The organism is Streptomyces sp. NPDC005496, assembly GCF_042872045.1.
GTDB lineage: Bacteria > Actinomycetota > Actinomycetes > Streptomycetales > Streptomycetaceae > Streptomyces.
Window position 1 is genome coordinate 878788 of the sequence record NZ_JBIAJQ010000001.1, and the last position, 114791, is coordinate 993578.

Consider the following 114791-nt stretch of genomic DNA (forward strand, 5'->3'; position numbering starts at 1 on the left):
CCGGAGCGGCTCAACGGGGACCAGAGAGCAATCTCACGGTCGGGCCCAAAAAGCCCACGCAGGTTCGAATCCTGCCCTCTCCGCTCGTCGTATACGCGCCCGGCTTCCCGCGGCCCCGCCCCACCGGCCCGCGCGGCCCCGGTGCCGCACACCGTCGGTGACCCCCGCGCCGACGGACACCCGCGCCCCGGCGCACCGCCCGGCACTGGGCGGTGCGCCGGGGCGCAAACACGTTCGCACCTATCACCCCTTCCGGTTGACCTCTCCCGTATGGCAACCGCGCAGCTCAGCGCCCCTGCCGACAGGACTCGGACTCGTTCAGCAGAAAAATACCTTCTCAAAGGAATTATTTTGTGCCAGGATGGAGTCGGGAGGAAACCCCGGGACGGAAACGGGCCCGGGAGACCGCCATGCGGCCTCGGCCGCAGAGGTGGACCGCCGTGACCGGCGGCCCCCCGACCACTCTCTGCCGCACTGATCGCCAAGGGGGAAACATGCTGACGTTCTCGATCCTCGGGGCACTGCAGATCCGCACCGCGTCGGGACCGGCCGAGATCTCCGGCGATCTGCAACGGACCCTGGTCCAGACGCTGCTGGTCAGCGAGGGCCAGTCGGTCTCCGGTGAGGCACTGGTCGAGGAGATGTGGGGCGAGGGCGCCCCGGACAACCAGGCAAACGCCCTGCAGGCCCACGTCAGCCGGCTGCGCCGCAAGCTGCGCGGCCTGGAGCCCGACCGCACCACCTCGCGCGTCACCATCCACCCCTCGGGCTACCGCCTGACGGTCAACGAGGGGGAACTGGACGCCGCCGAGTTCGTCGGGACGGTCCGCCAGGCCGAGACCCTCGGCTCGGGCTCACCGGAGGAGGCGGCCCGGTTACTGAGGCGGGCCCTGGCCATGTGGCGGGGGCCGGTCTTCGGCGGCTTCACCGGCGGGACCGTCTGCCAGCTCGCCGGCGCCCGCTACGAGGAGTACCGCATGCGGGCCATGGAGCTCCGCTTCGACGCCGAGCTGCGGCTCGGTCGGCACGCCGCCGTCCTGGCCGAACTCGCCGAGACCCACACGAGCCACCCGCTCAGGGAACGCTTCTGCGAGCAGCTGATGATCGCCCTGTACTGCGCGGGCCGTCAGGCCGACGCCCTGGACGTGTTCCGCCGTATGCGCCGCCACCTCGCCGACGAACTCGGCATCGAGCCCTCCCCCGCGCTGCGGCAGGTCGAGAGCGCCATCCTGTCCCACGACCCGGCCCTGTCCGGTGACGTGCGCGCTCCCCTGCTCCAGCTCACCTGACGCCACCGGCCCCCGCACCGCGTAAGCGGCACGTCAGCCGCTGGTCAGCACCGCCTGGAACGATCCGGATCGGAAGTGGAAACCGCCCCCCGACCTTTGGAGAACCACATGACCACGAGCCAGTCGCCGGCCCGCGCCGTGACGACCCGGGGGCGCGCGGAGGCCGCGCGTCCGTTACGCCTCTTCCTCGGCCTCGACGCCGTCGTGACCGGCGGCAACGGCCTCATCTACCTGTTCGCCGCCGGTCCGGTGGGAGACCTGCTCGGCCTCGGCACCGGCTTCCTCCGCGGCATCGGCGTGTTCCTCACCGCCTACGGCGCACTGGTCGCCCTGCTGGCCGCCCGTCCGGTGCCGTCCACCACGGCCACCAAGGTGGTCATCGAGGCGAACCTGCTGTGGGCGGTCGCGAGCGTGGCCGCCGTGGTCTTCGGCTGGCTGGACCCGAACACCGTCGGCACGGTGTGGACCCCGCTCCAGGCGGCCGTCATCGCGGCCTTCGCCGTGCTCCAGATGAACGGCCTGCGCCGGCTCGGCAACTGACATCCCGTCCCATCCAGGGGGAGACATGAGGTCCCACGTCGCGGAGCTGGCCGAGATACGCCGCCAAGTACTGGCCGGCCCCAGTGAGAAGGCGACGCGGGCGCAGCACGCCAAGGGCAAGCTGACCGCGCGCGAGCGCATCGGCCTGCTGTTGGACGAGGGCTCGTTCCGCGAGGTCGAGCAGCTGCGCCGGCACCGGGCGACCGGGTTCGGCCTGGAGGCCAAGAAGCCGTACACGGACGGTGTCATCACCGGCTGGGGCACGGTGGAGGGCCGTACGGTCTTCGTCTACGCCCATGACTTCCGCATCTTCGGCGGCGCGCTGGGCGAGGCCCACGCCACCAAGATCCACAAGATCATGGACATGGCCATGGCGGCCGGGGCGCCGCTGGTCTCCCTCAACGACGGCGCCGGCGCCCGCATCCAGGAGGGCGTCACCGCGCTCGCCGGGTACGGCGGCATCTTCCAGCGCAACACCCGGGCCTCCGGCGTCATCCCGCAGATCTCGGTGATGCTCGGCCCCTGCGCCGGAGGTGCCGCCTACTCCCCCGCCCTCACGGACTTCGTGTTCATGGTCCGCGAGACCTCGCAGATGTTCATCACCGGCCCGGACGTCGTCAAGGCGGTCACCGGCGAGGAGATCACCCAGAACGGCCTCGGCGGCGCCGACGTGCACGCCGAGACCAGCGGCGTCTGCCACTTCGCCTACGACGACGAGGAGACCTGCATCGCCGAGGTGCGCTACCTGCTGTCGATGCTCCCGCAGAACAACCGGGAGAACCCGCCCGCGGTGCCGTGCGACGACCCGCACGACCGTCGCTGCGACACTCTCGCCGACCTGGTCCCGGCGGACGGCAACCGGCCGTACGACATGGCGGAGGTCATCGAGGAGCTCGTCGACGACGGCGAGTACCTGGAGGTCCACGAGCGCTGGGCGCGCAACATCATCTGCGCGCTGGCCCGTCTCGGCGGGCAGGTGGTGGGCGTCGTCGCCAACCAGCCTCGGGTCTCCGCCGGTGTCCTGGACATCGAGGCCAGCGAGAAGGCCGCCCGCTTCGTGCAGATGTGCGACGCCTTCAGCATCCCCATCGTGACCCTCCTGGACGTGCCCGGGTTCCTGCCCGGCGTCGACCAGGAGCACGGCGGCATCATCCGCCACGGCGCCAAACTGCTGTACGCATACTGCAACGCAACGGTGCCGCGGATCTCGCTGATCCTGCGCAAGGCCTACGGCGGCGCCTACATCGTCATGGACAGCCAGTCCATCGGCGCCGACCTCACCTACGCCTGGCCCACCAACGAGATCGCCGTCATGGGCGCCGAGGGCGCGGCCAACGTCATCTTCCGCCGCCGGATCGCCGAGGCCGAGGACCCCGAAGCCATGCGGGCCGAGCTGGTCAAGGAGTACAAGGCGGAACTGATGCACCCCTACTACGCGGCCGAGCGGGGCCTGGTCGACGACGTCATCGACCCCGCCGACACCCGCGAAGTCCTCATCCGCTCACTGGCGATGCTGCGCACCAAGCACGCCGACCACCCCGCCCGCAAGCACGGCAACCCCCCTCAGTGACGGCACAGCCGCCCCCCCAGTGACGGAGGTCCCATGCTCACTCCCCCGCCCCCCATCCGCATCGAGAAGGGCCAGGCCACGGACGAGGAACTGGCCGCCGTCGCGGCCCTGCTGCTCAGCCGTGCCGCCCGGGCCGGCGTCGACACGCAGGCGTCCACCCCCGGCACCACCTCCTGGCGCCCCCACGCCTTCCACGCCCCGCACAGCTGGCAGACGCCCTGAGCGGTGACGCGCCGAAGCGCCGGACCGGCCCCCTCCCCGCGGGGCCGGTCCGGCGCTTCGGCGCCCCCGGCTCCTGTCCGGCCACCGGCCACGCCCGACCGCCAAGGAGAACCCGCAGGTCAGATGGCCTTCGAGGCAGGCTCCAGGATCGCCACGCACTCCACGTGATGCGTCATCGGGAACAGGTCGAACGCCCGCAGCGTCCGCACCTTGTAGCCGCCGTCGCGGAAGTACGCCAGGTCGCGGGCCAGGGCCGCCGGGTCGCAGGCGACGTACGCGATGCGGCGGGCGCTCAGGGACGCCAGGTGCTCCACCGTCTTCTTGCCGGCGCCCGCGCGCGGCGGGTCGAGGACGATCAAGTCGACCTCGGTGATGCCGGTGCGCGGCAGGACCGACTCGACCTTGCCCTGCTCGACGCGCACGCGCTCGAACCCGGCGAGGTTGTGCCGGGCGTCCTCGACGGCGCGCTTGCCGGACTCGATGCCGAGGACCGCGCCCTTGTCGCCGAGGCGGTCGGCGAGCGCGCCCGCGAAGAGGCCGACACCGCAGTACAGGTCGAGCGCCATGTCGCCCTTGCGCGGCAGCAGGCCCTGCATGACGGCCTTGACCAGGGTGTCGGCGGCCTTCGGGTGGACCTGCCAGAAGCCGCCGCTGCCGACCCGGTAGGTGCGGTCGTCGGCGCGCTCGCGGACGAACGCGCGGCCGTGGACGCGGTGGATGCCGCCGTCGTGCTCCTCGACGCGCATCACCGAGACCGGCCGGTCGAGCTCGACCAGGGGCAGCCGGGCGCCCGGGCGGGGCTCCAGGATCACCATGCGGTCCTGGGACCCCGTCGCGGCGATGGCCTCGACGGACTGCATCCCGGCCCAGTCGCGCTGCTCGATGCCCAGCTCGCTCACACCCTCGGCGGCGATCATGCAGTGCTCGATCGGCTCGACCTCGTGCGAGCGGTGGCGGCGCAGCCCCGCGTTGCCGTCCGGGTCCACGGCGTACTGCACGCGCGTGCGCCACGAGGGCACCTCGCCGGGGGGCAGCTTGTCGCCCTCGGCGGGCATCACCGTGCCGTCCCAGCCGGCCTCCTCGGGCGTGAGACCCGCGAGGCGCTGCAGCTGCTCCGCGACGACCTCGCCCTTGAGCCGCCGCTGGGCGCCCGGCTTGGCGTGCTGCCAGTCGCAGCCGCCGCAGCGTCCGGGGCCCGCGTAGGGGCAGGGCGCCTCGACGCGGTCCTTGGACGCGTCGATGACCTCGACGGCGTCCGCCCGCAGGAAGCGTGCGCCCTCCTCGCCCTCGGTCACCCGGGCGCGGACCTTCTCGCCGGGCAGCGCGTGCCGGACGAAGAGGACCTGGCCCTCGGACGTACGGGCGATGCAGTGCCCGCCGTGGGCGACGGGGCCGATCTCGACCTCGTACTCCTCCCCCACCAACGACTTCTTCGGTTCTGCCTGCATGGCGGGGTGACTCCAGATGCGAAAAGGGGGACGGCCGGACAACAGCCCACCAGTCTACGTGGACGTCGCCCGGCCGTTCACCACGAGCCGTTCGGCCCGCTCGGTCCGTCTCAGGTCTTGGGGCCCTGGGACTCCTTGTGGGACTCCTTGTGCCGCTCCTCGGCGGGTCCGCGGCGCACCGCGCCGGGCGCGTTCCACTCCTGGCGCCTGCGGGCGCGCTTCTTGGCGGCCTCGGAGGACTCCAGCTGGTAGGGCACGGAGGTCACCATGACGCCGGGGGTGAACAGCAGGCGGCCCTTGAGGCGCAGGGCGCTCTGGTTGTGCAGCAGGTGCTCGTACCAGTGGCCGACCACGTACTCGGGGATGATCACGGAGACCGCGTCGCGCGGGGACTCGCGGCGCAGGCCCTTCACGTACTCGATGACGGGCCGGGTGATCTCGCGGTAGGGCGAGTCGAGGATCTTGAGCGGGACGGTGATGCCGCGCCGTTCCCATTCCTCGCGGAGGGTCTTGGTCTCGGCGGGGTCGACGTTGACGCTGAGCGCCTCGAGGGTGTCGGAGCGCATCAGCTTCGCGTAGGCGAGGGCGCGCAGCGTCGGCCGGTGGATCTTGGAGATCAGGACGACGGAGTGGACGCGGGAGGGGCGGACGCTGTCGTCGGAGGGGCCCTCGGGGGCGGCGATCTCCTCGGCTACCCGGTCGTAGTGCTTACGGATCGCGCTCATCGTGGCGTAGAAGATCACCATGCCGAGCAGGGCGACCCAGGCGCCGTGGGTGAACTTGGTGACGAGGACGACGACCAGGACGAGGCCGGTGAAGAAGGCGCCGAAGGCGTTGATCGCGCGGGAGCGGACCATGTGGCGGCGCTTGTTCTGGTCGCGTTCCGCGGCCAGGTGGCGGTTCCAGTGCCGCACCATGCCGGTCTGGCTGAGCGTGAAGGAGACGAAGACGCCGACGATGTAGAGCTGGATCAGCCGGGTGGAGTCGGCTCCGTAGATGACGACCAGGAGGGTGGCGGCGCCGGCGAGGAGCACGATGCCGTTGGAGAAGGCGAGGCGGTCGCCGCGGGTGTGCAGCTGACGCGGCAGGTAGCGGTCCTGGGCGAGGATCGAGCCGAGCAGCGGGAAGCCGTTGTAGGCGGTGTTCGCGGCGAGGAAGAGGACCAGCGCGGTGGCGGCGGCGAGCACGATGAACAGGAAGCTGCCCTTGCCGAAGACGGCCTCGGCGACCTGCGAGATCACGGGGTTCTGCACGTAGTCGGCGCCGACCGCGACGCCGTTGTGCAGGAGGTCGTCGGCCGGGTTCTCGGCCATGCGGACCTTGGTCACCATGGCGAGCGCGATGATCCCGCAGAACATGGTGACGGCGAGCAGGCCCATCGCGGCGAGGGTGCTGGCCGCGTTCTTGGACTTGGGCTTGCGGAAGGCCGGGACGCCGTTGGAGATGGCCTCGACACCGGTGAGCGCGGCACAGCCGGAGGAGAAGGCGCGCAGCAGCAGGAAGACGAGGGCGAAGCCGGCGATGCCCTGGTGCTCGGCGACGATGTGGTAGTCGGCGGTCGGCGCGCGCATGGTGTCGTCGAGGACGAGCCCGCGGAACGCGCCCCAGGCGATCATGATGAAGACGCCCGCGACGAAGACGTAGGTGGGGATCGCGAAGAGCTTGCCCGACTCCTTCACGCCGCGCAGGTTCATCAGGGTGAGCAGCACGATGACGGCGACCGCGCAGAGAACCTTGTGCTCGACGACGAAGGGGACGGCGGAGCCGAGGTTCTCGATGCCGGAGGAGATGGAGACGGCGACGGTGAGGACGTAGTCGACCAGCAGGGCGCTGGCGACGGTGAGTCCCGCCCGGGGACCGAGGTTGGTGTTCGCGACCTCGTAGTCGCCGCCGCCGCTGGGGTAGGCGTGCACGTTCTGGCGGTAGGACGCCACGACCGTGAACATGAGCACGACGACCGCGAGCGCGATCCACGGGCTGAAGTGGTAGGCCGACACACCCGCGATGGACAGGACCAGGAGGACTTCTCCGGGTGCGTACGCCACGGAGGAGAGCGGGTCGGAGGCGAAGACGGGGAGTGCGATGCGCTTCGGCAGGAGAGTCTCTCCGAGCCGGTCACTGCGCAGTGCGCGCCCGATCAAGATCCGTTTGGGCACGTCGGTCAGTTTGGACACGCAGAGGATCGTAAGGGTTCGAACGGGCGGCCGCCCACCCGCCACCCTGCATCTGCCCTACGAATGAAATCACTGAGGGTTCCCGCTGCGGATTCCGTGGTCGACGAGATCCGCATGCCTATATGACAAAACCCCATCCACTGCTGCTTCTGGAGGTTCCATGCACACGACCGCGGAGCTCATCGGCGCCGCCGCCGGACTGGTCGGCCTCGGAATCCTGACTCTTGTCAGTGTGCGCAGCATCAGCCGCCGTTGAGGAGGAAAACCGCAGGCGACGTGCACAGGGGTGCCCTGCGCGCACCGCGCGTGTGTAGCTTGGGCGGCGGTCTGAGACCCTGTTCCACCTGAGCCGTGACCATTGACATCGGAAGGACGGTCGTGCACATCGTCATCATGGGCTGCGGAAGAGTGGGATCCGCTCTTGCCCAGACCCTGGAGCAACAGGGGCACACGGTCGCCGTGATCGACCAGGACCCCACCGCCTTCCGACGACTGGGCTCCGGGTTCGGCGGACGCCGTGTCACCGGGGTCGGCTTCGATCAGGACACCCTGCGCGAAGCGGGCATCGAGGAGGCCGGCGCGTTCGCCGCCGTCTCCAGCGGTGACAACTCGAACATCATCGCCGCCCGGGTGGCCCGCGAGATGTTCGGCATCGAGAACGTCGCGGCCCGTATCTACGACCCGCGCCGCGCCGAGGTCTACCAGCGCCTCGGCATCCCGACCGTCGCCACCGTCCGCTGGACGGCCGACCAGATGCTGCGCCGGCTGCTCCCCTCGGGCGCCGAACCGCTGTGGCGCGACCCCACGGGCGGGGTGCAGCTCGCCGAGGTGCACGCCTCCGCCGCCTGGGTGGGCCACAAGATCAGCCGGCTCCAGGACGAGACCGGGGTGCGCGTCGCGTTCCTGACCCGTCTCGGCGAGGCGATGTTGCCGTCCTCGCAGACAGTGCTGCAGGAAGGTGACCTGGTGCACGTGATGATGCGCACGGACGACGTCGAGAAGGTCGAGGCGGCGTTCGCCGAGGGCCCTGAAGAGGAGGCCGGTCACTGATGAGGGTCGCCATTGCCGGTGCCGGTGCCGTGGGCCGCTCGATCGCGGGCGAGCTCCTGGAGAACGGTCACGAGGTCCTGCTGATCGACAAGGCGCCGACCGCCATCTCGGTCGAGCGCGTCCCGCAGGCGGAGTGGCTGCTCGCCGACGCCTGCGAGATCACCTCCCTGGACGAGGCGGCGCTCCAGCGCTGCAACGTGGTCATCGCGGCCACGGGCGACGACAAGGTCAACCTGGTCGTCTCCCTCCTCGCGAAGACCGAGTACGGCGTCCCGCGGGTCGTGGCCCGCGTCAACAACCCGAAGAACGAGTGGCTCTTCAACGAGTCCTGGGGCGTCGACGTCGCCGTGTCGACCCCGCGTCTGATGTCGGCGCTCGTCGAGGAGGCCGTCAGCGTCGGCGACCTGGTGCGGCTGCTGCGCTTCAGCCACGGCGACGCCAACCTGGTGGAGCTGACGCTGCCGCCGGAGTCGGCGCTGGCGGGCACGCAGGTCGGTGACGTCGAGTGGCCCGAGGACACCTCGCTGGTCACGATCATCCGGGGCACCCGTGTCCTGACCCCCTCCCGGGAGGACTCCCTGGAGGCGGGCGACGAACTCCTCTTCGTGGCGGCGCAGGCCCGCGAGGAGCAGCTGGAGGACCTGCTGTCGGTGCGCCGCGAGGAAGCGACGAGCTGACGCACGGCGGTACGACGAAGGGGGCGCCCGGACCTGGTCCGGGCGCCCCCTCCGTCGTACCGGTGACGGCTACTCGGCGGATCGGGTGGCGGCCTTCTCGGCGCGCTCCGCGCGCTCCTGGGCCTCCATCTCCGCGAACACGTCGATCGGCGCGGGCGCCTTCGCCAGGAAGACCCAGGTGAGCCAGACGGCGAGGAGGAAGGGCGGGATCTTCAGGGCGACCAGGACCCAGCCGAGCTGCGTGGTGTCGGCCCACCAGTACAGCGGGAAGAGCACCGCGCACTTGGCGAGCAGGATCAGCCCCCAGGCCCAGCTGGCCTTGGCGTACGCCTTCTTGCGGCCGGGGTTGCGGGTGCGCCAGGAGAGGTTCTCCTTGAAGACCGGGCCGAGGATCAGGCCGATCAGCGGGACCCCGCACAGGGTGGTGACGATGTACGCCAGCGCCAGGCCCAGCGTGTAGAGCATGCCCGGCAGGTAGAAGTCCTTCGCATTGCCGGTCATCATCGCGAAGACCACGCCGAACGCGACACCGAAGACGCCGCTGAAGGCGTGCTTGACGGTGTCCTTGGTGACCAGCCGCACCACGACGAGCAGCAGGGACACCGCGAGGGCGGCGATCGCCGACCAGTGCAGGTCCTTGGTGAGCGTGAAGATGGTGACGAAGAGGAGTCCGGGCAGGACCGTCTCGACCATGCCCCGCACGCCGCCGAAGGCCTCGAAGAGCGCGGCCTCGGTCACCGCCCTGGAGTCCTGCTGGGCGTCTTGGGTCGGCTTGTCGAGCGACGTCACCGGCTACTCCCGTCCGAGCGGTCTGAGTTCGTACTTCGGGTTGAACAGCACCCTACGGCCCCGGCTCATCGAGACCCGGCCCGATGCGATGAGTTTGCGGCCCGGTTCTATGCCCACGATGGAGCGCCTGCCGAGCCACACCACGTCCAGGGCGGCCGAGCCGTCGAACAGCTCGGCCTCCAGGGCCGGGACTCCCGCCCGCGGCCGCAGCGTGACCGTGCGCAAGGTACCAGTAACCGTGACGATCTGCCGGTCCTGGCAGTCACCGATGCGCGTGCACCCGGTGGTGTCGGTGTCCTCCCGCAGCTCCTCCGACTCCAGGTCCTCCTGGGAGGTGGAGAGCCGGTCGAGCATGCGCCGGAACCGGCCCACCGGCTTTTCGGAACGAGGAACAGCACTCATACCGAAAGCGTACCGGGGGGTGCCGACAGCTACGTACCCGCGCAGGTCAGCGTTCGAACCGGTAGCCCATGCCGGGTTCGGTGACGAAGTGCCGCGGGTGCGCGGGGTCCGGCTCCAGCTTGCGGCGGAGCTGGGCCATGTAGACCCGCAGGTAGTTCGTCTCGGTCCCGTAGGACGGCCCCCACACCTCCTGGAGCAGCTGCCGCTGGCCGACCAGGCGGCCCGTGTGGCGCACCAGGACCTCCAGCAGGTGCCACTCGGTCGGGGTGAGACGTACGTCGTGGCCCTCGCGGCGGACCTTCTTGGCGGCGAGGTCGACGGTGAAGGCGTCCGTCTCGACGATCACGTCGGGCTCGTCGTCCGCGACGGGCTCCGCACGGCGCACGGCGGCGCGCAGCCGGGCCAGCAGCTCGTCCATGCCGAACGGCTTGGTGACGTAGTCGTCCGCTCCCGCGTCCAGGGCCTCGACCTTCTCGTCGGAGGAGTGGCGGGCGGAGAGCACCAGGATCGGCACGCGGGTCCAGCCGCGCAGCCCGCGGATCACGTCGACGCCGTCCATGTCGGGCAGTCCGAGGTCGAGCACGACGACGTCCGGGGGCCGGGCGGCGGCGAGCCGGAGGGCGGTGGCGCCGTCGGGGGCCGCCTCCACCTCGTACTTGCGGGCCCGCAGGTTGATCACGAGGGCGCGGGTGATCTGCGGTTCGTCGTCGACCACGAGCACTCTCGTGGGGGTCCGGGCGTCCGCCCCGTTCAGGCGCCGCATGGGGCCCGCCTTTCGTCCGTGTCGGTGGTCGTGCCGGGCGGGCGGTCCACGGCGCGCAGGGTGAGGACCATGGTGAGGCCGCCGCCCGGGGTGTCCTCGGCGTGGAGGGCGCCGCCGACGGCCTCGGCGAACCCCCGGGCCACCGCGAGGCCGAGCCCGACCCCGGTGCCGCGCGGGGCGTCGCCGTGGCGCTGGAAGGGCGCGAAGATGCGGTCCTTGGCCTCGTCCGGGACGCCGGGGCCGCGGTCCACGACCCGGACCTCGACGCGGTCGGCGAGGGCGCTGGCGAAGACCCGTACGGGTTCGCCGGGAGGGCTGTACTTGACGGCGTTCTCGACCAGGTTGGCGACCGAGCGCTCCAGGAGTCCCGCGTCGACGGCGACCATCGGCAGAGTCTCCGGGATCTCCAGCCGCACGCTGTCCTCCGGGACGCCGCCGAGGGCCATCGGCACCACCTCGTCGAGGTCGACCTCGCGGATCAGCGCGGTGACGGTGCCGGTCTGGAGGCGGGACATGTCGAGGAGGTTGCCCACCAGGTGGTCGAGGCGGTCGGCGCCGTCCTCGATGCCCTCCAGCAGCTCGGCCCGGTCCTGCTCGGACCATTCGACCTCGTCGGAGCGCAGCGACGAGACGGACGCCTTGATGCCGGCCAGCGGTGTGCGCAGGTCGTGGCTGACGGCCGCGAGCAGGGCGGTGCGGATGCGGTTCCCCTCGGCGAGGGTGCGGGCCCGGTCGGCCTCGGACTGCAGGCGTCGGCGGTCCAGTACGACGGCGGCCTGGGCGGCGAAGGCGGCGAGGACGCGCCGGTCCTCGGCGGGCAGGACCCGTCCCGAGAGGGCGAGCGCCAGGTGGGCGCTGACGGGCACGTCCACGTCCGCGTCCTCGGGCCGCCCGGGAGGCTGCGGGCCCGCGCTGCCGGCGCAGGTCCAGGGGTCGACGTCGCTCGTACGCTCCAACAGCGCCGCCGACTCCATCCCGAAGGTCTCCCTGACCCGCTCCAGCAGGGCCTCCAGGCTGGTCTCGCCGCGCAGCACGCTGCCGGCGAGGAAGGAGAGTATCTCCGACTCGGCGCGCAGCCGGGCCGCCTGGTGGGTCCGCCGGGCGGCGAGGTCGACGACGGAGGCCACCGCGACGGCGACGCCGAAGAAGACGGCGATCGCCAGGATGTTCTTGGGGTCGGAGACGGTGAGGCGATGCAGCGGCGGGGCGAAGAAGTAGTTGAGCAGCAGCGAGCCGAAGGCGGCGGACGCGAGCGCCGGGAGCAGTCCGCCGAGCAGCGCGGCGGTGACGGTGAGCGACAGGAACAGCAGCATGTCGTTCGCGATGCCGAGGTCGGTGTCGGTGTGGGTGAGCACCACCGCGAGGAGAGCCGGTCCGGCCAGGCCGGTCAGCCATCCCCAGATGATCCGGGAGCGGCCGAGCCGTGCGCCCCGCGCGACCGGAAGGCCGCGCCCCCGGGCGGCCTCCTCGTGGGTGACGATGTGCACGTCGAGGTCGGGGCCCGACTCGCGGGCGACGGTGGCGCCGACGCCCGGTCCGAAGGCGTACTGCCAGGCCTTGCGGCGGGAGGAGCCGAGCACGATCTGGGTGGCGTTGGCGCCGCGGGCGAAAGCGAGCAGGGCGGCGGGCACGTCGTCGCCGACGACGTGGTGGAAGGTGCCGCCGAGGTCTTCCACGAGGGTGCGCTGGAGGGCCAGCTCCTTGGGTGAGGCACTGGTCAGCCCGTCGCTGCGGGCGATGTAGACGGCCAGTACCTCGCCGCCTGCGCCCTTCTCCGCGAGGCGGGCGGCCCGGCGGATCAGCGTGCGCCCCTCGGGGCCGCCGGTCAGACCGACAACGATGCGTTCGCGGGAGCCCCAGATCCTGGAGACCCGGTGCTGGTTGCGGTACTCCGTCAGGCGGGCGTCGACGCGGTCGGCGACCCACAGCAGCGCCAGTTCGCGCAGTGCGGTCAGGTTGCCGGGGCGGAAGTAGTTCGAGAGGGCGGCGTCGACCTTCTCCGGCCGGTAGACGTTGCCGTGCGCCATGCGGCGGCGCAGTGCCTCCGGGGACATGTCGACCAGTTCGATCTGGTCCGCGTGGCGTACGACCTCGTCGGGGACGGTCTCGCGCTGCCGTACGCCGGTGATCGACTCGACCACGTCGCCGAGGGACTCCAGGTGCTGGATGTTGACGGTCGAGACGACGTCGATGCCGGCGGCCAGCAGTTCCTCGACGTCCTGCCAGCGCTTGACGTTGCGCGAGCCGGGGACGTTCGTGTGGGCCAGTTCGTCCACGAGGGCGACGGCGGGGGCGCGCCGCAGTACGGCGTCCACGTCCATCTCGGTGAACCGGGAGCCCCGGTGGTCGAGCTCCTTGCGGGGGACCTGCTCCAGGCCGTGCAGCATGACCTCGGTGCGCGGCCGGTCGTGGTGCTCGACGAAGGCGACGACGCAGTCGGTGCCCCGCTCCGCCCGGCGGTGCGCCTCGGACAGCATCGCGTACGTCTTGCCGACGCCCGGTGCCGCGCCGAGGTAGATCCGAAACTTGCCGCGTCCCATGGCCTCATTGTCTTCCCGTGCCGGCGATGTCCGCCGCGTCGACCATACGGCCGATGATCCCGGCCGAGGCGCCGGTGGGCCGGGTGAGGGGCGACCTTGACGCAACCCTGACGGCCGGACGCACGGGGGCCCGGCCGTCGGGGTCCGCGGTCAGTTCGGGTTGTCCCCGTGGGTGAGCGTCTCCCACGCCACGAAGAGGTTGTTGCTGCCCGCCGGGCGGTTCTGCTGGGTGAGCGCCTGGGTGTTGGTCATCGCGTGGCCCAGGCGGTTGTGCATGGCGTTGTAGCCGACCTCGGTGACCGGCCCGAGTCCCAGGTGCAGGGACCCGCCGCACAGCCAGCCGGGGACGGCCTCGCCGAGCTGGTACCGGGACTGGAAGCCGAGGGCCTGCCGCAGCCGCTCGCCGACGTCCGTGGTGTAGAGGTCGGTGCCCTGGATGCGGCTGGTCTCGGCGACGTGCGAGATGGCGGAGATGCCGTACCCGGTGTGCGTGAAGTCGCGGCAGGTCTCCTGGGTGAGGCCGGTGACGAAGGTGGACTGCCCCTGCCAGTAGTTGACGATCTTCGCGGTGGTGTCGAGGTTCTGGCTGGGGACGGTCTTCGGCACGGAACCGTCGGAGGCGAGGTAGACGTAGGCGGCGGTGCGGGTCCGGAACTTGGCCATGGCCTTGTCGTACGAGGTGCGGTCCTCCAGGAAGACGGAGATGCCGACGGCGGCCTCCATCATCGACAGCTCCCAGTTCCCGTTGGAGTTGGAGCCGTTGATGATCTCGGGGAGGTAGACGTCGCGGAGCATGGTCGCGAAGCGGCCGGAGTTCGCCCAGGTCCCGGTGTACGTGTACTTGATGATCTCGGCGGCCCTGGGCCAGGAGGAGCCGGCCCAGCCGGTCTGCAGGGGCGCGTTGCTGTTGGTGTGGTCCCTGATGGTGGCCGACCAGGCGTCCATCAGCTCGATGGACTTGCGCGCGTACCGCTCGTCCCGGGTGATGTACCAGGCGAGGGCGTCCGTGTACGCGGCTATCGCGTCCTCGCGCTCGTCGGTGCAGCCGTAGTTCGGGTTGGAGTAGGAGCCGCATTCCACGGTCGCGCGGGGCGTGGGGGTGCGCGAGAGGGAGGCGTACTTGCTCGCCATCATCTGGTCGAAGGCGGCCTTCCAGGGCTGGGCTCCGGCGTTGACCTGGGTGCGCGCGAAGTCCAACTGGCTCTTGGAGACGGTCACTCCGGGGTGGGCGAAGACCGCCGGGGCGGCCTCGGCCCGGGGTGCGGCGGGCCAGGCGAGGAAGCCGCCGACCAGGGCGGTGGTCACGGCGGCGACGGTGGCGAGCAGGGCCGGACGCCGTCTGCGCCGGTGGGTTGCGGGGGTCTCGGGCATGTGGGGGGCCATCCGTTCTCGTATGTGAACGATGAGCGCGTCTTTGAACGCAGGTGATGGCCGGGACCCTAGGTATGGACCAACTGCCCGTCAAGAGGCCGGACATGAGAAAGGGCCGCATCCCCTCAGGGATACGGCCCGATCCACGTCCGCGCGTGCGCGGTGGTCAGCGCACCTCGGTGATCTCCGGTCCGCGCTGGAGCTGACCCATGCCCCCGGAGAAGCGGGAGCCGGCCTGGTCCTCCTGCTGCACACCCTCGGGGACCATCTGCGCGTCGTTCGGCAGCTTCAGGACGATGGGGTCACGCGGGGCCATCGGGCCCTCGCCGCGGACGACCACCGTGTCCCGGAAGATCTGCTCCAGCAGCCCCGCGGCCTGCGGCTGCACCGCGCCCTGCCCGGAGATCACTCCGCGCAGGAACCAGCGGGGGCCGTCCACACCGACGAACCTGACCACCTGGAAACCACCCGTGCCGTCGGGCAGCTGCACCGGCACCTGCGCCCGCAGCTCCCAGCCCAGCGGCCCCTCGACCTCGTCGATGACACCGCCCTGCTGCGTGATGCCCGAGGCGATCTCCTCGCGGACCTCGCCCCAGATGCCCTCGCGCTTGGGAGCGGCGAAGGCCTGCAGCTGGATGGCGCTGTCCTTGAGGACGACGGTGGCCGCGACGATCGCGTCGCCCGCGACCTCGACGCGCAGCTCCATGCCGTCGACTCCGGGCACGAAGAGACCACCGAGGTCCACCCGGCCCTCGGCCGGGTCACGCACCTCCGAGTCGTCCCAGGGCCCGTCGGGACGCGGTTCCGGCTCCAGCCTCACGCGCTCCCGCTCCGCCTCGTCCGCCTCAGCGTCGACAGCGCCGACGACCTGCTCGGCCTCGCCCGCCGCGTCCTCGGCGGCACTGCCCTTCTTGCGACGTCCGAACACGTCACTGTCCTTCCCGGTCGGATACGACCGAAGCGTATCGATTCCCACCCGCCCCGCCGCCCACGGCGGCATGACCGCCGGTGGACCCGAAGCCCCCTGCGGCCCGCTCCGAGTCGGGAAGCTCCGCGACCTCGTGGAAGCGGACCTTCTCGACCTGCTGGACGACCAGTTGGGCAATCCGGTCGAAGCGCTCGAACCGCACGGACTCGTGCGGGTCGAGATTCACCACGATCACCTTGATCTCCCCACGGTACCCGGCATCCACCGTCCCCGGGGCATTCACGAGGGCGACACCGCAGCGGGCGGCGAGGCCGGAACGCGGGTGCACGAAAGCCGCGTACCCCTCCGGGAGCGCGACAGACACTCCGGTGGGGAGAACCGCGCGTTCGCCCGGCTTCAGTTCGCGGCTCTCGGTGGTGCGCAGATCCGCGCCCGCGTCACCGGGATGCTCGTACGAGGGAAGCGGGACCTCCGGGTCCAGGCGGCGGATCCGCACGTCCAGCTCGGGACGGGGCTCACGGCTCACGGGTTCACCTCGAAGGCACGGGTCCGTCGGATCTGGTCCGGGTCGTCCATGGCGGCCCGGATCTCCTCGGGCCGTCCGTTGTCGATGAAGTGGTCGACCTTCACCTCGATGAAGAGGGCGTCCGCGCGGACGGCGACGGGACCGTCAGGACCGCCGATCCGCCCGGTCGCGGTCGAGTAGATCTTGCGGCCGGCGACGGCGGTGGCCTCGGCCTCCAGGTGGAGGACCGTGCCCACGGGCACGGGCCGCACGAAGTCGGTCTCCAGCCGGCCGGTCACCGCGATGGTGCGCAGCAGCCAGTTCAGCGAACCGAGCGTCTCGTCGAGGGCGGTGGCCAGGATCCCGCCGTGGGCGAGGCCCGGGGCGCCCTGGTGCGCGGGGCGCACGGTGAACTCCGCCGTGACCCGCACTCCCTCGCCCGCACGGGCTTCGAGGTGGAGGCCGTGGGCCTGTCCCTCGCCGCACCCGAAACACTGTCCGTAGTGCGCGCCGAGAAGGACGCCCGGGGCGGGGGCGTCGGGGTGCCGCACCGGCGCGACGGCGTCGGCGGGGGGCCTCAGAGCTGCGGAAGTACCACTCACAGGCGCAGACCTTACCCGCGCGTCGGCCCACCGCCGACACCGTGCCAAGCTTGGCTTCATGCAGCTTTCCGCCTCGCCGTACGAAGAACGCCTCACCGCGCCCCGCAGCTGGTGGCTGATCTCCCTGATGGTCGGGGTGGCGATGGCGCTGATCCTGCTGCCGTTCGGCACCCTGCCGCTGCTCGGCGGGCTGGTGGGCGGCACCGCGGTCTCGGCGATCGTGGCGAGCTCGTACGGGTCGGTGCGCATCCGCGTGGTGGGCGACTCGCTCGTCGCGGGCGACGCGCGGATCCCGGTGGCGGCGCTCGGCGAGGCCGAGGTCCTGGACCCGGAGGAGACCCGGGCCTGGCGCACCTACAAGGCCGACACCCGCGCCTTCATGCTGCTGCGGGCGTACATCCCGCGGGCCCTGCGCGTGGAGGTCACCGACCCCGAGGACCCGACGCCGTACCTGTACCTGTCGACGCGGGAGCCGGAGCGGCTCGCGGCGGCGCTGGAAGCGGCACGGGCGACGGCGAAGTAGCTCCGCGGGCCGGCGCCCGTCCGGCGGGTCGCCGGACCCGCCGATCCACCCGAAAGGGCTCAGCCGCCCAGTTCCCTGGGGATCTCCCCGGGGCGCACCGGGTCCGCGGGCTGTTCGAGCGGGGGCAGGGCGGGCAGCGCGTCCCAGGGCACCTGGGCCTTGCGCAGGTCCTTGCGGATGCGCCCGGCGACGCGTTTGGTGTCGCGGCGGTTCATGACCGCGCCGACCGCGGCTCCCACCATGAACGGCAGCAGGTTCGGCAGGTCGCGGACCATGCGCTTCATGATCTGCTGGCGCAGCTCGCGCTTCATCTGGCCGCCGAGGGCGGTCTGGACGGTGAGCGGCTTGGTCACCTCGATCCCGCGCTCCCCGGACCAGGAGTTCAGGTAGGCGGTGCTGCGCTGCTTCAGGTTCCCCGGCGGTCTCAGGCCGTAGACCTCGTGCAGTTCGGCGATCAGTTTCAGCTCGATGGCGGCGACGCCGGTGATCTCGGCCGCCAGTTCGGTGGGCATCGCGGGCGGTACGGGCAGCATGGCGGCGGCGCCGATGCCGGCCCCGACGGTGGAGGTCGCGGCGGCGGCGCCCGCGACGAGTTTGTCCGCGAGCTGTTCGGGGCCGAGGCCCGGGAACTGCCGGCGCAGCGTGTCGAGGTCCCGTACGGGGACGCGTGGGGCGATGTCGATGATGCGGTCGGCGAGGTACGCCAGGCCCGCCCTGGCCCGGCTGCCGCCCTTGCGGACGCCTTCCCTCACGCCGTCCCGGAGGACCGCGGCGCGGCGCCTGGCGGCGGGCGCAGGGGTCTCCACGGGGGTCGGCAGTCCGCCTGTGGCGGACGCAGCTCCGAGCGAGGCTGATCCTGGTTCGGAAGAGCCTCGCCCGTCGTCACGCGCGCCTTCGGGGCCGTCGAACGGCCCGTCGTCCGCTTCCGATTTCCGGAAGCGGCGCTTCCAAGGTGGGGTCGAGCCAGTCACGGCCGACCCTGCCTCAGTCGCAGTCGCGGCAGATCGGCTGACCGTTCTTCTCGCGGGCCAGCTGACTGCGGTGGTGGACCAGGAAGCAGCTCATGCAGGTGAACTCGTCCTGCTGCTTCGGCAGGACCCGGACGGCCAGCTCTTCGTTCGAGAGGTCCGCGCCGGGAAGCTCCAGGCCTTCTGCGGCCTCGAACTCGTCGACGTCCACCGCGGAGGTCGACTTGTCGTTCCTCCTGGCCTTCAGTTCCTCAAGACTGTCCGAGTCGACGTCGTCGTCGGTCTTGCGTGGGGTGTCGTAATCCGTTGCCATGTCGCGCTCTCCCCCTCTGGGTGTCTGCGGTGTCTCCAGCGCACGTAACGCGTGAGAGGCCGGACTTGTGCCCGACCCGAGGCGGAGATTTTGCCTCACATCAAGGTCTGTTACTCAATCGACACCCAACCGGACCCCTCAAGAGTGATCGGCTTGGATGGCGATGGGGACCGTACACGGTCCGAATGGCGCACTTCAAAGCGGTCTCACCGTGTACTTCCCGTGATCAGGACCCCCGAAAACCCGGATTTTCCCGGCTTTCCGACAGCGCACATGATCACGGAGAGTATATGGCCAGAAAATCGTCCTTGTGATCGATCACACAGCGGCCTCCTGGACGGGGGGCCCGAAAATTCCGCGCAAAGCGAACATCGTCGTGTGTCGGCGACATGGTCTCAGATCGGCAGGGTGACCCGCATCACGAGCCCACCTCCCTCCCGCGGCTCCGCGTAGATGTGCCCGCCGTGCGCGCGGGCCACGGAGCGCGCGATGGACAGACCCAGGCCTACGCCCTTGTCGCTGCCCGTGCGCTCCGTACGCAGCCGCCTGAAGGGTTCGAAGAGGTTGTCGATCTCGTAGGCCGGGACCACCGGGCCGGTGTTCGCCACGACGAGGACCGCGCGGCCGTGCTGGACCTCGGTGGTGACCTCGACCCAGCCGTCCTCGGGCACGTTGTACCGCACGGCGTTCTGGATCAGGTTCAGGGCGATCCGCTCCAGCAGCACGCCGTTGCCCTGGACGACCGCCGGAGCGCGCTCCCCGCGGATCTCCACGCCCTTCGCCTCGGCCTCGGCCCGCACCTGGTCGGTGGCCTGCTGGGCGACCTCCGCGAGGTTCACCGGCTTGCGCTCGACGATCTGGTTGTCGCTGCGGGCGAGCAGCAGCAGCCCCTCCACGAGCAGCTCGCTGCGCTCGTTGGTGGCGAGCAGGGTCTTGCCGAGCTGCTGGAGCTCCACGGGTGCGCCCGGATCGGACAAGTGCACCTCCAGGAGCGTGCGGTTGATCGCCAGGGGCGTGCGCAGCTCGTGCGAGGCGTTGCCGACGAACCGCTGCTGGGCCGTGAACGCCCGCTGGAGCCGCTCCAGCATGTCGTCGAAGGTGTCGGCCAGCTCCTTGAGCTCGTCGTCGGGGCCGTCCAGCTCGATGCGGCGGGACAGGTCGGAGCCGGCCACCGCGCGCGCGGTGCGGGTGATCCGGCCGAGCGGCGACAGGACCCGCCCGGCCATGGCGTAACCGAAGGCGAAGGCGATCACGGCGAGGCCGAGCAGGGCGAGCAGCGAGCGGCTGAGCAGTCCGTCGAGCGCGTGCTGGCGCTGGACGGCCGTGCACTCCTTGAGCATCGCGTTCAGTTCGTCGATGCCGGCGGCGCCGCTCAGCTGCGGACAGGTGCCGCTGGCGAGTTCGAGGTTGCTGCCGGTGACCTTGAAGTCCATGCCGCTGCCCTCGTGCAGCGCCTGCGCGGCCAGCAGGTAGATGATCGACAGCAGCAGGATGCCGGCGATCAGGAACATTCCGCCGTACAGCAGCGTGAGCCGTATGCGGATGGTCGGCCGCAGCCACGGGAACGGCGCCTGCGGCTTCCGCGGGTCCCAGGTGGGCTTGGGGGGCGCCGTCGGCGGCGCGGGTGCGGTCACGGGGATCAGATCCGGTAGCCCGAGCCGGGGACGGTGACGATCACGGGCGGCTCGCCGAGCTTGCGCCGCAGGGTCATCACGGTCACCCGGACGACGTTGGTGAACGGGTCCGTGTTCTCGTCCCAGGCCTTCTCCAAGAGCTGTTCGGCGGAGACCACTGCGCCCTCGCTGCGCAGCAGCACCTCCAGGACGGCGAACTCCTTGGGCGCGAGCTGCACCTCCTTGCCGTCACGGAAGACCTCGCGGCGGTTGGGGTCCAGCTTGATGCCGGCGCGCTCCAGGACGGGCGGCAGCGGCATGCTCGTACGGCGGCCGAGGGCCCGAACGCGCGCGGTGAGCTCGCTGAAGGCGAAGGGCTTGGGCAGGTAGTCGTCGGCCCCGATCTCCAGCCCCTCCACGCGGTCGCTGACGTCGCCGGACGCGGTGAGCATCAGCACGCGCGTGGGCATGCCGAGCTCGACGATCTTGCGGCAGACGTCGTCGCCGTGCACGAGCGGGAGGTCGCGGTCGAGGACCACCACGTCGTAGTCGTTGACGCCGATGCGCTCCAGGGCGGCCGCGCCGTCGTACACGACGTCGACGGCCATGGCCTCCCGGCGCAGTCCGGTGGCCACCGCATCGGCGAGCAGCTGCTCGTCCTCGACGACGAGTACGCGCACGTCGCTTGTCCTTCCTCTGTCCACCCGCGTAGCGCCGTGACGGCGTCGCGTGAGGGGGTTTCCGGGGGTCCCGCCCGCTCGATCCGAACCGAGAAGGGGGGCTGAGGCATCCATCCTGCCCTTTTCGGCCATAAGTCGGCTGTAAGGCGGCTGAGGGGCCCGGGAATGCCGGATTTTCTCGTGCGGTTGAGGTTTCCGCGGAAGGGAGCGGGGGGAGGACGGCTTTACACCCCGCGATCACGCTCTGCCTGTGGCACGCCACCTGGTGGTTCTCCGACCGCTTCCGCAGAGTGGGCGTGGGTGTCCGGCACCGTCGCCGCCCGGCCGGGCTGCGCTGGGCACCCACCGGAGACGTGATCGCCCCTTCCGAATGGCACACCCCCGTGCCACCGACCCACGACCCAGGACGAGGGGGCGCAGCATGGACGCATTCACCGCAGGACTTCTTCAGCGCATACAGGCGACCGAGTCCGACCTGACGCGGGCGCGCGAGACAGGCGACGACTTCCTCGCGGAGGTCGAGCAGGGAGAGCTGGACGACCTGCGCCGCCTGGCGGCCGAGCACGGCGTGGAGGTCGGCGCCGTGCACGTCTGATCGGTTCCTACGAGAGCGGGGCCCCGGCATCGATCCAGTGCCGGGGCCCCGCTTCGTTCCGCTCTCCCGCGCCGGCCCTGGGGCGGCGCGGGACGCGCTAGTCGTGCCAAGCGCCGAGATCCTCCAGGCGGGCCTGGAGGGCCTCGAAGAGACCGGGCGGGGCGGCGACGGTCAGCTCCGGCGAGAGGGGCTCTCCGGGGCGGCCACCGGTCAGGGCGCCCGCCTCGCGGGCGATCAGGTCGCCCGCCGCGTAGTCCCAGTGGTTGAGCCCGCGCTCGTAGTAGGCGTCGAGGCGGCCCGTGGCCACGTCGCACAGGTCGATCGCGGCGGAGCCGCCGCGGCGGATGTCCCGCACCTCGGGGACCAGTTCCCGCAGGACCTCCGCCTGCCGGGCCCGGCGCTCGGCGAGGTAGCCGAAGCCGGTGCCGACCAGGGCCAGCCCGAACGCGGGGGCGGGCCGCACGCGCGCGGGGCGGTCGTTCACGAAGGTGCCCCCGCCCAGCGCGGCCCGGTACGTCTCGCCCCGCACGGGTGCGTGCACGACGCCGACGAGGGTCTCCCCGTCCTTGCGGGCCGCGATCGAGACGGCCCAACTGGGCAGTCCGTAGAGGTAGTTGACCGTTCCGTCGATCGGGTCGATCACCCACTGGACACCGCTGGTGCCCGCGACGCTCGCGCCCTCCTCGCCGAGCACGCCGTCGTCCGGCCTGCGGTCGGCCAGCAGGCCGGTGATGAGCTTCTCGGAGGCGATGTCCATCTCGGTGACGACGTCGACGGCGCTGGACTTGGTGGCGGCCACCCCGAGGTCGGCGGGGCGGGAGTGGTGCAGGAAGTCGCCCGCGCGGTGGGCTGCTTCCAGCGCCAGCTCCAGCAGCTCGGCGACCAGGCGGTCGTCTGCGGTGTCGGTCACGGCGTTCCTCACGCGTAGGGGCTGTCGGCGCCCGCGGCGGCGGGGCGCGGGGAGCGGGCGGGGCAGCAGCCCACCGGGCACAGCTGGTGGCTCGGGCCCAGTGCGCCGAGGGCGCAGGGCGTCACCGGCCGGCCGCTCTCGGCGGCGGCGCGCTCCAGGACGAGGTCGCGGACGGCCGCCGCGAACCGCGGGTCGGCGCCCACGGTCGCCGAGCGGCGCACCGGCAGGCCCAGCTCGGCGGCCTTCGCGGTGGCCTCCGTGTCGAGGTCGTACAGGACCTCCATGTGGTCCGAGACGAACCCGATGGGGACCATCACGGCGGCCGGGACCCCGGCGCCGTGCAGCTCCTCCAGGTGGTCGCAGATGTCCGGTTCGAGCCACGGGACGTGGGGGGCTCCGGAGCGGGACTGGTAGACCAGCCGCCAGGGGTGCTCGACGCCGGTCTCCTCGCACACGGCGTCGGCGACGAGCCGTGCGACGTCCAGGTGCTGACGGACGTACGCGCCGCCGTCGCCGTGCCCCTCGACAGGCCCGGAGGTGTCGGCGGCCGCGTCCGGGATCGAGTGCGTGGTGAAGGCGAGGTGAGCGCCTTCCCGTACGTCCTCGGGCAGCTCGGCGAGCGACTTCAGGACGCCGTCGACCATGGGCCGCACGAAGCCGGGGTGGTTGAAGTAGTGCCGGAGCTTGTCGACGGCGGGCGGCTCCACGCCCTCGGCCTCCAGCGTGGCCAGGGCCTCCGCGAGGTTCTCGCGGTACTGGCGGCAGCCCGAGTAGGAGGCGTACGCGCTGGTGGCGAGGACGAGGACGCGGCGGCGGCCGTCGGCGGCCATCTCGCGCAGGGTGTCGGTCAGGTACGGCGCCCAGTTGCGGTTGCCCCAGTACACCGGCAGGTCGAGCCCGTGCTCGGCGAAGTCCTTGCGGAGGGCTTCGAGCAGGGCGCGGTTCTGTTCGTTGATCGGGCTGACCCCGCCGAAGAGGAAGTAGTGCTGCCCCACCTCCTTGAGCCGTTCCTTGGGGATGCCCCGTCCGCGCGTCACGTTCTCCAGGAACGGGACCACGTCGTCCGGGCCCTCGGGGCCGCCGAACGAGAGCAGGAGCAGGGCGTCGTAGGGGGTGGCATCGAGCACATCTGGCATGTCTCGATCCTGCCACCCGCCCGAGCGGGCCGGGATCCCGGCCCGCGGAGGGGGGTGCGTTAGGGTTACCTAACCCGTAAGCTGTATCGGCTGCCTTCGCGCCTTACCGGAACCCCCGGAGACCCCTCGTGCCCAGCCCCTACGCCGCCCTGTTCGCCGCCCCAGGCTCCAAGGGCTTCTCCGCCGCGGGACTCCTCGGCAGGATGCCGTTGTCGATGATGGGCATCGGCGTGGTCACGATGATCTCCCAGCTCACCGGCCGGTACGGCCTCGCGGGCGCCCTGTCCGCGACCATGGCCCTGGCGGCCGCCGTGATGGGTCCGCAGGTCTCGCGTCTGGTGGACCGCCACGGGCAGCGGCGGGTGCTGCGCCCGGTGACACTGTTCGCACTGGCCGCGGCCGCCGGGCTGCTCCTGGCCGCGCACTACGGGTGGCCCGACTGGGTGCTGTTCGCGTGTTCGGCCGGCATCGGCTGCGTGCCGAGCATCGGCGCGATGATCCGCGCGCGCTGGGCGGCCCTCTACCGGGACACCCCGCAACTGCACACCGCGTACTCCTTCGAGTCCGTGATCGACGAGGTCTGCTTCATCTTCGGACCGATCATCTCCATCGGTCTCTCGACGGCCTGGTTCCCCGAGGCCGGGCCGCTGCTCGCCGCCTGCTTCCTGGCGGCCGGCGTCTTCTGGCTGACGTCCCAGCGCGCCACCGAGCCGGTCCCCCATCCGCGCGAACAGCACTCCCGGGGCTCGGCGCTGCGCGCGCCCGGGCTGCAGGTGCTGGTGGCCACCTTCGTGGCGACCGGCGCCATCTTCGGCGCGGTCGACGTCGTCACCGTGGCCTTCGCGGAGGAGCAGGGCCACAAGGGCGCGGCGAGCGTGGTCCTCGCGCTGTACGCGGCCGGTTCCTGCGTGGCGGGTGCCGTCTTCGGGCTGCTGCGGTTCTCCGGGGCGCCCGAGCGCAGGTGGCTGCTGGGCGTGTGTGCGATGGCCGTGAGTATGATCCCCCTCCTACTGGTCGGGAACCTGCCGTTTCTGGCCGTGGCGCTGTTCGTTGCGGGCCTGTCCATCGCACCCACGATGATCACGACGATGTCCCTCATCGAGCAGCACGTTCCACGCGCGAAACTGACCGAGGGCATGACCTGGGTGAGCACCGGACTCGCGGTCGGGGTCGCGCTCGGCTCCTCCGTGTCCGGCTGGGTGATCGACGCCGCCGGCGCGAAGGCCGGGTACGGGGTTCCGGCGGTGTCCGGGGCCGTCGCGGTCGTCGTGGGTTTCCTCGGGTATCGCCGGCTGAACAGGCCGGTTCCGCAGCGGGGAGGGACCCATGAGCAGCACAGCGAGCGGGAAGAGCGGAACGTGGCGTAACTGGGCCGGGAACGTCACCGCGCGCCCGGTGCGGGAGGTCGCCCCGGCGTCCGTCGAGGAGTTGTCCGCGGCTGTGCGCCGGGCCGCCGAGGACGGGCTGCGGGTGAAGGCCGTCGGCACCGGCCACTCGTTCACGGCCGCCGCCGCGACCGACGGCGTGCTGGTACGCCCCCATCTGCTGACGGGGATCCGCGGGATCGACCGCGAGGCGGGCACCGTCACCGTCGAGGCGGGCACCCCGCTCAAGCGTCTCAACGTGGCTCTCGCGCGCGAGGGACTGTCGCTCACGAACATGGGCGACATCATGGAGCAGACGGTCTCCGGCGCGACCAGCACCGGCACGCACGGCACCGGCCGCGACTCCGCCTCGATAGCCGCGCAGATCAAGGGACTCGAACTGGTCCTCGCGGACGGCTCGGTGCTCACCTGCTCCGAGAAGGAGAACCCGGAGGTCTTCGCCGCCGCCCGCGTCGGGATCGGCGCCCTAGGGATCGTCACCGCGATCACCTTCGCCGTGGAGCCGGTCTTCCTGCTGACGGCCCGCGAGGAGCCGATGACCTTCGACCGGGTCACCGCGGACTTCGACGCGCTCTTCACCGAGAACGAGCACTTCGAGTTCTACTGGTTCCCGCACACCGGCAACTGCAACACCAAGCGCAACAACCGCAGCGCGGGCCCCGAGAAGCCGGTGAGCCGGATCAGCGGCTGGATCGAGGACGAGTTCCTCTCCAACGGTGTCTTCCACGCGGTGAACCTGCTCGGCCGCGCCGTGCCCGCCACCATCCCGGCGATCGCGAAAGTGTCCAGCCGCGCCCTGTCCGCGCGGACGTACACCGACATCCCCTACAAGGTGTTCACCTCCCCGCGCCGGGTGCGCTTCGTGGAGATGGAGTACGCCGTCCCGCGCGAGGCCCTCGTCGAGACGCTGCGGGAGTTGAAGACGATGGTCGACCGCTCTCCGCTGCGGGTCAGCTTCCCCGTCGAGGTCCGCACGGCCCCCGCCGACGACATCACTCTCTCCACGGCGTCCGGCCGGGAGAGCGCGTACATCGCCGTGCACATGTTCCGGGGGACGCCCTACCAGGCGTACTTCACCGCGGCGGAGCGCATCTTCACCGCGCACGAGGGTCGGCCGCACTGGGGCAAGGTGCACACGCGCGACGCGGACTACTTCGCCGGTGTGTATCCGCGCTTCGGCGAGTTCACCGCTCTGCGGGACCGTCTGGACCCGGATCGGCGCTTCGGGAACGACTATCTGCGTCGGGTGCTGGGGGCGTAGTCGCGTCGGCCGAGGGCGCCGGGGTGACACCGCCGTCACCGGTGCCCTCGTCCTCGGTGCCGGTGTCCGTACCGGTGTCGGGAGTCCGCGTGGGAGGGGGCGTCGGGGCCGGACTGTCCACGGTCGCTCCGCCGCCGCTCTCCGACGGGGCCTCGCCCGCGGGGGTGCCGGCGTCCGACGGGGTGGGCGTCGGCGAAGGGGCACGGGACGGGGTGCCCGGTGACTTGCCGTGACCGGGGAGGGCGTCGCCCACGGTGGTGCCCGTGCCGCCGCCGAACCTGTCGCCGGACACCAGTTCGTAGGCGCTGATGCCCGCCATGGCGACGCCGAAGACGAGAACCGCGGCGGCCAACGGCCGCTTCCAGCCCTTGATCCGCGCGCGGTGGACGGTTGCCTCCCCGAACTCGTGTGCCGGGCGCGCCACTTGGCCGGGCGGCGCGGTACGCGGGCGCACTCCGGGTGACGGCCCCGGCCGGCCCTGCACCGTGACGTCGCGCAGTTGCTCGCCGGTGCGCTTGAAGAAGTGCTGGAAGACCGTGCCCCCGCAGGTGGCGATCGCGCTCACCACCCCGGCGCCCAGGATCGTCCCGTAGACCCCGAAGTACGAGGCGAGTTTCGCCGCGACCACCGCGGCGACCGCGCTCCCCGCCACCTGAGGGACGCTCAGGTCCACCCGCCCGCGCCGCGGTTCCTCCAGAGCATCCGGCTTCTCACCCATTCCCGAACCTTGCCTGCCTTTCCCGTACTTGCTCGACTTCCTGCACGAGAAGGGGACGTATGGGCGAAACCAATGGTTCCGTTTCTGGCGATTTCGTGAAGTGCGCCACGATCACGATCCCGGAGGGCACACGAGGGGTAGCCGACTCGACGGCTCCACCAGAACTCGAGCGGCGCGCCGAACCACGCAGGTGGCCCGAATGGAGTACTGTTGCGAGCCCTGGGTCCGGACTCCCGCCAGGGTGTCCGGGGCCTTGCAGGACCGCCGGGAGGGGGCTCGTTGCACAGGGTGATGAGGTTCGTCACTCAGCGTTGCGAATAGGTAACCGTGCCATAACGGCGATCACGGGCCCGCGCCCGACACGCCGGGCAACTCGGCAAGGTTGTGGCAGGCTGCACCCGGGCAGGCCACACTCGACTAGCGGAAGCAGCGACGCACGTGACGTCGGCAGGCACCACCCGGGAGGTCCCCATGCCCGAACTGCGTGTCGTGGCCGTCTCCAATGACGGCACACGGCTGGTGCTGAAGGCTGCGGACAGCACGGAGTACACGCTTCCGATTGACGAACGTCTCCGCGCCGCCGTGCGCGGCGACCGTCCCCGCCTCGGCCAGATCGAGATCGAGGTGGAGAGCCATCTCCGCCCCCGAGACATCCAGGCGCGTATACGTGCCGGCGCCTCCGCCGAGGAGGTCGCACAGTTCGCCGGCATCCCCGTCGACCGCGTGCGCCGCTTCGAAGGTCCCGTGCTGGCCGAGCGCGCCTTCATGGCCGAGCGGGCCCGGAAGACTCCGGTCCGCCGCCCCGGTGAGAACGCCGGACCCCAACTCGGTGAGGCCGTGCAGGAGCGGCTGCTGATCCGCGGGGCCGAGAAGGACACCGTCCAGTGGGACTCGTGGCGCCGCGACGACGGCACCTGGGAGGTCCTGCTCGTCTACCGGGTCGCGGGTGAACCGCACTCGGCGAGCTGGACGTACGACCCGCCCCGGCGGCTAGTCCAGGCCGTCGACGACGAGGCGCGCTCGCTGATCGGCGAGTCCGACGACCTCGCGGCGTCGCCCGAGCCGAGCTTCCCGTTCGTGCCGCGCATCGCCCGGCTGCCGCGCGACCGTCCGCTGGACCGCGCCCTGGACCGGCAGATGGAGCGGCCGAGTCTGCCCGCGGCCTCGGCCGAGCCGGTCGAGGAGAGCGAGCGCGATTCGCTCACCAGTCTGCTGGAGGCGGTGCCCAGCTTCCGCGGCGACATGGTCGTGCCCGAGCGTCCCTCGACGACGGAACGGCCCGCCGCGGAGGAGCCCCCGGAGCCCGAGCCCGAGGTGGAGGAGCCGCCGGCTCCCGCGGCCTCGGCCGGCGCCGGTTCGGCGTACGCGGACGTCCTCATGCCTCGCTCGGTCGGCAGCCACCGCGACCGTCTCGTCGGGTCCACCGACCGTCAGGCCGAGGCCGACGGGGTCCGGCCGGGCCGCCGCGCGGCGGTCCCGAGCTGGGACGAGATCGTCTTCGGCACGCGCCGCAAGAAGCAGGAGTAGTCGCTCCGTACGCCTGGTACCGGCTCAGGTACCGGCGTACGGACGGCAGTTGAGCGGGACGAAGGGGACCGCGCCCGGCCGGGCGCGGTCCCCTTCCCCGTCACCGACTACTGGGGGTCCGGGCCGACGGCTACGGGACGGGCGGTGTCCCGGGACCACTCCGACCACGAACCGACGTACAGGGCAGCCGGAATGCCCGCGATCGCGAGGGCGAGGACCTCCTGCGCCGCGGAGACGCCGGAGCCGCAGTACACACCGACCTCCGTCCCCTCCGTCGCGCCGAGCGCCTTGAAGCGCGCTGCGAGCTCCCCGGCGGGCAGGAAGCGTCCGCTTTCGGCCAGATTCTCGGAGGTCGGCGCCGAGACCGCCCCGGGGATGTGGCCCGCGACCGGGTCGATCGGCTCGACCTCCCCGCGGTAGCGCTCCCCCGCCCGCGCGTCGAGCAGGAGTCCGGTACGGGCGAGCGCCGCCGCGCCGTCCGCGTCCAGCAACGGAAGCCCTCCCGGCGTGGGTTCGAAGTCCCCCGGGGCCGGGTCCGGCACCTCGGACGTCAACGGCCCGTTCCAGGCGGCCAGTCCGCCGTCAAGCACACGCACCGCCGGATGACCCGTCCAGCGCAACAGCCACCAGGCACGTGCGGAAGCCCAGCCGAGACCCCCGTCGTACACCACGACCTCGCGGCGCGCGGAGACTCCCGCGGCCCGCATCGCGGCGGCGAACACCTCGGTGTCCGGCAGCGGATGGCGGCCCCCGGCACCCGCCGGACCAGCCAGCTCCGACTCCAGATCGACGAAGACGGCACCCGGCAGATGCGCCTTCTCGTACTCGGGGCGCAGGCTCGGGCTGCCCAGCTGGTAACGGACGTCGAGGAGGACCGGCGGGTTCGGCCCCGTCAGCGCGTCGGCTAGTTCGGCGGCGGAGATGATGACGTTCATGGCCACCATCCTCGCGCACGGGGTGGCCGCTTCGTCCAGGTCCGGCTACTCTGCTCCGCCGGACAGCCCCGATCACGAGGCGTATGGGATCGGGCACATGCTGTACAGCTGACGGTCACCGGCCGACAATGTCGCGGAAACGGATGAGTGCCCGCATATCGGGCACCCTCTTGCGGGAGTACGGCGCCCGGCGGCGCGGCCGGAACGCTCGGTGCGACCGGTGGTGCCAACATCGGCACGGGGCGTGCAGGCACCTGACTGGCGTACGCGCATGCACAGGCGGAAGTCGACCGGCCACCGCGAGGGGCCGAGAAGAGAGTGACGATGACCGAGGCACGGGGGTCGGCCGGCCTGAACGGCACCACGCACGCCCGCCGCCCGCCCGGCACGCCCTGCTGGGTGAGCCTGATGGTGCACGGGACGGACGCGACCCAGGAGTTCTACGGAGCGCTGTTCGGCTGGGAGTTCGAGCCGGGCCCCCGCCAGCTCGGCCCGTACGTGCGGGCGCTGCTCGACGGCCACGAGGTCGCCGGGATCGGTCAACTGCCTCCCGACCGGCACCTGCCCGTCGCCTGGACCCCCTACTTCGCCTCGGACGACGTGAACGTGACCGCCGAGACCGTGCGGCACTCCGGCGGCACCGTCGGGGTCGGTCCCCTGGACGCGGCCGACGCCGGCCGGCTCGCCATCGCGTCCGATCCGACGGGCGCCGTCTTCGGCGTCTGGCAAGCCGCGGCCCACCTCGGCACCGGCATCACCGGCGTGCCGGGCACGCCCGCGTGGAACGAGCTGCTGACCCGGGACAGCGCGAGCGTCGCCAAGTTCTACCAGGGCGTCTTCGGCTTCGAGTTGGAGCCGTCCGACTCCGCCGACCTCGACCACGTCACGCTCCGCCTCGACGGGCGCCCGGTGGCGGGCATCCACGGCGTGGGCCGCGCGCTGCCCCGCGACCGGGGCGCGCACTGGCTGACGTACTTCGAGGTCGCCGACCCCGAGGCCGCCGCCGGACGCGTGGCCGAGCTGGGCGGTCACGTCCTGAAGGAGCCGCACGACTCACCGCACGGCCGGATGGCCACGGTGGCCGATCCGGAGGGCGCGGTGTTCTCGGTGCTCCACACGGCGCCCTGAACCGCCCGGCCCGGACCGGCCGGTGTCAGGCGGAGGCGATGGGCAGGACGTCCGGGGACAGGGCGCCGGCCCGGGCGGTGGCCGCCGTCATGCGGCGCCGGTGGTGGCGGCGGCACAGGACCTCGTAGCCGACGGCGTCCGACTGGTTGACGTCGCCCACGACCACCTGGGCGCCCTCGACCACCATCTCGCCGCCTATCGTGCGGGCGTTGTGCGTGGCACGGGCGCCGCACCAGCACAGCGCCTCGACCTGGAGGACCTCGACCCGGTCGGCCAGCTCCACCAGACGCTGGGAGCCGGGGAAGAGCTTGGAGCGGAAGTCCGTGGTGATGCCGAACGCGAAGACGTCGATGCCGAGGTCGTCCACGATGCGCGCCAGCTGGTCGATCTGGTCCGGCGCCAGGAACTGCGCCTCGTCCGCGATCACGTAGTCCGCGCGGCCGCCCTGCGAGAGGTGGTCGACCACGTACGCGTACACGTCCTGGCCCGCCATCACCTCCACGGCGTCCGTGACCAGCCCGAGCCGAGAGGAGAGCTTGCCCTCCCCGGCGCGGTCGTCCCGCGTGAAGATCAGGCCCTGAAGGCCCCGGGCGGACCGGTTGTGCTCGATCTGCAGAGCCAGCGTCGACTTCCCGCAGTCCATCGTTCCGGAGAAGAACACCAGCTCGGGCATGGCGGGTTGAGCACCTTTCGGCGGAAGGTCGGCGGGGGTTCGGGGCGCGTGCGGATCGGGCGGACGACTCAGGAGCGTACTTGGAGCAGCGGGACCAGTTGTTCGACGGGGGTCATCGAACCGTGGTTGCCGACCATGGCCGACTCCTTCGGCTCGCGCTCGGAGGCGATCAGCAGGACGTCGTCCCGGGCCGCCGCGACCACGTCGCCGATCCGCCCGTACACCCGCTCGTCGACGTGCGGGCCGAACCAGCCCGCCGCGACGGCCTCGTCGCGCGAGGCCACCCAGAACTGCTCGCCGAGCACCTCGCGCCAGCAGGTCAGCACGTCCGCCTCGGCGCCGGGCACCGCGTAGACGTGGCGGGCGCGGCCCTCGCCGCCCAGCAGGGCGACGCCGGCCTTGAGCTCCCAGTCCTCGTCGAAGTCGATGCGGTGCTGCTCGTCGAAGGGGATGTCGATCATGCCGTGGTCGGCGGTGACGTAGAGGGCGGTGCGCGGCGGGAGCTGTTCCGCCAGGCGCTGGACCAGCCGGTCGACGTACATCAGCTGGCCGCGCCACGGGTCGGAGTCGACGCCGAAGCGATGGCCCTTGCCGTCCACCTCCGCGTAGTACGTGTAGACCAGGGAGCGGTCACCCGCGGCCAGTTGCTCGGCCGCGAAGTCCATGCGCTCCTCGCCGGTCAGCCGGCCGTGGAAGGTGCCGCCGCTGAGCGCGACCTTCGTCAGCGGGGTGTTCTGGAAGCCGGGCGAGGAGACCTGGGCGGTGTGCACACCGGCCGCGTCCGCCAGCTGGAAGACGGTGGGGTAGGGCTGCCAGACGCCCGGTTCCGTCCAGGGGTTCCAGCGCAGCTGGTTCATCAGGGCGCCCGTGTCCGGGTTGCGCACGGTGTAGCCGGGCAGGCCGTGCGCGCCGGGCGGCAGCCCCGTGCCGACGGAGGCGAGCGAGGTAGCGGTGGTGGCCGGGTAGCCCGCGGTGATCGGGCGGCCCGTGCCCCCGCGGGAGGACGCCAGCAGCGAGGTCATGAAGGGGGCCTCGTCCGGGTGCGCCTTCAGCTGCTCCCAGCCGAGACCGTCGATCAGGAAGACGCAGTTACGGTCGGCCGCGGCCAGCTCCGGTATGGCGACGGTCGCGCCGGGCACCTCCATGCCCGCGGCGAGCGTGGGCAGCAGGTCGGCCAGCGAACCGGTGCCGTACTCGGGGACGGGCGCGGAGTCGAGGGCGAGCGGTTCCGGGTGGTCCCAGGCGGGCAGAACCATCAGCGCGTGACGTCCGCGGTCGCTTCGGAGAGGGCCTGCGCGAAGGCGAGGGCCTGACGCACCGTCTCCGGACCGTCCCCGGCCTCGCTGACACGCAGGCTCAGGTCGTCCGCCGTGGAGCTGCCGGTGTAGCCGTGGTCGGCCTCGCAGTTCGGGTCGCCGCAGGCCGCCGGCTCCAGGTCGATGCGGGAGACCGCGCCCCAGCCGATGGTCAGGACGACCTCGCGGGGCAGCGTACCCGGCGCGTACGACTCGGGGTTCGCCACGACGCGGCTGACCACGACCGACGAGATCCGGCTGAGCTTCACGGACTCCGTCGACGTCGTGGCGTACGGCGTCGGGGAGGTGGTGTCCGCCGCCTGCTCGTCGGTGTGGCTCACGATGAAGCGGTTGGCGGTGAGGACCAGCACCGTGACGTGCCTGCGGACCTCGTTCGCGTCGAACGTCGTCTCCTGGTGGACCAGGAACGACCTGACGGCATCGCCGCCGACGGCGGCTTCCACCGCCTCGGCCACGAGAGCCGGGTAGTAGCCGCTGCGCTCGATCGCCGCTCGCAGCCCCTGGGTCGTCGTACTGGTCTTGGCCATGACGTCCATCCTACGGTGGCGCACCGGCTGCGAGGCACCGCTCGCGGGTGTCGGGCGGGGGACGGGCCACCCGGCGGGGGCGGCGGGGCGCGGTCAGACGACGGGGAGCGTGCGGGGGCCCAGGTCGTCGCGGGCGGGGGGACGGGCGAGCCGCACGGTGGCACCGAGGACGCTCACGCCGTGCGGCGCGACGACGACCGGCTCCAGGGAGACCGCGACGACCTCCGGGTGGTCGTCGACCAGCCGCGACAGGCGCAGCATGAGCTCTTCGAGGGCGGCCGTGTCGACGGGGGCCGAGCCGCGCCAGCCGAACAGGAGCGGCGCCGTCCGCACCGACCGCACCAGCGAGGCCGCCTCCCGGTCGGTGACCGGGATCAGCCGGTGCGCCGTGTCGCCGAGCAGCTGGGACGCGGCCCCGGCCAGCCCGAACGAGAGCACGGCACCGGCCGCCGGGTCGATGACGGCCCTTACGACGGTGTCGACCCCGCGGGGCGCCATGGCCTGGACGACCGGCCGCAGCTCCTCCGGCGTGCCGAACAGCTCGGTCAACTCGGCGTAGGCCCGGCGCAGTTGCTCCTCGTCGGCGAGGTCGAGCCGGACGCCCCCGAGGTCGGCGCGGTGGCGCAGGTGCGGGGCGGTGGCCTTGAGGGCCACGGGGTAGCCGAGGGTGCGGGCAGCCTCGGCCGCGTCGTCGGGCGTGGGCGCGGGCAGGGCCCTGCGGACGGCGATCCCGTACCGCCCGAGGAGGTCGCAGGTCTCGTCCGGGCCCAGCGTGAGCCCCTCAGTGCTCGCGAGGAGTCCGTCGATCAGCGCGGCGGCGCCCCTCTCGTCGATGTCCTCGCACTCCGGGACCTTGCCGGGGTCGGCGGCCTCGCGGCGCCACTGGGCGTACTTCACGGCCTCGGCGAGGGCGCGGACGGCCCGCTCGGCGGCGGGGTACGCCGGGATGAGGCGGGGGCTCGCGGCGAGGTCGTCGCCGGCTGCGCGCTCCGCCGGGCGCGGCGTCCCGGCGGTCCGCTCGGAGGGTGCCGGGGAGGTCCGGGCCCCGGCCGGCTGGGGGGCGGTGCTCGCGGCGGCGGACAGCGCCTCGGCGAGACCGCCCAGCTCGACGTGGACGACGAGCACCGGTTTGGCGGGCGCGGCCGTGGCGGCCGAGCGCAGCGCCTCGGCCAGCGCCGCGTCGGCCGCGGACGTCTCCCCCACGGCCGGGATGGCGGTCACCACCACGGCGTCGCAGTCGTCGTCGGCCAGCGCGTGGGCCAGCGCGTCGTGGAAGTCGTCCGCCGAGGCCGCCGTCGTCAGGTCGAGCGGGGGCAGCGGGCGCAGTCCCTGGGCGAGGCAGGCGTCGTAGGTGAGGAGGCCGAGCGACTCCGAGTTACCGAGGATCGCGACCCTGGGGCCTTGCGGAAGCGGCTGGCGGGCCAGCAGCAGTCCCGCGTCGACGAGCTCGGTGATCGTGTCGACGCGGATGACGCCGGCCTGCCGCAGCAGCGCGGAGACCGTCGCGTGCGGGAGCCGGGTGGCCCGTACGGCGTGGCCCTGCGGGGCGGCCCCGCCGTGCCGCGCGCCCTGGACGACGACCAGCGGCTTCGCCGCCGCGGTCCGCCGGGCGAGCCGGGTGAACTTGCGGGGGTTGCCGATGGACTCCAGGTACATCAGGGCGACGTCGGTGTCCGGGTCGTCGTACCAGTACTGGAGCACGTCGTTGCCGGACACGTCCGCACGGTTGCCGGACGAGACGAACGTCGACACGCCCGTGACGCCCGTGACGCCGCCGCCGCGCCGGTGCAGCCGGGACAGCAGCGCGATGCCGATCGCCCCCGACTGGGCGAACAAGCCGATCCGGCCGGCGCGCGGCATCTCCGGCGCGAGGGAGGCGTTGAGGCGCACCCGGGGGGAGGTGTTGATGACCCCGAAGGCGTTGGGCCCGATGATGCGCATGCCGTACGTACGGGCCTGGCGGACCAGCTCGCGCTGGCGCTCGCGTCCCTCGGGACCGCTCTCCGCGTATCCGGCGGAGACCACGACGAGTCCCTGCACGCCGTGCACGCCGCACTCGGCGACGATCTCGGGCACCTGTTCCACGGGGACGGCGACGACCGCCAGGTCGACGGGCTCGGCGATCTCCCGGACGGAGCGGTGGGCCGGGACGCCGGCCAGCTCCTTCTCCTCGAACGCCCGGTTCACCGCGTACAGGCGGCCGGTGAAGCCGGCGTCGCGCAGGTTGTCCAGGACGCTGCGGCCGACTCCCCCGGGGGTGCGGCCCGCTCCGATCACGGCCACCGAGCCCGGCGCGAGCAGCCGCTGCACGGACCGCGCCTCGGCCCGCTGCTCCCGCGCCCACTGGACGGCGCGTGAGCGGTCCGTCGGCTCCAGGTCGAACTCCAGCCGGACGACGCCGTCCTCGAAGCTGCGCTTCTGCTGGTAGCCGGCGTCCGTGAACACCTTGATCATCTTGCTGTTGGCCGGCAGCACCTCGGCGGCGAACCTGCGGATGCCGCGCTCCCTGGCCACCGCCGCGATGTGTTCGAGGAGGGCCGAGGCGACGCCGCGCCCCTGGTGGGCGTCCTGGACGAGGAAGGCGACCTCGGCCTCGTCGGAGACGGGGGGCGCCTGTCCGCCGTCGGGGCCGGCGGGCGCCGGGTGGGAGGAGGCGGGCAGTCCGTCGGGGGTGATGCGGTCGTAGCGCACGGTGGCGATGAACTCGCCGCCGACGGTGGCCGCGAGTCCCACGCGGTCCACGAAGTCGTGGTGCGTGAAGCGGCGGACGTCCTTGGCGGACAGGCGCGGGTAGGGCGCGAAGAAGCGGTAGTACTTCGACTCGTCCGAGACCTGCTCGTAGAAGCTGACCAGCCGCTCGGCGTCGTCGACCGTGATGGGCCGGATGCGCGCGGTGCCGCCGTCGCGCAGCACCACGTCGGCCTCCCAGTGGGCGGGGTACTCGTGCCGGTCCGACGACGTCTGCATGGGGCCCAGCGTACGGCGCGGGTCCGACACCGTCGCGGCGCAGGCCCGGGCGCGCGACACCCCTTGAGGGCAGGTCCGGCGGCGGCTTCGGGGGGCATCCTGGAGGCGGAGTCCGCCCGGGTCCCGTTCGCGGGCCGCCGGGACACGCTCCACCGTATGGGACACTGGTCTAGACAACCCTGAAACACTCGAAGGGCAGCATCACATGGCTGAGCGCCGCGTCAACGTCGGCTGGGCCGAGGGCCTCCACGCCCGCCCCGCCTCCATCTTCGTCCGGGCGGCCACGGCCTCCGGCGTCCCCGTGACGATCGCCAAGGCGGACGGCGACCCCGTCAACGCCGCGTCGATGCTCGCGGTCCTCGGCCTCGGCGCCCAGGGCGGCGAGGAGATCGTCCTGGCCTCCGACGCCGAGGGTGCGGACGCCGCGCTCGACCGTCTGGCCAAGCTGGTCTCCGAGGGTCTCGACGAGCTTCCCGAGACCGTCTGACCCCGCGGACACCCCGCATGCGGCGAAGCCGCGTCGAACCCGGACCGGGCCGACGCGGCTTCGCCGTTTTCCATGCCCGGACGGAAGCCCCCGCATCCGTCCGGGTCTTTTCCGTGCACCGCCCCCGACCATTTTCCGCTCCCGGCCCGAACACGGCGTCCGGAGCATGCGGAAAAAGCGCCCCCGTGAATTACCGGCGCACGGAAAAGAAGGCAGCGGAAATACTCCCCCGCCACATATCCCTCTTTGTATACGGCGCTTCTGTTAATGCCGCAGGCCCGACGTGTTTACGGGATGTTGCGAAGTCCTCACACGGTCCGCGAGGTCGCCCCGGCCGGGCGAGCGGAAGCGGTGCGCGGAGCCGGCGCGCTCGGTGTGCAGCGCGGTGATGGCGCGCGCCCGCTCACTGTCCCCGCGTGCGACGGCGTCCACGATGCCGCCGTGCTCGGCCCAGGACTCCGCGGGACTGGCAGGGGCGTCCACCGCGTACATCCAGGCGATCTTGTGCCGCAGCTGGGCGAGCGTCGACGTGAGCGCGGGGCTTCCGGACGCCTGCGCGAGCGTCTCGTGGAACCAGACCCCCAGGGACCGCAGATCCTCGCTGTGGCCCCTCCTGGCCCGCTCCTGCCCCAGCCTGACCAGTCCGCGCAGCACCTTGAGGTGGGCCTCGGTGCGGCGCTGCGCGGCCCGCGCGGCGCCCAGCGGCTCCAGCAGCATCCGCATCTCCAGGAGGTCGGCCGCCTCCTGCTCGGTGGGCTCGGCCACGCACGCGCCCGCGTGCCGCCGGGTGACGACGAAGCCCTCGGCCTCCAGGGTGCGCAGCGCCTCGCGCACCGGGACGCGCGAGACGCCGTAGCGGCGGGCGAGCAGTTCCTCGGTGAGCCGGCCGCCGCGCTCGTAGACACCCGCGACGATGTCGTCACGGATCGCCGTGCATACCGAGTGCGCCGGAATGCGCATGAGCGGACCTCCGCCTTAATCATCGCGAAACGCCGTCGATTGACGCCCGTTCAGTGACTCTATTGCAGCGGGACGGAATTTCCGACGGCGGACCGGAATCCATGGCTATTTTTTGGACAGAGGGCCGTTCGAAACGACGAAGGCCCCGGCTCACGGAGCCGGGGCCTTCGAAAGTCGTACGGGTGTCAGAGGCTGACGCCGTGCGAGCGCAGATACGAGACGGGGTCGAGGTCCGAGCCGTACTCGGCCGTCGTACGGGCCTCGAAGTGGAGGTGGGGTCCGGTGGTGTTGCCGGTGGACCCGGAGAGGGCTATCTGCTGTCCCGGGGTGACCGTCTGCCCCTCGGTGACGCTGATGGACGACAGGTGGCCGTACATGGTGTACGTGCCGTCGTGCATCTTGATGACGACCTGGTTGCCGTAGGCACCGCCCCAGCCGGTCGTGACGACGGTGCCCGCGCCGACGGCGTGGACGACGGTGCCCGACGCGGCGTGGAAGTCGACGCCGGTGTGGCTGCCGGAGGACCAGAGGCTGCCACCGGTCTTGTAGCCGGTGGAGACGTAGGAGCCTGCGATCGGCGCGACGAAGGTGTTGAGGAGCTTGCGCTCGGCGGCGCGGGCGGCGCGCGCCTTGGCCGCGCGCTCCTCCTTCACCTCGGCCAGAGCGCGCTGCCGCGCGGCCTCCTCGGCCTTCTTCAGCGCCGCGGCCTCTTCGGCGGCGTGCTGCTGGGCGGCGGCCTGCGCGTCGATCTGCTCGGCGACCGTGTCGCCGATCGTGATGGCCTGGGTGAGCCCGGTCTGCTGGACGGCGGTGTCCGCGGCGAACGCCGGGGCGGCCAGGGTTCCGATGACACCGGTGGTGGTGAGAGCCGCCACGCCCGCCGCACTCTTGGTGGTCCGCGTGATCCGGCTCGGACGACGATGCTTCCCGGTGGCACGGGTGAACGCCATGAAGGGGCTGGTCCTTTCCTTCCCTCTCGCCTACCGGGTTAGCTGACGGGTTCGGAGCAGGAAGGTCTCCTACGGGCCTCCTCCGCGAGGAAGGACGCCCGATTCACCCCAGGGACTGCGATGGGTCCCCGGCTCCCCTGGCTCGCGCCGTACGGGGACTCGGCGATGACTGTCCGGTGCCGCGGACGCGGCGCACTGCCTGACGAACAGCCGGATTGACGCTAAGGGGGGCGTCTTTCGATCGACAAACGGATCGCGGTTTTTGTAGTGCATGCCACAGGGCAGAAGGGCAACCACCTAGCAATACGGACATATTGAGGACGAAGTCGGGTAAGCGCGCGTGAAACCCCGGATGGACCATGGGTAAACGCGAGAACCCCGGCGACCTCTCGGTCACCGGGGTCCTTGTCCGCACGGTCCTACTCGGCTCGTACGACGCTGACTTCACCGATCCCGAGCGCCCTCACGGGCTCCGCGATCTGCGCGGCGTCGCCCACCAGGACGGTCACCAGCCGGTCCACCGGGAAGGCGTTCACGACCGCGGCGGTGGCCTCCACCGTGCCCGTGGCGGCGAGCTGCTGATAGAGGGTCGCCTGGTAGTCGTCCGGGAGGTGCTGCTCGACCTGGTCCGCGAGCGTGCTCGCGACCGCCGCCGCCGTCTCGAACTTGAGCGGGGCGACCCCCACGAGGTTCTGCACGGCCACGTCGCGCTCCGCGTCCGTCAGGCCCTCCGCGGCGAGCGTGCGCAGGACCTTCCAGAGGTCGTCCAGGGCGGGACCCGTGTTGGGCGTGTCGATGGAGCCGCTGATGGCGAGCATCGCGGCACCCGAGCCGTCCGGGGCCGAGCGCAGCACCTGGCCGAACGCCCGCACTCCGTAGGTGTAGCCCTTCTCCTCGCGCAGGACGCGGTCCAGGCGCGAGGTGAGCGTGCCGCCGAGGCAGTAGGTGCCGAGCACCTGGGCGGGCCACACGCGGTCGTGACGGTCGGCTCCGACGCGGCCGATGAGCAGCTGCGTCTGCACGGCACCGGGGCGGTCGACGATGATCACGCGGCCCCGGTCGTCCGCGGTCACCGGCGGCACCGGGCGCGGCTCGGCCGACGAGCCGGTCCACGCACCGAGGGTGTCCGCGAGCAGCGCGTCCAGGTCGATTCCGGTGAGGTCGCCGACGATGACGGCGGTGCCGGTGGCGGGGCGGACGTGCTTCTCGTAGAAGGCGCGTACGGCCGCCGCGTCGATCTTCTCGACCGTCGCCTCGCTGCCCTGGCGCGGACGCGACATGCGCGAGGTGGCCGGGAACAGCTCCTTGGAGAGCTCCTTGGCGGCACGGCGGGCCGGGTTGGCGGCCTCGTGCGGGATCTCGTCCAGCCGGTTGCGCACCAGCCGCTCGATCTCGCTGTCCGCGAACGCCGGTACCCGCAGCGCGTCGGAGAGCAGCCCGAGCGCCTTCTCCAGCCGGGAGACCGGGACTTCGAGGGACAGGCGGACGCCCGGGTGGTCGGCGTGCGAGTCGAGGGTGGCGCCGCAGCGCTCCAGCTCGGCGGCGAACTCCTCGGCGGAGTGCTTGTCGGTGCCCTCGGAGAACGCGCGCGCCATGATCGTGGCGACACCGTCGAGGCCCGCGGGCTCGGCCTCCAGGGGCGCGTCGACGAACACCTCGACGGCGACGACCTGCTGGCCGGGGCGGTGGCAGCGCAACAGCGTCAGGCCGTTGTCGAGCGTGCCGCGCTCGGGCGCCGGGAACGCCCACGGCTTGGCTTCGCCGGCCTGGGGCTGCGGGTGGAACTCCATGGTCGCGAGCTCGGTCACTTGGCCGACTCCTCGTCCTCGTCGGTGGCTTCGGCGGCCTGCGCCTCTTCGGCGGCGACGGGCTCGTAGACGAGCACCGCGCGGTTGTCGGGGCGCAGCCGGGCCTTGGCGACCTCCTGCACCTCCTGGGGGGTGACGGCGAGCACCCGCTGCACGGCGGTCAGGGCCAGCTGCGGGTCGCCGAACAGGACGGCGTAGCGGCACAGTTCGTCGGCGCGGCCGGCGACCGTGCTGAGCCGGTCCAGCCACTCGCGCTCCAACTGGGCCTGGGCGCGCTCCATCTCCTCGGCCGTGGGGCCCTCCTCGGCGAACCGGGCGAGCTCCTCGTCCACGGCCGCCTCGATGACCGGCACCTCGACGTCGCCGGACGTCTTCACGTCGAGCCAGCCCAGGGAGGGTGCCCCGGCGAGCCGCAGCAGGCCGAACCCGGCGGCGACGGCGGTACGGTCCCGGCGTACGAGCCGGTTGTAGAGGCGGGACGACTCGCCGCCGCCGAGGACGGTCAGCGCCACGTCGGCCGCGTCACACGCGCGTGTGCCGTCCTCCGGGAGGCGGTAGGCGGCCATCAGCGCGCGGGCCGGGACCTCCTCCTCGACTACCTCGCGCAGCTGCTCGCCGATGATGTCCGGCAGGGAGCCGTCGCGCGGTGCGGGCTTGCCGTCGTGCCCGGCGATGGAACCGAAGTACTTCTCGATCCAGACGAGCGTCTGCTCCGGGTCGATGTCCCCGACGACCGACAGCACCGCGTTGTTGGGCGCGTAGTAGGTGCGGAAGAACGCGCGGGCGTCCTCCAGGGTGGCCGCGTCCAGGTCCGCCATCGACCCGATCGGGGTGTGGTGGTAGGGGTGGCCCTCCGGGTACGCGAGGGCGGTCAGCTTCTCGAACGCGGTGCCGTAGGGCACGTTGTCGTAGCGCTGCCTGCGCTCGTTCTTGACGACGTCCCGCTGGTTCTCCATGGACTCCTCGTCCAGCGCGGCGAGGAGCGAGCCCATGCGGTCGGCCTCCAGCCAGAGGGCGAGCTCCAGCTGGTGGGCGGGCATGGTCTCGAAGTAGTTGGTGCGCTCGAAGCTCGTCGTGCCGTTCAGCGAGCCGCCCGCGCCCTGGACGAGCTCGAAGTGCCCGTTGCCCTTCACCTGGCCGGAGCCCTGGAACATCAGGTGCTCGAAGAGGTGGGCGAGGCCGGTACGGCCCTTGACCTCGTGGCGCGAGCCGACGTCGTACCAGAGGCACACCGCCGCGACCGGGGTCAGGTGGTCCTCGGAGAGCACCACGCGCAGGCCGTTGGCCAGGCGGTGCTCGGTCGCTGTCAGGCCGCCGGAGCCTGCCTCAGCTGTGGCCGTGTGACCCATGGGCATGTACGTCCCTTCGATCGCGGAAAACTGCAGAATTCCTGCCGGTCCTGCCACTGTATGCAAGCGCGCAGACGCCTGGCGAAGTTCCCGCACCTCGTACGCCCACAGCGAGACTTCCGTGACCCGCAGGCGGACCGGTGTGCGAGCCGAAGCCGCCGGTCGCCGCGGCGGACCCGGGCCGGGACGGACGGAGCGGTCCGGGACGGGACGGGACGGGAAGGTCCCGGCCGGTCGAGGGCGAGGGTCCGGAGACGCGGACGGGCGGGCCGGCGAGGGCAGGCCGGGAGGGCCGCGACGGAGGCCGGCCGGGGATCACGGTGGGGGCCGGTGCCCTGCGGCAAGCGGGCTCCGCGTGCCCGGCGGGGGCGGGTCCCCGGCCCCGCCCGGGGCCCTTAATGACGGGTCGTGGTCGGCGTTGTCAGTGCGGCGGTCCACAATGGTGCGCGTCAGATCCCGTTCATGTTGGTGAAGGAGCCGCAGCAGCGATGGCCCGCCGCAGCACGAAGACCCCGCCGCCCGACGACTTCGAGGAGCGGATCCTCGACATCGACGTCGTCGACGAGATGCAGGGCTCCTTCCTCGAGTACGCGTACTCGGTCATCTACTCGCGCGCCCTGCCGGACGCACGTGACGGACTCAAGCCCGTACACCGCCGCATCGTCTACCAGATGAACGAGATGGGCCTGCGCCCCGACCGCGGCTACGTGAAGTGCGCCCGCGTCGTCGGCGAGGTCATGGGTAAGCTCCACCCCCACGGCGACGCGTCGATCTACGACGCCCTCGTGCGGCTGGCGCAGCCCTTCTCCATGCGGCTCCCCCTGGTCGACGGCCACGGCAACTTCGGCTCCCTGGGCAACGACGACCCGCCCGCCGCCATGCGGTACACCGAGTGCCGGATGGCCGACGCCACGTCCCTGATGACGGAGTCGATCGACGAGAACACCGTCGACTTCGCCCCTAACTACGACGGGCAGGAGCAAGAGCCCGGCGTCCTCCCGGCGGCGTACCCGAACCTCCTGGTCAACGGCGCCTCCGGCATCGCCGTCGGCATGGCGACCAACATGCCGCCGCACAACCTCGGGGAGGTCATCGCGGCCGCCCGCCACCTGATCCGCCACCCGGGCGCCGACCTGGACACCCTGATGAAGTACGTCCCCGGCCCCGACCTGCCGACCGGCGGACGGATCGTCGGTCTCTCCGGGATCAGGGACGCGTACGAGACGGGCCGCGGCACCTTCAAGATCCGCGCCACGGTCGCCGTGGAGAACGTGACACCCCGCCGCAAGGGCCTCGTCGTCACCGAACTCCCCTTCACCGTGGGCCCCGAGAAGGTCATCGCCAAGATCAAGGACCTGGTCGGCGCGAAGAAGCTGCAGGGCATCGCCGACGTCAAGGACCTCACCGACCGCTCGCACGGCCTGCGCCTGGTCATCGAGATCAAGAACGGCTTCGTGCCCGAGGCCGTCCTCGAACAGCTCTACAAGCTGACGCCGATGGAGGAGTCCTTCGGCATCAACAACGTGGCTCTGGTCGACGGCCAGCCCCTCACCCTGGGCCTCAAGGAACTGCTCGAGGTCTACCTGGACCACCGCTTCGACGTCGTCCGCCGGCGCAGCGAGTTCCGGCGCACCAAGAAGCGCGACCGCCTGCACCTCGTCGACGGGCTCCTGATCGCCCTGATCGACATCGACGAGGTCATCCGGCTGATCCGCTCCAGCGACAACTCCGCCCAGGCCAAGGAGCGTCTGATCGGGCGCTTCTCGCTCAGCGACATCCAGACGCAGTACATCCTGGACACGCCGCTGCGCCGGCTCACCCGGTTCGACCGCATCGAGCTGGAGACCGAGCGCGACCGGCTGAACGGCGAGATCGACGAACTGACCGGCATCCTGGAGTCGGACGCGGAGCTGCGCAAGCTGGTCTCCGGTGAACTGGCCTCCGTGGCCAAGAAGTTCGGCACCGACCGGCGTACGGTGCTGCTGGCGTCCGCCGGTTCCCCGGCGGCCACCGTCCCCCTCCAGGTCGCGGACGACCCGTGCCGGGTCCTGCTGTCCTCCACGGGCCTGCTCGCCCGCACGGCGAACGGCGACCCCTTCTCCGAGGACACGGACGGCAAGCGCACCAAGCACGACGTGATCGTCTCCTCGGTGCCGGCGACGGCCCGGGGCGAGATCGGCGCGGTCACCTCCTCCGGCCGCCTGCTCCGCCTGAACGTCATCGACCTCCCGCAGCTGCCGGACTCGGCGACGGCGCCCAACCTCTCCGGGGGCGCACCGATCTCGGAGTTCCTGCCCTCCCTGGAGGCGGACGAGACGGTGGTCTGCCTGATGACGCTGGACGAGTCGTCACCGGGCCTCGCGATCGGCACGGCGCAGGGTGTCGTCAAGCGCGTCGTCCCGGACTACCCGTCGAACAAGGGCGAGCTGGAGGTCATCACGCTCAAGGACGGCGACCGCATCGTCGGAGCCGTCGAGCTGAGCACCGGCGACGAGGACCTGGTCTTCATCACCGACGACGCCCAGTTGCTGCGCTATCAGGCGGCGCAGGTCCGCCCGCAGGGCCGCCCCGCGGGCGGTATGACCGGCATCAAGCTCACCGAGGGCGCCAAGGTGATCTCGTTCACGGCGGTCGACCCCGCCGCGGACGCGGTGGTCTTCACGGTCGCGGGCTCGCGCGGCACCCTGGACGACTCGGTCCAGACGACCGCCAAGCTCACCCCCTTCGACCAGTACCCGCGCAAGGGCCGCGCCACGGGCGGCGTGCGCTGCCAGCGGTTCCTGAAGGGCGAGGACTGCCTGTCGCTGGCCTGGGCCGGTCCCGCCCCGGCACGGGCGGCGCAGAAGAACGGCACGCCCGCCGAGCTGCCCGAGATGGACCCGCGCCGCGACGGCTCGGGCGTGTCCCTGGCGAGGACGGTGGCGGTGGTGGCCGGACCGGTGTGACCCCCGGTCACTCCCGCGGGCCCTGCTCCTGTACGTAGCGGAGGACGCCCCACATGCTGTGCTCATCGGCGTGCGGGGCGTCCTCCTTGCATGTCTCCAGTTCCTTGCCGAGGGCACGGGCGTCGATGCCGGCCCCGATGAGCACGAGCTGGGTCAGCCGCTCCCCGGTCCCCGTCCAGGGCTCCGGGTAGAAGCGCAGGAAACGTCCGACGGCGTGTACGGCGTACCGGTTGCGCGGGTCGGCCGGACCGAAGTCGACGTACCCCTTGATGCGGTAGAGCCCCTCGGGCCTGCTGTCGAGGAAGTCCATGAGGCGGCGGGGCGCGAGCGGCACGTCGGAGGTGAAGGACAACGACTCGTAGCCGGAGTGCAGATGCCCGCCGCGGCCGCCCCGGTCTCCCCCGTGGTCTCCATGTCCGTCTCCGTCTCGGTGGACATGGAGGTCGTCGAAGGACAGCTGCCCGATGCGCTCCTCGGACGGCCTGCAGTCGAAGAGGAACTCGGGGTCGACGCGGCCGAAGGTCGCCGGTACGACGGCGGCACGGCCGGCGAGGTCACGGACGGCCCGCAGCACGCGCTCGCCGTCGGCGTGCGGCTCGTCCGGGCCGTCGCCCTGCCCCTGCCGCCCCGCCACGGCCCGGTCGAGCTTGTTGACGACGACGAGGTCGGCCAGGGCGAGGTGCCGTTCGATCTCGGGGTGCCTTTCGCGCGTGGCGTCGAACTCGGCGGCGTCCACGACCTCGACGAGCCCGCCGTAGACGACACGCGGGTTCTCACTCGCCAGCACCATCCGCACGAGTTCCTGCGGCTCGGCCAGCCCGCTCGCCTCGATGACGATGACGTCGATCCCGGCCGAGGGCCTGGCGAGCCGCTCCAGGTAGTCGTCGAGCTCGCCGGCGTCGACGGCGCAGCACAGGCATCCGTTCCCGAGGGCGACTGTGGAGTCGCCGAGCGCTCCGGCGACGGCCATGGCGTCGATGTCGATCGCCCCGAAGTCGTTGACGATCGCGCCGATACGGCTGCCTCCGCTGTGGTGCAGCAGATGGTTGAGCAAGGTGGTCTTGCCGGAGCCCAGGAAGCCCGCGAGGACGACGACCGGGATCTGCGGACTCGACTGACTCTGCTGGCTCGACATGCGCCCTCTCTGTGCCTGAGCGTGCACCGGCTCGTGGACCGGCTCCCGTGCGCGGAATGAATGCCGAACCAGGATACGAGCGGGAGGAAACGCCGCGAAGTGAACGATTGTTAGCAGCGCTCGCGGGGCACACGTTGGGCATGGCGCCGGGAAACGCAACCCGCACTTCCCTCCGTGCGCCTCCTCTCCGCCTCCCTGCCGATCAGAGCCGCTCGGCAAAACTGGGAGACGGCAAGCGCCGCCCATCGCTCGCCGGTCCGCTCCCTGTCGCCCCACACCCGACGACCGGCGGACGGTCGCCTGATTCGGGGGTTGACATGGCCACACGGAAAGTAGCGGTACCGGGGCTGGGCTCCGTGGCCGCGGCGGGGGTAGGCCTGGTGACGGGCGCTCTCGCGACCCTGACCGCACAGCGCCGAGCTCGCGACTCCCTGCGTCTGCGTGTCGAGCGTCTGGAGCGGAGCGGGAACGCACAACACCGTGCCAACCTCGCCCACCAGCAGCGCCTGCACTGGGAGCTGCTGAGCAAGGCGATGGACGACCCCGAGCTGGCCGAGGTACTGAACACCTACGAGGAGACCGTCCCCGCCAACAGGCAGCGGCAGTTCCTCTTCGCCAATGCCCTCTACACCAACGCCCTCTGCTACTACCGGATCGGCAACATCAGCCGCGAAGAGTTCTTCGGCTTCGTAAGGGGCATCCTGCAGAACCCCGTCTTCCGCGAGTACTGGTACGCCACCAGGCCCCACCGCGCGACATTGATCGAGACGTCCGAAGAAGCCGAACTCGGACGCATGGTCGAAGATCTGCTCCGCCAATTGGAGGAGACGGACATCGACGAGTGGTGGGTTGTGGGTGAACCCCCGAGCGAGTAGCGCTCGGGGACCGCGGTGAGCCCCCAACGTGCCGGACGCCCCGCACCTTCGTGGATCACACCGTCGGCCGAGTAACGAATCGATAAATGCACACGTTTCCCCAGATGCCAACAGGGTTGACTGCTCCGCACTCGCGCCAAGCGTCGACCCCACAGCGTCGCTCCGTGCCGCCCGTTCGTCGAGCCAGCCCCCTCGCAGGCTCTTCGCGACGCGTAGCGCTGCGTGCAGGCACTCAGCCTCGAGACCAAGGGAAACTTGAACAGTGAGTCAGATCAGCCGTCGGCTTGGCCTCCCTCCCAAAGCGCGGGGAAGCGTGTCCGGGCAGAACTGCCCGGACATCTTCGAGTTGTCCGACGGGAAATTCGCGGTCATCGGCACCGATGCCACCGTCACGCTGGGCGCTCGGCTCCCTGCCGACGCAAGCCGCGCCGAGCACGAACGCATCGTGGTCATCACTCGCGAAACCCTGATTCACGCGAAGGGCGACATCCCCACAGCCCCCGAAGGCGTTGAGGCATCCTCCGCGCCGGTCAGCACGGGACGCTCGAGGACAATCATCACCAGGCCTGTGCCCAAACCTGCCGACAGGGAAGGTCAACACCAGGTGAAAATCGTACGGCGTATCGGTTCGTCGCCAACTGACAGAGGCAGCGCCACCGGACAAACCTGCCCGGACATCTTCGAACTGGAAGACGGCAATTTCGCCATCATCGGGGTGGAGGCCACGGACGCTCTCGACGGCGAGCTGCCGGCCGACGCCGCTCGCGCCGACTACGAACGCATCGTCGTCATCACTCGCGAAACGCTGGTGCGAGCCAAGGCCGACATCCCGGACGCCTGACGTCGACGCGGGTCCCGGCGTCCCCTCCTTCGGGCGCCGGGCCCACTCAGACCACCGCCGGAATCCTCTGCGGCGCCGGTTCGCCCACGTACCGGGCCGCCGGGCGGATGATCTTCGAGTCCTCCGCCTGTTCCAGGATGTTGGCGCTCCAGCCGACGACCCGGGCAGCCGCGAACGTCGGCGTGAACATCTCCCGGGGCAGCCCGCACAACTCCATGACGACACCGGCGTAGAACTCCACGTTCGTGTGCAGTTCCCGGCCCGGCTTCAGCTCGGCCAGGATCGCCTCGACGCGCCGCTCGACCTCGACCGCGAATGCGACCAGGGGTCCGCCGAAGCTCTCTGCGATGCCTCGCAGCATGCGGGAGCGCGGATCCTCCGTCCGGTAGACGGGGTGGCCGAAACCCATGATGCGGTCACCGGCCAGGACGCGTTCACGGATCCAGGCGTCGATGCGGTCGGGCGTGCCGATCGCGTCCAGCGTGTCCAGAGCGCGACTGGGGGCGCCACCGTGCAGAGGGCCGGAGAGGGCCCCCACGGCCCCGACGAGACACGCGGCGACGTCAGCTCCCGTCGACGCGATCACCCGCGCGGTGAAAGTTGACGCATTGAATCCGTGATCAATGGTGGAGATCAGGTATTGCTCGATAGCCCTGGTACGCGTCGCGTCCGGCTTCGAACCGGTCAGCATGAAGAGGTAGTTCGCCGCGTACGACAGGTCCTCGCGCGGTTCCACCGGGTCGAGTCCGCGCCCGAGGCGGTACAGCGCCGTGAGCAGCGTCGGTACGGCGGCGGAGGCGGCAAGGGCGTCCGCGCGACGCCGGTCGGGGTCGATGTCGTACACCGGCCGGAAGCCCGAGGCCGCGCCGAGCAGTGACAGGGCCGTACGCATCCCGGCGAGCGCCCCGCTGCCCGCGCTTCCCTGGGCGATGCCCGGCAGGGCCGCCCGCACCTCGTCCGGCAGCCGTCGTAGGGCGGCCGTCCTCGCGGTGAACTCGGCCCGCTGTGCGGGGTCCGGCAGTTCGCCGTGGACCATCAGGTGCCAGACGTCCTCGAAGCCGCGGGTCTGTGCGAGTTCGACGGCCGAGTACTGGCGGTAGTGGTAGAAGCCCTCCCGGCCTCTCACGTCACCGAGTGCTGTGTCGGTGACGACGACGCCCGCGAGTCCCCGCGGGACGTCGACAGGGGTGAGGGACGCGGTGGCGACCTGGTTGTTCGGCATGGTTCCTCCCTGGACTTGATTCGACTGTCCATGCTTGACTCAATTGTTGTCAACATTGATCCAATCAATGTGAATCAACCCCGTCGAGATATGGATACGGTGACGCCATGAGGGATCAGGAACCGTCGGCTCCCACCCGCGACACGGGGCGGCGGCTCAACACCAAGGAGACCGCCGAACTGCTCGGCGTGAAGCCCGAGACCGTCTACGCCTACGTGAGCCGCGGCCAGCTCGCCAGCCGGCGCGACCCCGGCGGGCGCGGAAGCACCTTCGACGCCCAGGAGGTCGAGGCGCTCGCCCGGCGCAACAGGCGCGACGGCGCCGGGAGTTCGAGCACGGGGGGTGAGCTGTCCGTCCGTACCCGCATCACCCTGATCGACGCGGATCACTACTACTTCCGGGGCGTCGACGCGACCGAACTGGCCGCCCGGTACTCCTACGAGGAGATCGCCGAATGGCTGTGGACGGAACAGCTGCGCCGCGGCGTCACCTTCACCGCCCCTGAGGCCTCCGTGGCCGTGGCGCGCCGAGCCGTCGAGTCGCTGCCCGAACACAGCGGGCCGACCGACCGGTTGCGGGTCGCCGCGATCGCGGCCGCGGCTGCGGACCCTCTGCGCTTCGACCTCTCCGAGGAGGCGGTTCTCGGTACCGCGCGCACCCTCATCCCCACCCTCGTCGCAGCTCTCCCGACGAAGCGGCACGACCACCGGGACGAGGGACCGCTGGCCCAACGGCTGTGGGCGCGGCTCAGCGGGCGTACACCTGACGATCCGTCACTGCGCGTACTGGACACGGCACTCGGGCTGCTCGTCGACCACGACCTCGCCGCCTCGACACTCGCGGTCCGGGTCGCCGCGTCGGCCCGGGCGCACGCCTACGCGGCCGTCTCCGCGGGCCTGGGCGTCCTCGAAGGCCCCCTGCACGGCGCGGCCAGCGGCCTCGCCCACCGGCTACTCCTGGAAGTCCTGGACAGGGGGACCGCCGTCCCGGTGATCGCGGACGAGTTGCGCGCCGGCCGCCGCGTCCCGGGCCTCGGGCACCGCCTGTATCAAGGCGAGGATCCTCGCGCGCGTGCCCTGTTCGCGCTCCTGGAGGACGTACCGCAGGCCGCGCCGGCCCTGGCGGCCGCCCGGGACATCGCGACCACCGCGGCCCGTCACACGCCCTTGCACGCCAACGTCGACCTCGCCCTGGCCGTCCTCACGGTCGCCTCCGGGATGCAGTCGAGCGCGGGGGAGACGGTCTTCGCCGTCGCGCGCACCGCCGGCTGGATCGCGCACACGCTGGAGGAGTACGGGGAGAGGCCGCTGCGCATGAGGCCGAGCGGGCACTACGTGGGCGCTCGGCCGCCACAGCCGTTCCCGGGCGAGTGAGCGGGGCCGTTTCGGGAAACCGATCGACACCTCGCGCCCAGCGCGAGCCGGATATAACCTCGTATGCCGGGTATGGGGTCTACAGCCCCGTCTCGGGGTCGCTGGAAGCCGTCCGAGGGAACTCAGGTTAGGCTCACCTCTGTGAGTACGTGCACGACCGCGTCCCGGGAGCTCGACGAGCCCCTCGCGGGCACCGCGGCCACCGCGAGAACCTGGCTGCTGCTGGAGCAGCCGGGACCCTGGGGTGCCAAGGCGCTCACCTCGAGCCACCTGGACCCCGCGCTCGGCCGCGCCCTCGAAGCCGCCGCCAAGGACACGGGTGTACGTATCGCACTCATCCGACGTCCCGGTCGTCACGCCGACTGCGGCACGCCCACCGAACGCCAGGTGTACGCGGCGCACACCGTCCCCGGAAACGCCTGGCTGCACAGCGCCACGGTGTCCGATCCGCAGGAGCTCCTCGACCTCGACCTCGCCGCGCTCGGCGGAGGCGACCACCACACCTTCGACGCGGCCCTGCGAGGCCGGCCGCACACCGCCGCCCCGCTCGCGCTCGTCTGCACCAACGGCAAGCGTGACCGCTGCTGCGCGCTCCTCGGGCGCCCTCTCGCGGCCGAACTCGCCGCCTCCGGCGTCACGGGCGCCTGGGAGGTCACCCACCTCGGCGGCCACCGTTTCTCGCCCACCCTGCTCGTCCTGCCGTTCGGATACGCCTACGGGCGCGTCGGGGCCCACCAGGTCAAGGAGGTCCTCCAGGGCGTACGGGAGGGACGCGTCGTCACAGAGGGGTGCCGAGGAAGCTCCGCCTGGGAGCGCCCGGCACAGGCCGCCGAGCTCGCGGTGCGCACCGCGACCGGAGAACACGCCGCGGACGCGCTGACCGTCCTCCGCACGGATGGAGCGGCACCGCGCTGGGAGGTGACGCTCGCCCACACGGACGGCCGACTGTGGCGTGTCGTCGTCGCCATGGGCGCGTCCGAACCGCCCCGCGAGGAGAGCTGCGGCTCGGCACTCGGCTCCCCGGCCCGCATGGACGTCGTGGCGGTACGGGAACTGCGCGCGGCGGATCTTCCCGTTCCGCATTGACCCGCAGCGACATCCTCTACTGGGACGCAGGACAACCACGGTCGTCCCGACACCCGTCGGCAACCTTCGGGAGATCCCCACCACACCCCCTACGGCCTCCCCCACGCGCCCCCGTACCGTCATAGGCATGAGCCCCACTCACCCTGGCCGTCGGCTCCGTCTCGGGTTGCCGCGGCGGATGTTCTCGCAGGTGCTGCTCATGCAGGTGGCGATCGCCGCCGGAGTGGCCGTGCTCGCCACCGGGCTGTTCCTCGCGCCGCTCAGCGAGCAGCTGGACGACCAGGCGATGCGCCGGGCGCTGGCGATCGCGCAGACCACGGCGGCCCAGCCGCAGATCGCCGAGGACCTGCGGTCGAGCCGACCGACGGCGGACGGCCCCGTCCAGCAGGAGGCCGAGCGCATCCGTGAGGCCAGCGGGGCCGAGTACGTCGTCGTGATGAACATGCGCGGGGTGCGCTGGTCGCACACCGACCCGGCGCAGATCGGCGGGGTCGTCTCGACCGACCCACGCCAGGCTCTGGCCGGCCGGGACGTCATGGAGATCGACACCGGCACGCTGGGCCGTTCGGCGCGCGGGAAGGTGCCGCTGCGGGCCGAGGACGGCGCCATCGTGGGCGCGGTCTCGGTCGGCATCGAGTACGACAGCGTGCGCGCCCGGCTCATCCACGCGATCCCCGGGCTCCTCGCCTACGCGGGCGGGGCCATGGCGGTCGGCGCGCTGGCGGCGTATCTGATCTCCCGCCGGGTGCAGCGGCAGACCCGGGACCTGGCGTTCTCGGACATCTCGGCGATGCTCACGGAACGCGAGGCCATGCTGCACGGCATCCGCGAAGGAGTCGTCGCCCTGGACCGCGGCGGCCGGGTCCGGCTCCTGAACGACGAGGCGCAGCGGCTGCTCGGGCTCGACGCGGAGGCCATCGGACGGCCCCTCGACGACACGCTCGGCCCCGGCCGCACCACCGATGTCCTGGCCGGACGCGTCACCGGCACCGATCTCCTCACCGTCCGGGGTCAGCGCGTCCTGGTCGCCAACCGCATGCCCACCGACGACGGGGGCGCCGTCGCCACCCTGCGCGACCGGACCGAGCTGGAGCAGCTGGGCCGCGAGCTGGACTCGACGCGCGGTCTGATCGACGCCCTGCGCGCCCAGGACCACGAACACGCCAACCGCATGCACACGCTCCTGGGGCTCCTCGAACTGGAGATGTACGACGAGGCCGTGGAGTTCGTCGGCGAGGTGGTCGGCGACCACCGGGCCACCGCGGAACAGGTCACGGAGAAGATCCAGGACCCGCTGCTCGCCGCCCTGCTGGTCGGCAAGGCCACCGTCGCCGCGGAGCGCGGAGTGGCGCTGTGGATCTCGGACCGGACGTTCCTGCCGGACCGGCTGATCGATCCCCGGGGGCTGGTCACCGTCGTGGGGAACCTCGTCGACAACGCGCTGGACGCCGTCGGGGGCACGCCTCACGCGCGCGTGGAGGTCGAATTGCGCGCGGAGGGGCGTACGGCGGTGCTGCGCGTACGGGACACCGGGCCCGGGATTCCGGCGGAGCAGCGGCAGTTGATCTTCACCGACGGGTGGTCCACGAAGAAGCCCCCGGCGCACGGCAAGCGCGGGATCGGCCTCTCCCTGGTGCGGCGGCTGGCCGAGCGGCAGGGTGGGAGCGCCGAGGTGGCGGAGGCGGACGGCGGGGGCGCCGAGTTCACCGTCGTACTGCCGGAGGCGCTCACCGGGCCGGGCCTGACGCCCGAAGCCGGACCGGGACCGGTGGGAGCAACCGGATCGGCACACGGCGACGGAGCCGGATGGACGCTCTCGCCGGGGAGGGAGCCCGGTCAGGCGCCGGGAGACGGGCACGAGTCCGCCCCAGGGGCGGTCGCGGGCGACGCCCCTGGGGCAGCGTCCTCCGCGTCCGTCCCGTTCCCCGCCGTCCCCGCGTCCGCCGAGGAGGAGTCACGATGATCGAGGTACTCGTCGTGGACGACGACATCCGCGTCGCGCGGGTCAACGCCGCGTACGTGCAGAAGGTGGCCGGCTTCCATGTCGCGGGCGAGGCGCACACCGCCGCCGAGGCGCTCCACCTGATGGAGACGCTGCCGCGCCTGGACCTGGTCCTCATGGACCACTACATGCCGGACGAGACGGGCCTGGCCGTCGTCCAGGAGATGCGGCGGCGCGGCCACCAGACCGACGTCATCATGGTGACGGCGGCCCGGGACGTCGCGACCGTGCAGGCGGCGATGCGGCAGGGCGCGCTCCAGTACCTGGTCAAGCCGTTCGCGTTCGCCGGTCTGCGCGCCAAGCTGGAGGCGTACGCGGGTCTGCGCCGTACCCTCGACGGTGGCGGTGAGGCCGAACAGGCCGAGGTGGACCGCATCTTCGGAGCCCTCTCGACGGGCGCGGAGCCCGACCTGCCCAAGGGCCACTCCCCCACCACCGCCGAACTCGTACGCCGTGCCCTGGTGAACGCCGAGGGCCCCCTGTCGGCCCAGGAGATCGCGGAGGCGACCGGACTGAGCCGGCAGACCGCCCAGCGCTATCTGAAGCTCCTGGAGCGCACGGGGCGCGCCCGGCTGACCCTCAGGTACGGCGACGCGGGGCGCCCGGAGCACCGCTACGTCTGGGCGACCCGCAGGTGAGGGCGGCCCGCGGTCGAGGCGCGCCCCAAAGGAGCGGCCTTCTTTTAGGCGCAAGGTCCTCTTCCGCTTGCCGGAGTCTGTTGTGCTCACTCCGGTCGCGCTACAACAGCGGGACCGGAACACGGGCTCCGCGCTCGGCCGGCCCTGACGGAAAGAGGGGTTGATGCTGGACGTCCTGGTCGTGGACGACGACCTCCGCGTTGCCGAGATCAATGCCAGGTACGTGGAGAAGGTGCCCGGGTTCCGGGTCGCCGCCCGCGCCCACAGCGCCGCCGAGGCGCTGGCCGCCATCGAACGCACGCCTGTCGACCTCGTGCTGCTCGACCACTGCCTGCCGGACGGGACGGGCCTCGACCTGGTCCGTCGGCTGCGGGAGGACGGCCACGGCACCGACGTCATCATGATCACGGCCGTCGGCGACGTCGACACCGTGCAGGCCGCCCTTCGGCTGGGTGCCCTGCACTACCTGGTCAAGCCGTTCACCTTCGCCGCCCTGCGCACCCGGTTGGAGTCGTACGCCGCGTTGCGCCGCACCGTCGACCGGGTGGGCGGGCGCGGTCCGGCGGACCAGGAGCAGGTCGACCGGATCTTCGGCGCGCTGCGCACCGCGCCCACGCCCTCGACGCCCGGACTCCCCAGCGGGCACTCGGAAGCGACCACGGACTTGATCTGCGACGTGCTGCACCGCGCCGGGCGTCCGCTGTCCGCCGTCGAGGTCGCCGCCGAGGCAGGACTGAGCCGCTCCACCGCCCAGCGCTATCTCCGCCACCTGGAACAGGCGGGGCGCCTGCGCCTCTCCCTCAAGTACGGCGACACCGGACGCCCCGAACACCGGTACGCGTTGATCGCCCCCTGAACGGGCCCGGACACCCGGACTCCACGGGCGTGCTTCGCGACCAGCGCCCTGCACACGCCCGCGTGCCGTCCGACGCACGCCTAAGCGCCGCCCTGCATACGCCCGCGTGCCGTCCGGCATCCCCGTACCGGCGTCGGCACACGCACGCGTGCCGCCCCGTGCGCGCCCCGCGTGCCTTCCGGCATCCCGGTACCGGTGTCCGACGCCAGGAATGCCCCCTCCGGGGTACGCGCCCGGCGGGGCCCTCAGACCGCTCCGGCCCCGGTGAGGGAACGCACCTCGGTCTCCGCGTGCTTCGCCTCGTCCGGGGGCTCCGCCGAGGTGACCGTGCCGAGCCAGCCCGCGAGGAATCCGAGCGGAATCGAGATCAGGCCGGGGTTCTGCAGCGGGAAGTACTGGAAGTCGACGCCCGGGAACAACGACTCCGGGCTGCCCGACACCACCGGCGACAGGACCACGAGGAGCAGCGCAGGGACCAGCCCGCCGTACACCGACCACACCGCCCCGCGTGTCGTGAAGTTCCGCCAGAACAGCGAGTACATCAGCACGGGGAGGTTCGCGGAGGCGGCCACCGCGAAGGCGAGGCCGACGAGGAAGGCCACGTTCAGGTCGCGGGCCAGCAGCCCGAGTGCGATGGCGACCACGCCGATGCCGACCGCCGCGGCGCGTGCCACGGCGACCTCGCTGCGCGGTCTCGCGTGTCTGCGTCTGAGCGAGGCGTACAGGTCGTGGGCGACGGACGCGGAGGAGGCGAGCGTGATGCCCGCGACCACCGCGAGGATCGTCGCGAAGGCGATCGCGGCGACCACCGCGAACAGCACCGTTCCACCTGTGGAGCCCGCGCCGCCGCCCAGGTCGAGGGCGAGCAGGGGCATGGCGGTGTTCCCGGCGGCGTTCGACCCGCGGACCGCGTCGGGGCCCACGATCGCGGCCGCACCGAACCCGAGGACGATGCTCATCAGGTAGAACCCGCCGATGAGTCCGACCGCCCAGACCACGGACCGGCGCGCCGCCCGCGCGGTCGGCACCGTGTAGAACCGGGACAGGATGTGCGGCAGACCGGCTGTGCCGAGGACCAGGGCGAGTCCCAGGCTGATGAAGTCGAAGCGCGCGGTCCAGCTCCCGCCGTACTTCAGTCCCGGTGCCAGGAACGCGTCGCCGTGCCCGCTGCGCGCGGCCGCCGTGCGGAGCAACTGGTCGAAGTCGCCGTGGAAGCGCACGAGCACGAGCACGGTCAGCACGACCGTGCCGCCCAGGAGCATGACCGCCTTGACGATCTGGATCCATGTGGTGGCCCGCATCCCTCCCATCGACACGTAGATCACCATGAGTGCCCCGACGCCGATCACCGTCCAGTTCCGCGCCGCCCCGCTCGTGCCTCCCAGCAGCAGCGCGACCAGGCTGCCCGCACCGACCATCTGCGCCACCAGGTACAGAACGGACACGGTCACCGAGGAAGTTCCCGCCGCGATCCGCACCGGCCGCTCGCTCATGCGGGCCGCCACCACGTCGGCCAGGGTGAACCGGCCGCAGTTGCGCACCAGTTCGGCGACCAGGAAGAGGACCACGAGCCAGGCCACGAGGAAGCCCACGACGTAGAGCAGCCCGTCGTAGCCGAAGAGTGCGATGAGTCCCGTGACGCCGAGGAAGGACGCGGCCGACATGTAATCGCCTGAGATGGCAAAACCATTCTCCATCGGGGAGAACAGCCGCCCGCCGGCGTAGAACTCCTCGGCGGAGCCATGACGGTTGCGGCTCACCCACGTGGTGATCCCCAGCGTCACGGCCACGAACACGCTGAACAGCAGCAACGCCAGCGACTGGTGGTGTCCCGTCACCGCTGCCCACCCCCGGCGCTCCGCGTCAGCTCCTGGGTGTCCCAGCGCAGATCCAGCGCGGCCCGGTCCCTGCGCAGCCGGGCGTGACGGGCGTACGCCCAGGTGAACAGGAAGGTGGTGAGGAACTGCCCCAGCCCCGCCAGCATCGCCACGTTCACCGCGCCCGCCACGGGGCGCGCCATGAGCCCCGGCGCGGACGTCGCGGTGACCACGTAACCCACGTACCAGGTGAGGAAGACGGCGACGCCCGGGAACACGAACCGGCGGTACCGGCCGCGTACCTCCTGGAAGGCCGCACTGCGCTGCACCTCCAGGTAGACCTCGGCCGCGCCACGGGCTACGGGCTCGCCCTCCCGGCGTACGGCGGGCTCTACGGGAGCGGGCGCGCCAGTGCTGTCCAACTCGCCCCAGCCGGACGCCAACGCGTCGTACCAGGGGTCGTCGTAACCCACGTTTCCGGTCTCCACCGGCTGCGCGGGGACACGTTGACGCCCTTCGTGGTCCTCGGACGGACTCTCAGGACCCTCCCCGCGCAGGCGGGGACGACCGTTCCTTGACTGCATGCCCAAGGATGGGCAGATCGGGAAGATCCCGGACTCTTCAATCCATGGTCTTCACTCCATCAGGTGACTCACGCCCCCGGTGGGCGCACCAGGCCCTTCCCATAGGCGTAACGGACCGCCTGCGCACGGTCCTTGAGCCCGGCCTTGGCGAACAGGTTGTTGATGTGGGTCTTCACGGTCGCCGTGGACACGTGCAGCTTGCGGGCGATCTCCTGGTTGGCGAGACCTTCGGCGATCAGCACCAGCACCTCGACCTCCCGTGCGGTGAGCCCGTCCGGCGCCTCGGGTGGCCGTGCCGGTTCCCGCTCGGGCTCCGACAGCCGCTCCAGCAGCCGCCGTTGGATCCCGGGCGACAGGCCGGCCTCCCCGGACAGCACGCTCCGCACCGCCCGTACGATCTCGTCGCCGCCCGCGTCCTTGGTGAGATATCCGCGGGCGCCTGCCCTGATCGCGGGGAACAGCGACTCGTCGTCCGCGAACGTGGTGAGCACCACGACCTGGGTGCCGGGGTACCGGGTCCTGATCCGCCGGGTCGCCTCGACCCCGTCGCACCGGGGCATCCGCAGGTCCATCAGCACGACGTCCGGGGACAGTTCGGCGACCAGGGCCACGGCCTCGTCCCCGTCGCCCGCCGCGCCGACGACCTCGATCCCGGGCAGCAGGCCGAGCAGCATGACGATGCCCTCACGCACCACTGTCTGGTCGTCCACCACCAGGACCCGCGCCGGCCCGCCGCCCGGCTCCCCGGTCATACGGGCACCTCCAGCGTCACCAGGAACCCCTCCTCCTGCGGCCCGGCTTCAAGTGTGCCGCCCAGCAACTCGGCGCGCTCCCGCATGCCCAGCAGACCGTACCCGGCACCGCTGCCGGACATCTCCCCCGGCGAGCCTCCCGAGTCCCGGATCGCCAGCCGCACTTGGCGGTCCCCGTAGTCGAGGCTCATGTGGACCCTGGCGCCACGCGCGTGCTTGCGGACGTTCGTGAGGGCTTCCTGCGCGACCCTGCGCACCGCCTGTGAGGCCTCCGCGGGCAGGAGCCGTCTCTCCCCCGACACCGTGAGGTCCGCTCCGTCCTGCGTGGCGACGAGCTCGCTCAGGAAGTCCTCCAGCGGGGACATCTCGCCGCGCAGGGCGGAGAGCGCCTGCCGTGTCTCGGCGAGGCCTTCCCGGGCCATCCCCCTCGCCGCCACCACCCGTTCGAGAATCCGGTCCTGTCCCGCGCCCCGCTCGATCAGCAGCCGGGCCGCCTCCAGGTGCACGAGCTGGGCGGAGAGGCTGTGCGCCAGCACGTCGTGGATTTCCCGAGCGATTCTGGTCCTCTCCGCGAGCGCGGCGGACTCCGCCTCGGCGACACGCGCCGCCCGCTCCTGGGCGAGCAGCCGCTGGGCGTTGCCGCGCGCCTCGGCGTCGAGCCGCAGGACGTACCCGCCCAGGGCGAGACCGGCCGCCGTCGTCAGGGTCGCCGTCCAACCGTCGTTGTCGGCCACCGCGTACGCACCGAGGGCCGCGGACATCGCGGGTAGCGCGGCCGCCAGAGGCAGGCGCTCGATGGCGCTGACGGCGCACGCGCACCACAGCACCAGTGCCGGGACCCGGAAGCCGGTGGCTTCGGCCGTCGTCGCGACCGCGAGCAGCAGCGCGAACAGTCCGAGGGACGGCAGCAGACGGTGTTCCAGCGTGGTCCGGAAGAACGCCCAGGCGGACAGGGCGCACAACACGACTCCCAGTACCGCCACGGCAGCGGCCCAGCCTCGCGGGCCCCCGTCCGCGAACGTCGTCCACAGCAGGGCGGCCAGGGCGATGAGCCGTACGGTCCAGGCCAGCGCGCGCCGGGGTGTCGGCACTCCTGCCCGGGACAGCGCCTCACGGGAGGGCCAGCGCGTCCACGCGTTCCCCGTCACACGCGCCCCTTCCACGCCGCCCACGCAGTGCCGTCACCGTACGGGTCGTTCCCGGCACGACATCGGCCACGGAGACCGGCCCGCCGAACCAGAACGACGCCCGCGACGATCAACAAGGCATTGATCAACCCCGAGATACGGGCCGCCGTGAGTACCGGCAGCGGGCGCTACCGACGCCACCGACCCTACGGAAACGGCCACCTCGGCAGATCAACCCCGGGGTGGATCAACGATGGACTCACTCCACCCCCGGGTGGACACCCCGTCCGGACCCTCGGGCGCATCAGCACCCGACGCTGTAGTGGACGTAGGGGTGGGACGGCGAACCCGGCGCCAGCGGGGAGCCGCCTGCGCCCACCCTCCCCCATCGCCCCGAACGGCACGCATGCCCGCAGCTGAGGCGGGCGGACGACCGCCCGCGGCCAGGGTGGGCGCCGCGCCCCTCACCTCACGCATGCCCGCAGCCGACACGGCGGGTCGGCGCCTCGCCCCAGCCGCTCAGGGCCCGCAGTCGCCATCGCACCGAAGGGGCCGTGCCGGTACATCAAATGGCCGTCGAGACGGGGACGTACCCCACCGAGGAACGCTGGTGACGGACGCCGACACCAACTACCGACGGCCGGATGTACCGGCACGGCCCCGACCCACCCACACGCCCGACAGCGCCCGACGCCCGCCAAGCCGAACAGCCCTCGACACCTACGCGTCGATACGCGACCGGTCCAACGTCGCCGCCGAGCTGGAGATGAACTCCTTGCGCGGTGCCACGTCGTTCCCCATGAGCAGGTCGAACACCTGCTCGGACGCCTCCAGGTCGGAGATGTTGATCCGGCGCAGCGTGCGGTGGCGCGGATCCATCGTCGTCTCGGCCAGCTGGTCGGCGTCCATCTCGCCGAGGCCCTTGTACCGCTGGATGGAGTCCTTGTAGCGCACGTTCTTGCGCTGCAGCTCCAGCAGCGTCTCCCGGAGCTCACGGTCCGAGTACGTGTAGATGTACTTGTCCTGCCCCTTCTTGGGCTGACTGAGCTCGATCCGGTGCAGCGGCGGCACCGCCGCGAACACCCGCCCCGCCTCCACCATGGGCCGCATGTAGCGCTGGAACAGCGTCAGCAGCAGGCACCGGATGTGCGCCCCGTCCACATCGGCGTCGACGAGGAGAATGATCTTCCCGTAGCGCGCCGCGTCGATGTCGAAGGTCCGGCCGGACCCCGCCCCTATGACCTGGATGATCGCGCCGCACTCGACGTTCTTCAGCATGTCCGTGACGGACGACTTCTGGACGTTGAGGATCTTGCCGCGGATCGGCAGCAGCGCCTGGAACTCGGAGTTCCGGGCGAGCTTGGCGGTGCCCAGCGCGGAGTCGCCCTCGACGATGAAGAGCTCGCTGCGCTCGACGTCGTCGCTGCGGCAGTCCGCGAGCTTGGCGGGCAGCGAGGAGGACTCCAGAGCCGTCTTCCGGCGCTGGGCGTCCTTGTGCTGGCGGGCCGCGATGCGCGTACGGGCGGCGGAGACGGCCTTCTCCAGGACGACCCGTGCCTGCGCGGCCGTGTCCCGCTTGGTGGAGGTCAGGAACGCCTTGAGCTCCCTGGAGACCACGTTGGTCACGATGCGGCGGGCAGCGGAGGTACCGAGCACCTCCTTGGTCTGCCCCTCGAACTGAGGTTCGGCAAGACGCACGGTGACGACAGCCGTCAGGCCCTCCAGGGCGTCGTCCTTGACGATGTCGTCCTCGGCGACGCGGAGCAGCTTCTTGGCCCGCAGGACTTCGTTGACCGTCTTGGCGACGGCCTGCTCGAAGCCGGCGACGTGGGTGCCGCCCTTGGGGGTGGCGATGATGTTCACGAACGACTTGAGCGTCGTGTCGTAACCGGTGCCCCAGCGCAGGGCGACGTCGACCCCGAGGTCACGGGTGACCTCGGTGGGCGTCATCTGACCGTGGTCGTCGAGGACCGGGACCGTCTCCTTGAAGCTGCCCTGCCCTGAGAAGCGCAGGACGTCGCAGACGGGCTTGTCGTTGGCGAGGTACTCGCAGAACTCGCTGATGCCGCCGTCGAAGCGGAAGGACTCCTCGCCCTTGCTGCCGCCCTCACCGAGGCCGAACTCGTCACGGACGACGATCGTGAGCCCCGGCACGAGGAAGGCCGTCTGGCGGGCCCGCTGATGCAGGTTCTCCAGGGAGAGCTTGGCCTCCTTGAGGAAGATCTGGAGGTCGGCCCAGTAACGGACGCGCGTGCCGTTGCGCGCCTTGGGGATCTTCTTGGTCTTGCGGAGGCCGCTTCCCGCGTCGAACTTCGCGTCCGGGCCCGCACCGGCGAAGGCACCCGGCACACCGCGCCGGAAGCTGATCGCGTGCGTGTGGCCGTTTCGGTCGACCTCGACGTCGAGGCGGGCGGAGAGCGCGTTCACCACGGAGGCGCCCACACCGTGCAGACCGCCGGAGGCCGCGTACGAGCCGCCGCCGAACTTTCCGCCGGCGTGCAGCTTGGTCATGACGACCTCGACACCGGAAAGGCCGGTTTTGGGCTCGACGTCCACGGGGATGCCGCGGCCGTTGTCCCGCACTTCCACCGAGGCGTCGTCGTGGAGGATGACCTCGATGTGGTCGCAGTAGCCCCCGAGGGCCTCGTCGACGGAGTTGTCGATGATCTCCCAGAGGCAGTGCATCAGGCCGCGACTGTCGGTCGAGCCGATGTACATACCGGGGCGCTTGCGTACGGCCTCGAGCCCTTCGAGGACGAGCAGGTGCCGCGCGGTGTAGTTGGAACCGTCCCGGTCTGCTCCGGTCAGCAGCGCTGTGGACGGCACGGACGTCTCGGCGGTCACGCGGTTCGCTCCTCGCTGAATTTCAGATGGTGGCCTTTTGGGTAAGGGCCCGGCTTGGTTCGCCGCTCAGAGGGTACCGAGGCCTGGTAGAGCCGTTGTAGCGCCACCCTCGTCCGAACTTAGACTAGTCGAGAGTCGCATAGGTGTTCGATCCCTCGATGGAGTGAAGTACATATCACGTTCCCTTCGAGGCATGAACCATTTAGGCTCCGGGCACGTCCTCATGAACAACCCGGCAAGCCAGCCGGGAGGACCGACACTGACAGACAACGCGAACCCGTAAGACGCGAACCACGTAATACGGCACATTCGCCGCCAACCGGCAGCAGACAGCCACCTCGGAAAGAAATTTTCGAGGAGAAGCCACGAGCGGGAACGTTTTCGGCCTGGTTGGATGTTGACCCTGGTACGACAGCTCGTCGAGCTAGAGAAGAGGCGACGTGACTACTGTTCTGACCCCCGCGAGCCCGCTGACGGCCGCTGACCGCTGCGACCGTTGCGGCGCCCAGGCATATCTGCGCGTCGTCCTCCTGAGCGGCGGAGAACTGCTCTTCTGCGCCCACCACGGTCGCAAGTTCGAGCCGGAACTCAAGAAGATCGCCGCTGAGATACAGGACGAGACGGAGCGGCTGACGTCCGTTCCGACAGTCAGCGACGAAGATCGCTGACTTTCGCGTCGCCGACGAGCGAGAGCCGGCATCAGGCCGGTCCACGGGCGACCACCCCCTCGAAACGGGGAGTGGCCGCCCGTACTCGTACCGCGACGCACCTCGTTCCCCCCCCCAGCCGTCGAGCCCACAGACGGGCTCGGCACCCCAGCCACCCCCAAGCAGCCGGACCGCCACGGCCTAAGCGACCCCCAGGCCACTGGACCGGCTCAGCAGCGACCGGCAACGATGAGCATGCCGAGCGCGCCTGGCCACGAGTCCGGTGAACCACAGGGCCGCTGAAGCATGAGCCCGCTGAGCGCCGAGCTCGCCGGGTCGCAAGCCCGCCGAGCCCGTCAGCACACCCAGCCGGGGCCTCAGCGCCCTCCGAGCCGCCGTACGGCGTCCGACACCCGCGTGTACACGCCGGGGCTCCCCGCACGCCCGCAGCCGCTCCCCCAGGACACCAGCCCGATCAGCCGTCCCTGGGCGACCAGCGGACCGCCGCTGTCCCCCTGACAGGCGTCCCGTCCGCCCCTGACCTCTCCGGCGCACAACATGGAGGCCGCCCGGTACGTCCCGTCCGAGCTGCCCGGGTAGGCCTCCTCGCAGGCCGCGTCGGGCAGCACCTTCACCCGAGCCGCCCGCAGACCGCCCGCGTAGTCGCCGGCGCCCGTGGTGTCGCCCCAGCCGTAGACCTCGGCGACCGTCCCGGGGGCGTACGCGGGATCGCCCTTCGGCGCGGTGGGGATGACGTAGCTCTCGGGCAGGGGGCTGGCGAGAGTGAGCGTCCCGAAGTCACCGGCCTTGGTGCGATGGTCGTAGTCGGGGTTCACCCAGGTGTCGCGGACCTGGATCTCCTTGCCGGCGTCCGAGGTCAGGTTCCCCCGGCCCGCGATGACCCTCAGGTCCCGGACCTGCTGCGGCGGCGCCCCGAGCACGTCCTCGCTCAGGCAGTGGGCCGCGGTCAGCACGGTGGACCGGCCGATCACCACGCCCCCGCAGAACTGCCCCGCCCGCGTACCTCCGAACCGGTCACGGCTGGCCAGCGCCACCGTCCAGGGGCTCTGGGAGATCTCGACCGGATAGCCGCCGATGACGACGTTGTCGGGGGCCGCGTGGGCGGGTGACGCCAGCGGTATCACGGCCGCCGTGGCCGCCAGGGCCAGGACTCGGGCGAAGGGACGGCGCATGCGCTCTCCTCACTCAGGGGTGGTCGTGGAAGACCCAGAGTGATCCAGCGGGGACGGACCCGCACCCCGCGCACACGCACGGAGGACACTCGCACATACGCGTGGACAGGAACCCGCCCGGATGACCGGAGGAGGCACGCCCGGACACGTCGAGGGCCCGGCTCCGTGAGGAGCCGGGCCCTGGGAGACGTACGGCCGAGGCCTAGTCCAGGTAGTCGCGCAGGACCTGCGAACGCGACGGGTGGCGCAGCTTCGACATGGTCTTGGACTCGATCTGGCGGATCCGCTCGCGGGTCACGCCGTAGACCTTGCCGATCTCGTCGAGGGTCTTCGGCTGACCGTCGGTGAGACCGAAGCGCATCGAGACGACGCCCGCCTCGCGCTCCGAGAGGGTGTCCAGGACGGAGTGCAGCTGCTCCTGCAGCAGGGTGAAGCTGACCGCGTCGGCCGGGACGACGGCCTCGGAGTCCTCGATGAGGTCACCGAACTCGCTGTCGCCGTCCTCGCCGAGCGGGGTGTGCAGCGAGATGGGCTCGCGACCGTACTTCTGGACCTCGATGACCTTCTCGGGGGTCATGTCGAGTTCCTTGGCCAGCTCCTCCGGGGTGGGCTCGCGGCCCAGGTCCTGGAGCATCTGGCGCTGGACGCGCGCGAGCTTGTTGATGACCTCGACCATGTGCACCGGGATACGGATGGTGCGGGCCTGGTCGGCCATCGCTCGGGTGATCGCCTGACGGATCCACCAAGTGGCGTACGTGGAGAACTTGTAGCCCTTGGTGTAGTCGAACTTCTCGACCGCGCGGATCAGACCGAGGTTGCCCTCCTGGATCAGGTCCAGGAAGAGCATGCCGCGGCCGGTGTAACGCTTGGCCAGGGAGACCACCAGACGGAGGTTGGCCTCCAGCAGGTGGTTCTTGGCGCGGCGCCCGTCCTCGGCGATGATCTCCAGCTCGCGCTTGAGCTTGGGGGCGAGCTTGTCGGCGTTCGCCAGCTTGTCCTCGGCGAACAGACCGGCCTCGATGCGCTTGGCGAGTTCGACCTCCTGCTCGGCGTTGAGCAGCGGGACCTTGCCGATCTGCTTGAGGTAGTCCTTGACGGGGTCGGCGGTGGCACCGGCGACGGCGACCTGCTGGGCCGGTGCGTCGTCCTCGTCGTCGTCGGAGAGGACGAAACCCTTGTTCTCGGTCCCTTCCTCTTCCTCCTCGCCGGCCTTGACGGCACCGGCGGTCTCCTCGACCGCCTCGTCGTCGACCAGCTCGGCGTCGTCCTTCTTGGACGTGGTCTTCTTGGCCGTCGCCTTCTTGGCGACGGTCTTCTTCGCGACGGCCTTCTTGGCGGTCGTCTTCTTGGCGGCAGCCTGCTTGACGGACGCGTCCTCAGCCGGCTCGTCCGCGGTGGGGGCCGCCGGGGCAGTGGTGGCGGTGGCCTTCTTGGCCGTCACCGTCTTCGCCGCGACGGTCTTGGTCGCGGTGCGCTTGGCCGGACTCTTCGCTGCGACGCTCTTTCGGGTGCGCTTGGGCTCCGCGGCACTGACCATCAGCGTCACACCCTCTTCCTCGAGGATCTGGTTGAGGCTGCGCAGTACGTTCTTCCACTGAGTGGCCGGAATCTGGTCAGCTTCGAAGGCCCGACGCACGTCATCGCCGGCGATCTGCCCCTCAGCCTTTCCCCGCTCGATGAGCGCCATGACAGAGACGGACTCGGCGATCTCCGGCGGGAGCGTACGGGATGTGCTGGCCGACACGAACAACCTCTCGGAACGTTGGAAAACGGCTTCCGGCCCCGTCCGGTACGGACAGGAGCCGACGACCGCCGACTTGGGGATGGGCCGACGGCGCGGGCGGGGGGCCGGGAAGATGCACAGCGCCATGAACGGCGTCCGTATTCCTTCCTCGGCTGTCACCTCTTAGGTCATCGCGTGGTTCCGAGGAGCGTTACGCCCAATCTGCGTGGCCCGAGTCACACCCCGTAAGCGCACAAAAGCGGCCGAATAATGTCAGAGGTGGTCATTCTGCGGGCTTCTCGGCCCCTCGCGCCACCGGACCCCGTCGATCCCTGGGGATCCGACGGGGTCCGGCGCGAACTGGGGCGCCGGCCGTGCGATGCCTGTCGTGGACACCCGCCTTCGGCCGCGCCACGCCTGGTGCGCGTCAGTGCTCGCGCGGCGCGGGCACCACACGCTCCACCTCGGGGTGGACGGTGAGCAATTGGCGCATGGCGGCCTCGGCCGCCGCTCCGTCGCTCGCGGCGAGGGCGTCGACGATCCGCGCGTGGTACGACAGCGAGGCCTCGGTGGGCCGGTCGCAGCCGGTGACCGGGTTCCCTGCGACCTGGAGCGCGGCCGAGACGATGCCCGAGAGGTGCTCCAGCATGCGGTTGCCGGCGACCTGGATCAGGAGGGAGTGGAACTCCGCGTCGGCGCGGGAGAAGGTGAGGGCGTCACCCTGCGCCATGGCGTGGCCCATGATCTCGATCATGTCGCCGAGGCGCTGCTGCACCTCCTCGCGCCCGTGTCCCGCGGCCAGGCGCGCGGCAAGCGGCTCGATCGTCCAGCGCAGCTCACTGAGCTCGCGGCGCTGGTCGTCGCGCTGCGGCCCGAAGGCCCGCCATTCGATGATGTCCGGGTCGAGGAGATTCCAGTCGCTGACCGGGCGCACGCGCGTGCCCACGTTCGGCCGCGCGCTCACGAGGCCCTTCGCCTCCAGGACGCGGAGCGACTCGCGGACGACGGTGCGGGAGACCTCGAATCGCTGGCCGATCTCCTCGGGAACGAGCGGGCGGTCCGCGCCCAGGTCGCCGGAGACGATCATCTGGCCCAGCTGCTGAACGAGTTGGCCGTGCAGTCCGCGGCCGCGACTGCCGGCGGCGCGCCGGCCCACGCGGCCGAGCTCCGGCTCCGAGTGCTCCCAGGCGGGAATGCCTACGCGGTCGACACCGGGGGCTTCGGCGTAGGGGTAGCGGTCGAGTTCGCCCGGGCCGGCCAGGCCGGAGTCTGCGGAGCGGGCGGCGGTCATCATGGTGTGCGCAAGGGTACTCACGGATCTTTTGTCGGCGCCCCGTTCAACTCCCTTGAGGTCTTTGGTGAAAAGCACACGAAAGGGTGATCGCTCACCCCGTCGCAATTGACGCCTTATCGGAAAGAAATGAGCGTTCCCCGGGGAGTTGTGTGCAGCGCCGGAAGGGAAGGGTGCCGATGGTCGTCATCGGACCCTGCCGCGCAGGGTCGTGAGCAGATATGCGCAGAGCAGAGCGGCCAGCGACAACGTGAGGGCGCCGCCGACGGGTTGGGCCACCGCCTTCGCCCCGGCCGCCAGAACACGCTCTCCGCCGAACGGCCACTGCGACAACAAGTGCTCACGCAACCGCACGGAGAAACCGGCCGTGGACCGCACAGACGGACCCTCCACGGCCTTCTGTACGAGTGGTACGACGAGGATCGGAACCGTGAGCACGGCGGCGAGGCCCGCCGTCGTGGACCGGAGGACACCGGCGGCCAGCACACCGGCCCAGGCGCATCCCACGACGACCCCGGCCCAACTGACGGCCAAGGCAGGCCAGTCGGAGGGGACTCCGGCAAGTTCTTGGCCGTACAGGAGGTAGAGCGCCTCGAAGTCGCAGGCGACCGTGAGGAAGGCGAGGGCCAGCGCCGTGGCACCGCTGACGAGGAGTTTGGCGACGAGCAGGCTCATGCGCCGGGGCACGGTTCCGCGGTCGGCGGCCAGAGCGGGATGCCGGAACTCCTCGCCGAAGGCGATCGCGCCGAGCAGTCCCGCGCCGAGCGCCGCGGGCGGCAACGGGAACTCCCTCGGCCACGCAGCGAGCAGGCGCGCCTGCGGTGTGTGCCCGATCCGGGCCAGCAGGACGGAGACGAGCGCGGAGGTGACCAGTACGGCGGCCGCGGTGAGGTATCCGGTGCCGACTCCGGCGGCGCGGCGCAGTTCATAGCGCAGTGGTCGCAGTGGGCTCGGTGCCTGGCGGACGCTGATGGGCGGTGGCAGGGGCGACGAGGCGCCGTCGTCCGCGTCCAGCACCTCGACGGGCCGTGACTCACCGCTCCCGCGCCCCTCGTCGGCCGGTTCGGCACTGGGCCCCATGTCGCCGATCTCGTCGGCGAGTTGGTGGACGAGGATGCCGTGCCGGAAGGCGGTCTCGCCGACGTCGGCACACGCGCTGCCGTACACCGAGAGGCGGTTGCCGTCCTCGTGGACGACCTCCACGGAGCGCTGGGTCGCCCGGGCCTCCTTGGCGAGCAGGACGCCGAGCCGGGCTGCGTGCGGGCTGCGGACGGCGACCCGGGGGCGCAGCCGCGTGCGGGCGAAGTCGGCGACGTCCTGGTCGGCGAGGAGCTTCCCCTCGGCCAGCGTGACGACCCGGTCGGCCGCCCCGGCGGCCTCCTTGGGGTCGTCGGTGGTGAACAGCACAGTGCCGCCCTGTGCGGCGTGCGCCCGCAGGTTCTCGTGCAGCCAGCGGGCCTCGCGCGTGGCGAGGCCCGCTGCGGGGCCGTCGAGGACGAGCGTGTGCGGGTCGGCCAGCAGTGCGCACGCGAGGCCGAGACGTCGGTCCATTCCCCGCGAGAGAGTGCCCAGGCGCTCGTCACGCAGGCTGACGAGGCCCACGACTTCGAGGACTTCGTCGGCCCGGCGCATGGGCACGCCGGCCGCCGCGCACAGCATGCGCAGATGCCCCCGCACGCTGCGGGACGGGTGACCGGGCACATCGCCGAGGAGAACGCCCACTTCACGCGACGGATGGGCGATGCGGTGCAGCGGCCGACCTCTGAAGTAGGCGATTCCGCGGCCCTGTTGGAGTTCGAGCATGAGTCTCAGGGCCGTCGTCTTGCCTGCGCCCGGTGCTCCGAGGAGCGCCGTCACACGGCCCGCGTGTGCCTCGAAGGAGACGTCGTCGAGGGCGGGGGGTAGCTCCTTGCGAGGGTTGCTGGTCAGTCCGATGGCCTGGATCACCCTGAGCAAGATAGCGGTACATTTCCCGTTTTCCGGGCACCTCGGGGCGCGCTAGGAGCCGACTTCGCCCGTCTCCGGCCGCGTCTGCGGGGGTCGGCTGCGGCCAGCGGTCCCGGACCTTCTCGTCTCACGCGCGGAAGCCGACGCGCCCCGGGGGCCGCCGCTCTCGCCCGACGACCAGGTCAGGCCCCGGGGCGCGCTACGAGCCGACTTCGTCCATCTCCGGCCGCGCCTGCCGGGGGCGGCTGCGGCCGCCGGTCCCGGGCCGCTCATCGCGCGCGGCCGAAGTCGTCGTGACCAGCCGAGGCCGCCGCTCCCGCCGCCGCGTCGACCTGCCCACCTACGCCTTCACCCGTCGCCGCTACCCGACGACCAGGTCAGGTCACACCTCGGGGCGCAGCATCGGCGGGTTGAGCAGCGTGGCGCCACCCGCGCGGAAGAGCTGCGCGGGGCGGCCGCCCTGCCGGGTGGTCGTACCGCCGGTGGGCACGAGGAAGCCCGGCGTGCCCGTCACCTTGCGGTGGAAGTTGCGCGGGTCCAGCGCCACACCCCACACGGCCTCGTACACCCGGCGCAGCTCACCGACGGTGAACTCGGTCGGGCAGAAAGCGGTGGCCAGTGACGAATACTCGATCTTGGACCGGGCGCGCTCCACCCCGTCCGAGAGGATCTGGGCGTGGTCGAAGGCGAGCGGGGCCGCCTGCTCGCCGTCCCGGCCGTAACCGCCCTGCTGCAGCAGCTCCTCGACCGGCGCCCAGCGGGCGCTGTTGGCGTCACCGCCCGCCCGGGGCGCAGGCAGGTCGGGGGCCAGCGCGAGATGAGCGACGCTGACCACGCGCATCCGCGGGTCGCGCTTGGGGTCGCCGTAGGTCGCGAGCTGCTCCAGGTGTGCGCCGTTGTCCTGCGCCGGAGCCGAGGGGTCGTGCGCGCACAGCCCGGTCTCCTCGACCAGTTCACGGGCCGCCGCCTGTGCGAGGTCCTCGTCGGACCGCACGAAGCCGCCCGGCAGCGCCCACCGCCCCTGGAACGGCTGCTCGCCCCTCCTTACCGCCAACGCGCACAGGGCATGGCGTCGTACGGTCAGCACGACCAGGTCCACGGTCACGGCGAAGGGCGGGTAAGCCGACGGGTCGTAGGGCATGCCGCGATCATAGTCGTCTGCCTGACGATAAACACTCCCTTCGTCGGTCGCATCCATGGCTGATCCACTGCGCTGCGACACGTGTTCCAGAGGCCCCCGCAGCCGCCCTCCCGCGTCACGTCGCGCCAGCTCATGCCCCCAACTGCAGCCCCTCTGCCGCTTCCTCGACCATGGCGACGCCGAGCCGGCTGACGCGTACGGAGAAGGGCGCGCCCGCCACACGCAGTCCCGTGAGCCCGATCTCCCCGAGGGGCGCGCTGCTCATGGGACGAAGCGTCACCGTCCCGGCCGGGGCGTCGGGCCGGATCCCGGCAAGCGAAGTGAGCAGGAGCACCCCGGCGGCAGCGGCGGTGGCCGCCGGACGGCAGGCTGCGGGGTGCGGCAACGGGGCACCGTCTTCCCTGCGCTGCTCCCCCGCGTACATCTCGGGCAGCCGGTGGCCGAAGGTCTCGGCGGCCGCCAGCACGCCCCGCAGCAGCGAGCCTGCCTCCCTCTCGTACCCGGCCGCGGCCAGCCCCGCGACCGCGACGGCGGTCTCCTGCATACGCACGGCGCCGCCTCGATGCCCGAACGGGTTGTACGCGGCTTCCTTCGCCCCGAGGCTGCGCAGCCCCCAGCCCGAGTCCATGGCCGGACCGCCGAGCAACCGGGCGAGCTGCTCGGTCTGCATTTTGTCGAGCAGCCCCGCGGCGGAGGTCCCGGCGCCGAGCAGACCGGTGTCGAGGAGGTGCGCGGCGCCCGCCCCCAGGTGGGGCACGAGGCGCCCGTCCGGCGCACGGGCCGCCGCCGGCCTGCCGCCTCCCCGGTCCTCCAGCCAGAAGTCGGTGCGGAACGCGCGGCGCATGCTCTGGGCCCACTGCCGCAGCCCCGCGCCACCCGGCCTGTCGTAGGCATCGAGCAGATCGGCGCCGAGGAGGGCCGCACGGTGGGCATATGCCTGTGTCTCGCAGCGCAGTGGTCCGCCGGGGTGGGGGTCGGGCAGATAGGTGCCGTCGCCGACGGTGGTCCGCAACCACTGAAGGCAGCCCTCGGCCGCGGGCAGCAGTTCCTCGGTCTGCTGGTCCGGAAGACCCCATCGCCGGGCTTCCGCCAGAAGCACGGGGAACAGGAGTGTGGCCTCGGTGGACGTGCAGCCCGGTGGCAGATGCGGGCCGGCGTCCCTGCGCGGTCCCGGGATCATGCCGGACTGGGGCCCAGGACCGCCGAGTTGAGTGCGCGCGAGGGACCTCAGGGTGCCCGCGGCGAGCCGGGTGCCGAGCGGCAGCGTCATGCGTGCCGAGACGAGGGCCTCCGCGGGAGCCATGCCGCAGCGCCAGGGGGCTCCGCCGGCGAGGAAGACGTCGGAGGGGTGCCCCGGGTCGCGCAGCAACAGTGCTTCGAGGTCCTCGACGCAGGTGTCGAGCAGTGCCTGGGCCCGGGCGTCGTCGCCGGTGGCCCCGGCCCTGGCCAGCGGGCTCGGCGCACCCCGGCCAACCGCTCCGCCGGGTCCCGCACCGTCCATCCGTACTCGCAGCTCCATGGTCAGTGTGCCGCCGGGCGGAAGCTCCACCTCCCAGCGCAGCAACCCCGCGGACGCCAGCGCGTCGGTGGGCTGCGGCTCGGCCGTGACCGTCGCCGAGCGGCCGCCTGCCGCCGACCAGCGCAGGCCGGAGGCGTGGACGCTCGCGGGCAGTTCCGGTCCCGCCCCGCCGGAGGCGATCGCGCCGAGCTCCGCGAGATCCGTCCCCAGGGCCACCTCCACCGGCAGGCGCAAAGGGCGGCGGGCCGAGCTGTGCAAGGTGATCCGCTCCGTGCCGTCGGCGCTCCTGGTGCGCTCCACGATCACGTCGGGGTCCGGACCACCGTCGGGAGACGCCCGCAGCGTCCCCACGAACCGGGCTCGGTCGGCGGCGGTCATCCGGGCCTGTACGGCGAGTGGTTCCCGACCGGCCACCCGGACCTGGCAGCGGGAGAGCAGACGCCGGCCCGCCCGGTAGAACCCGTCCAGCCCCTGGCCCGTCAACTGTCCCTGATCCGTGGAGATGGCCAACCCCGGAAGCGAGACGCAGACCAGCGCGGCGTGGGCGGGCGGCAGCTCCGGGGCCCTGCGCGGTGTGGGCAGGGGCAGGGACGCTCTCGAAGCGACCATGCCGACCGTGCCGGGAGGCCGCGTCGACGGGTCCGTCACTCCCGGCTGCCGAGTCGACAAGTCGGCTCCGGTGTCTCGCTGCGTCGCCGACCTGCCCGTGTCCTCGAACGTGGGCGGTGGGACACCCGCGCGTGTGGAGGGACGGGTGGGTGAGTGAGGGGACGGACGGTCGCCGTCGGGGGTGGAGGACGGGGTGGACAGCGGCATGGGGCGGCTTCTCCTGCGCTCGGTACGCCTGGGGCACGCTCGGTGCCAGGTGGCGGGCTCCGGATGACCGTGGACTGTGCGGCGGCGCGGCACGGCCACGAGATCCGCCACTCAGGTGAACGGGGCGGCCGTCCCGCGGGTCACGCCCCCGGAGGGAGAAGCCGACCGGATGGCGGCGGCCCGGGGCGGGTGGCGAGGCAGGGCCGGAGCGGCGCTTCAACCCGTGGCGGAGCCAACCCAGGACGCGGGCCGAGACGCCGCGCAGTCCCGTCCAAGGCTCAGTCCTCACCTGTCCTCGCCGGTTCCATGGCCGGTCACCCGGCGCCGGAGCTGGGGATGGATCCTCGGGACGTCGCTCGCGAGGGACGCGCCGCCGCCTTCGGACGCGAGGCCGAGAGCCCCGCCGCCTTCGGACGCGGGGCTCTCGGCGGGACGGCGACGTCGAGCGGCGGCGATACGGGATGCCCGACGACTCGGATGCATGCTGCCCTCCGATGTACGCACCCGGCGACGCCGCCGACGCGAGGGCGGCGACGGCTGCGCGGCCTCACCGGGCCGCCCGACGCACGACGACAGCTCAGGCGCGCCGGACGGGGCCGAGCCGTCCGAGCGGTTCCCGGTGGCCGCTGGATCCGAGCCTCCGGAGTCCGCCGTGCGGCCTTCGCGCTCCGATCGCAGGCACCGGCGGACCGACTCCGGGTCCAGGCCCTCGTTGCAGGCCTGGTGAAGCAGGCGGGCGAAGAGGTAGTCGGGGTCGACCCCGATGGCCATGGCCAGGGCTTCACGGGCCTCCAGCTCGTCACCGGACGACCACGCGACCCAACCCGCGAGCGTGAGGGGCGCGGCCGCGTGCTCGGCGTACGGGCCGACGCAGCGGCGGGCCAGTGCGCGCCAGAGGCGCAGGGCCGGCCCCGCTTCCTCGCCTTCCATCCACTCGGCCGCCCGGTCGCGTGTCGTACGGTCCTGGAGGCCGAGGATGAGGGCGGCGGCTTCGTCGTGCCCGAGGAGTTCGTCGTCGCGTCGGTCCGAGTCGAGCGAGCCGGCCACCGGACGGGTGCCGGCGATACGCCCCATGGCCTTGCGGGCCAGATCGAGGGTCTCCTCCGCGACCTCCGTGCGGCTCCCGGCGTCCAGGATCCGGGGGACCAGGGACATGCTCGCGGCGTCCAGGGCGGCCTCCTGGTCCAAGGCCGCTGCCGTCTCCCATGGACTGAGCCTGGCCCTGAACTCGCGCAGACTGCCGCGCACTTGGAGTCCGGCATAGGTCGCGGCGGCAGCGAGGACGGATGTGCCCGGCAGTCCCATCGGTTCGCCGTGCGGCGGACAGCAGTCCTCGCTCGGGCAGCAGTAGGACCAGAAGCGGCCGTCCGAGATGCACAGGGCCTCGACCACCGGGACGTCGAAGGTGCCGCAGGCGGTGCGGAGCAGCTGCGCCAAGGGGCGCAGGCGTTCCATCACGTCCCGTCCCGATTCGCCGCTCCGCGGTTCCTGGCAGAGGTAGGCGACCATGGTCTCCGGCCGGGCGCCCCTGCGCTCACTCCCCAGCACCAGTCCCCGCGCCAGCTGTCCCGCCGCCGAGGACCAGTCGTCCGTCTGAGCCGGGATTCCCAGTCGCGCCCGCCCTCCGAACCGGCCACGCTGCTCCCGGTCGTGGAGTGCCACCAGCACGATGCTGTCCTCGGGTCGGTAGCCCAGGAGGTAGGGCAGCGCGTCGGCCAGCTCCGCGGGCGTCCGGAGCGTGACCTGCTGCTGACCGGAGAGACCCGGAGCCGTGCCGTGCCCGACGAAGGTGAGCGGCTCGGCAGGGCTCACGCGCCCGGCCGACTCCTCGCCGCCCACGCCTCCACCGCGCTCGCCGAACCCTGGATCACCGGCTTTGCCCAGGCCCAAGCGCTGAGCCGCCAAGGACTCCTCCCCGCCGGCCCGCACCCCCGTCGGCTGCTCCCTCGTCGGCTCCTCCCCCGTCTCCTGCTCGCCCGCACGAACGGGCGCCTGCGGGTACTCCCCACATCGCGCGTCCTCTTGCTGTGCCCGCGCGCTGATGTCACCTTCGCCGGCGATGCCGCTCGTTTCGGAGGTGCCGGTCGTTTCGCTGTGATTCGTCATGCCGTGACCATCCCGCGAAACCGGAAAACTCGCTGGAGCCTGTGGATAACCATGAGCATGGGCACGACAGGACTTGTCCACAGTCCGAGCTGCTCGTTCGCGCTTTGTCCGACCCATCGGGTTGCATGGGGCCATGAGCAACGAAGACCAGCGCCTCACGGCCGACGAAGACCTGCGCACCGCGGCCGATGCCGTACTCGCCCGGCTGGTCGGTGCGCCGGCGGGCGACGCCCGGCTGCGCGAGGACCAGTGGCGTGCCATCGAGGCCCTGGTCGCCGACAAGCGCAGAGCCCTGGTCGTGCAGCGCACCGGCTGGGGCAAGTCCGCGGTGTACTTCGTCGCGACGGCCTTGCTGCGGGAGCGGGGGGCCGGACCCACGGTGATCGTGTCCCCGCTCCTCGCGCTCATGCGCAACCAGGTGGAGGCGGCCGCCCGAGCCGGCATCCGCGCCCGCACGATCAACTCGTCCAACCCGGAGGAGTGGGACACCATCCAGGCCGAGGTGGCCGCGGGCGAGGTCGACGTGCTCCTGGTCAGCCCGGAGCGGCTCAACAATCCGGACTTCCGCGACCAGGTGCTCCCCAAGCTGGCCGCCGCGACCGGTCTGCTCGTGGTGGACGAGGCGCACTGCATCTCCGACTGGGGCCACGACTTCCGGCCCGACTACCGCAGGCTGCGGACGATGCTCGCCGACCTCCCGTCCGGCGTTCCGGTGCTGGCCACCACGGCGACCGCGAACGCGCGCGTCACGGCCGACGTGGCGGAGCAGCTCGGCACGGGCGGCGGCACGGACGCGCTCGTCCTGCGCGGGCCGCTGGACCGGGAGAGCCTCAGTCTCGGAGTGCTGCAGCTGCCGGACGCGGCCACCCGGATGGCCTGGCTGGCCGAGCACCTCGGCGACCTGCCCGGGTCGGGGATCATCTACACCCTCACCGTGGCGGCCGCCGAGGAGGTCACCGCGTTCCTTCGCCAGTGCGGGCACACGGTGACGTCGTACACGGGCAAGACGGAGAACGCGGACCGGCAGCAGGCCGAGGAGGACCTGCTCGCCAACCGTGTGAAGGCCCTGGTCGCCACCTCCGCGCTGGGCATGGGGTTCGACAAGCCCGACCTCGGCTTCGTGGTGCACCTCGGGTCTCCCTCGTCTCCGATCGCGTACTACCAGCAGGTGGGGCGTGCGGGCCGAGGCGTGGAGCATGCCGAAGTGCTGCTCCTGCCGGGCAAGGAGGACCAGGCGATCTGGCAGTACTTCGCGTCGATCGCCTTCCCGCCGGAGGAGCAGGTCCGCCGGACCCTCGACGCGCTCGCCGGTGCCGGCAGGCCGCTGTCGCTGCCCGCGCTCGAACCGCTCGTGGAGCTGCGCCGCTCCCGCCTGGAGACGATGCTCAAGGTGCTGGACGTGGACGGGGCGGTGCGGCGGGTCCAGGGCGGCTGGATCTCCACGGGAGTCCCGTGGACGTACGACGCGGAGCGTTATGCCTGGGTCGCGAAGCAGCGGGCCGCCGAGCAGCAGGCCATGCGCGACTACGTGACAACGACGGACTGCCGGATGGAGTTCCTGCGCCGGCAGCTGGACGACGAGGCCGCCGCACCCTGCGGACGCTGCGACAACTGCGCGGGGCCGCGGTTCACGGACTCGGTCTCCAGCACCTCGCTGGAGGCGGCACGCGGCGAGCTGGGGCGCGCGGGCGTCGAGGTCGAGCCCCGGAAGATGTGGCCCACCGGCCTTCCTGCGGTCGGCGTCGACCTCAAGGGACGCATTCCGGCCGGGGAGCAGTTCTCTCCCGGGCGGGCGCTGGGCAGGCTCTCGGACATCGGCTGGGGAAACAGACTGCGACCGATGCTCGCGCCTCAGGCTCCGGATGGTCCGGTGCCCGACGATGTCGCCCAGGCCGTGGTGGGTGTGCTGGCCGACTGGGCGAAGGGTCCCGGCGGCTGGGCCTCGGGCCAGCCGGACGCGCAGCCGCGCCCGGCCGGTGTCGTCACCATGGCCTCGCGTTCACGTCCGCAGCTGATCCAGTCGCTCGGCGCGCGGATCGCGGAGATCGGGCGACTCCCCCTGCTCGGGACCGTCGAGTACACGGGTGAGATCTCACAGGCTTCGCGAAGCAACAGTGCCCAGCGGCTGAAGGCGCTCGACGGTGCGCTGACCGTGCCGCCGGAGCTGGCAGCCGTGCTCAAGGAAGCCGACGGCCCGGTGTTGCTCGTGGACGACGCCATGGAGACCGGCTGGACGCTCGCTGTGGCCGCACGACTCCTTCGACGAGCAGGTGCACAGGGGGTGTTGCCGCTGGTCCTCGCCGTGCAAGCGTGACCCCATGCGTCGCCGACGGGAACAGTGGGCAGGGATATAGACGGCCTTTCGCCGCAAAACAGTCCGTGGCCCCAATTGCTCGTTGCCGCAACCAAGTTCGACAGGAAGAATTGAACTCCGCTCCCCGCACGGCTCGTCCGTGGTCCGGTAGGGCCCTGTTGCGGTGCGCGCTCCCCCAAGTCCGACCCTCGCCCGAAGTGTGGGCGCGTAGCCGAAGGGAGGACCGTGACCTTCGGATTCGCTCCGTCCTCGGCGGCATCCATGTCGACGTCTGCCGACCTGTCCGCCGCTTCCGCCAATCCACTGACCAGGATGCTCGAACCGGCCGAGTGGGCCGCCGCGGGAATCCCCCTGCTGCGTGACCCGCGCGAGGTCGTCAGCGGGCTGCACTCCCGGCACCGCCCCGGGCCCGCGACCGTGATCGTGGCCGTTCTCGACCCGGACGAGCGGCTGTGTGCGAGCGCCTCGTTCACGCGTCGGCCGGCACCGGCCGACGGGTGGATGTTCCGCAACGTGCTGCTCGCGCAGCTGCGCCGCGTGATCCCGCACGACCTGCGCCGCCGTACCCCGGTCCGTACCGCCGTGCTGCTCTACTGCCGTGACGGCGACGCGCGTTGGACGGAGGAGGACGGGGCGTGGATGTGGGGACTGCGGGACGCGTGCACGTTGCACGGGTTGCGCTGCGGGGCGTACATCACGCTGACGCGTGACGGATGGCAGGTCCTCGGTGAGGGTCGCGGAGGGCGCCGCCCCAGCGTCGACTCGGCGCCGGAGCCTTTCGCCACGGCCGACGCCCCGCTCCCGGCGCCGCGCACCGGGGGTGCCGCGTCCGAGCTGCTGCGCCGGGCCGCCGCCCGCTGAGGAACGACCGGGGTGACAGGCCCGCGCGTGGGGAGCAAGAACCGTCGTCGGCGCCCTGACCCGGCTCGACGGCGGGGCAGGGAGAGCAGGAATGACGGAGTCGCGGGCGCGGTTCCGGGGCACACCTCTCGCGGCCCTCGCGTGACGGCAGCGGACGCACGGTAGCGACAGGCCGACGCCCAATGCCCCGCGGCGGCACGGCGGGACATCGCTGTCGCCGCTTACCGGCCCGGAACCACGGGCCCCCGGGCCCGCACCCGCGCCCCGCCCACCCCGCACCCGCAGCGTCCCGAAGAACCGCGCCGACCGCACCGCAGCACCGCAGCACCGGGGATGCCAAAGCGGCGAGGCACCGAAACAACGAAGCTCTGATCCGGCCGACTCGTAAAGCACGGCCTGCCGCCCCCAGCGGCGAAATCACCGCCCCAAGCTGACAGACACGCCGAAGTACCCACCGTGCTCAGGCGTCGGCGTCGGCGTCGGTCTCGATATCGGCATCGGCATCGGCATCGGCATCGGCGACAGCCTCAGCGTCGGAGTCGGAGCCGGAGTCCGCGACAGTCTCAGCGGTCAGCGTCGACTTCGAGGCACAGGAGAACGCCCACCGTGCAGGTGCCGCGGTGCGGCACCCCCGACGGACTCCCCGTGCTCGTCCCGCTCCCGACACGGCTGGGAGCGGAGGCCGAAACGGTTCCGGACGACGTCCGGAACCGGCTCAGACTCCCGCGCCCAGCACCGAGTTGATCTGCTGCGGGTCACCGCAGACGATCAGCAGGGCACCGGCCCGGCCAAGGGCCAGCGGCAGGGCGGAGGCGACCGCGGCGACGGTTCCGCCATTGACGGCGACCACGACGACGGGTCGGGACGAGGCCCGGCCAGCGACGGAGGCGTCGGCGTAGAAGACGTCGTCCCCGGCGTCGTGCAGACCCCAGTAGGCGGTCTCGCCGAAGGACAGTTCGTGCGCGGCCCACGGGTGCGGGTCGCCGGTGGTGATCACCAGCACCTCACCCGGGGCGCGGCCCGACTCGAGCAGCAGGTCGACGGCTTCTTCCGCGGCGTCCAGCGCACCCTCGGCCGAGGCCGGGATCAGCTGGATCTGCGGGGTGGAACCGGCCTTGGCGGCGGCCGGGGCCGGGGGCCCGGGCTTGGTCACGGCCGGTTCGCGCGACGTGCGTTGGACCGGCATGGGCCGGACAGGACCCGGACGGCCGGGACGCGGCGGAGCCGCGGGACGGGGGCCGGGTACGGGGCGGGGGGTCGGCGCTGTGCGGCCACTGGCCGACGTCGCGCGGGGACCCTGGGCACTCTCGTGAATCTGAGGCTCCTCGGGAAGGAGAGGCATGAGTTGATATCTATCAAACGCCGGTGCGACACGCCTCGGCGGGTGGCACACAAGTGCGAACGGGACCGTCAGAAATCGAAGCCGAGCTGGCCCTCGATCTCCGGAACGTTTCCGTCCGCCCAGGCGCGGACCTTCTTGAGGTGCCGCCACTGGGGCAGCGCATCAAGATACGCCCACGTCAGCCGGTGGTACGGGGTGGGGCCCCGCTCCGCCAGTGCGGCCTTGTGCACCGGGGACGGATACCCGGCGTTGGCCGCAAAACCGAAGTCTGCATGGTCGATACCCAGTTCGGCCATCATTTTGTCGCGCTGCACCTTGGCGATCACCGAGGCCGCGGCGACCGCCACGCAGGACTGGTCCCCTTTGATCACCGTGCGGACGCGCCACGGGGAGCCGAGGTAGTCGTGCTTGCCGTCGAGGATCACGGCGTCGGGGCGCACCGGCAGGGTCTCCAGGGCGCGCACCGCCGCGAGCCGCAGGGCGGCGGTCATGCCCATGCCGTCGATCTCCTCCGGAGAGGCGTGCCCGAGGGCGTACGACGTCACCCAGGTACGCAGCTCCTCGGCGAGCGCGGTGCGGCGCTTGATCGTGAGGAGCTTGGAGTCGGTGAGGCCTTCGGGCGGTCGGCGCAGTCCGGTGATCGCCGCGCAGACGGTGACGGGACCGGCCCAAGCGCCCCGCCCCACCTCGTCGACACCGGCAATGACCTTCGCTCCGGTCGTGGCGCGGAGGGAGCGCTCGACGGTGTGGGTGGGAGGTTCGTACGGCATGGCGTGCTTAGCGTACGCCGCCCGGAAGCCGCCGCGACACCCAGGTTTGCCGGGACGGCACCGGGCGCCCGGCCGCCGCGGGAAATCCCTTGGTCAGGCGGGGTCCGGGCGCAGCAGCGGCATCATCAGGTGGTCGATCATCTCCGCGAGGTCCGTCTCGCTCCATTCGCTGGCGCACACCTTCGATCGGTACATCATCATCGCCGGGATGGCGTCGAACACGTAACTGTTCGCGGCGTCGGGCCGCACGTCGCCCCGCCCGATTCCGCGGTGGATGACCTCCCGGAGCAGATGCATGGTGGGCTCGACGACGCCGCCGAGGATCACTCCGTGGAAGCGTTCGGCCTGGGCCGCGTCGCATTCGTGAAGGACGGAACGCAGTGCGAGTCCGGGCCGTGAGTACATGGCCTCGCGCACGCGCCGGCACAGTTCGAGGAGGTCCGCGCGGACGCTGCCGAGGTCGGGCGCCTCCCTCAGACGCGGCAGCCCGGCCTGCAGGGCGTCCACGACGAGGTCCTCCTTGGAGGGCCACCGGCGGTAGACCGCGGCCTTCCCGGTCTGGGCGCCCGAGGCGACCCCCTCCATGGTGAGACCGTTCCAGCCGACGGTACCGAGCTGTTCCAGGGCGGCTTCGAGGATCGCCCGTTCGAGTACGGCGCCGCGGCGACGCGGGGAGGCCGCCTGAGCGGGGGCGCCCGTCCAGCGCGAAGTATCCATCTGAGTCTCTCCGTCAAGCATGCGGAATTGGGAATTCCGGGTGGGGACGAGCAAGCACATCACGAAAAGCGGCAGCGTCTTCAGTGAACGCTTGCGTTCACTGTCGGGGAGTCACTACCGTTGTCGCGCCAGTGAACGCGAGCGTTCACTAACGTACTTGTGGGGGACCCATAGTGACGACCTCTCAGTTGATTCCCAAACAGAAGCCCGGAGCGGCCCGTCGGGAAGGACATCCCGGCATCGCACTCGCGGTCATCGCGGCCTGCCAACTCATGGTGGTCCTCGACGCGACGATTGTGAACATCGCGCTCCCGCACATTCAAGACGCCCTCGAATTCAGCACCACCGACCTGACCTGGGTGGTCAGCGCCTACACCCTCACCTTCGGCGGTCTGCTGCTCCTCGGCGGGCGGGCCGGTGACATCCTCGGGCGGCGCCGGGTCTTCATGACCGGCATCCTGCTCTTCACGGCGGCCTCGCTGCTGGGCGGTCTGGCCCAGGAGCCCTGGCAGCTGATGGCCGCGCGCGCCCTCCAGGGCGTGGGTGGCGCGATCGCGTCTCCCACCTCGCTGGCGCTGATCACCACCACCTTCCCGGAGGGCCCGGAGCGGAACCGGGCCTTCGGTGTCTTCGCCGCGGTCTCCGCGGGCGGCGGCGCGGTCGGTCTGCTCGCGGGCGGCATGCTCACGGAGTGGCTCGACTGGCGCTGGGTGCTCTTCGTGAACGTGCCCATCGGTCTGCTGATCGCGGTGCTCGCCCCGATGTACATCAGCGAGTCCGAACGCCACCCGGGCCGTTTCGACGTCGCGGGAGCACTCACCTCGACGCTCGGCATGGCATCCCTGGTCTACGGCTTCATCCGGGCCGCGGAGGAGGGCTGGCGGGACAGCCTCACCCTCGGTTCCTTCGGTGCGGCGGTGGTCCTGCTGCTGCTCTTCGGGTTCGTCGAGATGCGGGCCAAGGAGCCGATCACTCCGCTCAGGATGTTCGCCGACCGCAACCGCTCGGGCACGTACGTGATCATGCTCAGCCTGGCCGCCGCCATGTTCGGCATGTTCTTCTACATCGTCCTCTTCGTGCAGAACGTGCTGAGCTACAGCCCGATCTCGGCGGGAGTCGCCTTCCTCCCGGTGACCGTCGCGATCGTCACCGGCGCCGGGCTGTCGCAGCGGTTCCTGCCCGTGCTCGGCCCCAAGCCGTTCATGGTCGTGGGCTCGTCGCTCGTCGCGCTCGGACTGGGCTGGCTGACCTTCATCAGCCCCGACAGCTCGTACGTCGGCGGAATCCTCGGCCCGATGCTGCTCTTCGGCTTCGGCATGGGGCTGAACTTCGTGACGCTGACGCTCACCGCGGTCTCGGGCGTCTCCTCGCACGAGGCCGGCGCGGCCTCGGGACTGCTCAACGCCACGCAGCAGGTGGGCGGTTCGCTCGGTCTCTCCATCCTCACCACGGTCTTCGGCTCGGCCAGCCGTGACGAGGCGGAGAAGCAGGTGCCGAGCTTCCTCGCCGACGCCTCGCCGGAGCAGAAGGCCGAGTTCGCCAAGACCCACCAACTGCCCGCTCCCTGGGGCCACGAGGTGCTCGCCGAGGGCATCTCCGCGGCCTTCATCCCTGCCGCGGCGATGGCCGTGCTCGCCCTGATCGTCGCGACCGTCGTGATCAAGGTCCGCAAGAGCGACCTGGACGCGCTCGCCGGCACGGCGGGACCCGCGGCGGGCTGACCCGGGCGCCGCGAAGGCCGGGCCACGCCCGGGAGTCCGACGGCAAGGAAGTCGACCCGGCCTTCGCGGTACCGGCCCTCGCCTTACCAGGCGGGGGCCCACCCAGCCTCTCCCGATCGCCCTCAGTGCCCCCCGCGCCCTGGCGCCCCCGCCACCTCAGCGGTACGTCATCTCCTCGCTCAGGCGGTTGCAGACGGACCAGTCCGCGTTCTTCGACAGCGGTCGCTCGGCGAGGATGTCGCGGGCGCGCGCCTCGCCCCAACTGGTGGCGTACCAGGGCTCGTCGCCGTCCGTCAGGTCCTCGTCGGCGGACTGGAGCACACAGCTGCGCAGCGGCTCCTCCAGCCGGTCGAGCGCCGGTACGGCGTCGGCGGAGAGCCCGCGCGCGTACTCGACGTCGATCTTGCCGGTGTCCTCGTACCGCTGGACGTTGCGCTCGGCGATCAGCGCATCCGGCGACATCAGGCCGAAGGCGAGCACTCCCGCGGCGGCGGAGGCCGCGACGACGCGGGGCAGCCAGCGGGCTCCCCACACCCCGGCCGCCATGATGAGCACGATGACGAGACCGAGCCAGAGCTCCACCGCCACGACCGACAGTCGCAGCCGCGTCAGTCCGTACGCCTCCACGTACATGTCCATGCGCCGCACCGCGGATGCCACGACAACGAGCGCCAGGGCGCACAGAGTTCCGAGCACCCCGCGCACCAGCGTCCGGTCGCGGGTTCCGTCGCGCGGTGCCCAGCGCAGCGCCAGGACGATGACGAGCAGCGTGAGGAGGGTGGCCATCAGCAGCTGCCAGAAGCCCTGGCGCGCGTACTCGGCGTAGGTCTGGCCCGTCTGCTCCAGCACGGCGTCGTAGCCGCCGAAGAGGACGGCGAGCTGGACCGCGTTGAAGACGGCGAAGAGGACCACGAGCACGGTCAGCGGGAGCGCCCACTCGAAGCGGCCGCGGGCACGGCCCTCGGGTATCTCGGCGCGGTCCCAGTGGACGGGTGCGGCGGCCGTGTGCGCGGCGGCGAGTCCCAGTACCAGGCCGAACAACAGCAGCAGGAGGTGCCAGGGCCCGCCGGACACGGAGGCGTCCGGGAGCAGGCTGCCGAGCAGGTCGGCGAACGCGGCGTCGGCGCCCGCGAAGAGCGCGCCGAAGACCAGCAGCAGGACGGCGGTCACGGTGACGGCGCGCAGCACCGGACCGACGCGTCCCCGGGCGCCGCCCGCCCGCTCGCGCAGGCCCTGCCAGCCCCAGACGGGACCGGTGACGACGGAGTTGAACATCCCCAGCGGGCTGAGCAGCACCGCGAGCCAGCTGCGTCCGCCGTTCAGGGCGAGCGAGCCCAGTGCGACCGCGGCGACGACGGCCAGGAAGGACGGCCAGTCGGCGTCGCGCAGCGCGGGCACCGCCAGCAGGGCCAGTCCGCCGATCCCCCAGCCGAGGGTCCACGCGCGTGTGCGGCGCCCCGCGGCGCGGGCGGCGAAGTAGCCGGCGAGCGCCGCCGGGATCGCCACGAGAAGCAGGTTCAGCCCCACGCCGTCGCCCAGGAGCAGCATGCTGAGCAGGCCGGTGGCGAGCACGGCCCACAGGGTGTCCGTACGGATCGGGGCGGGCGTGCCGACGCGCAGGTCGGCGAGCCAGGACACGGGACTCGCTGCCGGGGCGGCCCAGTGGTCCTCGCCGGAACCGTGCTCGTCGGAACCCTGCTCGTCGGGTGCGTCGTTCTCCGGGACGGTGTCGTCGGGCTCGGCGCTCTTGACCGAACCGGCGCTCTCCGTCGGCCCCTTCGGCTCCGGATCTCCTGGCTCGGACGTGGACGGTGTATCGGACACGGGACCCCCTCCCAGCCGGTCCCTGCGCGGCCCCGGGCGCGCCGGAGCGGCGGGAGGGGCTGGTGACCGGTGTCTCGTCGGCGCTCGCCCGGCAAGATCAACAGGCGGCGTGGCGGCAAGGCTATCCACGGGCGACGGGTCCGGGCCGGGCGAGGGCCGCCTGTAGCAAGCCTGTGACAGAGGGGGCGGGTGTGGCGGGTGGTGAGTAATCAGCCATGTGACCGGCGCCCCCGGCAAGCCGCATCAGAGGCTGACCCGCACACGGAGATCCGCGTCACAGGCCGGTCCGCAGCTCGCGAGCCGCATCAGAGGCCGACCCGCAAGCCGCGTAAGAGGCCGACCCGCACCGGGCCGACCGCATCACAAGCCCGTGGCGAACAACCCGCCCGCCGGCAGCGTCACGCCGGAACGGCCACCCACTCCGGCAGCGGTTCCGTCCGCTCCAGCCAGGTGCTCGGCGGGGCGCCGGTCTCGGCGGAGGCGACCACGCCGCCCACGATGGCGCAGGTGGTGTCCATGTCGCCGCCCACCTGGGCGGTCGCCCAGAACGCCTCCTCGTAGCCGCCGAGGGCCCGCGCGGCCGACCAGAGGGCGAACGGCACCGTGTCGTGCGCCGTCGTACGCCGTCCGCAGCCGAGCACCGCGGCGACCGTGGCGGTGTCGCCGTAGTCGAGCATGTCCCGGGCGCGCCGCAGTCCCGCGCCGACGGCGCTGCGCGGTACGAGGGCGATGACGCCGTCGAGCAGCGCCTCGGGGCCGGGAGGACCGGCGGGGTCGGCCGCCAGGGCGGCTGCCGCGGCGACGGCCATGGCGCCGACGACGGCCTCGCGGTGCTGGTGCGTGGGGTAGGCGGAGATCTCGGCCTGGTGCGTGGCCTGCTCGGGATCGTCCGCGTACCAGGCGCCGAGCGGGGCGATCCGCATGGCCGCGCCGTTCCCCCAGGAGCCCTGGCCCTTGAAGAGCGCGGAGGACAGCTCGCGCCAGTCGCCGCCGTCCCGGATCTGCCGCAGCAGCCGGTCGACCGCGGGTCCGTAACCGCGGTCGATGTCGTGGTGCTCGGCGAAGGAGAGGGCGAGCCGGTCCTGGTCGATCCGGTGGTGCGCGGCCAGCACGGCCACGACCGAGGAGGCCATCGCGGTGTCGTCGGTCCAGCGCCACGGACCGGCGGGCAGCTCGCGGCGCTTGAGGAGCGGGTAGTTCACGGGCAGGAAGAACTGCGAGCCCAGGGCGTCTCCCACGGCGAGTCCGCGCAGGCTGGACAGGGCGCGGCTCAGGCGCCCGTCGGGAGAGGAGTCAGCGGTCATCGCCCTGCCACTCTATCCGGTGACTCCGTACGGCTCCGGATCACGCCAGCGTTCGAAAGGCCGGTCAAGTGTGTACTTGCCGTCGTCTCCGAGAACGAGCATCCGCATCTCCGCGTTCCCCGGGTTCGCCAGCGATTCGAACTCCGCGACCGTCCAGTGGAACCAGCGCATGCAGAACAGCCGCATGGCCAGTCCGTGCGTCACCAGGAGCACGTTCGGCGGGTGGTCGGGGGCCTCGAAGCTCCGGTAGAGGCTCTCCAGGAAGTTGCCGACCCGGTCGTACACGTCGGCACCGGACTCGCCCTGCGCGAAGCGGTAGAAGAAGTGGCCGTACGCGTCCCGGTACGCCTTCTGCAGGCGTACGTCGTCGCGGTCCTGCCAGTTGCCCCAGTCCTGCTCGCGCAGCCGGGGCTCCTCGCGCACGCGCACCAGTTCGGGGTCGAGGTGGAAGGCCCGGAACGTCTCGTGGGTGCGGCGGTACGGGGACACGTAAACGCTTACGCGCTCCCGGCCGAAGAGTTCCCGGAGCTGCTTGCCCCGCTCCTCCGCCTGCCGCCAGCCGGTCTCGGTGAGCGCCAGCGCGTGGTCGGGCTCGCGTTCGTACACGGTGTCATCGGCGTTGCCCACCGACTCTCCGTGCCGGACAAGAACGATGCGCCGTGGTCGAGCCATGCCGAAACCCTAGATCGAGTGACGCCCGATCGAGCACTCGTACGGGCTCCATACGGCGTAGATCACACAATTCGGCCTCGTGGGAGCGGTCGCGGACGCGTTGTGCGCCCGGGCGCGCCCCGGGCTCCTCAGACGATCCAGGAGGGTTCCAGCTGGACTATGTCGCCGGCGAGGGCGGCGACGTCCGCCTCCGTCTGGGCGCGCAGGGTGAGCCGCTCGACGCGCTCGGCGCGGTACTTGCCGTGTTCCGCCGCCGACTGCCACATGGACAGGATCAGGAACTCCGGACCGGGTGCCTCACCGAAGAGTCCGCGGATCATGCCGGGCGAGCCCGCCATCGCGGGGTTCCACACCTTCTCCTGCATGAGGGCGAAGTGCTCGGCGCGCTCCTCGTGGACCCGGCAGTGCGCCACCCGCACCAGGTCGGCGTCGGTGAACCGCGGCTCGAAGCCGGTCTTCACGTCGAAGCGGTGGTCGAAGAGTTTGGCCTGGGCGTCCTTGAAGGTGCCCGACTGCGCCGCCGCGAGCCGGTCGTGGGACCGGGCCATGAAGGAGTCGTAGAAGGCGCGGCTCTCCCAGAAGGCGAAGATGTGCGCCACCCCCGGCCGTCCCCGGCTCCAGCCCCCGCCCTGGCCCCGGAAACCCGGCTCGCCCAGGAGCCCCGCCCACTTTCGCTGCCCCCGCTCGAAACCGCGGCGGTCCACCACGGTGCAGCGAATCCACTTGACCAGCACCGCGCCATCGTAAGGCCACGGACGTGGCGCCGGTCACGCTCCGGCGGAGTGCACCCGAGCGGGCTCCCCGGCGCACGTGGCACGATGTGCAACCGTCCTTTACATCAGCCCAGTTGGGGCAGACAGACAGTGGGAACGGGGAGGGAAGATCTGGTGAACGGTCTCAGCAAGGGCATCGACAAGGTCGAGGTGGCGGTGAAGTGGGACCCGAGTCCCGCCGGGGAGCCGAACACCGATCTGGACGTCGTCGCCGCGACGTACCTGGCGGACGACCCGTACGGGAATCCCGACTACGTCGTGCACTTCGACAGCCGCTCCCCGGACGGCACCATCTATCTCGACCGGGACAGCCAGGACGGCAAGGGCTTCGGCTGGGACGAGGTCATGACCCTGGAACTGAACCGCCTGAACGGCCGCTACGCGCGCGTGGTGGTCGGCGTCGTCATACAGCAGCGTTCCGTGCACAGGACGTTCGCCGGCGTGATCAATCCCGGGCTGCGCATGCGGGAGGGTTACACGGTCCTGGCCGAGGACGACTTCAGCGGGGTGGCGGGGGCGACGGCGGCGACCGTCGGGGAGTTCGTGCGCGACGAGTCCGGGGAGTGGACCTTCCATCCCGGGATCGACGGCTTCGACACGGACCCGGCGTCCTTCACGAGGATCATGGGCGCCCGCCGCGAGGAGTGAGCCCGACACCGTGGACGACGACGGTGCGACCGGAGTGCGGCGCTCACCGAAGACGGGATCACGCGGGGCGGTACGACGGACAGCCGTGCCGCCCCGCGCGTCCGTGCCGTCGAGCGCGCACCCGGCACGCCGTAGCGCTCGCGGAACACGTTGCGCGGGCCGCCTCCGAGGCGCGGTCGTCGCAGGCTCCCTGACCGGGCGCGCCGAGCCGGGCGCGCGCGTCCTCCCCCGGAACGCCGAGTGGGGAGCCGGCGTCGTGCCGGCTCCCCACTCAGGCCGGGTGTCTCAGCCCCGGCGGGCGTTCGTCATCAGCTGCAACCGCTGGTCGAGCCGCAGCCCTCGCAGATGTAGCACGACCCGGCGCGCTGCATCTTCGTACCGCAGGAGAAGCACAGGGGGGCGTCCGCCTGGATGCCCAGCTGCATCTCCACCAGCTCGGCACTGGTGTGCGCCTGCTGCGGGGCGGGCTTGGCCGCCTCGACCTCGGCCTTCGGCGCGGCGACCGCCTTCAGTTCCTGCGCGCGGGGCGCGGACTGGGCGAGACCCTCGACGTCCATCTCCTCGTCGGTCGGCTCGTACGAGCCGGTCTCCAGGTGACGCTGACGCTCCTCGGCGGAGTGGATGCCGAGCGCGGAGCGCGTCTCGAAGGGGAGGAAGTCGAGCGCCAGGCGCCGGAAGATGTAGTCGACGATCGACTGCGCCATCCGCACGTCCGGGTCGTCCGTCATGCCGGCCGGCTCGAAGCGCATGTTGGTGAACTTCGAGACGTACGTCTCCAGCGGCACGCCGTACTGCAGGCCCACCGAGACGGCGATCGAGAAGGCGTCCATCATGCCCGCGAGGGTCGAGCCCTGCTTGGACATCTTCAGGAAGACCTCACCGAGACCGTCGTCCGGGTAGGAGTTGGCGGTCATGTAGCCCTCGGCGCCGCCCACCGTGAACGAGGTGGTGATGCCGGGCCGGCCCTTGGGGAGGCGCTTGCGGACCGGACGGTACTCGACGACCTTCTCGATCGCGGTACGGATGGTCTCCTCTGCCGTGGCCGTGACCGTGTCCGCCGCGGACTTCTCCTTCTCCTTGGTCTTCGCGGAGAGGGGCTGGCCGACCTTGCAGTTGTCGCGGTAGATGGCGAGCGCCTTGACGCCCATCTTCCACGCCTCGAAGTAGACCTCCTCGACGTCCTCGACGGTCGCCGTCTCCGGCAGGTTGACCGTCTTGGACAGCGCGCCCGAGATCCACGGCTGGATCGCGGCCATCATGCGGACGTGACCCATCGCGGAGATGGAACGCTCGCCCATGGCGCAGTCGAAGACCTCGTAGTGCTCCTGCTTGAGACCGGGGGCGTCGATCACGTTGCCGTTCTCGGCGATGTGGGCGACGATCGCCTCGATCTGCTCCTCCTGGTAGCCCAGGCGGCGCAGGGCCTGCGGCACGGTGCCGTTGACGATCTGCATCGAACCGCCGCCGACCAGCTTCTTGAACTTGACCAGGGCGAGGTCGGGCTCGAGGCCGGTGGTGTCGCAGGACATCGCGAGACCGATGGTGCCGGTCGGGGCGATGACCGACGCCTGCGCGTTGCGGAAGCCGTTCTTCTCGCCGAGGCGGAGGACGTCCTGCCAGGCCTCCGTGGCGGCGGCCCAGATCGGGGTGTCCAGGTCGTCCATGCGGACGGCCACGGCGTTGGCGTCGGAGTGCTGCTTCATGACGCGCTGGTGCGGCTGCGCGTTGCGGGCGTAGCCGTCGTACGGGCCGACGACCGCGGCGAGTTCGGCGGAGCGGCGGTACGACGTACCCGTCATCAGGGAGGTGATGGCGCCGGCGAGGGCGCGGCCGCCGTCGGAGTCGTACGCGTGGCCGGTCGCCATGAGCAGGGCGCCGAGGTTGGCGTAGCCGATGCCCAGCTGGCGGAAGGCGCGGGTGTTCTCACCGATCTTCTCGGTCGGGAAGTCCGCGAAGCAGATGGAGATGTCCATCGCGGTGATGACCAGCTCGACGACCTTCGCGAAGCGCTCGACGTCGAAGGACTGGTGGCCCTTGTTGTCGTCCTTCAGGAACTTCATCAGGTTCAGCGAGGCGAGGTTGCAGGACGTGTTGTCCAGGTGCATGTACTCGCTGCACGGGTTCGAGCCGTTGATACGGCCGGACTCCGGGCACGTGTGCCAGTGGTTGATCGTGTCGTCGTACTGGATGCCCGGGTCGGCGCAGGCCCAGGCGGCCTCGGCCATCTTGCGGAAGAGCGACTTGGCGTCGACCTCCTCGATGACCTCGCCGGTCATGCGCGAGGTGAGGCCGAACTTGCCGCCCGTCTCGACGGCCTTCATGAACGTGTCGTTCACGCGGACCGAGTTGTTGGCGTTCTGGTACTGGACGGACGTGATGTCGTCGCCGCCCAGGTCCATGTCGAAGCCCGCGTCGCGCAGGGCGCGGATCTTCTCCTCCTCCTTCACCTTGGTCTCGATGAAGTCCTCGATGTCGGGGTGGTCGACGTCGAGGATGACCATCTTGGCCGCGCGGCGCGTGGCGCCGCCCGACTTGATGGTCCCCGCGGAGGCGTCGGCGCCGCGCATGAAGGAGACGGGACCCGAGGCGTTGCCGCCGGAGGAGAGCAGCTCCTTGGAGGAGCGGATGCGGGAGAGGTTCAGGCCGGCGCCGGAGCCGCCCTTGAAGATCATGCCCTCTTCCTTGTACCAGTCGAGGATCGACTCCATGGAGTCGTCGACGGACAGGATGAAGCAGGCGGAGACCTGCTGGGGCTGGGGCGTGCCGACGTTGAACCAGACCGGCGAGTTGAAGCTGAAGATCTGGTGCAGGAGGGCGTAGGCCAGCTCGTGCTCGAAGATCTCGGCGTCGGCGGGGGAGGCGAAGTAGTTGTAGTCCTCGCCGGCCTTCCGGTACGTCTTCACGATCCGGTCGATGAGCTGCTTGAGGCTCACCTCGCGCTGCGGGGTGCCCACAGCGCCGCGGAAGTACTTGCTGGTGACGATGTTGACCGCGTTCACCGACCAGAAGTCGGGGAACTCGACGCCACGCTGCTCGAAGTTGACCGAGCCGTCGCGCCAGTTGGTCATGACGACGTCACGGCTAGCCCACTCGACCTCGTCGTACGGGTGCACGCCGGGGGTGGTGTGGATGCGTTCGACACGCAGTCCCTTGCTCGCCTTGGTGCCCTTGGCGCGGGAACTCCGTGCCGGACCGCTCGCCGTCTCTGTCATGCCGCCTCCCTGTTTCAGGCTAAAACGCCCTGAAGTGCCACGTTCTTCCCATGGCACGTTGTGTGTCTGGTACTGCGTGAGCCGCGAAACGCGGTCCCCCGCAGCAGGTCTTGGGTCGCCGCCGGTCGACCGGGGCCGGACGGATGGTCCGGGCCGGCCCGCCGGTCAGTCGGCGGCGTTCGCCGGTACGGGGACCTGGGTGGTCTCTCCGGACCCGCGGTCGGTCACCTGGCGCTCCGCGTCCGCGTCGTCACCGTCCGCGGCGGGGCGCTGCCTGGCTTCCCTGAGTTCCACGATGGCGGCCTCGAAGTCCTCCAGCGAGTCGAACGCCCGGTAGACGGACGCGAACCGCAGATAGGCGACGAGGTCGAGCTCCTGCAACGGGCCGAGTATGGCCAGCCCCACGTCGTGGGTGGTCAGTTCGGCGCTTCCGGTGGCGCGCACCGCCTCCTCGACCCGCTGGCCGAGCTGGGCGAGCGCGTCCTCGGTGACAGGCCGTCCCTGGCACGCCTTGCGCACGCCGTTGATGACCTTGGTGCGGCTGAAGGGCTCGGTGACCCCGGACCGCTTGACCACCATCAGCGAGCACGTCTCCACCGTCGTGAATCGACGGGAGCAGTCGGGGCACTGGCGGCGCCTGCGGATCGACGTGCCGTCGTCGGTCGTACGACTGTCGACGACGCGGCTGTCGGGGTGCCTGCAGAAGGGGCAGTGCATGGCTCCATCCCTCCTTCACAGCACGACTCATAGACCTCAGAGACCTCTCGGGCCCCTCGAAGCAGCCCCCAGCATAGGCGATGCCCTGGGGCGGAAAGACCCGGGGGACCACAACTTCTGGGCTGCTGTTGCAATCCAACCACTACATGTGGTGCCAGGCACGTAAATCCACACGGGGCGCGCGTGTCGCACCCGTACTGGCATGTGCCACGCGGCCGTACCGGGAGACGGGCGGGGCGGAACCCGGCGCGCGACGCACGGGAGGGGCCGGTCCACGGCCCGCGGGGCACCTGATGGCAGACTGGCCGCGGCCCACCGCCGTCGGCACGCTCGCCACCCCGGCGGTGAAGAGTACAGGAATCAACCGTTCTGTCCGCCGGGCACCGCGTCAGCTATTACACCCAGACACATGATCACGTCAGTGAATTCCCGGTTTTTCACTCGAACGTGTGTTTGGCGCAACCTTTCGAAAGCCACTACCGTTGTCCAGCAGGGAGACCATCGAGAGGGGCCGACGTGACCACCACCGCAGACAGTGCCACCATCACTGCCCAGGACCGCTCCCAGAGCCGACTCGAGCCGGTGCATGCGATGAACGAAGCCATGAATCCTGAGGGACCCAAGCGGTCCCTGCCCGGCCGACCTCCAGGCATCCGGGCGGACAGTTCCGGGCTCACGGACCGACAGCGCCGGGTGATCGAGGTCATCAGGGACTCCGTGCAGCGGCGCGGGTACCCGCCGTCGATGCGGGAGATCGGTCAGGCGGTCGGCCTGTCCAGCACGTCGTCCGTCGCCCACCAGCTGATGGCGCTGGAGCGCAAGGGCTTCCTGCGCCGCGACCCGCACCGCCCCCGGGCGTACGAGGTCCGCGGTTCCGACCAGTCCTCCGTGCAGCCCACGGACACCGCGGGCAAGCCCGCCGCGTCGTACGTGCCGCTCGTGGGCCGTATCGCCGCCGGCGGTCCGATCCTCGCCGAGGAGTCGGTCGAGGACGTCTTCCCCCTCCCCCGGCAGCTGGTCGGCGACGGCGAGCTGTTCGTCCTGAAGGTCGTCGGTGACTCGATGATCGAGGCGGCCATCTGCGACGGGGACTGGGTGACGGTCCGCCGCCAGCCGGTGGCGGAGAACGGCGACATCGTGGCCGCCATGCTCGACGGCGAGGCCACGGTCAAGCGGTTCAAGCGCGAGGACGGCCACGTGTGGCTGCTGCCGCACAACAGCGCGTACCAGCCGATCCCGGGCGACGAGGCCACCATCCTGGGCAAGGTGGTCGCGGTGCTGCGGCGGGTGTGACCGCCCGCGGCGGGCACCCTGCTCCACAGCCCGCCCCAAGACCGGGCCCCGGGACCACCTGCGCCGGTTCCGGGGCCCTGCGCTGTCCCCGCCATGGAGCGGCGGCGCGCTTCGGGCCTGTCCCCTCGGGGGCAGGCCCGAACCCATGCCCTGGTCGTGTCCGGCTCAGGAGGCGTCGCTCTCCTCGGCGGCCGCGTCCTCCGCCTTGCGGGCGGCCTCGTCGATCGCGGCCAGTGACCTGCGCACCTGATTGCGGTCCGTCGTGTACCAGAAGTCGGGCAGCGAGGCCTTGAGGTAACTGCCGTAGCGGGCCGTCGCCAGCCGCTGGTCCAGTACCGCGACCACACCGCGGTCCCCCGACGCCCGTACGAGGCGGCCGGCGCCCTGGGCCATCAGCAGCGCGGCGTGGGTGGCGGCGACGGCCATGAAGCCGTTGCCCCCCGCCTCCTCGACCGCCTTCTGGCGGGCGCTCATCAAAGGGTCGTCGGGGCGCGGGAACGGGATCTTGTCCATGACCACCAGCTGACAGCTGGGCCCGGGCACGTCGACGCCCTGCCACAGGGACAGCGTGCCGAACAGACACGTCTTCGGGTCGGCGGCGAAGTTCTTGATCAGCTCGCCGAGCGTCTCCTCGCCCTGAAGCAGGATGGGGAACTCGGGGATGCGCGTGCGCAGTTCCTCGGCCGCGAGCTGAGCGGCCCGCATCGAGGAGAACAGGCCGAGTGTCCGGCCGCCCGCCGACTGGATCAGCTCCGTCAGCTCGTCCAGCATGTCCGCGCGGTCGCCGTCGCGCGCGGGACGCGACAGGTGCTTGGCGACGTAGAGGATGCCCTGCCTGGGGTAGTCGAAGGGCGATCCGACGTCGACGCCCTTCCACTGCGGCAGGTCCTCGTCCTCCACCCCCTCGGGGCCGAGGCCGAGCGAGGCCCCTACGCCGTTGAAGTCGCCGCCCAGCTTCAGGGTCGCCGAGGTCAGCACGACCGACCGGTCCGCGAAGAGCTTCTCCCTCAGCAGCCCGGACACCGACATGGGCGCGACCCGCAGCGAGGCGCCGAAGCGGTCATGACGCTCGTACCAGACGACGTCCCACTCCGAGCCGTTCGTGATGCGCTCCGCCACGTCGTGCACGGACTCCACCGAGGCGAGGGCCTGCTTGCGCACCGCGTCCTCGTCCTGGACGGATTTGTCGCGGGTGGCGCCGATCGCCGAGATCACCGTGCGGGCGGCGTCCCGCAGCGCCATCAGCGCGTATCCAAGGTCCTCGGGGATCTCTTCCAGGCGACCGGGCAGGGCCAGCTCCATGAGCCGCTCGAAGCCCTCGGCGGCGGTCTGGAGCTGGTCGGCGGCCTTCTCGTTGACCAGCTTTGCCGACCGGCGCACGGCGCGGTTGACCTGGCCGGGGGTGAGCTCTCCGGTCGCGACGCCGGTGACCCGGGAGACCAGCTCGTGGGCCTCGTCCACGATGAGGACCTCGTGCTGCGGCAGGACCGGCGCGCCCTCGATGGCGTCGATCGCGAGCAGCGCGTGATTGGTGACGACGACGTCCGCGAGCTTGGCGCGCTCCCGTGCCATCTCGGCGAAGCACTCGGCGCCGTACGCGCACTTCGTGGCGCCCAGGCACTCCCGGGAGGACACCGAGATCTGCGCCCAGGCACGGTCGGAGACGCCGGGGGTCAGGTTGTCCCGGTCCCCGGTCTCCGTCTCGTCCGACCAGTCGCGCAGGCGGACCAGGTCCTGTCCGAGCTTGCTGGTGGGGGCGGCCGCCTCGAACTGGTCGAAGAGGCCCTCCTCCTCGTCCTGCGGCATGCCCTCGTGCAGCCGGTGCAGGCACAGGTAGTTCGACCGGCCCTTGAGCATCGCGAAGGAGGGACGGCGGCGCAGCAGCGGATGCAGCGATTCCACGGTCCGCGGGAGGTCCCGCTCGACGAGCTGCCGCTGGAGCGCCAGGGTGGCCGTCGCCACGACGACGCGCTCCCCGTGCGCGAGCGCGGGCACCAGGTAGCCGAGCGATTTTCCGGTGCCGGTGCCGGCCTGGACCAGGAGATGGGATCCGTCGTCGATGGCGCCCGCGACGGCTTCGGCCATGGTCACCTGGCCGGGACGCTCCGTACCGCCGACGGCGGTGACGGCGGCGTGCAGGAGTTCGGGGAGTGAGGGCTTCGTCATAGCGCGACCACCCTACGGGGCAGGACTGACAACCGTGCGATCACGCCGGTGGCCGGGGACGCGATCGGGACGGCGGCGGCCGGACGCCTCGGGGCGTCCGCGCTACAGCGCATCGCGCAGGCCCCGGTCCCTGATCATGAGGGCGGCCCGCTTGCCGGGCAGGTCCACCTCGGCGGAGAACCGGAAACCGGCGCTCATGAACGCCGAGACGGAGGGGGTGTTGCGCAGGTCGGGTTCCGCGACGACCCGCGCGCAGGCCGGGCGGTTCTCGTGCACGAGGTCGGCGACGGCACGGAGCAGCGCCGAGCCGACGCCCCGCCCCCGGTCGGCGACGCCGCCGATCAGGAGGTGGATTCCGGTGTCGTTCGGGCGGGCCGGGTAGTGGCGGGCCAGCGGGTCGAGGTCGGCCCGGTAGAGCTCCCAGTAGCTCATCGGGGTGCCGTCGAGGACGCCGAGGCAGGGCACGCTGCGTCCGTCGTCGGCGAGCCGGTCCCGCAGATGCCGCTCGGTCACGGCCTCGGGTCCGGCGAGTTCCCAGAACGCGGCGACGGCGGGGTCGTTCATCCACCGCGTGACGAGCGCGAGGTCGCGTCCGAGCCGGACGGGGACGAGCTGGAAGACGCCCACGGCTGTGGCGGCGGGTCCCCAGGTGTCGACGCGGTCGAGCAGGTCCTCGCCCGCCGGAGCGGACGCGTCCGCCGCGGCCCCCTTCGCCCCGCCCGACGCGGCGTGCGGCCCGGCCTCCTCGGCGATGAGGGCGAGGAACTCGTCGGGCAGGCGCAGGTCCAGGGTGTCCTCGCTGTCCGAGTCCTGGCCGGGCCCCTGCTCGGCGCCGAGGCCGGTGACGGGGGCGGGGGCGGTTGCGGCGTCGGTGCTCGCATCGGTGGGAGGCACGGCGACGCTCCTCTCGGGAGACGGGATGGGGCGTGTTCCTCAGGGACGGCAGGGGTTGGTGATCGTGACGTACACGGACTGGGTGTCCACCGGGCCGACCAGTTCGTCGAGGCCGTGCAGCCGGGTCAGCAGGTTGGCCTTGCAGCGCAGGACGGGCGAGTCCAGGAGGTGCGCGGGCAAGGTGCTGCGCAGTCGGTCCGGACCGGTGGCCACGCCGGTGAGGAACCGGCGGAAGGCGGCGAGCAGCACCTGTTCCCCGGCCAGGCGCTGGGAGCCGAAGGCGCCGATGAGGCCCAGTACGTTGTTGACGGCGAGGTAGTAGGCGAAGCGCTCGTCGGTGACCTCGTCGGAGACGAACGTGTCGCTCCGCTCGCCGATGCCGGGCAGCCGGGCGTCGAGCTCCGCACGCCGTGAGGCACGGAAGTAGTAGCCCTGGTTGTCGCGGTAGCGGCCCCCGGCGGGCCAGCCCTCGGGGTCCAGCACGAGCAGGGTGTTCTGCTGGTGCGCCTCCAGGGCGATCCCGGCCTCGCCGTCCAGCCAGAGCAGCGGGCGCACGACCTGTTCGAGGTAGCGCAGGAACCACTCGGCGGCCACGGCGCCGCGGGGGCGGCCGGTCCGGGCGGCGAGCCGGGTGACGACCTCGGCCAGTCGGGATCTCATGACCGGGTGGGACCGGTCGCGGGAGTCGGGGTGCGGTCGGGGCGAGACGAAGCCGGCCACGCAGGAGACGTCGTCCGTCGGGCCGAAGGGGTTGTGCCGGATCACCGCGTCGAGCCCCTGCACGGGCTCCCCGTCGGTGCCGTCGACGGCGACCCAGGCGGGGTCGCGGACGATGTCGAAGCCCGGGTGGGCGGTGTGCCACCGCCTGGACAGGCCAGCGCGCAGCAGCCGGTGCACCTCGACGCCGCGATGGAGTTCCTTGCGGAGGTTCTCGCGGCGGGAGTTGGTGATGCGCAGGGCGAGCGACAGCTTGAGCATCGCGGGGGCACCGGAGCGGTAGAGGGTGCGCACGGAGGACGTGGGATGCCAGTCGGGGCCGTACGGGCCCAGGTCGCGCAGCAGCCCGGCGGCGAACAGCGCCTCGGTCTGCGGACGGTGCCGGATCTCGTGAGCCTGCCAGGGGTGCAGCGGCAGGGCGGTGTGCCCGTCGGGCAGCGGCAGCCCGGCGCCGGCGAGCCGCGCGGTCAGCTCTCCGGCGGTCACGGGGCGTCCGCGTTCGGTCCACGCCGAGTCCGTGGCGAGCACCGAGGGGGCGACGGCCAGCCAGTGCGGCGGGAAGGAGCCGCGCAGCTCGGGCGAGTACCGCCGGGCGTCGGCGTCGGAGAGCCCTTCGCGGCTCTTGGGCGTCGGGTGCAGCGGGTGCCCGAGGAGGAGCGCCTGCTCGGCGGAGAGGAACAGGTCGGGGCCGTCGCCGGGCCGCTTCCGGCGGTCGGCGACGAAGACGGCGGTGCGCCGCACGGAGTCGGCGACCCGCCCGACCAGGTCGTTCACGTCACCGACCCCGCCGTGGGGCCCGGAGGGAGCGGGACCGGGCTCGGAGGTGCCGTCGGCGGGGGCGGGCGGGGCGTCCTGCACCGACGCGGAGGGGGTGCTCGCCAGGTCTCCCGAAGGGGCGGGCGGTGCCTGTTCGGAGCCCTCGGTGGGAGCGGGCGGGGCCTGCGTCGAGTGCCCGTCCGGAGCAGGCTCCTGCGTGGCATCTCCCGTCGGGACGAGCCGGCCCCCCGACGGGCCTCCCTCGGGGGTGCTCGGCGTCTCCCGGGAGAGCAGGGCGGCCAGCGTCACCGCGTCGACGGGAGGGGCCCAGTCCGGGGCGGTGGCCACGTACGGGAGCCCGAAGCGGTGCCATCCGGTCGGGGACCAGTAGCGGACGGGAGCCAGGAGGACCGTGCCGGTCGCCCGGAGAGGGATGCGCAGGACGCCGTCGTCGGGGGCCGGGAGGTCGTTCTCGCGTACCCAGCAGCGCAGCAGGTTCTCGATGGCCGCCGCCTGGGCCGCCGTGTGCGGATCCGGGTGCTCGATCAGGTCCGTGGCCTCGCGCGACCGCGGGCTCTCGGCGGTCGGCGCCCCGTCCTTCTGCCGGGGTACCGACGCGGTCTCCGGCGCCGGTGCGGCCGCCTGGACGCCGTCGGAATCCGGCGCGGGGCCCTGCGGCGGGCCGTCGGATGCTGGGGTCGGATTCACGGGCGTTCCTCGTGTTCTGGGTCTGCGTTCGTGCGGTCGGTCTGTGGTGCGCCGGGACGGTGCCGGGGTGCGCGTCCTGCGCGGGTCTTCCGGGCCGCCCTGGTTGCCGGGGGACGGGCTGGGCGGGGGTGACGTCTCCGGGCGGGTTCCCGCCTGGGGTGCAGTCGGCGGCGAGGGGATCGCACGTGCCAAGCCCGACGGTGGCGACCGCACGTCCGGCCGAGGGCGACCGACGGCAGCCACCAAGTCGCCCTTGGCACCGGCCCCTTGCCCTCGTGAGCCGTACGCCGAGAGCGGTGGCCGGTCGCGTCGACACCGTGGCCGCAGCCCGGGACCGTCTCCGGTCGCCCCCAGCCGGTCGGCGCCTCACGTGGCCCACGCTCGCCGCCACGGCACTGCCCCGCACCGCCCCGAACTACCCCGTCCCGTCGGTCTCCCGCCCCTCGCTCGCACGGTCCCGTGCGTCGGGAGCGGGTCCGCCGCTCCCCCGCCCGGCGGCGGGGCCGGTCTCGGCGGGTCCGCGGGCCACCGCCTCCACCGCGTCGGCGAGCCGTTCCAGGACGGCGTTCGCCTGTTCGTCGGTGATCGTCAGGGGCGGGAGCAGACGTACGACGCTCTCGCGGCGGCCGCCGAGTTCGACGATCAGACCGCGTCGCAGGCACTCCCGCTGGACGGCGGAGGCGAGGTGCGGCGCGGCGGGGGGCGGGTCCGTGCCGGCGGCGTCCGGCTCGACCAGCTCCAGGCCGATCATCAGCCCCCTGCCGCGGACGTCCCCGACGCAGTCGAACTGGCCGCCCAGCGCGCGGAGTTGTCCGAGCATGCGGGCCCCCAGTCCGGCGGCGCGCTCGGCGAGACGGTTCTCGCGGACGTGTCCGAGGGTCGCCGTGCCCGCGGCCATGGCGAGCTGGTTCCCGCGGAAGGTGCCCGCGTGGGCGCCGGGCGGCCACACGTCGAGCTCCTCGCGGTAGACCACGACGGCCAGCGGGAGGCTGCCGCCGATGGCCTTGGAGAGGACCATCACGTCGGGGGTGACGCCGCTGTGCTCGACGGCCCAGAAGGCGCCGGTGCGGCCGACGCCCGTCTGGATCTCGTCGGCGATCAGCGGGATGGACCGGGTCCGGGTGATCTCCCGCATGCGCCGCATCCAGGCGTCCGGCGCGGGGATCACCCCGCCCTCGCCCTGGACCGGTTCGAGGATCATCCCGGCGGGGTGCGGCACGCCCGACTTGGTGTCGTCGAGGACCGACTCGGTCCAGCGGGCGGCGAGTTCGGCACCCCGGTCGCCGCCCACGCCGTAGGGGCACCGGTAGTCCTGGGGGTACGGCAGCCGCGCCACCCGTACCTCTGTCGCGCCCCCGGACGCTTCGAGCGCCCCCGCCGTCATGCCGTGGTAGGCGCCGGTGAAGGCGAGCATCGCGGTGCGTCCGGTCGCGGCGCGCACCAGTTTGAACGCGGCCTCCACGGCGTCCGTGCCCGCCGGTCCGCAGAACTGCACCCGTGCCCCGTCGGCGAACGCGGACGGCAGGGTGCGGAACAGCTCGGTGGTGAAGGCGTCCTTGACGGGGGTGGCGAGGTCGAGGGCGTGCAGGGGCGCCCCCGAGTCGAGGACCTTCCTGATCGCCTCCAGCACCACCGGGTGGTTGTGCCCGAGGGCCAGGGTCCCGGCCCCGGAGAGGCAGTCCAGGTAGCGGCGCCCGTCGGCTCCCTCGATCGTCAGCCCGCGCGCGCGGACGGGCACGACGGGCAGGGCGCGCGCGTAGGTGCGCGCGGCGGACTCACGCGCCGACTGGCGCCGCAGGATCCCCTCGTGCGCCGCGTGCGCCTCCGGGGAGCCGCCCTCCGTGTGTGCCCCGTCGGGCTCACGCCCCATCACCGCAGACTCCGTCACGGCCACGACTACCGGTCCTCCCGCTGTTCACAGGCGAGTTGGCGGGGGTTTCGAACGCACGCTGGACGCCCCCCGTACCTACCAACGACGCGGCGGGCAAGGGGAAGCGGGTGAACCGAAGATCCTTGCCGTGACGGAACCGTTGCCGTTCCGTGGGAAGTCCCCCACAGCGACCGCATAGTGTGTGGTGCCGTTCAGGAGTACGGAAAACGGGCCACCGGCCCCGCCGCCGCGTCCCACGGTCCCCCGGTCGGGGGGCCGCGCCGGCGGATCCGTGCCCGGCTGCATGTGTACGGCCGCTGCCTCGGCAGCGCAGATGTTTCTCACGCCCCAGGGGGAGTTCACACCATGCGATCCATACGCCCGCCCTTCACCGCCCGCCGAGGGGGGAGCAAGCGCCGCAGGACCTCCCCCGTACTGGTCGCCGTGGGTCTGACGGCGACGCTGGCGCTCACCGCGACCGCGTGCGGCTCGGGCGACGAGAAGACGAACGCCGAGGCGTCCGCGACCCAGAGCAGCGACGGCAAGATCAAGATCCCGGACAGCGTCAAGGACAAGCTCAAGGAACACGGCTTCGACCTGGACAAGTGGAAGGGCGGCGCCTGGAAGGACTGGGACCGGGACGACTGGCTGCGCGAGGCCGACGAGTTCATCAACCCGATCATCAAGGACCTGTGGGACCCGGACCGGATGCGGGACGCGGACGACCCGGACCAGGACAAGGGCGTCGACGAGAACGACATCTCCGGCGACCAGGGTGTCACCGACGCGACGCCGGTTCCGGTGACCGCCCGTTCCGTGCGGGCCGCTTACCACGACAGCGTGCCCGAGGCGGGCAAGGTGTTCTTCGACTCCCCCGAGGGCACGATGGTCTGCTCGGCGACCGTGGTGAAGGACCCGGCCCACCCGGGCAAGTCGAACATGGTGTGGACGGCGGGGCACTGCGTGCACGCGGGCAAGAAGGGCGGCTGGTACCGCAACATCGCGTTCGTGCCGGCGTACAACAACGCCGGTGAGAACGCCGCCCAGTTGCAGGACGCCAGTAAGACCGAGATCGCTCCGTACGGCGTGTGGTGGAGCGACTGGGCGCAGACCTCCGACCAGTGGATCGAGCAGGGGGGCGCGACGGGCGGCGAGGGCGCACCGTACGACTTCGCGGTGCTGCACGTGACCCCGGAGAAGGGCAGCGACGGCAAGTCCCTGGAGGAGACGGTCGGTTCGGCCCTGCCGGTGGAGTTCAACGCGCCGGCCGTGCCCGAGGTGTCGAGCATCACCGCGACCGGTTACCCGGCGGCGGCGCCGTACGACGGCCAGAAGCTGTTCCAGTGCACGGACGAGCCGGGGCGGCTGTCGATCGTGAAGTCCGACCCGACGATGTACCGCATCGGCTGCACGATGACCGGCGGTTCGTCCGGCGGCGGCTGGGTGGCGAAGGGGGCCGACGGCAAGCCCGCGCTGGTCTCCAACACCTCGATCGGCCCGGTGAGTTCGGGCTGGCTGGCGGGTCCGCACCTGGGGGCCGAGGCCAAGGGTGTGTACGACTCGGTGAGCGAGAAGTTCGCCGGGCGGTGACCGGGTCCGGTTGACCCGAGGCGGAGCGACGGCGATGGAGGGCGCGCGCCGGCCGGGGTGCTTCACAGCGCCGTGGCCGACGCGGCGGAGGGAACGGCCGGCGGGTGCGATGGGCGCACCGGCCGCGTCCGGAAACCTTCACCGTCCCGCCGTCGTCCGCCCGCGACTGCCCGGGCATAGTGGGGTGTCGCGTTCGAGCGGGTCCACGGAAGGCCGGCTCCGCGCCTGACAAGCACATGACAGCAACGCTTCAACGGGGGTTACCACAGCATGCGTTCCGTACGTACGTCCGTCGCGCGCCGGCCCGGCAGGCGCGGCGTCCTGCTCGCCACGGGGCTGCTCGCGGCCCTGTCCCTCACCGCCACCGCCTGCGGCTCGGGTGACGACACGGCGGGCGACAAGCCCGCCGCCACCGCGTCCGGGGCGGACGGCCAGGACAGCGCCCGGGTTCCCGGCGACCTCGCGGACCGGCTCAAGGAGCACGGCATCGACGTGGATCGGTGGAAGGACGGCGGATGGAAGAACTGGGACAAGGACAAGTGGCTCAGTGAGGCCAAGGACTTCGTCAACCCGGTGATCGACGGGCTGTGGAAGCCCGAGCGCATGAAGTCCGCCAAGGACCCCGACAAGACGATCTCGTCCAAGGACGCGACCGCCGACCAGGGCGTCAGCGACCCCGCGCCCGAGCCGGTCCCGGCCAAGGCGGAGAAGACGCCGTACCACGAGAACGCGGCGCCGGTCGGCAAGGTCTTCTTCGACTCCCCCGAGGGCTCGATGGTCTGTTCCGGGACGGTCGTCAAGGACGTCAACCACCCGGGCAGGTCCAACCTGGTGTGGACCGCGGGCCACTGCGTGCACGCGGGCGGTGGCGGCGGCTGGTACCGCAACATCGCCTTCGTCCCGTCCTACAACGACCTGAACAAGTCCGAGGCGCAGCTGAGCGGTGCCACGGCCCGGGAGATGGCCCCCTACGGCCAGTGGTGGGCCGACTGGGCGGCCACCTCCGACCAGTGGATCTCCGGCGGCGACGAGACCGGCGGCGCGGGCGCCCCGTACGACTACGCCGTGCTGCACGTGAAGCCGGAGCAGGGCGGAAAGTCCCTGGAGGAGACGGTCGGCAACGCGCTGGCCGTGGACTTCTCCGCGCCGTCCGCCCGCGACGCGGGTGCCATGGGCGCCTGGGGCTACCCCGCCGCGCCTCCGTACAACGGTCTGAGCATGTTCAAGTGCGTCGACCGGCCCGGGCGCCTCTCGCTCAGGCCGGGCCTGCCGACGATGTACCGCATCGGCTGCACCATGACCGGCGGCTCGTCCGGCGGCGGCTGGTTCCGCGTCGTCGACGGCAGGACGAAGCTGGTGTCGAACACGTCGATCGGCCCGTCCGACAACACCTGGCTCGCCGGACCGCAGCTCGGAAAGGGCGCCGAGGCGCTGTACCAGAACATGAGCAAGAAGTACGGCGGCCGGTAGCCGCCGCCCGCCCCGACAGCACACACGGCGAAGGCCCGCTCCCGAGAGAGGGAGCGGGCCTTCGCCGTGTACCGGTGGTGCGTACCGCCGGGCCTACCGGGTCAGGCGAGCGGTGCCGGGACGTACGGCGCGAGATCCGCCGCCAGCTCCTCGTGCACCCGCGCCTTGAGCAGCGTGCCCTCCGGGGTGTGCTCCTCGGAGATGACGTCGCCCTCGTCGTGCGCCCGCGCGATCAGCTGGCCCTGCGTGTACGGCACGAGCGCCTCGATCTCCACCGAGGGACGCGGCAGCTCGTTGTCGATGAGCGCGCGCAGCTCGGCGATGCCCCGGCCGGTACGGGCCGAGATGGCGATGGAGCGCTTCTCGTTGCGCATCAGCCGCTGGAGCACCAGCGGGTCCGCGGCGTCCGCCTTGTTGATCACCACGATCTCGGGCACCTTCGTGGCGCCCACGTCGCGGATGACCTCGCGCACGGCGGCCAGCTGCTCCTCCGGAGCCGGGTGCGAACCGTCCACCACGTGCAGGATCAGGTCGGAGTCGCCGACCTCCTCCATCGTGGAGCGGAACGCCTCGACCAGGTGGTGCGGCAGGTGCCGTACGAAGCCGACCGTGTCGGCCAGCGTGTACAGCCGGCCGCTCGGGGTCTCGGCCCGGCGCACGGTCGGGTCGAGGGTCGCGAACAGCGCGTTCTCGACGAGCACGCCCGCGCCCGTGAGGCGGTTGAGCAGCGAGGACTTGCCCGCGTTCGTGTAGCCCGCGATGGCGACCGAGGGCACCTTGTGGCGCCTGCGCTCCTGGCGCTTGATCTCGCGGCCCGTCTTCATGTCCGCGATCTCCCGGCGCATCTTCGCCATCTTCTCGCGGATACGGCGCCGGTCCGTCTCGATCTTGGTCTCACCGGGACCACGGGTGGCGAGGCCACCGCCCTTGCCGCCGCCCATCTGACGGGACAGCGACTGACCCCATCCGCGCAGTCGCGGCAGCATGTACTGCATCTGCGCGAGGGCGACCTGCGCCTTGCCCTCACGGGACTTGGCGTGCTGGGCGAAGATGTCCAGGATCAGGGCCGTCCGGTCGATGACCTTGACCTTGACGACGTCCTCGAGGTGGATCAGCTGGCCGGGGCTCAGCTCACCGTCGCAGATCACGGTGTCGGCGCCGGTCTCCAGGACGATGTCCCGCAGCTCGTTGGCCTTGCCGGATCCGATGTACGTGGCCGCGTCGGGCTTGTCGCGGCGCTGCACCACACCGTCGAGCACGAGCGCTCCCGCGGTCTCCGCCAGGGCGGCCAGCTCGGCCAGCGAGTTCTCCGCGTCGGTCATGGTGCCCGTGGTCCAGACACCGACGAGCACGACCCGCTCCAGGCGGAGCTGCCGGTACTCGACCTCGGTGACGTCCTCGAGCTCCGTGGAGAGGCCCGCGACGCGGCGCAGCGCGGCACGCTCGGAACGGTCGAACTGCTCGCCGTCCCGCTCTTCGTCGATCTCGTGGCTCCAGGCGACGTCCTCTTCCATCAGGGCATCGGCCCGAAGACCTTCGGGGTAGTTCTGCGCGAGGCTCTGCGCGTCCTGGGAAGGGGAAGAAGAGGAGGTCATTGGATCCTTACGTCGATGGGACCTGCGAGTCGGCGACGGACGTCACCCGACATGAGGGACAACGTCCGGGGGCCCGGGGAGATTCCCGGTGCCCGCGGCGCCGGCCCCGAGGGGCGGTGCCGCCGACCTGAAAGATGGTCGCACGGCACGCCCCGTCTCGTCACGCGACTTATCGCCTGCCCTGTCGCGCCGGCGGGGCGTCGCTCTTCCAGTCCGGGTGCCCCGGCATGGGCGGTGTCTTCGTGTCGTACAGCCACGCGGCGAAGAACCCGCCTAGGTCGCGTCCGGACATCGTCGAGGCCAGGCGCACGAAGTCCGAGGTGGACGCCGTGCCGTCCTGGTGGAGGGCCACCCAGGTCCGCTCCAGGCGCTCGAAGGCGGGGCGCCCGATCTCCTGCCGGAGCGCGTACAGCACCAGTGCGGCCCCGTCGTAGACGTTGGGCCGGAAGATGCTGATCTTCTGCCCCGGCTTGGGCCCCTTGGGCGCGGCGGGCGGCCCGCCGGTCGCCCGCCAGGAGTCGGAGGCGCGATAGGCGGCCTTCATGCGCGTCTCCATGGGCCGGTCGGCCTTCTCCTCGGAGTACAGGGCCTCGTACCAGGTGGCGTGGCCCTCGTTCAGCCACAGGTCGGACCAGGTGCGAGGGCTGACGCTGTCGCCGAACCACTGGTGGGACAGCTCGTGCACCATGATCGACTCGACGTACCACTTCGGGTACGCGGGCTCGGTGAAGACATCCTTCTCGAACAGCGAGAGGGTCTGGGTCTCCAGCTCGAAGCCGGTCTGCGCCTCGGCCATCAGCAGCCCGTACGTCTCGAAGGGGTACCGGCCGACCTTCTCCTCCATCCAGGCGATCTGCCCCGGCGTCCGCTTCAGCCACGGCTCCAGGCGGTCGCGGTCCTCGGTGGGCACGACGTCGCGCAGCGGCAGCCCGTGCGGTCCGCTCCGGTGCACCACGGTGGAGCGCCCGACGGAGACCTGGGCCAGCTCGGTGGCCATCGGGTGTTCGGTGCGGTACGTCCAGGTGGTGGCCCCGGTCCGGCGGTCCGTTCCGGCGGGCAGGCCGTTGGCGACGGCCGTGTACCCCTCGGGGGCGGTGACGCGGATGGTGAACATCGCCTTGTCGGAGGGGTGGTCGTTGCACGGGAACACCAGGTGGGCGGCGTCCGCCTGGTTGGCCATGGCGAGGCCGTCCCGGGTCCGGACCCAGCCGCCGTCCCGGCCGTCGGCGGAGACGGGGTCGCTGGTGTGCCGCACGGTGACGCGCACCGCGCTGCCCGCGGGGAGCGGCTCCTGAGGGGTGATCACCAGGTCCTCGCCGGCGCTCGTGAAGGCGGTCGGCACGCCGTCGACCTCGACGCCCCGCACGGTGCCGTGCGCGAAGTCCAGGTTGATCCGCTCCAGCGGGGCGGTGGTGCGCGCGGCGATCGTGGTCACGGCGGTGAGCGGCTTGTCGTTCGAGCCGGGGTAGGTGAAGGCGAGGTCGTAGGACGCGACGTCGTAGCCGGGGTTGCCCAGGTGCGGGAAGAGGCGGTCGCCGACACCGAGAGGCGCGGCCGGTGAGGGGGCGCTCGCGGCGAGGAGGCAGACGGACACGGCGGACGCGAGCAGCGCCGTCGTGACGCGTCGCGCGCCGGGGCGGGGGGTGAGCAGCATGGACCACCGCTACCAGCGCGCACGGGCCCCGCGGTGACGACGCGCACCGGGCCCACCCGAACGGGTTCCCGTCGGATGCCTTCTCCCGGGGTTCAGCGTGCGGCGGCGGCCTGGTGCTGCGCGCGGTTGACGTCGAAGACGCCCGGGACGTTGCGCATCGCCCGCATCAGGGCGGGAAGGTGCGCGGCGTCCGGGAGTTGGAGCGTGTACGTGTGGCGGACGCGCTGCTGGCTGGGGGGCTCGACGGTCGCCGAGACGATCGCGACGCCTTCCAGGGCGATGGCCTCGGTGAGGTCGGCGAGGAGGTGGGGCCGTCCGAAGGACTCGGCGACGAGCGTGACCCGGCACTCGGTGGTGTCGCCCCAGCTCACCCCGACCTCCGCGCGGCCCACGCTCTTCATGCGGTCCACGGCGGCGCAGCCGAGGCGATGGACGGTCACCACGCCGCCGCGTACGGCGAAGCCGGTCACCTCGTCGGGCGGTACGGGCGTACAGCACCCGGCGAGGCGTACGGACGCGCCGGGCTGGTCGACGACGGCGCTGGCGGAGCCGGGCCGGGCCGGGGGTGCCTCGGCGGCGGGCCTGGGGGCGGCCGCGGGGCCCTCGGGGGCCGCCGTGTCGCGGGGAGCGGGGTGGGCGGCCAGCCAGCGCTGGATGGCGATGCGGGCGGCGGGTGTGTGGGCGTGCTCCAGCCACTCCCGGGAGGGCTCCGAGGCGGGGTCCTGGCCCATCAGGAGCTGCACGGTGTCCCCGTCGCGCAGGACCGTACTCAGCGTCGCCAGGCGGCCGTTGACGCGCGCCCCGATGCAGGCGTGCGCGTCCTCGCCGTACTGGGCGTACGCGGCGTCCACGCAACTGGCGCCGTCGGGGAGCCCCAACGAGCCGCCGTCGGCCCGGAAGACGGTGATCTCGCGGTCCTGGGCGAGGTCTTCGCGCAGGGTGGACCAGAAGGTGTCGGTGTCCTGCGCGGCCTCCTGCCAGTCGAGGAGGCGGGAGAGCCAGCCGGGGCGGGTCGGGTCGGCGCGCTCGCCGTCGCCGTCCGTCTGCTCCTCCGCGGGCGCGGCGTAGGGGTTGCCCAGGGCGATGACCCCGGCCTCGGCCACCTTGTGCATCTGGTGGGTGCGGATGAGGACTTCGGCGACCTCGCCGTCCCCGCGGGCGACGGCCGTGTGCAGCGACTGGTACAGGTTGAACTTCGGTACGGCGATGAAGTCCTTGAACTCCGAGACCACCGGGGTGAAGCAGGTGTGCAGTTCGCCGAGGACCGCGTAGCAGTCGGCGTCCTCCCCGACGAGCACGAGGAGGCGTCCGAAGTCCGAGCCGCGCATCCGTCCGCGCTTGCGCGAGACCCGGTGCACGGAGACGAAGTGCCGTGGCCGGATCACCACTTCGGCCTGGATGCCGGCCTCGCGCAGGACGCCGCGCACCTCTTCGGCAATCTCCGCGAGGGGGTCGCCGCCGTGGGCCGCGTCGTCGTCGATCAGTTCCCGGGTGTGCTCGTACTCCTCGGGGTGCAGGATCGCGAAGACCAGGTCCTCCAGCTCGGTCTTGAGGGCCTGGACGCCGAGCCGTTCCGCGAGCGGGATGAGCACGTCCCGGGTCACCTTGGCGATGCGCTCCTGTTTCTCGGGGCGCATGACGCCCAGGGTGCGCATGTTGTGCAGGCGGTCGGCGAGTTTGATCGACATCACGCGGACGTCGTTGCCGGTGGCGACGAGCATCTTGCGGAACGTCTCGGGCTCGGCGGCGGCCCCGTAGTCGACCTTCTCCAGCTTGGTGACGCCGTCGACGAGGTAGCACACCTCCTCGCCGAACTCCGCGCGCACCTGATCGAGGGTCACATCGGTGTCCTCGACGGTGTCGTGCAGCAGGGAGGCGGTCAACGTCGTGGTCTCCGCGCCGAGTTCGGCGAGGATCAGGGTCACGGCGAGCGGGTGCGTGATGTACGGCTCGCCGCTCTTGCGCATCTGGCCGCGGTGCGAGGACTCGGCGAGCACGTACGCCCGGCGCAGCGGTTCCAGGTCGGCGTCGGGGTGGTGGGCGCGGTGGGCCTCAGCGACGTGCCCGATGGCGTCCGGCAGCCGGTCGCGGGCGGCGGGGCCGAGGAGTGCGGCCCGGCCGAGGCGGCGCAGGTCGATCCGGGGACGGCCCTTCCTGCGGTGCGGTCGCGCGCCCTGCTCGGCCGGGAGCCCGGGCGACGGCGTCACTGGGCCTGGCGTCGCGGGATTCGTCGCCTCCGCACTCATGGGCACCTCCGGCTGCGTAGACCGGCGGACGGGGCGCCCCATGGCGTACACGGCTCAGGGGCTGGCGTCGTTCCCCCGTCCGGGCCGGTGCTTGATGCTACCGAGCCCACCACGCCCGGCTGACCGCCTCTCGCCGAGCGTGAAACGGATCACCCATTCGAGCGATGATTGGCGGGTTTACGGTTTCGGATCTTTTGCGGGCGAGCCGGACCCGGTGGCCGGCCGCCGCCCAGGCCCCGTGCCGCGCCCGGCCGTGACCGACGATCGATGACGGCCGGATGCGGACGGCAGGGTCTAGGCGAGCGCGGCGGCGAGCCAGTCGGCGTCGATCTCGCCCTCGGCGACGATCACCGCGGGGCCCGTCATCTCGATCTCGCCGTCCGGGCGCTCGGTGATCACCAGGGTGCCGCCCGGCACGTCCACCGTGTACGTCGCCGGGGTGCCCGTCACGGCCGGGTCCGCGCCGTCGCGGCGGGCGGCCGCCACGGCGACGGCACACGCGCCCGTGCCGCACGAGCGGGTCTCGCCCGAGCCGCGCTCGTGCACGCGCATCGCGACGTGCCCGGGGCCGCGGTCGACGACGAACTCCACGTTGACCCCGTCCGGGTAGGCGGACGGCGGGCTGAAGGGCGGCGGGGTGAACAGGTTTCCCGCGTGTGCGAGGTCGTCCACGAAGGCGACGGCGTGCGGGTTGCCCATGTTCACGTTGCGGGCGGGCCAGCTGCGCTCGCCGACGCTCACGCTGACGTCCCCCTCGGGGAACCGGGCCCTGCCCATGCCGACGGTGATGTCGCCCGCGCCGGTGCCGCCGGACGCCTTGGCGATGTGGACGCTCTTGACGCCCCCGCGCGTGGCGATCGCGACGTCCCCCTCGGTCACGAGGCCGGCGCGCTGGAGGTAGCGGGCGAAGACGCGCACGCCGTTGCCGCACATCTCCGCGACGGAACCGTCGCCGTTGCGGTAGTCCATGAACCACTCCGCCTCGGCCGCCATCGCCTCGGCCTCGGGGTGCGCGGCGGACCGCACGACGTGCAGCAGCCCGTCGCCTCCGATGCCCGCGCGGCGGTCGCACAGGGCGGCGACGGCGGCCGGGGGCAGCTCGATGGCGTTCTCCGGGTCCGGGAGGATCACGAAGTCGTTCTCGGTCCCGTGACCCTTGAGGAAGGCGATCCGCGTGCTCATCCCTCGATCGTACGGGCTGGGCAGGACAGCGGGCGGCTCCGGTCCGGGTGGCGGACGGGACGGGTCAGCGCAGCCGGGCCACGCGCCACACGGCGAGCACCGCCACGGCCGCGACGACGACGGCGTACGCGATCACGACCCGCCAGTCCGGCCGACGGCCCGAGCCGCGCGGCGGCAGACCCGGCCAGGTGTAGCCGACGCGGCGGGCGGCCATCATGCCCCAGCCCGCGGAGCAGGCGCAGATCAGCAGGCCGAGCATGGCGACGACGGCGCCGCCGTCCCCGAACTCGAAGGCGAGCGGGAACGCGAACATCAGCGAGCCGACGGCCGCCAGCCCCACGATGGGCGCGAGCTGCCAGATCCGCAGCCGGCGCTGCGGGCGCAGCTCGACCACCTCGACCTCGTTCTGGGCGGACAACTCGTCGGGCCCGGGCCCGTCGGCGGTCACGCCGTCCGGGGTGTCCTCGGGTCCGTCGGAACTCAGGCTCACCACGTCCGGACCGTCAGCTTCCGGGTCGATGCCCAGACGCTCCCCGTCCGGACCGATGCCCGGAGGCTGTCCGTCCGGATCGGCGTCGTGCTCAGCGTCACGTGCGGTGTCACGAGGGCCGGCCTCCATCGCCACGCGCCCTCCCAACTCGGACTTCACTGGTCGATCGAAGCTCGATGATGGCACGGCGCCGGAGGCCGGGATGACGGCCGGAGCGTCCCGATGCCAGGACGTGATCAGGCTGTGACCGGTCGTTCGACCAACGCCAGTGCGAGCTCGGGGAGTTCTGTGACATCCGCCGCAGCCCCACTGAGCCAATGCACCCGGGGGTCGCGTCTGAACCACGAATCCTGACGGCGCGCGAAGCGTTTGGTGGCGCGTACGGTCTCGGCCCGTGCCTCGTCCTCGGTGCACTCCCCCGCCAGCACGGCGAGGACCTGCTGGTAGCCGAGCGCCCGGGACGCCGTACGCCCCTCGCGCAACCCCTGCGCCTCCAGTGCGCGCACTTCCTCGACCAGTCCCGCCTCCCACATCCGGTCCACACGGCGCGTGATGCGCTCGTCGAGTTCGGGGCGGGCGACGTCTACGCCGATCTGGACGGTGTCGTACACGGAGTCGTGACCGGGCAGGTTGGCCGTGAAGGGCTTGCCGGTGATCTCGATGACCTCCATGGCGCGCACGATCCGGCGCCCGTTGCTGGGCAGGATCGCGTGGGCGGCCCCCGGGTCGGCAGCGGCCAGCCTCGCGTGCAGCGCGCCGGGGCCGCGAAGCGTGAGCTCCTCCTCCAGGCGGGCGCGCACCTCGGGGTCGGTGCCGGGGAACTCCAGGTTGTCGACGGCGCCGCGGACGTACAGCCCGGAGCCGCCCACCAGGACCGGCCAGCGGCCCTCGGCGAGCAGCGCGTCGATACGGGCCCGCGCGAGCCGCTGGTACTCGGCGACGCTCGCGGTGACCGTCACCTCCCAGATGTCCAGGAGGTGGTGCGGGACGTCCCGGCGTTCCTCGGGCGTCAGCTTGGCGGTGCCGATGTCCATCCCTCGGTAGAGCTGCATGGAGTCGGCGTTGACGACCTCACCGCCGAGGCGCTGGGCCAGGAAGACGCCGAGATCGGACTTTCCGGCCGCGGTCGGTCCGACGACGGCGATGACGCGGGGGGCGGGGGGTGCGCTGCTCACCGCCCCAGTCTCGCAAACCCCGGGGCCGGCCCTCGAACGAGCTACGTGACGCGACGGGTCCGGGGTCGTTGCCTGTTGCGAGGTTTCAGCCGCCGGTTTCGAGAGCCGGTGACCCGGGCGGCGCAAACGGACGCACCGGTCGACGCGGGATTTCGCCCGCACGAGTAACGTATGGAGTGGATATGGGCGTTTTTGCACGACTTCTCCGGAGGTCGAAGGCAGCGGAGGAGGCGTCGACCGCCGAGGCGGAGACCGGTGCGGTGACGGCCGGTACCGACGCGGAGACGCCGGACGAGGCGAAGGGTTCCCACGGGACCGAGAGCGGGGCCGCGACGGAGGAGTCCTCCGAGGCCACCGCGTCGGACGGCGTGGACATCCCCAAGCAGCAGTCCGCCGACGAGGCCGCCGACAGTGAGGCCGGCGACGGCGCCCGCAAGTGACTGCCCCCTCGCGGGAAGGTGCACCATGGGTCTTCTGGACAACCTGAAACACAAGCTCGCCCCGGCCAAGGACAAGGTCTCCGACCTCGCGCACCAGCACGGGGGCAAGATCCATCACGGGCTGGACAAGGCCGCGCGAGTGGCCGACGAGAAGACCAAGGGCAAGTACAGCGACAAGATCCACACGGGCGCGGGCAAGGCCAAGGGCGCCATGGACCGGCTCGCGCACAAGGACGGCGGCTCGACGCCTCCGGACGCGCCGACGCCTCCGGCTTCCTGACCCGCAGCGGATCGGCGGACGGCCGCGGAGCACTCAGCGCTCCCGGGCGTCCGCCGCGCTGCGTCCCGGGCGTCCGCCCCCGCAGCCGTACGAGGCCGCGAACGCGCGCGGCCCCGTGGTGCCGGCCCCTACGACCAGGCCGCCACCAGATACCCCACGCCGTAGGGCGCCTCGTCGTGGAGCAGGGCGCCGCCGAGGCCCGCGCCGTCCGCCGCGCCCGCGAGGACCTGCCAGGGGGCGCGCCCCGAGGCCTTCAGCTCGTACGCCAGCTCGGCGTCCAGCGCCTTCAGGGCGGCAGCGTCCGCCGCTCCCAGCGCCCGCGCGACGCCCGCGTCGAAGTCCGCCGCGCGCTCGTCGAGATAGCCCGGCGCCTTGACCGTGCGGCACGCGCTGCCGTCGCCCATCACCAGCAGCGCCACGCGTTCGGCCCGGGCGGCGATGTCCTGGCCGGCCCGGAGGCACCGATCGGCCGCGAGGGGTTCCCCCACGCCGAGGCCCTCCAGCGGCGCGTCGGCCCAGCCGGCGCGCTCCAGCAGCCAGGCGGCGACGGCGAGGGACGGCGGAAGCTCCCGCTCCGCCGGGCCCGGTTCCCCTCCCCCGAGGCGTACCTCCAGGTCCACGCCGAACCCGCGGAAGGACCCGCGGGTACCGGCCGGATGCGGCCCGCGCGCGGTCTCCTCGGCCGGTCCGACGACGACCAGCAGGTCGGGACGCGCGGCGGCGAGCACGCCCAGCGCGTCGGTGCAGGCGGCGCGCAGGGCGTCCAGCTCGGGGGCCGCACCGGCGGCCACCTCGGGTACGAGCAACGGCGGACAGGGACAGACGGCGGCGGCAACAAGCATGATCGGCAGCGTACGCGCCGAACAGACGATCGGTCCGGGGGTCCCGCCGGTCCGGAACGGGACGCCGTGCCGGCGGCGCTTCGGGGCGCCGCCCGCCCATCAGTCGCAGCCGCAGCCGCTGCCCGTGGCCACCGGGAGCGGCGCGGGCACGCCGATCTTCGGCAGCCCCAGCAGCACTCCGGCCGGCTTCACGGCCTCGGCGGCGTTGCGCTTCTCCCAGGCGTCACCCGCGCGCGTGCGGCGGACGGCCAGGACGGCGCCCTCGGCGAGCAGGTGGTGCGGAGCTGCGTACGTGATCTCGACGGTGACCACGTCACCGGGGCGCACGTCTTGGTCCGGCTTGGTGAAGTGCACCAGGCGGTTGTCGGGGGCGCGGCCGGAGAGCCGGTGCGTGGCGCCGTCCTTGCGGCCCTCGCCCTCGGCGACCATCAGCTCCAGCGTGCGGCCGACCTGCTTCTTGTTCTCGTCCCAGGAGATCTCCTCCTGGAGGGCGACGAGACGCTCGTAGCGCGCCTGGACGACCTCCTTGGGGATCTGCCCCTCCATGGTGGCCGCCGGGGTGCCGGGGCGCTTGGAGTACTGGAAGGTGAACGCCTGCGCGAAGCGGGCCTCGCGCACGGCGTGCAGGGTCTGCTCGAAGTCCTCCTCGGTCTCGCCTGGGAAGCCCACGATGATGTCGGTGGTGATCGCCGCGTGCGGGATGGCGGCCCGCACCTTGTCGATGATCCCGAGGAAGCGCTCCTGTCGGTACGAGCGGCGCATCGCCTTCAGGACCGTGTCCGAGCCGGACTGCATCGGCATGTGCAGCTGGGGCATCACGTTCGGCGTCTCGGCCATGGCGGCGATGACGTCGTCGGTGAAGTCGCGCGGGTGCGGGGAGGTGAAGCGCACGCGCTCCAGGCCGTCGATCTTCCCGCAGGCCCGCAGCAGCTTGCTGAACGCCTCACGGTCGCCGATGTCGGAGCCGTACGCGTTCACGTTCTGGCCGAGCAGCGTGATCTCGGAGACGCCCTCGCCGACCAGGGCCTCGATCTCGGCGAGGATGTCGCCGGTGCGGCGGTCCTTCTCCTTGCCGCGCAGCGCCGGGACGATGCAGAAGGTGCACGTGTTGTTGCACCCGACGGAGATGGAGACCCAGGCGGCGTACGCGCTCTCGCGGCGGGTCGGCAGCGTGGAGGGGAAGGCCTCCAGCGACTCGGCGATCTCGACCTGTGCCTCCTCCTGGACGCGGGCGCGCTCCAGCAGGACGGGCAGCTTGCCGATGTTGTGCGTGCCGAAGACGACGTCCACCCAGGGCGCCCTCTTCACGATCGTGTCGCGGTCCTTCTGGGCGAGGCAGCCGCCGACGGCGATCTGCATCCCGGGGCGCTTCGTCTTCATCGGGGCGAGGCGGCCGAGGTTGCCGTAGAGCCGGTTGTCGGCGTTCTCACGGACGGCGCAGGTGTTGAAGACGACGACGTCGGCGTCCCCGTCGGAGCCCTCCGGCGCGCGGACGTACCCGGCGTCCTCCAGCAGTCCGGAGAGCCGCTCGGAGTCGTGGACGTTCATCTGGCACCCGTAGGTGCGTACTTCGTAGGTCTTGGATTCCTGAACGCCCACTGCCTGGCTCCGGTCGCTGCTGCTCATGTGACAAGGGTAGGCGGTGCCCGGAGCGGGTCCGGCCGCTATCCCCCGGCGGGCGTCCAGCCCTGGCGGCGGAGGATCTCCGCGACGTCCGGGGCGCGGTAGTGCTCGCCCTTGAGGACCTTCCCGTCGGCCCTGCGGTCGACCCGGCCGTCCGGGCCGAGCTTGGTCATGTTGGCGCGGTGGATCTCGGCGATCACCTGGTCGAGGTCGATCCCGTGGACGAGGGCCGTGCCGTACGCCACGTACACGACGTCGGCGAGCTCGTGCGCCAGCCGGTCCAGCGGGCCGGTGACGGACACCTCGGCGACCTCCGCGGCCTCCTCCGCGAGCAGCTCGCCCCGGTGGGCGGCCAGCTCCGGTGAGACCTCGGCGGGCACCGTACGCGCGGGGAGCCCGAAGGCACGGTGGAACTCCTGGACCAGGGAGGCGGGCGACTGCTGCATCCATCGAGCGTATCGACCTCCCGCGCGGCCCCGGCCGGGCGGCTCCGGGACGGGCCGGCCCGGTCCGGCCTGGTCAGCAGGGCGTCCGGACTGGCAGGATCGCGCGCATGTTCCAGGCACTCGCGCGCACCGGCCGACGCCCCGCCCTGCTGGGCGGGACGGCCGCCTTCGTCGTCGTCGCGCTGCTGCTGTGGTGGCTGCTGCCGCTGGGCGACGAGTCGCCGAGCGGGGAGATCAAGTTCAGCACGGGGACCCCGACCGGGGTCTACCAGACCTACGGCGACCTCCTGCGACAGGCGGCGGCCGAGGACATGCCCGACCTGAAGGTGCGACTGCTCAACAGCGACGGGTCGCAGGACAACGTGCGGCGGGTGGCCACCGGCGAGGCCGACTTCAGCAT

Annotated in this window: 94 protein-coding genes, 1 tRNA gene, 1 pseudogene and 1 riboswitch (1 of these 97 running past the window's edge); of the genes and pseudogenes, 34 read left to right on the top strand and 62 right to left on the bottom strand. The window is 71.8% G+C overall.

Annotation, left to right across the window (positions count from 1 at the left end):
• Positions 1-2: 2 nt before the first annotated feature.
• The 5 genes from ACFYQQ_RS03970 (at position 3) to ACFYQQ_RS03990 (ending at position 3621) form a co-directional block, all read left to right on the top strand.
• Positions 3-83, top strand: a tRNA-Phe gene (locus tag ACFYQQ_RS03970).
• Positions 84-494: 411 nt separating this feature from the next.
• A complete protein-coding gene (locus ACFYQQ_RS03975) occupies positions 495-1289 on the top strand; it encodes an AfsR/SARP family transcriptional regulator (protein WP_355794638.1) in 795 nt (264 codons plus the stop codon).
• Between the two features lie 108 nt (positions 1290-1397).
• Positions 1398-1829 (top strand): hypothetical protein, encoded by a 432-nt coding sequence (locus tag ACFYQQ_RS03980; RefSeq protein WP_355794636.1) that lies wholly within the window; start codon positions 1398-1400, stop codon positions 1827-1829.
• Positions 1830-1854: 25 nt separating this feature from the next.
• A complete protein-coding gene (locus tag ACFYQQ_RS03985) occupies positions 1855-3399 on the top strand; it encodes an acyl-CoA carboxylase subunit beta (protein ID WP_388903269.1) in 1545 nt (514 codons plus the stop codon).
• Between the two features lie 33 nt (positions 3400-3432).
• Complete coding sequence (locus ACFYQQ_RS03990; RefSeq protein WP_355794183.1) at positions 3433-3621, top strand: acyl-CoA carboxylase epsilon subunit; 189 nt, start codon at positions 3433-3435, stop codon at positions 3619-3621.
• A gap of 119 nt (positions 3622-3740) precedes the next feature.
• Here ACFYQQ_RS03990 and ACFYQQ_RS03995 read toward each other — a convergent pair whose 3' ends face one another.
• Both ACFYQQ_RS03995 and ACFYQQ_RS04000 read right to left on the bottom strand, forming a co-directional pair.
• Positions 3741-5069: a class I SAM-dependent RNA methyltransferase gene (locus tag ACFYQQ_RS03995; protein WP_388903273.1), complete on the bottom strand. Its 1329-nt coding sequence runs from the start codon at positions 5067-5069 to the stop codon at positions 3741-3743.
• A 110-nt stretch (positions 5070-5179) separates the two neighbouring features.
• Complete coding sequence (locus ACFYQQ_RS04000; RefSeq protein ID WP_355783306.1) at positions 5180-7243, bottom strand: APC family permease; 2064 nt, start codon at positions 7241-7243, stop codon at positions 5180-5182.
• A 378-nt stretch (positions 7244-7621) separates the two neighbouring features.
• Between ACFYQQ_RS04000 and ACFYQQ_RS04005 the strand changes: the two genes are divergently transcribed.
• Positions 7622-8293, top strand: a complete 672-nt coding sequence (locus ACFYQQ_RS04005; RefSeq protein ID WP_355783312.1) for a TrkA family potassium uptake protein — start codon at positions 7622-7624, stop codon at positions 8291-8293.
• Positions 8293-8970: a TrkA family potassium uptake protein gene (locus tag ACFYQQ_RS04010; RefSeq protein WP_355783304.1), complete on the top strand. Its 678-nt coding sequence runs from the start codon at positions 8293-8295 to the stop codon at positions 8968-8970. The genes ACFYQQ_RS04005 and ACFYQQ_RS04010 overlap by 1 nt, the downstream gene beginning before the upstream one ends.
• A gap of 69 nt (positions 8971-9039) precedes the next feature.
• Here the strand turns inward: ACFYQQ_RS04010 and ACFYQQ_RS04015 are convergent, their stop codons facing one another.
• The 8 genes from ACFYQQ_RS04015 to ACFYQQ_RS04050 all read right to left on the bottom strand — a co-directional run bounded on the left by ACFYQQ_RS04015 (position 9040) and on the right by ACFYQQ_RS04050 (position 16870).
• The gene (locus ACFYQQ_RS04015; protein ID WP_355783301.1) at positions 9040-9759 is read right to left on the bottom strand and encodes a DUF3159 domain-containing protein; all 720 of its coding nucleotides are present in this window, start codon (positions 9757-9759) and stop codon (positions 9040-9042) included.
• Positions 9760-9762: 3 nt separating this feature from the next.
• On the bottom strand, positions 9763-10161 hold the full coding sequence (locus ACFYQQ_RS04020) for an OB-fold nucleic acid binding domain-containing protein (protein ID WP_355783298.1): 399 nt from the start codon (positions 10159-10161) through the stop codon (positions 9763-9765).
• A gap of 46 nt (positions 10162-10207) precedes the next feature.
• Positions 10208-10924: a response regulator gene (locus ACFYQQ_RS04025; RefSeq protein ID WP_355783296.1), complete on the bottom strand. Its 717-nt coding sequence runs from the start codon at positions 10922-10924 to the stop codon at positions 10208-10210.
• Complete coding sequence (locus ACFYQQ_RS04030; RefSeq protein ID WP_355783293.1) at positions 10912-13464, bottom strand: sensor histidine kinase KdpD; 2553 nt, start codon at positions 13462-13464, stop codon at positions 10912-10914. Before ACFYQQ_RS04030 ends, ACFYQQ_RS04025 begins: the two co-directional genes overlap by 13 nt.
• A 150-nt stretch (positions 13465-13614) precedes the next feature.
• Positions 13615-14835, bottom strand: a complete 1221-nt coding sequence (locus tag ACFYQQ_RS04035; protein ID WP_388903279.1) for an alginate lyase family protein — start codon at positions 14833-14835, stop codon at positions 13615-13617.
• 166 nt (positions 14836-15001) lie between these two features.
• Positions 15002-15763: a DUF3710 domain-containing protein gene (locus ACFYQQ_RS04040; protein WP_355790662.1), complete on the bottom strand. Its 762-nt coding sequence runs from the start codon at positions 15761-15763 to the stop codon at positions 15002-15004.
• 1 nt (position 15764) lies between these two features.
• Positions 15765-16289 (bottom strand): dUTP diphosphatase, encoded by a 525-nt coding sequence (dut, locus tag ACFYQQ_RS04045; RefSeq protein ID WP_355790665.1) that lies wholly within the window; start codon positions 16287-16289, stop codon positions 15765-15767.
• Positions 16286-16870 (bottom strand): PaaI family thioesterase, encoded by a 585-nt coding sequence (locus ACFYQQ_RS04050; protein ID WP_355790667.1) that lies wholly within the window; start codon positions 16868-16870, stop codon positions 16286-16288. Before ACFYQQ_RS04050 ends, dut begins: the two co-directional genes overlap by 4 nt.
• Before the next feature lie 58 nt (positions 16871-16928).
• On the opposite strand from ACFYQQ_RS04050, the gene ACFYQQ_RS04055 reads away from it, so the two are divergent.
• Positions 16929-17393, top strand: coding sequence for a DUF3093 domain-containing protein (locus ACFYQQ_RS04055; RefSeq protein WP_355790670.1), 465 nt, complete (start codon positions 16929-16931; stop codon positions 17391-17393).
• A gap of 59 nt (positions 17394-17452) precedes the next feature.
• Here the strand turns inward: ACFYQQ_RS04055 and ACFYQQ_RS04060 are convergent, their stop codons facing one another.
• The 4 genes from ACFYQQ_RS04060 to ACFYQQ_RS04075 all read right to left on the bottom strand — a co-directional run bounded on the left by ACFYQQ_RS04060 (position 17453) and on the right by ACFYQQ_RS04075 (position 20967).
• Positions 17453-18364, bottom strand: coding sequence for a hypothetical protein (locus tag ACFYQQ_RS04060; protein WP_355790673.1), 912 nt, complete (start codon positions 18362-18364; stop codon positions 17453-17455).
• Between the two features lie 13 nt (positions 18365-18377).
• Positions 18378-18674, bottom strand: a complete 297-nt coding sequence (locus tag ACFYQQ_RS04065) for a DUF4193 domain-containing protein (protein ID WP_005481602.1) — start codon at positions 18672-18674, stop codon at positions 18378-18380.
• A gap of 395 nt (positions 18675-19069) precedes the next feature.
• A complete protein-coding gene (locus tag ACFYQQ_RS04070) occupies positions 19070-20308 on the bottom strand; it encodes a HAMP domain-containing sensor histidine kinase (protein WP_355795513.1) in 1239 nt (412 codons plus the stop codon).
• Between the two features lie 5 nt (positions 20309-20313).
• Positions 20314-20967: a response regulator transcription factor gene (locus ACFYQQ_RS04075; RefSeq protein WP_055615445.1), complete on the bottom strand. Its 654-nt coding sequence runs from the start codon at positions 20965-20967 to the stop codon at positions 20314-20316.
• 421 nt (positions 20968-21388) lie between these two features.
• On the opposite strand from ACFYQQ_RS04075, the gene ACFYQQ_RS04080 reads away from it, so the two are divergent.
• The gene (locus ACFYQQ_RS04080; RefSeq protein ID WP_388903287.1) at positions 21389-21562 is read left to right on the top strand and encodes a hypothetical protein; all 174 of its coding nucleotides are present in this window, start codon (positions 21389-21391) and stop codon (positions 21560-21562) included.
• A 97-nt stretch (positions 21563-21659) separates the two neighbouring features.
• Here ACFYQQ_RS04080 and ACFYQQ_RS04085 read toward each other — a convergent pair whose 3' ends face one another.
• Both ACFYQQ_RS04085 and ACFYQQ_RS04090 read right to left on the bottom strand, forming a co-directional pair.
• Positions 21660-22472, bottom strand: coding sequence for an inositol monophosphatase family protein (locus ACFYQQ_RS04085; RefSeq protein ID WP_388903289.1), 813 nt, complete (start codon positions 22470-22472; stop codon positions 21660-21662).
• A gap of 8 nt (positions 22473-22480) precedes the next feature.
• Entirely contained in the window at positions 22481-23608 is a 1128-nt protein-coding gene (locus tag ACFYQQ_RS04090) for a ferrochelatase (protein ID WP_355786573.1), read from the bottom strand.
• 128 nt (positions 23609-23736) lie between these two features.
• Between ACFYQQ_RS04090 and ACFYQQ_RS04095 the strand changes: the two genes are divergently transcribed.
• Both ACFYQQ_RS04095 and ACFYQQ_RS04100 read left to right on the top strand, forming a co-directional pair.
• Positions 23737-24975 carry an MFS transporter gene (locus tag ACFYQQ_RS04095; RefSeq protein ID WP_355786571.1) on the top strand — a complete coding sequence of 413 codons (1239 nt, stop codon included), beginning with the start codon at positions 23737-23739 and terminating at the stop codon, positions 24973-24975.
• Positions 24935-26254: a D-arabinono-1,4-lactone oxidase gene (locus ACFYQQ_RS04100; RefSeq protein WP_355786569.1), complete on the top strand. Its 1320-nt coding sequence runs from the start codon at positions 24935-24937 to the stop codon at positions 26252-26254. Before ACFYQQ_RS04095 ends, ACFYQQ_RS04100 begins: the two co-directional genes overlap by 41 nt.
• On the opposite strand, the gene ACFYQQ_RS04105 is transcribed toward ACFYQQ_RS04100, so the two are convergent.
• Complete coding sequence (locus ACFYQQ_RS04105; protein WP_355786567.1) at positions 26178-26972, bottom strand: hypothetical protein; 795 nt, start codon at positions 26970-26972, stop codon at positions 26178-26180. The two genes, ACFYQQ_RS04100 and ACFYQQ_RS04105, sit on opposite strands and share 77 nt — an antisense overlap.
• A gap of 438 nt (positions 26973-27410) precedes the next feature.
• Here ACFYQQ_RS04105 and sepH point away from each other — a divergent pair, with 438 nt between their 5' ends.
• Complete coding sequence (sepH, locus tag ACFYQQ_RS04110; RefSeq protein ID WP_355786564.1) at positions 27411-28499, top strand: septation protein SepH; 1089 nt, start codon at positions 27411-27413, stop codon at positions 28497-28499.
• A 107-nt stretch (positions 28500-28606) separates the two neighbouring features.
• Here the strand turns inward: sepH and ACFYQQ_RS04115 are convergent, their stop codons facing one another.
• A complete protein-coding gene (locus ACFYQQ_RS04115; protein ID WP_355794770.1) occupies positions 28607-29434 on the bottom strand; it encodes a sulfurtransferase in 828 nt (275 codons plus the stop codon).
• 324 nt (positions 29435-29758) lie between these two features.
• On the opposite strand from ACFYQQ_RS04115, the gene ACFYQQ_RS04120 reads away from it, so the two are divergent.
• Positions 29759-30562, top strand: coding sequence for a VOC family protein (locus tag ACFYQQ_RS04120; protein ID WP_388903295.1), 804 nt, complete (start codon positions 29759-29761; stop codon positions 30560-30562).
• 25 nt (positions 30563-30587) lie between these two features.
• Here the strand turns inward: ACFYQQ_RS04120 and ACFYQQ_RS04125 are convergent, their stop codons facing one another.
• The 4 genes from ACFYQQ_RS04125 to ACFYQQ_RS04140 form a co-directional block, all read right to left on the bottom strand.
• Positions 30588-31235: a thymidine kinase gene (locus ACFYQQ_RS04125; protein ID WP_355792348.1), complete on the bottom strand. Its 648-nt coding sequence runs from the start codon at positions 31233-31235 to the stop codon at positions 30588-30590.
• Positions 31236-31303: 68 nt separating this feature from the next.
• A complete protein-coding gene (locus tag ACFYQQ_RS04130) occupies positions 31304-32491 on the bottom strand; it encodes a nucleotide pyrophosphatase/phosphodiesterase family protein (RefSeq protein ID WP_355792345.1) in 1188 nt (395 codons plus the stop codon).
• Entirely contained in the window at positions 32491-33087 is a 597-nt protein-coding gene (locus ACFYQQ_RS04135; RefSeq protein ID WP_355792351.1) for a DUF5998 family protein, read from the bottom strand. The genes ACFYQQ_RS04130 and ACFYQQ_RS04135 overlap by 1 nt, the downstream gene beginning before the upstream one ends.
• Positions 33088-33171: 84 nt before the next feature.
• Positions 33172-36045: a GNAT family N-acetyltransferase gene (locus ACFYQQ_RS04140; RefSeq protein ID WP_388903300.1), complete on the bottom strand. Its 2874-nt coding sequence runs from the start codon at positions 36043-36045 to the stop codon at positions 33172-33174.
• A gap of 205 nt (positions 36046-36250) precedes the next feature.
• Here ACFYQQ_RS04140 and ACFYQQ_RS04145 point away from each other — a divergent pair, with 205 nt between their 5' ends.
• On the top strand, positions 36251-36532 hold the full coding sequence (locus ACFYQQ_RS04145; protein ID WP_355789688.1) for an HPr family phosphocarrier protein: 282 nt from the start codon (positions 36251-36253) through the stop codon (positions 36530-36532).
• A 264-nt stretch (positions 36533-36796) separates the two neighbouring features.
• Here the strand turns inward: ACFYQQ_RS04145 and ACFYQQ_RS04150 are convergent, their stop codons facing one another.
• From ACFYQQ_RS04150 to ACFYQQ_RS04165, 4 genes are all read right to left on the bottom strand, one after another.
• A complete protein-coding gene (locus ACFYQQ_RS04150; RefSeq protein ID WP_355789691.1) occupies positions 36797-37492 on the bottom strand; it encodes a GntR family transcriptional regulator in 696 nt (231 codons plus the stop codon).
• Positions 37493-37677: 185 nt separating this feature from the next.
• Positions 37678-38442: a M23 family metallopeptidase gene (locus tag ACFYQQ_RS04155; protein WP_355789693.1), complete on the bottom strand. Its 765-nt coding sequence runs from the start codon at positions 38440-38442 to the stop codon at positions 37678-37680.
• 12 nt (positions 38443-38454) lie between these two features.
• A riboswitch (cyclic di-AMP (ydaO/yuaA leader) is annotated at positions 38455-38617 on the bottom strand.
• A 244-nt stretch (positions 38618-38861) separates the two neighbouring features.
• On the bottom strand, positions 38862-40250 hold the full coding sequence (locus ACFYQQ_RS04160; RefSeq protein ID WP_388903305.1) for a M16 family metallopeptidase: 1389 nt from the start codon (positions 40248-40250) through the stop codon (positions 38862-38864).
• Positions 40247-41605: a pitrilysin family protein gene (locus tag ACFYQQ_RS04165; protein WP_355779088.1), complete on the bottom strand. Its 1359-nt coding sequence runs from the start codon at positions 41603-41605 to the stop codon at positions 40247-40249. The genes ACFYQQ_RS04160 and ACFYQQ_RS04165 overlap by 4 nt, the downstream gene beginning before the upstream one ends.
• A 482-nt stretch (positions 41606-42087) precedes the next feature.
• On the opposite strand from ACFYQQ_RS04165, the gene ACFYQQ_RS04170 reads away from it, so the two are divergent.
• Positions 42088-44544: a DNA topoisomerase IV subunit A gene (locus tag ACFYQQ_RS04170; RefSeq protein WP_355779085.1), complete on the top strand. Its 2457-nt coding sequence runs from the start codon at positions 42088-42090 to the stop codon at positions 44542-44544.
• 7 nt (positions 44545-44551) lie between these two features.
• On the opposite strand, the gene ACFYQQ_RS04175 is transcribed toward ACFYQQ_RS04170, so the two are convergent.
• A complete protein-coding gene (locus tag ACFYQQ_RS04175; RefSeq protein WP_388903308.1) occupies positions 44552-45679 on the bottom strand; it encodes a CobW family GTP-binding protein in 1128 nt (375 codons plus the stop codon).
• 380 nt (positions 45680-46059) lie between these two features.
• On the opposite strand from ACFYQQ_RS04175, the gene ACFYQQ_RS04180 reads away from it, so the two are divergent.
• From ACFYQQ_RS04180 to ACFYQQ_RS04190, 3 genes and pseudogenes are all read left to right on the top strand, one after another.
• Positions 46060-46554, top strand: coding sequence for a DUF6082 family protein (locus tag ACFYQQ_RS04180; protein WP_355782891.1), 495 nt, complete (start codon positions 46060-46062; stop codon positions 46552-46554).
• Between the two features lie 262 nt (positions 46555-46816).
• A pseudogene (locus tag ACFYQQ_RS04185) lies at positions 46817-47053 on the top strand (hypothetical protein); the annotation flags it as partial.
• A gap of 105 nt (positions 47054-47158) precedes the next feature.
• Positions 47159-47395, top strand: coding sequence for a hypothetical protein (locus tag ACFYQQ_RS04190; protein ID WP_355782912.1), 237 nt, complete (start codon positions 47159-47161; stop codon positions 47393-47395).
• Between the two features lie 46 nt (positions 47396-47441).
• On the opposite strand, the gene ACFYQQ_RS04195 is transcribed toward ACFYQQ_RS04190, so the two are convergent.
• The gene (locus tag ACFYQQ_RS04195) at positions 47442-48617 is read right to left on the bottom strand and encodes a citrate synthase/methylcitrate synthase (protein WP_355782893.1); all 1176 of its coding nucleotides are present in this window, start codon (positions 48615-48617) and stop codon (positions 47442-47444) included.
• A gap of 107 nt (positions 48618-48724) precedes the next feature.
• Between ACFYQQ_RS04195 and ACFYQQ_RS04200 the strand changes: the two genes are divergently transcribed.
• The 5 genes from ACFYQQ_RS04200 (at position 48725) to ACFYQQ_RS04220 (ending at position 54572) form a co-directional block, all read left to right on the top strand.
• A complete protein-coding gene (locus ACFYQQ_RS04200; RefSeq protein WP_355782895.1) occupies positions 48725-49990 on the top strand; it encodes a citrate synthase in 1266 nt (421 codons plus the stop codon).
• Positions 49991-50131: 141 nt separating this feature from the next.
• On the top strand, positions 50132-51076 hold the full coding sequence (locus tag ACFYQQ_RS04205) for a sucrase ferredoxin (RefSeq protein WP_355782897.1): 945 nt from the start codon (positions 50132-50134) through the stop codon (positions 51074-51076).
• Between the two features lie 127 nt (positions 51077-51203).
• A complete protein-coding gene (locus tag ACFYQQ_RS04210; RefSeq protein WP_355782900.1) occupies positions 51204-53039 on the top strand; it encodes a sensor histidine kinase in 1836 nt (611 codons plus the stop codon).
• The gene (locus ACFYQQ_RS04215; RefSeq protein ID WP_355782903.1) at positions 53036-53716 is read left to right on the top strand and encodes a response regulator; all 681 of its coding nucleotides are present in this window, start codon (positions 53036-53038) and stop codon (positions 53714-53716) included. The genes ACFYQQ_RS04210 and ACFYQQ_RS04215 overlap by 4 nt, the downstream gene beginning before the upstream one ends.
• A 163-nt stretch (positions 53717-53879) precedes the next feature.
• On the top strand, positions 53880-54572 hold the full coding sequence (locus ACFYQQ_RS04220) for a response regulator (RefSeq protein ID WP_388903314.1): 693 nt from the start codon (positions 53880-53882) through the stop codon (positions 54570-54572).
• Positions 54573-54817: 245 nt separating this feature from the next.
• Here ACFYQQ_RS04220 and ACFYQQ_RS04225 read toward each other — a convergent pair whose 3' ends face one another.
• The 5 genes from ACFYQQ_RS04225 to ACFYQQ_RS04245 form a co-directional block, all read right to left on the bottom strand.
• Positions 54818-56410, bottom strand: a complete 1593-nt coding sequence (locus ACFYQQ_RS04225; protein WP_355779774.1) for a cation acetate symporter — start codon at positions 56408-56410, stop codon at positions 54818-54820.
• The gene (locus ACFYQQ_RS04230; protein WP_355779771.1) at positions 56407-56973 is read right to left on the bottom strand and encodes a DUF485 domain-containing protein; all 567 of its coding nucleotides are present in this window, start codon (positions 56971-56973) and stop codon (positions 56407-56409) included. Before ACFYQQ_RS04230 ends, ACFYQQ_RS04225 begins: the two co-directional genes overlap by 4 nt.
• 68 nt (positions 56974-57041) lie before the next feature.
• Positions 57042-57725: a response regulator transcription factor gene (locus tag ACFYQQ_RS04235; protein WP_355779769.1), complete on the bottom strand. Its 684-nt coding sequence runs from the start codon at positions 57723-57725 to the stop codon at positions 57042-57044.
• The gene (locus ACFYQQ_RS04240; protein WP_355779766.1) at positions 57722-58873 is read right to left on the bottom strand and encodes a histidine kinase; all 1152 of its coding nucleotides are present in this window, start codon (positions 58871-58873) and stop codon (positions 57722-57724) included. The genes ACFYQQ_RS04235 and ACFYQQ_RS04240 overlap by 4 nt, the downstream gene beginning before the upstream one ends.
• 699 nt (positions 58874-59572) lie before the next feature.
• Positions 59573-61696: a DNA topoisomerase IV subunit B gene (locus ACFYQQ_RS04245; RefSeq protein ID WP_355790977.1), complete on the bottom strand. Its 2124-nt coding sequence runs from the start codon at positions 61694-61696 to the stop codon at positions 59573-59575.
• Between the two features lie 440 nt (positions 61697-62136).
• On the opposite strand from ACFYQQ_RS04245, the gene ACFYQQ_RS04250 reads away from it, so the two are divergent.
• Positions 62137-62364, top strand: a complete 228-nt coding sequence (locus ACFYQQ_RS04250; protein ID WP_355790980.1) for a hypothetical protein — start codon at positions 62137-62139, stop codon at positions 62362-62364.
• 356 nt (positions 62365-62720) lie between these two features.
• Here the strand turns inward: ACFYQQ_RS04250 and ACFYQQ_RS04255 are convergent, their stop codons facing one another.
• The 7 genes from ACFYQQ_RS04255 to ACFYQQ_RS04285 all read right to left on the bottom strand — a co-directional run bounded on the left by ACFYQQ_RS04255 (position 62721) and on the right by ACFYQQ_RS04285 (position 74079).
• Positions 62721-63536: a serine protease gene (locus tag ACFYQQ_RS04255; RefSeq protein WP_355790983.1), complete on the bottom strand. Its 816-nt coding sequence runs from the start codon at positions 63534-63536 to the stop codon at positions 62721-62723.
• A 202-nt stretch (positions 63537-63738) separates the two neighbouring features.
• Positions 63739-65280, bottom strand: a complete 1542-nt coding sequence (locus ACFYQQ_RS04260; RefSeq protein ID WP_355787280.1) for an RNA polymerase sigma factor — start codon at positions 65278-65280, stop codon at positions 63739-63741.
• A 406-nt stretch (positions 65281-65686) separates the two neighbouring features.
• Positions 65687-66574 carry an FCD domain-containing protein gene (locus ACFYQQ_RS04265; RefSeq protein WP_355787277.1) on the bottom strand — a complete coding sequence of 296 codons (888 nt, stop codon included), beginning with the start codon at positions 66572-66574 and terminating at the stop codon, positions 65687-65689.
• Between the two features lie 162 nt (positions 66575-66736).
• Entirely contained in the window at positions 66737-68497 is a 1761-nt protein-coding gene (locus tag ACFYQQ_RS04270; RefSeq protein WP_388903321.1) for an ATP-binding cassette domain-containing protein, read from the bottom strand.
• Between the two features lie 382 nt (positions 68498-68879).
• Positions 68880-69638, bottom strand: coding sequence for an NUDIX hydrolase (locus ACFYQQ_RS04275; RefSeq protein ID WP_355794163.1), 759 nt, complete (start codon positions 69636-69638; stop codon positions 68880-68882).
• A 130-nt stretch (positions 69639-69768) separates the two neighbouring features.
• Positions 69769-71766 (bottom strand): glycogen debranching N-terminal domain-containing protein, encoded by a 1998-nt coding sequence (locus ACFYQQ_RS04280; protein ID WP_356172373.1) that lies wholly within the window; start codon positions 71764-71766, stop codon positions 69769-69771.
• Positions 71767-72258: 492 nt separating this feature from the next.
• Complete coding sequence (locus tag ACFYQQ_RS04285) at positions 72259-74079, bottom strand: DUF4192 domain-containing protein (RefSeq protein WP_388903324.1); 1821 nt, start codon at positions 74077-74079, stop codon at positions 72259-72261.
• A 133-nt stretch (positions 74080-74212) separates the two neighbouring features.
• Here ACFYQQ_RS04285 and ACFYQQ_RS04290 point away from each other — a divergent pair, with 133 nt between their 5' ends.
• Both ACFYQQ_RS04290 and ACFYQQ_RS04295 read left to right on the top strand, forming a co-directional pair.
• Positions 74213-76393 (top strand): RecQ family ATP-dependent DNA helicase, encoded by a 2181-nt coding sequence (locus tag ACFYQQ_RS04290; RefSeq protein WP_355783460.1) that lies wholly within the window; start codon positions 74213-74215, stop codon positions 76391-76393.
• 225 nt (positions 76394-76618) lie between these two features.
• Positions 76619-77254: a hypothetical protein gene (locus ACFYQQ_RS04295; protein ID WP_355783463.1), complete on the top strand. Its 636-nt coding sequence runs from the start codon at positions 76619-76621 to the stop codon at positions 77252-77254.
• 715 nt (positions 77255-77969) lie between these two features.
• On the opposite strand, the gene ACFYQQ_RS04300 is transcribed toward ACFYQQ_RS04295, so the two are convergent.
• The 3 genes from ACFYQQ_RS04300 to ACFYQQ_RS04310 all read right to left on the bottom strand — a co-directional run bounded on the left by ACFYQQ_RS04300 (position 77970) and on the right by ACFYQQ_RS04310 (position 80083).
• Complete coding sequence (locus ACFYQQ_RS04300) at positions 77970-78596, bottom strand: hypothetical protein (protein WP_355783466.1); 627 nt, start codon at positions 78594-78596, stop codon at positions 77970-77972.
• Between the two features lie 68 nt (positions 78597-78664).
• Positions 78665-79366 (bottom strand): ribonuclease HII, encoded by a 702-nt coding sequence (locus ACFYQQ_RS04305; RefSeq protein ID WP_355783469.1) that lies wholly within the window; start codon positions 79364-79366, stop codon positions 78665-78667.
• A 93-nt stretch (positions 79367-79459) separates the two neighbouring features.
• Complete coding sequence (locus tag ACFYQQ_RS04310; protein ID WP_355783471.1) at positions 79460-80083, bottom strand: TetR/AcrR family transcriptional regulator; 624 nt, start codon at positions 80081-80083, stop codon at positions 79460-79462.
• 173 nt (positions 80084-80256) lie between these two features.
• On the opposite strand from ACFYQQ_RS04310, the gene ACFYQQ_RS04315 reads away from it, so the two are divergent.
• The gene (locus ACFYQQ_RS04315) at positions 80257-81804 is read left to right on the top strand and encodes an MFS transporter (protein WP_355783474.1); all 1548 of its coding nucleotides are present in this window, start codon (positions 80257-80259) and stop codon (positions 81802-81804) included.
• A 156-nt stretch (positions 81805-81960) separates the two neighbouring features.
• Here ACFYQQ_RS04315 and ACFYQQ_RS04320 read toward each other — a convergent pair whose 3' ends face one another.
• The 4 genes from ACFYQQ_RS04320 to ACFYQQ_RS04335 all read right to left on the bottom strand — a co-directional run bounded on the left by ACFYQQ_RS04320 (position 81961) and on the right by ACFYQQ_RS04335 (position 86338).
• The gene (locus ACFYQQ_RS04320) at positions 81961-83628 is read right to left on the bottom strand and encodes a DUF4153 domain-containing protein (protein WP_388903329.1); all 1668 of its coding nucleotides are present in this window, start codon (positions 83626-83628) and stop codon (positions 81961-81963) included.
• A 398-nt stretch (positions 83629-84026) separates the two neighbouring features.
• Positions 84027-84932: an ADP-ribosylglycohydrolase family protein gene (locus ACFYQQ_RS04325; RefSeq protein WP_356172381.1), complete on the bottom strand. Its 906-nt coding sequence runs from the start codon at positions 84930-84932 to the stop codon at positions 84027-84029.
• A gap of 12 nt (positions 84933-84944) precedes the next feature.
• Positions 84945-85604, bottom strand: coding sequence for a histidine phosphatase family protein (locus ACFYQQ_RS04330; RefSeq protein WP_355793940.1), 660 nt, complete (start codon positions 85602-85604; stop codon positions 84945-84947).
• A gap of 128 nt (positions 85605-85732) precedes the next feature.
• Positions 85733-86338 (bottom strand): YdbC family protein, encoded by a 606-nt coding sequence (locus ACFYQQ_RS04335; protein ID WP_355793941.1) that lies wholly within the window; start codon positions 86336-86338, stop codon positions 85733-85735.
• 153 nt (positions 86339-86491) lie between these two features.
• Here ACFYQQ_RS04335 and ACFYQQ_RS04340 point away from each other — a divergent pair, with 153 nt between their 5' ends.
• Positions 86492-87025, top strand: a complete 534-nt coding sequence (locus ACFYQQ_RS04340; protein WP_355793942.1) for a TerD family protein — start codon at positions 86492-86494, stop codon at positions 87023-87025.
• 308 nt (positions 87026-87333) lie between these two features.
• On the opposite strand, the gene ACFYQQ_RS04345 is transcribed toward ACFYQQ_RS04340, so the two are convergent.
• Both ACFYQQ_RS04345 and nrdR read right to left on the bottom strand, forming a co-directional pair.
• On the bottom strand, positions 87334-90237 hold the full coding sequence (locus ACFYQQ_RS04345; RefSeq protein ID WP_356172385.1) for a vitamin B12-dependent ribonucleotide reductase: 2904 nt from the start codon (positions 90235-90237) through the stop codon (positions 87334-87336).
• 165 nt (positions 90238-90402) lie between these two features.
• Positions 90403-90954: a transcriptional regulator NrdR gene (nrdR, locus tag ACFYQQ_RS04350; RefSeq protein ID WP_355789529.1), complete on the bottom strand. Its 552-nt coding sequence runs from the start codon at positions 90952-90954 to the stop codon at positions 90403-90405.
• A gap of 516 nt (positions 90955-91470) precedes the next feature.
• Between nrdR and lexA the strand changes: the two genes are divergently transcribed.
• Positions 91471-92247 carry a transcriptional repressor LexA gene (gene lexA / locus ACFYQQ_RS04355; RefSeq protein WP_355789532.1) on the top strand — a complete coding sequence of 259 codons (777 nt, stop codon included), beginning with the start codon at positions 91471-91473 and terminating at the stop codon, positions 92245-92247.
• A 165-nt stretch (positions 92248-92412) separates the two neighbouring features.
• Here lexA and ACFYQQ_RS04360 read toward each other — a convergent pair whose 3' ends face one another.
• From ACFYQQ_RS04360 to ACFYQQ_RS04375, 4 genes are all read right to left on the bottom strand, one after another.
• Positions 92413-94413 carry an ATP-dependent DNA helicase gene (locus tag ACFYQQ_RS04360; RefSeq protein ID WP_355789299.1) on the bottom strand — a complete coding sequence of 667 codons (2001 nt, stop codon included), beginning with the start codon at positions 94411-94413 and terminating at the stop codon, positions 92413-92415.
• Positions 94414-94515: 102 nt separating this feature from the next.
• Positions 94516-95307: a GNAT family N-acetyltransferase gene (locus ACFYQQ_RS04365; RefSeq protein WP_355789296.1), complete on the bottom strand. Its 792-nt coding sequence runs from the start codon at positions 95305-95307 to the stop codon at positions 94516-94518.
• 39 nt (positions 95308-95346) lie between these two features.
• Positions 95347-97488, bottom strand: a complete 2142-nt coding sequence (locus ACFYQQ_RS04370; RefSeq protein ID WP_355789293.1) for an IucA/IucC family protein — start codon at positions 97486-97488, stop codon at positions 95347-95349.
• Positions 97489-97903: 415 nt separating this feature from the next.
• Positions 97904-99382 carry a diaminobutyrate--2-oxoglutarate transaminase family protein gene (locus ACFYQQ_RS04375; protein ID WP_388903337.1) on the bottom strand — a complete coding sequence of 493 codons (1479 nt, stop codon included), beginning with the start codon at positions 99380-99382 and terminating at the stop codon, positions 97904-97906.
• A gap of 342 nt (positions 99383-99724) precedes the next feature.
• On the opposite strand from ACFYQQ_RS04375, the gene ACFYQQ_RS04380 reads away from it, so the two are divergent.
• Complete coding sequence (locus ACFYQQ_RS04380; RefSeq protein WP_355791594.1) at positions 99725-100948, top strand: hypothetical protein; 1224 nt, start codon at positions 99725-99727, stop codon at positions 100946-100948.
• Between the two features lie 270 nt (positions 100949-101218).
• Positions 101219-102418 (top strand): hypothetical protein, encoded by a 1200-nt coding sequence (locus ACFYQQ_RS04385; protein ID WP_356243866.1) that lies wholly within the window; start codon positions 101219-101221, stop codon positions 102416-102418.
• 101 nt (positions 102419-102519) lie between these two features.
• Here ACFYQQ_RS04385 and hflX read toward each other — a convergent pair whose 3' ends face one another.
• The 6 genes from hflX to miaA all read right to left on the bottom strand — a co-directional run bounded on the left by hflX (position 102520) and on the right by miaA (position 110760).
• On the bottom strand, positions 102520-104013 hold the full coding sequence (gene hflX / locus ACFYQQ_RS04390) for a GTPase HflX (protein ID WP_355792093.1): 1494 nt from the start codon (positions 104011-104013) through the stop codon (positions 102520-102522).
• A gap of 169 nt (positions 104014-104182) precedes the next feature.
• Complete coding sequence (locus tag ACFYQQ_RS04395) at positions 104183-105667, bottom strand: M1 family metallopeptidase (protein ID WP_355792096.1); 1485 nt, start codon at positions 105665-105667, stop codon at positions 104183-104185.
• A 92-nt stretch (positions 105668-105759) separates the two neighbouring features.
• Positions 105760-107913, bottom strand: a complete 2154-nt coding sequence (locus ACFYQQ_RS04400) for an HD domain-containing protein (RefSeq protein ID WP_356243872.1) — start codon at positions 107911-107913, stop codon at positions 105760-105762.
• Between the two features lie 294 nt (positions 107914-108207).
• A complete protein-coding gene (gene dapF, locus ACFYQQ_RS04405) occupies positions 108208-109095 on the bottom strand; it encodes a diaminopimelate epimerase (RefSeq protein ID WP_388903342.1) in 888 nt (295 codons plus the stop codon).
• 64 nt (positions 109096-109159) lie between these two features.
• On the bottom strand, positions 109160-109714 hold the full coding sequence (locus tag ACFYQQ_RS04410) for a hypothetical protein (RefSeq protein WP_355792876.1): 555 nt from the start codon (positions 109712-109714) through the stop codon (positions 109160-109162).
• Positions 109715-109821: 107 nt separating this feature from the next.
• Positions 109822-110760, bottom strand: coding sequence for a tRNA (adenosine(37)-N6)-dimethylallyltransferase MiaA (gene miaA, locus ACFYQQ_RS04415; RefSeq protein WP_355792868.1), 939 nt, complete (start codon positions 110758-110760; stop codon positions 109822-109824).
• 182 nt (positions 110761-110942) lie between these two features.
• Here miaA and ACFYQQ_RS04420 point away from each other — a divergent pair, with 182 nt between their 5' ends.
• Together ACFYQQ_RS04420 and ACFYQQ_RS04425 are read left to right on the top strand one after the other, a co-directional pair.
• Complete coding sequence (locus ACFYQQ_RS04420; protein ID WP_356172411.1) at positions 110943-111200, top strand: hypothetical protein; 258 nt, start codon at positions 110943-110945, stop codon at positions 111198-111200.
• A 25-nt stretch (positions 111201-111225) separates the two neighbouring features.
• On the top strand, positions 111226-111480 hold the full coding sequence (locus ACFYQQ_RS04425; RefSeq protein WP_355792874.1) for an antitoxin: 255 nt from the start codon (positions 111226-111228) through the stop codon (positions 111478-111480).
• A 128-nt stretch (positions 111481-111608) separates the two neighbouring features.
• Here ACFYQQ_RS04425 and ACFYQQ_RS04430 read toward each other — a convergent pair whose 3' ends face one another.
• The 3 genes from ACFYQQ_RS04430 to ACFYQQ_RS04440 form a co-directional block, all read right to left on the bottom strand.
• Positions 111609-112322, bottom strand: coding sequence for a class III extradiol dioxygenase subunit B-like domain-containing protein (locus tag ACFYQQ_RS04430; protein ID WP_356172414.1), 714 nt, complete (start codon positions 112320-112322; stop codon positions 111609-111611).
• A 99-nt stretch (positions 112323-112421) separates the two neighbouring features.
• Positions 112422-113948: a tRNA (N6-isopentenyl adenosine(37)-C2)-methylthiotransferase MiaB gene (gene miaB / locus ACFYQQ_RS04435; protein ID WP_355792797.1), complete on the bottom strand. Its 1527-nt coding sequence runs from the start codon at positions 113946-113948 to the stop codon at positions 112422-112424.
• A gap of 38 nt (positions 113949-113986) precedes the next feature.
• Positions 113987-114391 (bottom strand): MazG nucleotide pyrophosphohydrolase domain-containing protein, encoded by a 405-nt coding sequence (locus tag ACFYQQ_RS04440; RefSeq protein WP_355792800.1) that lies wholly within the window; start codon positions 114389-114391, stop codon positions 113987-113989.
• A 107-nt stretch (positions 114392-114498) separates the two neighbouring features.
• Here ACFYQQ_RS04440 and ACFYQQ_RS04445 point away from each other — a divergent pair, with 107 nt between their 5' ends.
• Positions 114499-114791: the 5' end (the start) of a TAXI family TRAP transporter solute-binding subunit gene (locus ACFYQQ_RS04445; RefSeq protein ID WP_356172418.1), read on the top strand. Its footprint extends 718 nt past the window's final position; 293 of the gene's 1011 nt are visible here — the first part of the coding sequence; the start codon lies at positions 114499-114501; its stop codon lies off the right edge, out of view.

Excerpts from the sequence above, each read along its gene's own strand:
- ACFYQQ_RS03975 (WP_355794638.1), top strand. The coding sequence starts at position 495 with ATGCTGACGTTCTCGATCCTCGGGGCACTGCAGATCCGCACCGCGTCG.
- ACFYQQ_RS03980 (WP_355794636.1), top strand. The coding sequence starts at position 1,398 with ATGACCACGAGCCAGTCGCCGGCCCGCGCCGTGACGACCCGGGGGCGC.
- ACFYQQ_RS03985 (WP_388903269.1), top strand. The coding sequence starts at position 1,855 with ATGAGGTCCCACGTCGCGGAGCTGGCCGAGATACGCCGCCAAGTACTG.
- ACFYQQ_RS03990 (WP_355794183.1), top strand. The coding sequence starts at position 3,433 with ATGCTCACTCCCCCGCCCCCCATCCGCATCGAGAAGGGCCAGGCCACG.
- ACFYQQ_RS03995 (WP_388903273.1), bottom strand. The coding sequence starts at position 5,069 with ATGCAGGCAGAACCGAAGAAGTCGTTGGTGGGGGAGGAGTACGAGGTC.
- ACFYQQ_RS04010 (WP_355783304.1), top strand. The coding sequence starts at position 8,293 with ATGAGGGTCGCCATTGCCGGTGCCGGTGCCGTGGGCCGCTCGATCGCG.
- ACFYQQ_RS04020 (WP_355783298.1), bottom strand. The coding sequence starts at position 10,161 with ATGAGTGCTGTTCCTCGTTCCGAAAAGCCGGTGGGCCGGTTCCGGCGC.
- ACFYQQ_RS04025 (WP_355783296.1), bottom strand. The coding sequence starts at position 10,924 with ATGCGGCGCCTGAACGGGGCGGACGCCCGGACCCCCACGAGAGTGCTC.
- ACFYQQ_RS04030 (WP_355783293.1), bottom strand. The coding sequence starts at position 13,464 with ATGGGACGCGGCAAGTTTCGGATCTACCTCGGCGCGGCACCGGGCGTC.
- ACFYQQ_RS04035 (WP_388903279.1), bottom strand. The coding sequence starts at position 14,835 with ATGCCCGAGACCCCCGCAACCCACCGGCGCAGACGGCGTCCGGCCCTG.
- ACFYQQ_RS04055 (WP_355790670.1), top strand. The coding sequence starts at position 16,929 with ATGCAGCTTTCCGCCTCGCCGTACGAAGAACGCCTCACCGCGCCCCGC.
- ACFYQQ_RS04065 (WP_005481602.1), bottom strand. The coding sequence starts at position 18,674 with ATGGCAACGGATTACGACACCCCACGCAAGACCGACGACGACGTCGAC.
- ACFYQQ_RS04080 (WP_388903287.1), top strand. The coding sequence starts at position 21,389 with ATGGACGCATTCACCGCAGGACTTCTTCAGCGCATACAGGCGACCGAG.
- ACFYQQ_RS04090 (WP_355786573.1), bottom strand. The coding sequence starts at position 23,608 with ATGCCAGATGTGCTCGATGCCACCCCCTACGACGCCCTGCTCCTGCTC.
- ACFYQQ_RS04100 (WP_355786569.1), top strand. The coding sequence starts at position 24,935 with ATGAGCAGCACAGCGAGCGGGAAGAGCGGAACGTGGCGTAACTGGGCC.
- ACFYQQ_RS04105 (WP_355786567.1), bottom strand. The coding sequence starts at position 26,972 with ATGGGTGAGAAGCCGGATGCTCTGGAGGAACCGCGGCGCGGGCGGGTG.
- ACFYQQ_RS04115 (WP_355794770.1), bottom strand. The coding sequence starts at position 29,434 with ATGAACGTCATCATCTCCGCCGCCGAACTAGCCGACGCGCTGACGGGG.
- ACFYQQ_RS04120 (WP_388903295.1), top strand. The coding sequence starts at position 29,759 with ATGACCGAGGCACGGGGGTCGGCCGGCCTGAACGGCACCACGCACGCC.
- ACFYQQ_RS04125 (WP_355792348.1), bottom strand. The coding sequence starts at position 31,235 with ATGCCCGAGCTGGTGTTCTTCTCCGGAACGATGGACTGCGGGAAGTCG.
- ACFYQQ_RS04130 (WP_355792345.1), bottom strand. The coding sequence starts at position 32,491 with ATGGTTCTGCCCGCCTGGGACCACCCGGAACCGCTCGCCCTCGACTCC.
- ACFYQQ_RS04135 (WP_355792351.1), bottom strand. The coding sequence starts at position 33,087 with ATGGACGTCATGGCCAAGACCAGTACGACGACCCAGGGGCTGCGAGCG.
- ACFYQQ_RS04140 (WP_388903300.1), bottom strand. The coding sequence starts at position 36,045 with ATGCAGACGTCGTCGGACCGGCACGAGTACCCCGCCCACTGGGAGGCC.
- ACFYQQ_RS04145 (WP_355789688.1), top strand. The coding sequence starts at position 36,251 with ATGGCTGAGCGCCGCGTCAACGTCGGCTGGGCCGAGGGCCTCCACGCC.
- ACFYQQ_RS04150 (WP_355789691.1), bottom strand. The coding sequence starts at position 37,492 with ATGCGCATTCCGGCGCACTCGGTATGCACGGCGATCCGTGACGACATC.
- ACFYQQ_RS04155 (WP_355789693.1), bottom strand. The coding sequence starts at position 38,442 with ATGGCGTTCACCCGTGCCACCGGGAAGCATCGTCGTCCGAGCCGGATC.
- ACFYQQ_RS04165 (WP_355779088.1), bottom strand. The coding sequence starts at position 41,605 with ATGCCCATGGGTCACACGGCCACAGCTGAGGCAGGCTCCGGCGGCCTG.
- ACFYQQ_RS04170 (WP_355779085.1), top strand. The coding sequence starts at position 42,088 with ATGGCCCGCCGCAGCACGAAGACCCCGCCGCCCGACGACTTCGAGGAG.
- ACFYQQ_RS04175 (WP_388903308.1), bottom strand. The coding sequence starts at position 45,679 with ATGTCGAGCCAGCAGAGTCAGTCGAGTCCGCAGATCCCGGTCGTCGTC.
- ACFYQQ_RS04195 (WP_355782893.1), bottom strand. The coding sequence starts at position 48,617 with ATGCCGAACAACCAGGTCGCCACCGCGTCCCTCACCCCTGTCGACGTC.
- ACFYQQ_RS04200 (WP_355782895.1), top strand. The coding sequence starts at position 48,725 with ATGAGGGATCAGGAACCGTCGGCTCCCACCCGCGACACGGGGCGGCGG.
- ACFYQQ_RS04210 (WP_355782900.1), top strand. The coding sequence starts at position 51,204 with ATGAGCCCCACTCACCCTGGCCGTCGGCTCCGTCTCGGGTTGCCGCGG.
- ACFYQQ_RS04215 (WP_355782903.1), top strand. The coding sequence starts at position 53,036 with ATGATCGAGGTACTCGTCGTGGACGACGACATCCGCGTCGCGCGGGTC.
- ACFYQQ_RS04220 (WP_388903314.1), top strand. The coding sequence starts at position 53,880 with ATGCTGGACGTCCTGGTCGTGGACGACGACCTCCGCGTTGCCGAGATC.
- ACFYQQ_RS04230 (WP_355779771.1), bottom strand. The coding sequence starts at position 56,973 with ATGCAGTCAAGGAACGGTCGTCCCCGCCTGCGCGGGGAGGGTCCTGAG.
- ACFYQQ_RS04235 (WP_355779769.1), bottom strand. The coding sequence starts at position 57,725 with ATGACCGGGGAGCCGGGCGGCGGGCCGGCGCGGGTCCTGGTGGTGGAC.
- ACFYQQ_RS04255 (WP_355790983.1), bottom strand. The coding sequence starts at position 63,536 with ATGCGCCGTCCCTTCGCCCGAGTCCTGGCCCTGGCGGCCACGGCGGCC.
- ACFYQQ_RS04275 (WP_355794163.1), bottom strand. The coding sequence starts at position 69,638 with ATGCCCTACGACCCGTCGGCTTACCCGCCCTTCGCCGTGACCGTGGAC.
- ACFYQQ_RS04280 (WP_356172373.1), bottom strand. The coding sequence starts at position 71,766 with ATGGTCGCTTCGAGAGCGTCCCTGCCCCTGCCCACACCGCGCAGGGCC.
- ACFYQQ_RS04285 (WP_388903324.1), bottom strand. The coding sequence starts at position 74,079 with ATGACGAATCACAGCGAAACGACCGGCACCTCCGAAACGAGCGGCATC.
- ACFYQQ_RS04290 (WP_355783460.1), top strand. The coding sequence starts at position 74,213 with ATGAGCAACGAAGACCAGCGCCTCACGGCCGACGAAGACCTGCGCACC.
- ACFYQQ_RS04300 (WP_355783466.1), bottom strand. The coding sequence starts at position 78,596 with ATGCCTCTCCTTCCCGAGGAGCCTCAGATTCACGAGAGTGCCCAGGGT.
- ACFYQQ_RS04305 (WP_355783469.1), bottom strand. The coding sequence starts at position 79,366 with ATGCCGTACGAACCTCCCACCCACACCGTCGAGCGCTCCCTCCGCGCC.
- ACFYQQ_RS04310 (WP_355783471.1), bottom strand. The coding sequence starts at position 80,083 with ATGGATACTTCGCGCTGGACGGGCGCCCCCGCTCAGGCGGCCTCCCCG.
- ACFYQQ_RS04325 (WP_356172381.1), bottom strand. The coding sequence starts at position 84,932 with ATGACCGCTGACTCCTCTCCCGACGGGCGCCTGAGCCGCGCCCTGTCC.
- ACFYQQ_RS04330 (WP_355793940.1), bottom strand. The coding sequence starts at position 85,604 with ATGGCTCGACCACGGCGCATCGTTCTTGTCCGGCACGGAGAGTCGGTG.
- ACFYQQ_RS04345 (WP_356172385.1), bottom strand. The coding sequence starts at position 90,237 with ATGACAGAGACGGCGAGCGGTCCGGCACGGAGTTCCCGCGCCAAGGGC.
- nrdR (WP_355789529.1), bottom strand. The coding sequence starts at position 90,954 with ATGCACTGCCCCTTCTGCAGGCACCCCGACAGCCGCGTCGTCGACAGT.
- ACFYQQ_RS04360 (WP_355789299.1), bottom strand. The coding sequence starts at position 94,413 with ATGACGAAGCCCTCACTCCCCGAACTCCTGCACGCCGCCGTCACCGCC.
- ACFYQQ_RS04380 (WP_355791594.1), top strand. The coding sequence starts at position 99,725 with ATGCGATCCATACGCCCGCCCTTCACCGCCCGCCGAGGGGGGAGCAAG.
- ACFYQQ_RS04385 (WP_356243866.1), top strand. The coding sequence starts at position 101,219 with ATGCGTTCCGTACGTACGTCCGTCGCGCGCCGGCCCGGCAGGCGCGGC.
- hflX (WP_355792093.1), bottom strand. The coding sequence starts at position 104,013 with ATGACCTCCTCTTCTTCCCCTTCCCAGGACGCGCAGAGCCTCGCGCAG.
- ACFYQQ_RS04395 (WP_355792096.1), bottom strand. The coding sequence starts at position 105,667 with ATGCTGCTCACCCCCCGCCCCGGCGCGCGACGCGTCACGACGGCGCTG.
- ACFYQQ_RS04400 (WP_356243872.1), bottom strand. The coding sequence starts at position 107,913 with ATGAGTGCGGAGGCGACGAATCCCGCGACGCCAGGCCCAGTGACGCCG.
- dapF (WP_388903342.1), bottom strand. The coding sequence starts at position 109,095 with ATGAGCACGCGGATCGCCTTCCTCAAGGGTCACGGGACCGAGAACGAC.
- ACFYQQ_RS04410 (WP_355792876.1), bottom strand. The coding sequence starts at position 109,714 with ATGGAGGCCGGCCCTCGTGACACCGCACGTGACGCTGAGCACGACGCC.
- ACFYQQ_RS04420 (WP_356172411.1), top strand. The coding sequence starts at position 110,943 with ATGGGCGTTTTTGCACGACTTCTCCGGAGGTCGAAGGCAGCGGAGGAG.
- ACFYQQ_RS04425 (WP_355792874.1), top strand. The coding sequence starts at position 111,226 with ATGGGTCTTCTGGACAACCTGAAACACAAGCTCGCCCCGGCCAAGGAC.
- ACFYQQ_RS04430 (WP_356172414.1), bottom strand. The coding sequence starts at position 112,322 with ATGCTTGTTGCCGCCGCCGTCTGTCCCTGTCCGCCGTTGCTCGTACCC.
- miaB (WP_355792797.1), bottom strand. The coding sequence starts at position 113,948 with ATGAGCAGCAGCGACCGGAGCCAGGCAGTGGGCGTTCAGGAATCCAAG.
- ACFYQQ_RS04440 (WP_355792800.1), bottom strand. The coding sequence starts at position 114,391 with ATGCAGCAGTCGCCCGCCTCCCTGGTCCAGGAGTTCCACCGTGCCTTC.